The 112,774-nt window shown below is 59.5% G+C and carries 102 protein-coding genes, 2 tRNA genes, 1 rRNA gene, 1 other RNA gene and 1 riboswitch (1 of these 107 cut by a window edge); of the genes, 55 read left to right on the forward strand and 51 right to left on the reverse strand.

Annotation, left to right across the window (positions count from 1 at the left end; all coding sequences use genetic code 11):
- The first annotated feature begins 56 nt into the window (after positions 1-56).
- From rrf to recQ, 3 genes are all read left to right on the forward strand, one after another.
- Positions 57-171: ribosomal RNA gene (gene rrf / locus F3H58_RS14675) — 5S ribosomal RNA — on the forward strand.
- 101 nt (positions 172-272) lie between these two features.
- Positions 273-349, forward strand: a tRNA-Met gene (locus F3H58_RS14680).
- Positions 350-554: 205 nt separating this feature from the next.
- Positions 555-2,363 (forward strand): DNA helicase RecQ, encoded by a 1,809-nt coding sequence (gene recQ, locus F3H58_RS14685; protein WP_149742710.1) that lies wholly within the window; start codon positions 555-557, stop codon positions 2,361-2,363.
- Positions 2,364-2,419: 56 nt separating this feature from the next.
- On the opposite strand, the gene F3H58_RS14690 is transcribed toward recQ, so the two are convergent.
- Complete coding sequence (locus tag F3H58_RS14690; protein ID WP_149742711.1) at positions 2,420-3,652, reverse strand: ROK family transcriptional regulator; 1,233 nt, start codon at positions 3,650-3,652, stop codon at positions 2,420-2,422.
- 264 nt (positions 3,653-3,916) lie between these two features.
- Between F3H58_RS14690 and F3H58_RS14695 the strand changes: the two genes are divergently transcribed.
- The 8 genes from F3H58_RS14695 (at position 3,917) to nrdF (ending at position 12,062) form a co-directional block, all read left to right on the forward strand.
- Positions 3,917-4,939 (forward strand): sugar ABC transporter substrate-binding protein, encoded by a 1,023-nt coding sequence (locus F3H58_RS14695; RefSeq protein ID WP_003524279.1) that lies wholly within the window; start codon positions 3,917-3,919, stop codon positions 4,937-4,939.
- A 223-nt stretch (positions 4,940-5,162) separates the two neighbouring features.
- Positions 5,163-6,245, forward strand: a complete 1,083-nt coding sequence (locus F3H58_RS14700; RefSeq protein ID WP_065656365.1) for an ABC transporter permease — start codon at positions 5,163-5,165, stop codon at positions 6,243-6,245.
- The gene (locus F3H58_RS14705) at positions 6,245-7,027 is read left to right on the forward strand and encodes an ATP-binding cassette domain-containing protein (protein ID WP_149742712.1); all 783 of its coding nucleotides are present in this window, start codon (positions 6,245-6,247) and stop codon (positions 7,025-7,027) included. Before F3H58_RS14700 ends, F3H58_RS14705 begins: the two co-directional genes overlap by 1 nt.
- The gene (locus tag F3H58_RS14710; RefSeq protein ID WP_149742713.1) at positions 7,024-7,653 is read left to right on the forward strand and encodes a nucleoside triphosphate hydrolase; all 630 of its coding nucleotides are present in this window, start codon (positions 7,024-7,026) and stop codon (positions 7,651-7,653) included. Before F3H58_RS14705 ends, F3H58_RS14710 begins: the two co-directional genes overlap by 4 nt.
- Positions 7,654-7,786: 133 nt before the next feature.
- Positions 7,787-8,010: riboswitch (cobalamin riboswitch) on the forward strand.
- A gap of 254 nt (positions 8,011-8,264) precedes the next feature.
- On the forward strand, positions 8,265-8,486 hold the full coding sequence (gene nrdH, locus F3H58_RS14715) for a glutaredoxin-like protein NrdH (RefSeq protein ID WP_003524283.1): 222 nt from the start codon (positions 8,265-8,267) through the stop codon (positions 8,484-8,486).
- A 12-nt stretch (positions 8,487-8,498) separates the two neighbouring features.
- Positions 8,499-8,897: a class Ib ribonucleoside-diphosphate reductase assembly flavoprotein NrdI gene (gene nrdI / locus F3H58_RS14720; RefSeq protein WP_003507140.1), complete on the forward strand. Its 399-nt coding sequence runs from the start codon at positions 8,499-8,501 to the stop codon at positions 8,895-8,897.
- Positions 8,898-8,908: 11 nt separating this feature from the next.
- Positions 8,909-11,071, forward strand: a complete 2,163-nt coding sequence (gene nrdE / locus F3H58_RS14725; protein WP_149742866.1) for a class 1b ribonucleoside-diphosphate reductase subunit alpha — start codon at positions 8,909-8,911, stop codon at positions 11,069-11,071.
- A gap of 16 nt (positions 11,072-11,087) precedes the next feature.
- Entirely contained in the window at positions 11,088-12,062 is a 975-nt protein-coding gene (nrdF, locus tag F3H58_RS14730; protein ID WP_149742714.1) for a class 1b ribonucleoside-diphosphate reductase subunit beta, read from the forward strand.
- 28 nt (positions 12,063-12,090) lie between these two features.
- Here the strand turns inward: nrdF and F3H58_RS14735 are convergent, their stop codons facing one another.
- Complete coding sequence (locus F3H58_RS14735; RefSeq protein WP_149742715.1) at positions 12,091-13,194, reverse strand: alpha/beta hydrolase; 1,104 nt, start codon at positions 13,192-13,194, stop codon at positions 12,091-12,093.
- Between the two features lie 152 nt (positions 13,195-13,346).
- Here F3H58_RS14735 and recF point away from each other — a divergent pair, with 152 nt between their 5' ends.
- Genes recF through F3H58_RS14750 form a run of 3 tightly spaced genes read left to right on the forward strand, consistent with a single transcriptional unit; the run spans position 13,347 to position 15,737 of the window.
- Entirely contained in the window at positions 13,347-14,474 is a 1,128-nt protein-coding gene (gene recF / locus F3H58_RS14740) for a DNA replication/repair protein RecF (RefSeq protein WP_059758899.1), read from the forward strand.
- A gap of 22 nt (positions 14,475-14,496) precedes the next feature.
- Positions 14,497-15,264 (forward strand): molybdopterin-synthase adenylyltransferase MoeB, encoded by a 768-nt coding sequence (locus F3H58_RS14745; RefSeq protein ID WP_149742716.1) that lies wholly within the window; start codon positions 14,497-14,499, stop codon positions 15,262-15,264.
- Entirely contained in the window at positions 15,261-15,737 is a 477-nt protein-coding gene (locus F3H58_RS14750) for a GNAT family N-acetyltransferase (RefSeq protein WP_149742717.1), read from the forward strand. Before F3H58_RS14745 ends, F3H58_RS14750 begins: the two co-directional genes overlap by 4 nt.
- Before the next feature lie 6 nt (positions 15,738-15,743).
- On the opposite strand, the gene F3H58_RS14755 is transcribed toward F3H58_RS14750, so the two are convergent.
- On the reverse strand, positions 15,744-16,748 hold the full coding sequence (locus tag F3H58_RS14755) for a 2-hydroxyacid dehydrogenase (RefSeq protein ID WP_149742718.1): 1,005 nt from the start codon (positions 16,746-16,748) through the stop codon (positions 15,744-15,746).
- Between the two features lie 180 nt (positions 16,749-16,928).
- Here F3H58_RS14755 and F3H58_RS14760 point away from each other — a divergent pair, with 180 nt between their 5' ends.
- Positions 16,929-17,462, forward strand: coding sequence for an SH3 domain-containing protein (locus F3H58_RS14760; RefSeq protein WP_026363850.1), 534 nt, complete (start codon positions 16,929-16,931; stop codon positions 17,460-17,462).
- On the opposite strand, the gene F3H58_RS14765 is transcribed toward F3H58_RS14760, so the two are convergent.
- A complete protein-coding gene (locus tag F3H58_RS14765; RefSeq protein ID WP_149742719.1) occupies positions 17,455-18,447 on the reverse strand; it encodes an adenosine kinase in 993 nt (330 codons plus the stop codon). The genes F3H58_RS14760 and F3H58_RS14765 overlap by 8 nt on opposite strands.
- Before the next feature lie 478 nt (positions 18,448-18,925).
- Here F3H58_RS14765 and F3H58_RS14770 point away from each other — a divergent pair, with 478 nt between their 5' ends.
- A complete protein-coding gene (locus F3H58_RS14770; RefSeq protein ID WP_149742720.1) occupies positions 18,926-19,870 on the forward strand; it encodes an AEC family transporter in 945 nt (314 codons plus the stop codon).
- 17 nt (positions 19,871-19,887) lie between these two features.
- Here the strand turns inward: F3H58_RS14770 and F3H58_RS14775 are convergent, their stop codons facing one another.
- The 9 genes from F3H58_RS14775 to rimP all read right to left on the reverse strand — a co-directional run bounded on the left by F3H58_RS14775 (position 19,888) and on the right by rimP (position 31,159).
- Positions 19,888-20,904, reverse strand: coding sequence for a class I SAM-dependent methyltransferase (locus tag F3H58_RS14775; RefSeq protein ID WP_149742721.1), 1,017 nt, complete (start codon positions 20,902-20,904; stop codon positions 19,888-19,890).
- 75 nt (positions 20,905-20,979) lie between these two features.
- The gene (gene pnp / locus F3H58_RS14780; protein ID WP_149742722.1) at positions 20,980-23,127 is read right to left on the reverse strand and encodes a polyribonucleotide nucleotidyltransferase; all 2,148 of its coding nucleotides are present in this window, start codon (positions 23,125-23,127) and stop codon (positions 20,980-20,982) included.
- 280 nt (positions 23,128-23,407) lie between these two features.
- A complete protein-coding gene (rpsO, locus tag F3H58_RS14785) occupies positions 23,408-23,677 on the reverse strand; it encodes a 30S ribosomal protein S15 (protein ID WP_004439050.1) in 270 nt (89 codons plus the stop codon).
- A gap of 163 nt (positions 23,678-23,840) precedes the next feature.
- A complete protein-coding gene (gene truB / locus F3H58_RS14790) occupies positions 23,841-24,788 on the reverse strand; it encodes a tRNA pseudouridine(55) synthase TruB (protein WP_149742723.1) in 948 nt (315 codons plus the stop codon).
- A 3-nt stretch (positions 24,789-24,791) separates the two neighbouring features.
- Positions 24,792-25,208, reverse strand: a complete 417-nt coding sequence (gene rbfA, locus F3H58_RS14795; RefSeq protein ID WP_065656377.1) for a 30S ribosome-binding factor RbfA — start codon at positions 25,206-25,208, stop codon at positions 24,792-24,794.
- 134 nt (positions 25,209-25,342) lie between these two features.
- Positions 25,343-28,081, reverse strand: a complete 2,739-nt coding sequence (gene infB / locus F3H58_RS14800) for a translation initiation factor IF-2 (RefSeq protein WP_149742724.1) — start codon at positions 28,079-28,081, stop codon at positions 25,343-25,345.
- A 102-nt stretch (positions 28,082-28,183) separates the two neighbouring features.
- Positions 28,184-28,885 carry an RNA-binding protein gene (locus F3H58_RS14805; protein WP_149742725.1) on the reverse strand — a complete coding sequence of 234 codons (702 nt, stop codon included), beginning with the start codon at positions 28,883-28,885 and terminating at the stop codon, positions 28,184-28,186.
- Complete coding sequence (nusA, locus tag F3H58_RS14810; RefSeq protein WP_059758923.1) at positions 28,882-30,498, reverse strand: transcription termination factor NusA; 1,617 nt, start codon at positions 30,496-30,498, stop codon at positions 28,882-28,884. The genes F3H58_RS14805 and nusA overlap by 4 nt, the downstream gene beginning before the upstream one ends.
- 64 nt (positions 30,499-30,562) lie before the next feature.
- Positions 30,563-31,159, reverse strand: a complete 597-nt coding sequence (rimP, locus tag F3H58_RS14815; RefSeq protein WP_059758925.1) for a ribosome maturation factor RimP — start codon at positions 31,157-31,159, stop codon at positions 30,563-30,565.
- A gap of 287 nt (positions 31,160-31,446) precedes the next feature.
- Here rimP and F3H58_RS14820 point away from each other — a divergent pair, with 287 nt between their 5' ends.
- Positions 31,447-33,075, forward strand: a complete 1,629-nt coding sequence (locus F3H58_RS14820) for an MFS transporter (protein ID WP_003524308.1) — start codon at positions 31,447-31,449, stop codon at positions 33,073-33,075.
- Positions 33,076-33,096: 21 nt separating this feature from the next.
- Here F3H58_RS14820 and F3H58_RS14825 read toward each other — a convergent pair whose 3' ends face one another.
- Together F3H58_RS14825 and recR are read right to left on the reverse strand one after the other, a co-directional pair.
- Positions 33,097-34,362 (reverse strand): lytic murein transglycosylase, encoded by a 1,266-nt coding sequence (locus tag F3H58_RS14825; RefSeq protein WP_149742726.1) that lies wholly within the window; start codon positions 34,360-34,362, stop codon positions 33,097-33,099.
- A 38-nt stretch (positions 34,363-34,400) separates the two neighbouring features.
- Complete coding sequence (gene recR, locus F3H58_RS14830) at positions 34,401-35,006, reverse strand: recombination mediator RecR (protein ID WP_003524309.1); 606 nt, start codon at positions 35,004-35,006, stop codon at positions 34,401-34,403.
- Between the two features lie 37 nt (positions 35,007-35,043).
- On the opposite strand from recR, the gene F3H58_RS14835 reads away from it, so the two are divergent.
- Positions 35,044-35,679: an MOSC domain-containing protein gene (locus F3H58_RS14835; RefSeq protein WP_188128929.1), complete on the forward strand. Its 636-nt coding sequence runs from the start codon at positions 35,044-35,046 to the stop codon at positions 35,677-35,679.
- A 57-nt stretch (positions 35,680-35,736) separates the two neighbouring features.
- Here F3H58_RS14835 and F3H58_RS14840 read toward each other — a convergent pair whose 3' ends face one another.
- The 3 genes from F3H58_RS14840 to ffs all read right to left on the reverse strand — a co-directional run bounded on the left by F3H58_RS14840 (position 35,737) and on the right by ffs (position 38,135).
- The gene (locus tag F3H58_RS14840) at positions 35,737-36,060 is read right to left on the reverse strand and encodes a YbaB/EbfC family nucleoid-associated protein (RefSeq protein WP_149742727.1); all 324 of its coding nucleotides are present in this window, start codon (positions 36,058-36,060) and stop codon (positions 35,737-35,739) included.
- A gap of 24 nt (positions 36,061-36,084) precedes the next feature.
- A complete protein-coding gene (locus F3H58_RS14845; RefSeq protein ID WP_149742728.1) occupies positions 36,085-37,959 on the reverse strand; it encodes a DNA polymerase III subunit gamma/tau in 1,875 nt (624 codons plus the stop codon).
- Between the two features lie 79 nt (positions 37,960-38,038).
- Positions 38,039-38,135: signal recognition particle sRNA small type (gene ffs / locus F3H58_RS14850), an RNA gene on the reverse strand.
- A 65-nt stretch (positions 38,136-38,200) separates the two neighbouring features.
- Between ffs and F3H58_RS14855 the strand changes: the two genes are divergently transcribed.
- A complete protein-coding gene (locus F3H58_RS14855) occupies positions 38,201-38,629 on the forward strand; it encodes an HIT domain-containing protein (protein ID WP_065654787.1) in 429 nt (142 codons plus the stop codon).
- Entirely contained in the window at positions 38,629-39,591 is a 963-nt protein-coding gene (gene nudC, locus F3H58_RS14860) for an NAD(+) diphosphatase (RefSeq protein ID WP_149742729.1), read from the forward strand. The genes F3H58_RS14855 and nudC overlap by 1 nt, the downstream gene beginning before the upstream one ends.
- 15 nt (positions 39,592-39,606) lie before the next feature.
- On the opposite strand, the gene F3H58_RS14865 is transcribed toward nudC, so the two are convergent.
- Both F3H58_RS14865 and F3H58_RS14870 read right to left on the reverse strand, forming a co-directional pair.
- Positions 39,607-40,470 (reverse strand): prephenate dehydratase, encoded by an 864-nt coding sequence (locus F3H58_RS14865; RefSeq protein WP_003524315.1) that lies wholly within the window; start codon positions 40,468-40,470, stop codon positions 39,607-39,609.
- Between the two features lie 11 nt (positions 40,471-40,481).
- Entirely contained in the window at positions 40,482-41,237 is a 756-nt protein-coding gene (locus F3H58_RS14870) for a 3-deoxy-manno-octulosonate cytidylyltransferase (RefSeq protein WP_059758939.1), read from the reverse strand.
- A gap of 149 nt (positions 41,238-41,386) precedes the next feature.
- Here F3H58_RS14870 and F3H58_RS14875 point away from each other — a divergent pair, with 149 nt between their 5' ends.
- Complete coding sequence (locus tag F3H58_RS14875) at positions 41,387-41,962, forward strand: c-type cytochrome (RefSeq protein ID WP_065654785.1); 576 nt, start codon at positions 41,387-41,389, stop codon at positions 41,960-41,962.
- A 96-nt stretch (positions 41,963-42,058) separates the two neighbouring features.
- On the opposite strand, the gene F3H58_RS14880 is transcribed toward F3H58_RS14875, so the two are convergent.
- From F3H58_RS14880 to F3H58_RS14890, 3 genes are all read right to left on the reverse strand, one after another.
- Positions 42,059-42,787 (reverse strand): sugar transferase, encoded by a 729-nt coding sequence (locus F3H58_RS14880; protein ID WP_149742730.1) that lies wholly within the window; start codon positions 42,785-42,787, stop codon positions 42,059-42,061.
- Positions 42,788-43,076: 289 nt separating this feature from the next.
- Positions 43,077-45,371 carry a transglycosylase domain-containing protein gene (locus F3H58_RS14885; protein ID WP_149742731.1) on the reverse strand — a complete coding sequence of 765 codons (2,295 nt, stop codon included), beginning with the start codon at positions 45,369-45,371 and terminating at the stop codon, positions 43,077-43,079.
- Between the two features lie 147 nt (positions 45,372-45,518).
- A complete protein-coding gene (locus F3H58_RS14890; protein WP_065654782.1) occupies positions 45,519-45,977 on the reverse strand; it encodes a YbaK/EbsC family protein in 459 nt (152 codons plus the stop codon).
- 470 nt (positions 45,978-46,447) lie between these two features.
- On the opposite strand from F3H58_RS14890, the gene F3H58_RS14900 reads away from it, so the two are divergent.
- Positions 46,448-46,657, forward strand: a complete 210-nt coding sequence (locus tag F3H58_RS14900) for a cold-shock protein (protein WP_003492998.1) — start codon at positions 46,448-46,450, stop codon at positions 46,655-46,657.
- Between the two features lie 403 nt (positions 46,658-47,060).
- Here the strand turns inward: F3H58_RS14900 and F3H58_RS14905 are convergent, their stop codons facing one another.
- From F3H58_RS14905 to F3H58_RS14915, 3 genes are all read right to left on the reverse strand, one after another.
- Entirely contained in the window at positions 47,061-48,452 is a 1,392-nt protein-coding gene (locus F3H58_RS14905) for a dipeptidase (protein WP_149742732.1), read from the reverse strand.
- 166 nt (positions 48,453-48,618) lie between these two features.
- Complete coding sequence (locus tag F3H58_RS14910; protein ID WP_035259662.1) at positions 48,619-49,053, reverse strand: MarR family winged helix-turn-helix transcriptional regulator; 435 nt, start codon at positions 49,051-49,053, stop codon at positions 48,619-48,621.
- A gap of 315 nt (positions 49,054-49,368) precedes the next feature.
- Positions 49,369-49,749 carry a hypothetical protein gene (locus tag F3H58_RS14915; protein ID WP_149742733.1) on the reverse strand — a complete coding sequence of 127 codons (381 nt, stop codon included), beginning with the start codon at positions 49,747-49,749 and terminating at the stop codon, positions 49,369-49,371.
- A gap of 90 nt (positions 49,750-49,839) precedes the next feature.
- Here F3H58_RS14915 and polA point away from each other — a divergent pair, with 90 nt between their 5' ends.
- The 10 genes from polA (at position 49,840) to F3H58_RS14970 (ending at position 61,526) form a co-directional block, all read left to right on the forward strand.
- Positions 49,840-52,836 carry a DNA polymerase I gene (polA, locus tag F3H58_RS14920; RefSeq protein WP_149742868.1) on the forward strand — a complete coding sequence of 999 codons (2,997 nt, stop codon included), beginning with the start codon at positions 49,840-49,842 and terminating at the stop codon, positions 52,834-52,836.
- Positions 52,837-52,911: 75 nt separating this feature from the next.
- Positions 52,912-53,631: a DUF1868 domain-containing protein gene (locus F3H58_RS14925; RefSeq protein ID WP_149742734.1), complete on the forward strand. Its 720-nt coding sequence runs from the start codon at positions 52,912-52,914 to the stop codon at positions 53,629-53,631.
- A gap of 192 nt (positions 53,632-53,823) precedes the next feature.
- Positions 53,824-54,009 (forward strand): 50S ribosomal protein L32, encoded by a 186-nt coding sequence (rpmF, locus tag F3H58_RS14930; protein WP_003507205.1) that lies wholly within the window; start codon positions 53,824-53,826, stop codon positions 54,007-54,009.
- Positions 54,010-54,196: 187 nt separating this feature from the next.
- Positions 54,197-55,999 carry a sensor histidine kinase gene (locus F3H58_RS14935; RefSeq protein ID WP_188128930.1) on the forward strand — a complete coding sequence of 601 codons (1,803 nt, stop codon included), beginning with the start codon at positions 54,197-54,199 and terminating at the stop codon, positions 55,997-55,999.
- The gene (locus F3H58_RS14940; RefSeq protein ID WP_149742736.1) at positions 55,996-57,336 is read left to right on the forward strand and encodes a sigma-54-dependent transcriptional regulator; all 1,341 of its coding nucleotides are present in this window, start codon (positions 55,996-55,998) and stop codon (positions 57,334-57,336) included. The genes F3H58_RS14935 and F3H58_RS14940 overlap by 4 nt, the downstream gene beginning before the upstream one ends.
- A gap of 203 nt (positions 57,337-57,539) precedes the next feature.
- Positions 57,540-58,523 (forward strand): tripartite tricarboxylate transporter substrate-binding protein, encoded by a 984-nt coding sequence (locus F3H58_RS14950; protein WP_149742737.1) that lies wholly within the window; start codon positions 57,540-57,542, stop codon positions 58,521-58,523.
- A 100-nt stretch (positions 58,524-58,623) separates the two neighbouring features.
- On the forward strand, positions 58,624-59,085 hold the full coding sequence (locus tag F3H58_RS14955; protein WP_065654775.1) for a tripartite tricarboxylate transporter TctB family protein: 462 nt from the start codon (positions 58,624-58,626) through the stop codon (positions 59,083-59,085).
- Positions 59,086-59,094: 9 nt separating this feature from the next.
- Complete coding sequence (locus tag F3H58_RS14960; protein ID WP_065654774.1) at positions 59,095-60,600, forward strand: tripartite tricarboxylate transporter permease; 1,506 nt, start codon at positions 59,095-59,097, stop codon at positions 60,598-60,600.
- A 148-nt stretch (positions 60,601-60,748) separates the two neighbouring features.
- Positions 60,749-60,961: a SlyX family protein gene (locus F3H58_RS14965; RefSeq protein ID WP_149742738.1), complete on the forward strand. Its 213-nt coding sequence runs from the start codon at positions 60,749-60,751 to the stop codon at positions 60,959-60,961.
- 13 nt (positions 60,962-60,974) lie between these two features.
- The gene (locus F3H58_RS14970; RefSeq protein ID WP_149742739.1) at positions 60,975-61,526 is read left to right on the forward strand and encodes a DUF924 family protein; all 552 of its coding nucleotides are present in this window, start codon (positions 60,975-60,977) and stop codon (positions 61,524-61,526) included.
- 66 nt (positions 61,527-61,592) lie between these two features.
- Here F3H58_RS14970 and dnaJ read toward each other — a convergent pair whose 3' ends face one another.
- The 3 genes from dnaJ to F3H58_RS14985 all read right to left on the reverse strand — a co-directional run bounded on the left by dnaJ (position 61,593) and on the right by F3H58_RS14985 (position 65,120).
- Entirely contained in the window at positions 61,593-62,729 is a 1,137-nt protein-coding gene (gene dnaJ / locus F3H58_RS14975; protein ID WP_003507223.1) for a molecular chaperone DnaJ, read from the reverse strand.
- A 90-nt stretch (positions 62,730-62,819) separates the two neighbouring features.
- A complete protein-coding gene (gene dnaK / locus F3H58_RS14980; protein WP_065654771.1) occupies positions 62,820-64,721 on the reverse strand; it encodes a molecular chaperone DnaK in 1,902 nt (633 codons plus the stop codon).
- 309 nt (positions 64,722-65,030) lie between these two features.
- Positions 65,031-65,120 (reverse strand) — tRNA-Ser (locus F3H58_RS14985).
- Between the two features lie 220 nt (positions 65,121-65,340).
- On the opposite strand from F3H58_RS14985, the gene F3H58_RS14990 reads away from it, so the two are divergent.
- The 10 genes from F3H58_RS14990 (at position 65,341) to deoA (ending at position 74,566) form a co-directional block, all read left to right on the forward strand.
- Positions 65,341-65,658: a hypothetical protein gene (locus F3H58_RS14990; RefSeq protein ID WP_149742740.1), complete on the forward strand. Its 318-nt coding sequence runs from the start codon at positions 65,341-65,343 to the stop codon at positions 65,656-65,658.
- 74 nt (positions 65,659-65,732) lie between these two features.
- Positions 65,733-66,383: a peptide-methionine (S)-S-oxide reductase MsrA gene (gene msrA / locus F3H58_RS14995; RefSeq protein ID WP_149742869.1), complete on the forward strand. Its 651-nt coding sequence runs from the start codon at positions 65,733-65,735 to the stop codon at positions 66,381-66,383.
- A gap of 214 nt (positions 66,384-66,597) precedes the next feature.
- Positions 66,598-67,590, forward strand: a complete 993-nt coding sequence (locus F3H58_RS15000) for a BMP family lipoprotein (RefSeq protein ID WP_149742741.1) — start codon at positions 66,598-66,600, stop codon at positions 67,588-67,590.
- Between the two features lie 82 nt (positions 67,591-67,672).
- Complete coding sequence (locus F3H58_RS15005; protein ID WP_149742870.1) at positions 67,673-69,178, forward strand: ABC transporter ATP-binding protein; 1,506 nt, start codon at positions 67,673-67,675, stop codon at positions 69,176-69,178.
- Between the two features lie 7 nt (positions 69,179-69,185).
- Positions 69,186-70,295, forward strand: coding sequence for an ABC transporter permease (locus tag F3H58_RS15010; RefSeq protein WP_149742742.1), 1,110 nt, complete (start codon positions 69,186-69,188; stop codon positions 70,293-70,295).
- 1 nt (position 70,296) lies between these two features.
- Positions 70,297-71,268 carry an ABC transporter permease gene (locus tag F3H58_RS15015; protein WP_003493080.1) on the forward strand — a complete coding sequence of 324 codons (972 nt, stop codon included), beginning with the start codon at positions 70,297-70,299 and terminating at the stop codon, positions 71,266-71,268.
- 19 nt (positions 71,269-71,287) lie between these two features.
- A complete protein-coding gene (locus F3H58_RS15020; RefSeq protein ID WP_188128945.1) occupies positions 71,288-71,677 on the forward strand; it encodes a cytidine deaminase in 390 nt (129 codons plus the stop codon).
- Positions 71,677-72,477, forward strand: coding sequence for a purine-nucleoside phosphorylase (locus F3H58_RS15025; protein WP_127756659.1), 801 nt, complete (start codon positions 71,677-71,679; stop codon positions 72,475-72,477). The genes F3H58_RS15020 and F3H58_RS15025 overlap by 1 nt, the downstream gene beginning before the upstream one ends.
- 2 nt (positions 72,478-72,479) lie before the next feature.
- Positions 72,480-73,253, forward strand: coding sequence for a deoxyribose-phosphate aldolase (deoC, locus tag F3H58_RS15030; protein ID WP_065654764.1), 774 nt, complete (start codon positions 72,480-72,482; stop codon positions 73,251-73,253).
- Complete coding sequence (deoA, locus tag F3H58_RS15035) at positions 73,250-74,566, forward strand: thymidine phosphorylase (RefSeq protein ID WP_149742744.1); 1,317 nt, start codon at positions 73,250-73,252, stop codon at positions 74,564-74,566. The genes deoC and deoA overlap by 4 nt, the downstream gene beginning before the upstream one ends.
- Here deoA and F3H58_RS15040 read toward each other — a convergent pair.
- From F3H58_RS15040 to cyoA, 9 genes are all read right to left on the reverse strand, one after another.
- Positions 74,559-75,080 carry a TIGR02281 family clan AA aspartic protease gene (locus F3H58_RS15040; protein ID WP_149742745.1) on the reverse strand — a complete coding sequence of 174 codons (522 nt, stop codon included), beginning with the start codon at positions 75,078-75,080 and terminating at the stop codon, positions 74,559-74,561. The genes deoA and F3H58_RS15040 overlap by 8 nt on opposite strands.
- A gap of 133 nt (positions 75,081-75,213) precedes the next feature.
- A complete protein-coding gene (gene upp, locus F3H58_RS15045; RefSeq protein WP_003524359.1) occupies positions 75,214-75,843 on the reverse strand; it encodes a uracil phosphoribosyltransferase in 630 nt (209 codons plus the stop codon).
- A 95-nt stretch (positions 75,844-75,938) separates the two neighbouring features.
- A complete protein-coding gene (locus F3H58_RS15050) occupies positions 75,939-76,916 on the reverse strand; it encodes an adenosine deaminase (RefSeq protein ID WP_149742746.1) in 978 nt (325 codons plus the stop codon).
- A complete protein-coding gene (locus F3H58_RS15055) occupies positions 76,913-78,133 on the reverse strand; it encodes a phosphopentomutase (protein WP_149742747.1) in 1,221 nt (406 codons plus the stop codon). Before F3H58_RS15055 ends, F3H58_RS15050 begins: the two co-directional genes overlap by 4 nt.
- Before the next feature lie 113 nt (positions 78,134-78,246).
- Positions 78,247-79,008 carry an SURF1 family protein gene (locus F3H58_RS15060; RefSeq protein WP_188128931.1) on the reverse strand — a complete coding sequence of 254 codons (762 nt, stop codon included), beginning with the start codon at positions 79,006-79,008 and terminating at the stop codon, positions 78,247-78,249.
- A 278-nt stretch (positions 79,009-79,286) separates the two neighbouring features.
- Positions 79,287-79,682: a cytochrome o ubiquinol oxidase subunit IV gene (gene cyoD, locus F3H58_RS15065; RefSeq protein ID WP_003514416.1), complete on the reverse strand. Its 396-nt coding sequence runs from the start codon at positions 79,680-79,682 to the stop codon at positions 79,287-79,289.
- Positions 79,682-80,305, reverse strand: a complete 624-nt coding sequence (gene cyoC, locus F3H58_RS15070) for a cytochrome o ubiquinol oxidase subunit III (protein WP_135398050.1) — start codon at positions 80,303-80,305, stop codon at positions 79,682-79,684. Before cyoC ends, cyoD begins: the two co-directional genes overlap by 1 nt.
- Before the next feature lie 5 nt (positions 80,306-80,310).
- On the reverse strand, positions 80,311-82,314 hold the full coding sequence (gene cyoB, locus F3H58_RS15075) for a cytochrome o ubiquinol oxidase subunit I (protein ID WP_125145102.1): 2,004 nt from the start codon (positions 82,312-82,314) through the stop codon (positions 80,311-80,313).
- 76 nt (positions 82,315-82,390) lie between these two features.
- Complete coding sequence (gene cyoA, locus F3H58_RS15080; RefSeq protein WP_065654756.1) at positions 82,391-83,521, reverse strand: ubiquinol oxidase subunit II; 1,131 nt, start codon at positions 83,519-83,521, stop codon at positions 82,391-82,393.
- A gap of 249 nt (positions 83,522-83,770) precedes the next feature.
- Between cyoA and F3H58_RS15085 the strand changes: the two genes are divergently transcribed.
- From F3H58_RS15085 to F3H58_RS15095, 3 genes are all read left to right on the forward strand, one after another.
- Positions 83,771-85,099, forward strand: coding sequence for an MFS transporter (locus F3H58_RS15085; protein ID WP_149742748.1), 1,329 nt, complete (start codon positions 83,771-83,773; stop codon positions 85,097-85,099).
- 406 nt (positions 85,100-85,505) lie between these two features.
- Positions 85,506-91,007 (forward strand): glutamate synthase-related protein, encoded by a 5,502-nt coding sequence (locus F3H58_RS15090; protein WP_149742749.1) that lies wholly within the window; start codon positions 85,506-85,508, stop codon positions 91,005-91,007.
- Positions 91,004-92,773, forward strand: a complete 1,770-nt coding sequence (locus F3H58_RS15095) for a sulfite reductase subunit alpha (protein ID WP_149742750.1) — start codon at positions 91,004-91,006, stop codon at positions 92,771-92,773. The genes F3H58_RS15090 and F3H58_RS15095 overlap by 4 nt, the downstream gene beginning before the upstream one ends.
- A 39-nt stretch (positions 92,774-92,812) precedes the next feature.
- Here the strand turns inward: F3H58_RS15095 and F3H58_RS15100 are convergent, their stop codons facing one another.
- The 5 genes from F3H58_RS15100 to fabA all read right to left on the reverse strand — a co-directional run bounded on the left by F3H58_RS15100 (position 92,813) and on the right by fabA (position 96,818).
- Positions 92,813-93,406 (reverse strand): TadE/TadG family type IV pilus assembly protein, encoded by a 594-nt coding sequence (locus tag F3H58_RS15100; RefSeq protein WP_149742751.1) that lies wholly within the window; start codon positions 93,404-93,406, stop codon positions 92,813-92,815.
- Positions 93,403-93,999, reverse strand: a complete 597-nt coding sequence (locus F3H58_RS15105; protein WP_149742752.1) for a TadE/TadG family type IV pilus assembly protein — start codon at positions 93,997-93,999, stop codon at positions 93,403-93,405. The genes F3H58_RS15100 and F3H58_RS15105 overlap by 4 nt, the downstream gene beginning before the upstream one ends.
- 191 nt (positions 94,000-94,190) lie before the next feature.
- Positions 94,191-94,997, reverse strand: coding sequence for an enoyl-ACP reductase FabI (gene fabI / locus F3H58_RS15110; RefSeq protein ID WP_149742753.1), 807 nt, complete (start codon positions 94,995-94,997; stop codon positions 94,191-94,193).
- A 6-nt stretch (positions 94,998-95,003) separates the two neighbouring features.
- Entirely contained in the window at positions 95,004-96,227 is a 1,224-nt protein-coding gene (gene fabB, locus F3H58_RS15115; RefSeq protein WP_003524377.1) for a beta-ketoacyl-ACP synthase I, read from the reverse strand.
- Positions 96,228-96,302: 75 nt separating this feature from the next.
- Positions 96,303-96,818: a 3-hydroxyacyl-[acyl-carrier-protein] dehydratase FabA gene (fabA, locus tag F3H58_RS15120; protein ID WP_003507274.1), complete on the reverse strand. Its 516-nt coding sequence runs from the start codon at positions 96,816-96,818 to the stop codon at positions 96,303-96,305.
- Positions 96,819-97,135: 317 nt separating this feature from the next.
- Between fabA and irrA the strand changes: the two genes are divergently transcribed.
- Positions 97,136-97,555: an iron response transcriptional regulator IrrA gene (irrA, locus tag F3H58_RS15130; protein ID WP_003507276.1), complete on the forward strand. Its 420-nt coding sequence runs from the start codon at positions 97,136-97,138 to the stop codon at positions 97,553-97,555.
- 75 nt (positions 97,556-97,630) lie between these two features.
- On the opposite strand, the gene F3H58_RS15135 is transcribed toward irrA, so the two are convergent.
- Positions 97,631-98,269 carry a trimeric intracellular cation channel family protein gene (locus F3H58_RS15135; RefSeq protein ID WP_003524379.1) on the reverse strand — a complete coding sequence of 213 codons (639 nt, stop codon included), beginning with the start codon at positions 98,267-98,269 and terminating at the stop codon, positions 97,631-97,633.
- Positions 98,270-98,347: 78 nt separating this feature from the next.
- On the opposite strand from F3H58_RS15135, the gene F3H58_RS15140 reads away from it, so the two are divergent.
- A complete protein-coding gene (locus tag F3H58_RS15140) occupies positions 98,348-98,866 on the forward strand; it encodes a hypothetical protein (protein ID WP_149742754.1) in 519 nt (172 codons plus the stop codon).
- Between the two features lie 12 nt (positions 98,867-98,878).
- Here the strand turns inward: F3H58_RS15140 and F3H58_RS15145 are convergent, their stop codons facing one another.
- Positions 98,879-99,589, reverse strand: coding sequence for a YoaK family protein (locus F3H58_RS15145; RefSeq protein ID WP_149742755.1), 711 nt, complete (start codon positions 99,587-99,589; stop codon positions 98,879-98,881).
- Between the two features lie 206 nt (positions 99,590-99,795).
- Here F3H58_RS15145 and F3H58_RS15150 point away from each other — a divergent pair, with 206 nt between their 5' ends.
- The 8 genes from F3H58_RS15150 to F3H58_RS15185 all read left to right on the forward strand — a co-directional run bounded on the left by F3H58_RS15150 (position 99,796) and on the right by F3H58_RS15185 (position 107,163).
- A complete protein-coding gene (locus tag F3H58_RS15150; RefSeq protein ID WP_149742756.1) occupies positions 99,796-100,737 on the forward strand; it encodes an ABC transporter substrate-binding protein in 942 nt (313 codons plus the stop codon).
- Between the two features lie 138 nt (positions 100,738-100,875).
- Positions 100,876-101,649, forward strand: coding sequence for an ABC transporter permease (locus tag F3H58_RS15155; protein ID WP_059759013.1), 774 nt, complete (start codon positions 100,876-100,878; stop codon positions 101,647-101,649).
- Positions 101,649-102,434 carry an ABC transporter ATP-binding protein gene (locus F3H58_RS15160; protein ID WP_149742757.1) on the forward strand — a complete coding sequence of 262 codons (786 nt, stop codon included), beginning with the start codon at positions 101,649-101,651 and terminating at the stop codon, positions 102,432-102,434. Before F3H58_RS15155 ends, F3H58_RS15160 begins: the two co-directional genes overlap by 1 nt.
- Before the next feature lie 34 nt (positions 102,435-102,468).
- Positions 102,469-103,206: a histidine utilization transcriptional repressor HutC gene (hutC, locus tag F3H58_RS15165; protein WP_149742758.1), complete on the forward strand. Its 738-nt coding sequence runs from the start codon at positions 102,469-102,471 to the stop codon at positions 103,204-103,206.
- A 193-nt stretch (positions 103,207-103,399) separates the two neighbouring features.
- Positions 103,400-104,617: a tonB-system energizer ExbB gene (gene exbB / locus F3H58_RS15170; RefSeq protein WP_188128932.1), complete on the forward strand. Its 1,218-nt coding sequence runs from the start codon at positions 103,400-103,402 to the stop codon at positions 104,615-104,617.
- Between the two features lie 6 nt (positions 104,618-104,623).
- Positions 104,624-105,100, forward strand: coding sequence for a TonB system transport protein ExbD (exbD, locus tag F3H58_RS15175; protein ID WP_149742759.1), 477 nt, complete (start codon positions 104,624-104,626; stop codon positions 105,098-105,100).
- Positions 105,097-106,023: an energy transducer TonB family protein gene (locus F3H58_RS15180; RefSeq protein WP_149742760.1), complete on the forward strand. Its 927-nt coding sequence runs from the start codon at positions 105,097-105,099 to the stop codon at positions 106,021-106,023. Before exbD ends, F3H58_RS15180 begins: the two co-directional genes overlap by 4 nt.
- 150 nt (positions 106,024-106,173) lie before the next feature.
- A complete protein-coding gene (locus tag F3H58_RS15185; RefSeq protein ID WP_149742761.1) occupies positions 106,174-107,163 on the forward strand; it encodes an Ldh family oxidoreductase in 990 nt (329 codons plus the stop codon).
- Positions 107,164-107,383: 220 nt separating this feature from the next.
- Here F3H58_RS15185 and F3H58_RS15190 read toward each other — a convergent pair whose 3' ends face one another.
- The 6 genes from F3H58_RS15190 to phnE all read right to left on the reverse strand — a co-directional run.
- Positions 107,384-107,629 carry a helix-turn-helix domain-containing protein gene (locus tag F3H58_RS15190; RefSeq protein WP_149742762.1) on the reverse strand — a complete coding sequence of 82 codons (246 nt, stop codon included), beginning with the start codon at positions 107,627-107,629 and terminating at the stop codon, positions 107,384-107,386.
- A 464-nt stretch (positions 107,630-108,093) separates the two neighbouring features.
- Positions 108,094-109,134 carry an AraC family transcriptional regulator gene (locus tag F3H58_RS15195; protein WP_080852850.1) on the reverse strand — a complete coding sequence of 347 codons (1,041 nt, stop codon included), beginning with the start codon at positions 109,132-109,134 and terminating at the stop codon, positions 108,094-108,096.
- Between the two features lie 87 nt (positions 109,135-109,221).
- Entirely contained in the window at positions 109,222-109,821 is a 600-nt protein-coding gene (phnN, locus tag F3H58_RS15200; protein WP_161987727.1) for a phosphonate metabolism protein/1,5-bisphosphokinase (PRPP-forming) PhnN, read from the reverse strand.
- The gene (locus tag F3H58_RS15205) at positions 109,818-110,954 is read right to left on the reverse strand and encodes an alpha-D-ribose 1-methylphosphonate 5-triphosphate diphosphatase (protein ID WP_149742763.1); all 1,137 of its coding nucleotides are present in this window, start codon (positions 110,952-110,954) and stop codon (positions 109,818-109,820) included. The genes phnN and F3H58_RS15205 overlap by 4 nt, the downstream gene beginning before the upstream one ends.
- Positions 110,951-111,649, reverse strand: coding sequence for a DUF1045 domain-containing protein (locus F3H58_RS15210; protein WP_188128933.1), 699 nt, complete (start codon positions 111,647-111,649; stop codon positions 110,951-110,953). The genes F3H58_RS15205 and F3H58_RS15210 overlap by 4 nt, the downstream gene beginning before the upstream one ends.
- Positions 111,650-111,920: 271 nt before the next feature.
- Positions 111,921-112,774, reverse strand: the 3' portion of a protein-coding gene (gene phnE, locus F3H58_RS15215; protein ID WP_149742765.1) for a phosphonate ABC transporter, permease protein PhnE. Its footprint extends 496 nt past the window's final position; the window shows 854 of its 1,350 coding nt (coding positions 497-1,350); its start codon lies beyond the right edge, outside the window; the stop codon is at positions 111,921-111,923.

A 112,774-nucleotide genomic window follows, 5' to 3' on the forward strand; every position in this document is an offset into this window, starting at 1 on the left:
ACAAGCAATCATATGATCCATGCGAAACGCATGGATCATATGTTGCGTTTTGCCGACCTGGTGGTTATCGCGGGGCGGCTGCACCCGTTCCCATTCCGAACACGGCCGTGAAACGCCCCAGCGCCAATGGTACTTCGTCTCAAGACGCGGGAGAGTAGGTCGCTGCCAGGTCTGCAAAACGCAACTCAAAATCTTCTCAATCACTAAAGGGCAAAAAAGCCCAAATCAAAAGGCCGCAAATGCGGCCTTTATGCTATAATAAAACCATTCAACGCGGGGTGGAGCAGCCCGGTAGCTCGTCAGGCTCATAACCTGAAGGCCGCAGGTTCAAATCCTGCCCCCGCAACCAAGTATCAAAACAAAACCCCGTCGCAATCGCGACGGGGTTTTTTGTGTTTCGGGACTTATGGAATTGGGCCGTCAGGGAAAAACTAGGCCGCTGATCACAAAGCCAATCCCACAATCTACTTCCATGAACAAAGCCATCTTCGCCATTGCCATCGATCCCAAAACTGTGATGATGCACAATCTTTCCACTTCGGATAAAAACTGCCGTGACCGCTGATCCCTTGCATATCCTCAAGACCGTCTATGGATACGATGCGTTTCGTGGAAGGCAGGCCGACATCATTCGGCATGTAGTGGCGGGAAACAATGCCTTCGTTTTGATGCCGACGGGCGGTGGGAAGTCGCTTTGTTACCAGATCCCGGCGCTCGCGCGTGACGGCATGGGGTTGATCGTCTCGCCGCTCATTGCATTGATGGTCGATCAGGTTGCAGCCCTGCGTCAGGCGGGCGTGCGGGCCGAAGCTCTCAATTCCGATCTTTCCCCGGAAGAGCGGCGCGCGCTTTGGCGGGACATGCGGGCCGGCAAGGTCGATATTCTTTATGCTGCGCCGGAAACCCTGCTCAAGCCGGATGTCCTCGATGCGCTGCAATCCATCGACCTGTCGCTGATCGCGGTCGACGAGGCCCATTGTCTCTCTCAATGGGGACATGATTTCCGGCCGCCCTACCGCCAGCTAGACACGCTGATCGAGCGTTTTCCCGATACCCCGCGCATGGCGCTGACGGCGACGGCCGACGAGCCCACGCGCGCCGAAATTCTCGGTCATCTGGGGATTGAAGAGCACGATGCCTTCATCGCCGGGTTCGACCGGCCCAATATCCGCTATGCGATTATGGAAAAGGATAATCCGCGCGCGCAGCTGAAGCGCTTTTTGAAGGATCGCGACGCTGAGAGCGGTATCGTCTATTGCCTTTCCAAACGCAAAGTGGACGAAACGGCCGCATGGCTGCGGGAGGAGGGTCGCGATGCGCTACCCTATCACGCTGGCATGGACAAGGCTGCCCGCGAGGAGAACCAGACCCGTTTCCAGCACGGCGAGGCGGTCATCATTGTAGCGACCGTCGCTTTCGGCATGGGCATAGACAAGCCAGATGTGCGCTTCGTGGTTCATATCGACCTTCCTGGCAGCATCGAGGCCTATTATCAGGAAACGGGCCGAGCCGGTCGTGATGGTCTGCCGTCGGACGTGCTCATGCTCTATGGCTATGAAGATATTGCCCTGCGCAATCGTTTCATTGAAGAATCTGATGCCGTGGACCAACGCAAATATATGGAGCGCCAGAAGCTCGATGCGCTGCTCGGCCTCGCAGAAACGGCGAGTTGCCGCCGGCAGGTTCTGCTCTCCTATTTCGGCGACCGGTGCGAGCCTTGCGGCAATTGCGATACCTGCGCCGAGCCGCCGGATCTCTTCGACGGGGCCATCGCCGCGCAGAAACTTCTCTCCTGTATTTATCGCACGGGTGAACGTTTTGGCCAGGCCTATGTCATCCGCGTATTGCTGGGTGTCGAGGACGAGCGGATTTCCCGCTTCGGCCATGACCGCATCACCACTTACGGGATAGGCAAGGAGCACGACAACCGCACATGGCGCGCCATCCTGCGTCAGCTGGTTGCGTTACGCATGATTGACGTGGATCTGTCCGGGCATGGCGGCCTGTCCATCTCCGAGGATGGACGACGGTTCCTGCGCGAAAAACCGGCATTGATGCTGAGGATACCATCCGCTCCCCGCTCTACAAGGCAAAACACGCCCCGCAACGCGGTAGCGACGGTCTTGCCGGAATCCGATCGCAGTCTTTTTGAGGCGCTGCGTGCGAAGCGCATGGAAATTGCCCGGGCACAGAACGTTCCGCCCTATGTGATTTTCCACGACAAGACCCTCATCGAACTTGCGGCGGCAAAACCGGCCTCGGCGCAGGAAATGGCTGGGATTCCCGGCGTCGGCGACACCAAGCTGGAGCGCTACGGACCTGCTTTTCTGGCGGCGATCATGCAGCACGCGGCTGGCGAATGACCGGCAGATATCCAAATTAATAGCCGAGTAATAAAACCGCAGGGCGTTGCGAAGGCTCAGCCGGTCGTGTCCTTGAACAGAACGTTCTGATCGATGAGATAGCGTGAAAACAGGGGCAGGCTCGCGCCGCCGATTGCCCGCGCCTGGCTACCGACCGCGCCTTCGATGATGTCAGGCACCGTGACACCCTGCAGATCGTGGTGTTTAAGGGCAAGGCGGGTGGCGGCGACGATTCTGGTTCTGACCCAGTCGGGAAAACCGCCATCGATGATGACGCTCGAAAAATCGATGATGGAGGCGGCGGCAATAACGGCCTGCGCCAGCGCCGCGGCGGTTTTCCTGATCCAGCTTTCCAGCGGCTCGCCGAAATCAATCCACTCGTCCGGAGAAAACCACAGGGGGCGCGGATCGATACCCTTTTCGCGCAGCATGTTTTCCAGAACGAAGATCGACGCGATTTTCAGAAGCTGAACGGTATTGCCGTCCTGCCCCTGCACCGGCAAGGGGCCGATGGCGCCGGCCGTTCCCGTCTTTCCGGAAAATAGCGCCGAATTCAAAACAACGCCGCCGCCTATGAAGGAGCCGATGAAAACGTAAAGAAAATCCGGATAGTGCTGGCCTGCGCCAAAAACCAGTTCGGCGCCGCAGGCGCTGGTCGCGTCGTTCTGTAGAAAAACCGGATAGCTGACGTTTTCGGCAATTTCCGACCGGATATCGACGCCCCGCCATCTCTCCATTTCGATCTGTGGAGCGCCCACTTCCTGCGCCCAGTTCCACAATTCAAATGGAGCGGCGATGCCGACACCGGCAATTTTCTCCCGCTCGGTAGGGGAAAGCTTCGATTCGAGTTCCGTTATGCCGTCGATTACGAAGGGTAGTATCCATTCCGGAAGAGGGTAGGGATAGGTTCTGCGCAGCTTGAGCCTGATCCGGCCGACAAAATCCATCAGCACGAGATCGACGCTGCGTCGGCCGATCTTCACACCGAAAGAAAAGACGGCGTCGGGATTAAGCCGCATCGGCGTCGATGGCTGGCCGACTTTGCCACGCAGTCTTTCACCGCGAATGAGAAGCCCGTCCTTTTCAAGCGAGCGCATGATGACCGAGACGGTCTGCGCTGAAAGGCCGCAAAGTCTTGATATCTCGGCTTTTGACAGTCCGCCGTGACGGCGAACGAGAGACAGCACGAGCCGCTCATTATAAGCGCGCACTCCGATTTGGTTGGCGCCGCCGCTTATATCCATGGTGGTGGGCGGCGCCGGCGGCGCCGTCTCGACAGATTGTCTCATAGTGTCATCCTCCCGCCCGCCCTATCCGCCGCGACCGATACAGCAGGCTTTATGGCAATCTTGCTATCGCAACGTTAAACGACGTGGCGATATTCCTCCCTGCCGCATATTAGAATGCCATAGGGAATTAATAATTCAATCGGATTTATTTATTGACAGACGTTTCCTTTGGTGGTTCCATCTGAGCCAACGGTCGTCGATCTCGGAGGAGACGGGATCGTCGGGTAACCGTCACGGTGCTCAAATATCCATTGGGAGGATCTCATGAAGACCACTGTTTCCGCTCTTCTGGGCGCGCTTGCGCTTGGCGTTTCTTTCGCTTCCGTTGCGTCTGCGGCCGATACTTCGGTTTGCCTCATCACCAAAACCGATACCAATCCCTTTTTCGTCAAGATGAAGGAAGGCGCAACCGCCAAGGCTAAAGAACTTGGCGTGACGCTGAAATCCTATGCCGGCAAGATCGACGGCGATTCCGAAAGCCAGGTAGCCGCCATCGAGACCTGCATCGCCGATGGCGCCAAGGGTATCCTGATCACCGCATCGGACACCAAGGGTATCGTTCCGGCCGTTCAGAAGGCGCGTGATGCCGGTCTTCTGGTCATTGCGCTCGATACGCCGCTTGAACCCGTCGATGCCGCCGATTCCACCTTCGCCACGGACAATCTTCTGGCTGGTGAGCTGATCGGCAAATGGGCTGCCGGCAGCCTCGGCGACAAGGCCAAGGATGCGAAGATCGCCTTCCTCAACCTCACCCCCTCCCAGCCGACGGTGGATGTGCTGCGCAACCAGGGCTTCATGAAGGGCTTTGGCATCGACGTGAAGGACATCAACAAGATCGGCGATGAAAACGATCCGCGTATCGTCGGCCATGATGTCACCAATGGTAACGAAGAAGGCGGCCGCGCGGCGATGGAAAATCTGCTGCAGAAGGACCCGACCATCAACGTCGTGCACACCATCAATGAACCCGCGGCTGCCGGCGCTTATGAGGCGCTGAAAGCGGTTGGCCGTGAAAAGGATGTTCTGATCGTTTCCGTCGATGGCGGTTGCCCGGGCGTCAAGAACGTCGCGGAAGGCGTGATCGGCGCGACCTCGCAGCAATATCCGCTGCTGATGGCGGCGCTTGGCGTCGAAGCCGTCAAGAAGTTTGCCGACACCGGTGAAAAGCCGAAGCCAACCGAAGGCAAGAACTTCGTCGATACCGGCGTGACGCTGGTAACCGACAAGCCGGTCAAGGGCCTCGACTCCATCGATACGAAGGAAGGTCTCAACAAGTGCTGGGGCTGATGCCTCGCCGTTGAAACCCGCGGGGGCATTCGTGCCCCCGCCCTTGGACGAGAATGATTCAGGCACGATCCGGGGGATCGGACAAAGGAACAAACGAGCGTGTTACGCGTCCTGCGGGGATGGCATAGGCCGCTTCACAACACTTTGAAATCTATGCATCATTCTCTTCGGAGATAGACCCGGTGTCAGGGCTGGTGCGATAGAGCGATCGGGAGGAAAATCCATGAGCGATCAGCCGGTGCGGGCTCAGCCGCATAATGAATTTGAAAAAGTGCTTTCTGGAAGCTCGACGCAGGTCGCTGCTTTCGATACGCACGACAAGAGTGTGCTGGAAAAACTGCAGCACTTTCTCCACTCCAGCCCGGCGGCCGTTCCGCTTATTGTTCTGGTGCTGTCGCTGATTGTTTTCGGCCTGCTTCTCGGCGGCAAGTTTTTCTCGGCCTTCACGCTGACCCTTATTCTGCAACAGGTCGCCATCGTCGGTATTGTCGGCGCGGCGCAGTCGCTGGTCATCCTGACGGCGGGCATCGATCTGTCGGTCGGCGCGATCATGGTCCTGTCCTCCGTTGTCATGGGACAGTTCACCTTCCGTTACGGCTTGCCGGCGGAACTTTCCATTCTCTGTGGCCTTGCCGTCGGCGCATTTTGCGGCTTCATCAACGGTATTCTGGTCTCGCGCATGCGCCTGCCGCCCTTCATCGTAACGCTCGGCATGTGGCAGATCGTCTTGGCGACCAACTTCCTCTATTCCGCAAACGAAACGATCCGCGCCCAGGATATCGCCCAGCAGGCGCCGATCCTGCAATTCTTCGGCGCCAATATCCGGGTCGGCGGCGCGGTCTTCACCTATGGCGTCATCGCAATGGTACTGCTCGTCGCCCTGCTCTGGTATGTGCTGAACCGCACCGCCTGGGGTCGCCATCTTTATGCTGTCGGTGACGATCCGGATGCCGCCGAACTTGCCGGTGTCAACGTCAAGCGCATGCTGACCACCGTTTACACGCTGTCGGGTCTCATCTGCGCCTTCGCTGGCTGGGCCTTGATCGGCCGCATCGGCTCGGTTTCGCCGACAGCCGGTCAATTCGCCAATATAGAATCCATTACCGCAGTGGTTATCGGCGGCCTGTCGCTGTTCGGCGGGCGCGGCTCCATCATGGGCATGATCTTCGGCGCCCTGATCGTCGGCGTCTTTTCGCTCGGCCTCAGGCTTATCGGAACAGACCCGCAATGGACCTATCTGTTGATCGGCGTCCTCATCATCATGGCTGTCGCAATCGACCAGTGGATCAGAAAGGTAGCAGGCTGATGGCAAAAGAACCCATTCTCACAGCACGCAATCTCGTCAAGCGCTATGGTCGTGTGACCGCCCTCGATCATGCCGATTTCGACCTCTATCCGGGCGAAATCTTGGCGGTGATCGGTGATAACGGCGCCGGCAAATCCTCTCTCATCAAGGCAATTTCCGGTGCGGTGACACCCGATGAAGGGGAAATCCGGCTGGAAGGCCAGCTCGTCCAGTTCCGCTCGCCGATAGAGGCGCGCAAGGCTGGCATCGAGACGGTCTATCAGAACCTCGCGCTTTCGCCGGCGCTTTCCATAGCCGACAATATGTTTCTCGGCCGGGAAATCCGCAAACCCGGCATTCAGGGCAGCCTCTTCCGGGCCCTTGACCGCCCGGCCATGGAAAAATTCGCCCGGGAGAAACTGTCGGAACTCGGCCTGATGACGATCCAGAACATCAATCAGGCGGTGGAAACCCTCTCCGGCGGCCAGCGTCAGGGTGTGGCCGTGGCGCGTGCGGCGGCCTTCGGTTCCAAGGTCGTCATCCTCGACGAGCCGACGGCAGCACTCGGCGTCAAGGAAAGCCGTCGCGTGCTGGAGCTTATCCTCGATGTGCGTTCACGCGGCCTGCCGATCGTCCTGATCTCGCATAACATGCCGCATGTCTTCGAGGTTGCGGATCGCATCCATATTCACCGGCTAGGCAAGCGCCTGTGCGTCATCAATCCGAAGGACTACTCCATGTCCGACGCCGTCGCCTTCATGACCGGCGCCAAGGAAGCGCCGAAGGAAACGCTTGCCGCATGATGCTGAAGCTTGAAACGATCGCCGAAGACGTTCTTCGGCGGGCAGAAGGTAAATCCCGTTTTATCGTCGCTATTGCCGGTCCCCCTGGGGCCGGCAAATCCACGCTGGCGGATGCCCTTTGTGATGCTTTGCTGGCGCGGGGCGAAACGGCCGCCGTGCTGCCCATGGATGGCTTCCATATGGACAACGGCATTCTTGAAGAACGGGGGCTGCTGTCGCGAAAGGGCGCACCCGAAACCTTCGACGTGCGCGGTTTCCTCGATATCGTCTCCGCCGTCCGCAAGGGCGGGCATGAGGTGCTTGTTCCGGTTTTCGACCGTTCCCGTGAAATCGCGATAGCGTCCGCCCGGGCGATTGCGCCGGAAACACGCTTTATCCTTGCTGAAGGCAATTATCTGCTGCTGGACGAGGCGCCGTGGACAACTCTTTCCAGGAGCTTCGACCTCACCATTTTTGTAGGGCCGTCCGTCGACGTACTTGAGGAGAGGCTGCGGAAAAGATGGCAGGGCTATGGTCTCGACGAGGCTGCGATCCACGCCAAACTTTTCGAAAACGATCTTCCGAACGGAAAAAGGGTGATTGAGAACGCCCGTCCCGCCGATATCCGCATCGATACCTGGGAATAGATTAACGTTTTTCTCTCTTTGAGCGGCGGCGCGCATGTGCCGTTAAGCCTTTGTTGACCATGTGTTGAATCTTTTTGATCCACAGGGTGGGGCTTTTGTGTGTCTATTCATTGACGCGAAAATTTCCTCATATACTATATGTGGTGTTCGAGGTTCTTCCGATTCGCAAGGGTTGGGAGCTAAGACGGGAATTCGGTGCGTAACGCCATCATGGTGGAGCAAGGCCGAAACTGCCCCCGCAACTGTAAGCGGTGAGCATCGTTCCGATTTGGGTCACTGGAGCCGAAAGCTTCGGGAAGGCCGGAATAGATGTTGTGACCCGCAAGTCAGGAGACCTGCCTTGAGCGCAAACGTCCACGGGCGGGGTGTCCGGAGGAAGGTGTATGACGCAAATGATTTGCGTGCGCCCTTTTCTGCCCCCTCCAGAACAAGCTTCGGGGTGAAGTCATGCCAGTGCATTTGTTTGAGTTGCTGCGCTCGTCGGCGTAGAGAGCGATTTTACGCGGCTAAAGCCGCGCACGCCCACCTTAATGACAGATCCATCGCCGCCGATTGCGATTGCAATCGGCAATGTTGAGCCGTGTCCGAAACCGGCTTCTAGAGAGGAAATTATGACCGTCACCGTTTACAGCAAGCCCGCCTGCGTCCAGTGCACCGCGACCTATCGCGCTCTCGACCGCATCGGCGTCCCCTATGAGATTGTCGATATTTCCGAAGATGCGGATGCGCTCGATCACGTGCGTGGCCTCGGCTACATGCAGGTTCCCGTCGTTGTTGCCGGCGAACGCCATTGGGCGGGTTTCCGGCCGGATATGATCGGCTCGATCAGTTGAGGCGGCAAGGCGATGGGCCTGATCGTCTATTATTCCAGCCGCTCTGAAAACACCCATCGTTTCCTTCTGAAACTGGGACGGCGTCTGTTTCGCCTGCCGCTCGGCGCGGAGGACGACGTACCGCATGTGTCTGAGCCCTATGTGCTGGTCACCCCCACCTACGGGGGCGGCGGCACGAAAGGGGCCGTCCCGAAACCGGTCATCCGGTTCTTGAACGAGCCCTCCAACCGAAATCTCATTCGCGGCGTCATCGCGGCGGGAAACACGAATTTTGGCGCAGCTTTCGCATCCGCCGGAGATATCGTCTCGCGCAAATGCGCCGTGCCGTTTCTCTATCGCTTCGAGCTTCTCGGCACGGAGGAAGATGTCGCCAACGTCAAACATGGATTGGAACGATTTTGGACACGCTGACCTCGAGCGCCATGCGCAAGGACGCCAAACAGCCGCTAGCCGCAACCCAGAAACCGCTCGATGCGGCTATGGATTACCACGCGCTGAACGCGATGCTGAACCTCTATGACGAGAACGGAAAGATCCAGCTCGACAAGGATCGCCTGGCCGCCCGGCAATATTTCCTCCAGCACGTCAACCAGAACACCGTCTTTTTCCATAACCTTAGGGAGAAGCTCGATTATCTGGTAACGGAGGGATATTACGAGCAGGAAGTGCTGGACCAGTACTCCTTCAATTTCGTCCGTGACCTCTACGATGAGGCCTACGCCCGGAAATTCCGCTTTCCGACCTTTCTCGGCGCCTTCAAATATTACACGTCCTATACGCTGAAGACCTTCGACGGAAAACGTTATCTCGAGCGTTACGAGGACCGTGTCTGCATGGTGGCGCTGGCTCTCGCGCGTGGTGACGAACAGTTGGCCCGCGACCTGATGGACGAGATCATTTCAGGTCGCTTCCAGCCGGCAACGCCGACATTCCTAAACGCCGGCAAGAAGAGCCGCGGTGAGCTGGTTTCATGTTTTCTGCTGCGTGTGGAAGACAATATGGAAAGCATCGGCCGCTCCATCAATTCGGCGCTGCAGCTTTCCAAGCGCGGCGGCGGCGTGGCGCTGTCCTTGACCAATATTCGCGAATTTGGAGCGCCGATCAAACAGATCGAAAACCAGTCTTCCGGCGTTATTCCCGTCATGAAACTGCTGGAAGACAGTTTTTCCTACGCCAACCAGCTTGGTGCGCGTCAGGGTGCCGGCGCGGTCTATCTGCATGCTCACCATCCGGATATCATGCGCTTCCTCGATACCAAGCGCGAAAATGCCGACGAAAAAATCCGCATCAAGACCCTGTCGCTCGGCGTGGTGATCCCCGACATCACCTTCAAACTCGCCCGCAACAACGAGGATATGTATCTGTTTTCGCCCTATGATGTGGAGCGGGTCTATGGCGTGCCGTTGACCGAGATTTCGGTCACCGAAAAATATCATGAAATGGTTGCCGATAGCCGCATCCGCAAGAAGAAGATCAAGGCGCGCGAATTCTTCCAGGTGATCGCCGAAATCCAGTTCGAGAGCGGTTATCCCTACATCATGTTCGAGGACACGGTGAACCGCGCAAATCCGATCGCCGGCCGCATCAGCATGAGCAATCTCTGCTCGGAAATCCTGCAGGTTAGCGAGGCAAGCGAGTTCAATGCCGATCTTTCCTACAGCCATATGGGCAAGGATATTTCCTGCAATCTCGGCTCGCTCAACATTGCATCAGCAATGGATTCGGCGGATTTCGGCAAGACGATCGAGACCTCCATCCGGGCGCTGACGGCAGTGTCGGACATGAGCCACATCTCCTCCGTTCCTTCGGTGGAAAAGGGTAATGATGCCAGCCACGCCATCGGGCTAGGCCAGATGAACCTGCACGGTTATCTGGCGCGCGAGCGCATCTTCTACGGTTCTGAAGAAGGTGTCGATTTCACCAATATCTATTTCTACACCGTGACCTACCACGCCATCCGCGCCAGCAACCGGTTGGCGGTGGAAAGGCGCCAGAGCTTCAAGGGCTTTGAGAACTCCAAATATGCCTCGGGCGACTATTTCGACAAATATACCGACCGGGAATGGTTGCCTGCGACTGAAAAGGTCCGTGAGCTGTTCGAAAAAGCCGGTATCGCCATTCCAACGCAGGAAGACTGGAAGGCTTTGAAGCAGGACGTGATGGCATCGGGCCTCTATAACCAGAACCTTCAGGCCGTACCGCCGACGGGCTCGATCTCCTATATCAACCACTCCACTTCCTCCATTCATCCAATCGTCTCGAAGATCGAAATCCGCAAAGAGGGCAAGATCGGCCGCGTTTATTACCCGGCTTCTTATCTCTCGAATGATAATCTCGAATATTATCAGGATGCCTATGAGATCGGCCCGGAAAAGATCATCGATACCTATGCGGCCGCGACCCAGCATGTCGATCAGGGCCTGTCGCTGACGCTGTTCTTCCGCGATACGGCAACGACGCGTGATATCAATCGCGCGCAGATCTACGCGTGGAAGAAGGGCATCAAGACCATCTACTACATTCGTTTGCGCCAAATGGCGCTGGAAGGCACGCAGGTTCAGGGCTGCGTTTCCTGCACGCTCTGAATTGAGGGACAAGACAATGAACATCGCCGTAAAACCCGCGTCCCGCATCCGCGCGGTCAACTGGAACCGCATCGAGGACGACAAGGATCTCGAAGTCTGGAACCGCCTGACCTCGAATTTCTGGCTGCCGGAAAAGGTGCCGCTCTCCAACGATATCCCCTCCTGGGGAACGCTGAAACCGGAAGAACAGAAACTGACAATCCGTGTTTTCACCGGCCTGACATTGCTCGACACCATCCAGAACGGTGTCGGCGCGGTGCGCCTGATGGCGGATTCGGCAACGCCACATGAGGAGGCGGTGCTCTCCAACATTTCCTTCATGGAGGCGGTGCACGCCCGTTCCTATTCGTCGATCTTCTCGACGCTGTGCCTCACCCCTGACGTTGACGACGCCTATCGCTGGTCGGAGGAAAACGAATTTCTGCAGCGTAAATCCGCGCTCATCATGCGGGAATATGACAGCGGCGATCCGTTGAAGAAAAAGATCGCCAGTGTGTTTCTGGAAAGCTTCCTGTTCTATTCCGGCTTTTACCTGCCAATGTTCTGGTCAAGCCGCGCCAAGCTCACCAACACGGCGGATTTGATCCGCCTCATCATCCGCGATGAGGCCGTGCATGGCTATTATATCGGCTACAAGTTCCAGCAGGCGCTGGAGCGTCTCGGTGAAACGCAAAGACAGGAGATCAAGGATTTCGCCTTCGATCTCCTGCTTGAACTTTACGACAACGAAGCGAAGTATACCGAAGACCTCTATGACGGCGTCGGCCTGACGGAGGACGTCAAGCAGTTTCTCCATTACAACGCCAACAAGGCCCTGATGAATCTGGGTTATGAGGCGCTGTTTCCGGCCGAGGCCTGCCGGGTCAACCCCGCGATCCTCTCGGCGCTTTCTCCGAATGCCGACGAGAACCACGACTTCTTTTCCGGTTCCGGCTCCTCCTATGTCATCGGCAAGGCGGTCGCGACCGAAGACGAAGACTGGGATTTCTGAAGCCGGTTTGTCGGCAGGACCCGCAAAACTATTGCGGGTTCACCACCTGGCTCGCAAGGCGGAAGGGGCTGGCGACGGTGGCGCCGATCGCATCGAAAACGAAGGCTCCCGCACTGTTGATATCACCCCCGCGCCTGCTTGCCTCAAGTTGCGGCACCATGGAGGCCAGCGCCGCATAGCGGTCGTGGTTGAGCGGGTCCGACGCCTTCAGATTGGAGATGTCGACGAATTGCACGCCCTCCTTAAGGGCGGCTTCCTGCACTTGGCGGTCGGTCACATCCAGCGCGCCGATACGGGTGACGTCGGCGCCAAGGATGGAAGAGGCTTTCAGCGCACGGTCATCCTTGGAAACGAGAACGGTGAGCGGCGGGCTGAGCCGGCCGACAACCTCGATCTGCTTGCGGAAGACATCGGCGTCGATATCGGGCGCAGCCAGCACCACCTGCAGCTTGGCGATGACATCGTTTCTGCCCTGGAAGCGCAATTGCCGCAGCGCCTCCATGACCAGCCAGCCGCCCATGCTGTGCCCGAACACGACGACGCTTTTCTTCGGGGTCTGCCGGGTGAGATCGATCAACATTGCGGCGAGCGCATCGCGTGAAAAGGTCGCGGACTCCTTGTCGGCCACATAGCCGGCGACCGAGGCTTGCGACGGCCAGGAAAAGACGAGTGGCACGCCGTTCATATTGGCATCCGCCGCCATCTGCGCCGCGCGGAACAGGGCTTCCTGATAGCTGTAATTATAGCCGTGCACAAAAAGTGCGATCTGCTTGCCGGAGCGGGCTATGTCGCCAAGATCGGCATTAAAGCGCGTCTTCGTCAGCATATCGGCCCTGGTGACGACGAAATCCTTGTTCGGGTCCGGCTTGCCGCTGGCCCATTCGATTTTCCCGCTTTTATGGGTGGGCGGAATGGAAATATCGAAACTGGCGTAGTTCGGCTCCATCGCCCGCTCCGTGCCGAAGCCCTTTTTCGCGTCCGTGTTTTTCTCCCGCGTGCTCGCCACGAAGGCGGTCACGATTTTCGTGTCGCGGGTCCTGGTGTTGACGGCCTCCAGCACATCCGCCCCCGGTCGGCCTGCGCAGGAGGAGAGAAGACCGAGAGTGAGAAAGAGAGAAAAGATCAGGCGCATGAATGGGCTACCGGTGATGAGGACCGGTTCATAAATAACCGGCGACTAAAAAAGTTGCTACTGAAGAATGAATTGCACTCTAGCGGCTGTCTTCGGTGCGGACGGACGTTCCCCACCTTGCTATCCGTCCATCTTCGTTTTAGGCCGTACACATGACGAACAAGGTGTCGCTTTTACGGCTGAAACTCACGGACTTCCGCAATTATGCGGCGGCTGCGCTCACGCTCGATGACCGCCACGTGGTGCTGACGGGCGACAACGGTTCCGGCAAGACCAATCTCCTGGAGGCCGTCTCCTTTCTTTCACCCGGAAGGGGTCTGCGCCGCGCCACCCTTTCTGATGTGACGCGGGTAGGGGCCGAAGCCACCGGCTTCTCGATCTTCGCCGATGTCGAGGGCATGGATGGCGAAGTTGCTATCGGTACGGGAATTGAAGGCGATGGCGAGGTGGTGTCGCGTCGCTTGAGACTGAACGGGACGCCGGTGAAATCCGTCGATGAACTGACTGACCATCTGCGGGTATTGTGGCTGACGCCCGCGATGGACGGCCTCTTTACCGGCTCGTCCTCGGACCGCCGGCGTTTCCTCGACCGGCTGGTGCTGTCGCTCGATCCCGCTCACGGAAGGCGGGCAAGCGATTTCGAAAAGGCCATGCGCGGCCGTAACCGGCTACTTTCGGAAGGCCGCTTCGATCCGGTCTGGCTGGACGGCATCGAAAAGCAGATGGCCGAACTCGGCATCTCCATGGCGGTCGCGCGTTATGAGATGCTCGGCCTCTTGAAGAGCCTCATCGAGGGGCGGGCGGGCAATGCCGCTTTTCCCTCGGCGGCGCTTTCTCTCTCCGGTTTCATGGACGATGGGCTCAATCGTCCCGCCGTCGATCTGGAGGATGAATACAGGCTTATGTTGCGCGATGGCCGGTATCGTGACGCCGCTGCCGGCCGCACACTGGATGGGCCGCACCGCGTCGATCTCTTCGTGCGCCATGCGGAAAAGGACATGGAGGCCGAACGCTGTTCAACCGGGGAACAGAAGGCGCTGCTGGTGGGGCTGGTGCTTGCGCATGCGCAGCTGACCGCCAATATGACTGGCCATGCGCCGGTTCTGCTGCTGGACGAGATCGCCGCCCATCTGGATGAGGGCAGGCGGGCGGCTCTGTTCGATCTCATTCATGCGCTTGGCGGCCAGAGTTTTATGACCGGAACGGATACAGCGATGTTCTCCGCCCTTGGCGACAGGGCGCAATTCTTCAATGTTTCCCATGGGAGCATCACGGCATGACGGCTAAAAGATGGAGGGCGACATGGACCCGCTGAGCCCGGAAGAAATCGAACGCTACAAGCGCCATATCCTGTTGCCGGAAATCGGCGGCGTGGGCCAGCAGCGGCTGAAGGCGGCGCGTGTGCTGGTCATCGGGGCCGGTGGTCTCGGCGCTCCTGTCCTGCATTATCTTGCCGCCGCCGGTGTCGGCACGCTCGGCATGATCGATGACGATGTGGTTTCCCTGTCCAATCTGCAGCGACAGGTGATCCACGATACCGGTACGATTGGGGAGCTGAAGACGGAGAGCGCGCGCAAGGCCATCGCCCGGCTTAATCCGCATGTCCGCACGCTTGTTTGTGAAGAGCGCTTTTCGCAGGTCTGGGCGCATGACCATCTGCCATCCTTCGATCTTCTGATCGACGGCTCGGATAATTTCGATACGCGTTATACCGCCGCCGATGCGGCGGAGGCTGCAAAAAGACCGTTGGTAACGGGGGCTGTCGGCCGTTTTGATGGTTCGGTGACGGTGCTGAAACCCTATGATACAAATGCCGAGGGCGCTCTGCTGCCCGGCTATCGCGACCTGTTTCCGGAACCGCCGCCGCAGGGCCTCATTCCCAATTGCGCGGAAACAGGCATTGTCGGCGCGCTGACAGGGGTTATCGGCACGCTTATGGCCATGGAGGCGATCAAGGTTATCACCGGTGCCGGCGAGCCGCTAATCGGCCGCCTGCTCCTCTACGATGCCCTGTCGGCCCGTTTCGAAACCGTGCGATACAAGCGGCGGGCAACTGGGAAGAAACCATGATCGAGATCGCTAAGATCGGGGAAGAATTCAATCGCTGGCAGGAATTGCTGGCACTTATCATGTCCTCCTTCGCCTATATGGATGGCGTCATCGATCCGCCGTCGTCGGCTCATCGCCTGACGCTTGGAAATCTGGCGGAGAAGGCAAGGGTGGAGATCGCTTTCGTGGCGCTTGATGGCGACGAGATTGTCGGCTGCCTGTTTTGCCGGCCGGAGCCGCCCGCCTGTCTTTATGTCGGCAAACTCTGTGTTTCCCCGAAAGCGCAGGGAAAGGGTATAGGCAAGATGCTTCTGGAGCAGGCCGAAGCGCTGGCGCGCGAATTGGCGTTACCGGCGCTGCGGCTGGAAACCCGTATCGAGCTTATCGCCAATCATACCAAATTCGCCGCCTGGGGTTTCGTCAAGACCGCCGAAAACGCCCATGCCGGCTATAACCGTACGACCTCTATCGAAATGACCAAATTCCTCCGCTGAACCGGCTTAGTTCCGCCCCGGCAGTACCCGGTTCGGCGGACGGTGGCCGTCGAACAGCGTGCGGATGTTGATGATGACCTTATCGCCCATTTCGATACGGCCTTCGATCGTCGCAGAGCCCATATGCGGAAGCAGCACGACCTTGCCTTCCTTGGCGAGCTTGATGAGCTTGGGGTTCACCGCGGGCTCATTCTCATAGACATCGAGACCGGCGCCGGCGATCTTGCCTTCGCGCAGGCACTGGATCATCGCCGCCTCGTCGATGATATCGCCGCGTGCGGTATTGACGATGTAGCTGGTCGGCTGCATCAGCGCCAGCCGCCGCGCTGAAATCAGGTGATAGGTTGCGGGCGTCGAAGGGCAATTGACGGAGACGATATCCACCCGTGCCAGCATCTGGTCGAGGCTGTCCCAATAGGTCGCCTCAAGCTCCGTCTCGGTGGCCGGATTGACGCGTTTGCGGTTGTGATAATGAATGGAAAGGCCGAAGGCCTTGGCGCGCCGCGCAACCGCCGTTCCGATGCGGCCCATGCCGACAATGCCGATGCGCTTGCCGGAAATGCGCCGCCCGAGCATCCAGGTCGGCGACCAGCCGAGCCATTCGTCCGCGCCGTTGGCGAGCACCCGTGTGCCTTCGATCATGCGGCGCGGCACGGCGAGCACCAGCGCCATGGTGATATCCGCGCTGTCCTCGGTCAGTACATTGGGCGTATTGGTGACGGTAATGCCCTTTCGGGCCGCGGCATCCACATCCACATGGTCGATGCCGTTGGAGAAGCTGGCGATCAGCTTTAGCTGCGGCCCTGCCTGCTCGATCATCGCGGCGGTGATGCGGTCGGTGACGGTCGGCACGAGCACATCCACCCTTTGCATGGCGGCGACAAGCTCCGCCTCGCTACGCGGGGTATCGTCGATATTCAGTTCGGCATCGAAGAGTTCGCGCATTCTGGTTTCGACGACGTCAGGCAATTTGCGGGTGATATAGACTGTCGGTCTCTTCTTGTGGGTCATCGTTTGCCGCTGCCTTGTTCAGAAGTCATTAACCAGAAAGAGCGATAATTTCTTTCAATCAGGGCGTTTCTACCAGACCCACCGGCGAAGACAAACAAAACTCGCTGAAGCTTGAGGCATGTGGAAACGAGCCTCCTTAAATATCATCCGGTTTGCAGAAGGCGGGAAACGGAAATGGGCATGCGCAGTGTGGTTTCTATCGTTTGCATTGCATTGTCTTTGGGCCTCCTCGGTGCGGCAACCGACGCCATGGCGCAGGGTGCCGCCAAAGGCGCAAGTGGCCTGCCGCTGCCGCGTTTTGTCAGCCTGAAATCCAAGCGCGTCAACATGCGCATCGGACCGAGCACGGATTATGCCGTGTCATGGATGTATCTGAAATCGGGAATGCCGGTGGAAATCATTCAGGAATATGAAAACTGGCGGCGCATCCGCGATGCCGACGGCACGGAAGGCTGGGTCAACCAGGCTCTGCTTTCCGGTGAGCGCACGGCCGTTGCTGCTCCCTGGATGCGTGGCAAGGGTAAGGAAGTTTATGTGAACATGCGCCGTGAGGCGCAGTCGGGCGCTTCCGTCGTGGCGCGGCTTGAGCCGGGCGTCGTCTTCAGGATCGGCGAATGCAATGGCGACTGGTGCCGCGCCGAGGCCGGCCAGGCCTCGGGCTGGGTTTCGCAGGGCGAAATTTGGGGTGCTTACCCCGGTGAAGCCTTTAAATAAGGCCGTGCTTCTCGCCAAGCGCCTTGAGCGATGACATCGGGCGCGGCCCGACCTGCTGAATGACGGCGGCAGCCGCAAGGCAGCCGAGCTTGCCGCAATCTTCAAGCGACCGGTCCTGCGTATAACCGAACAGGAAGCCCGCAGCGAAAAGATCGCCGGCGCCCGTCGTGTCCACCACATCATGCACCGGACAGGCTTCGACCTTCACACGTTCCGTGCCGCGTAGGATGACGGCGCCTTCCTCGCTCATCGTCACCGCTGCGATCTTGCAGTCGGCTGCGATTTTGGTCAGCGCAAGCTCGAAATCGTCGGTTTCGTAAAGCGAAAGCGCTTCCTGCTTGTTGGCGAAAACAATGTCCACAGTACCCGAACGCATCAGGTCGAGGAATTCGTCGCGATAGCGGCCAACGCAGAAGCTGTCGGAAAGCGTCATGGAGACTTCGCGGCCGTTTTCATGGGCAATGCGGGCGCATTCGCGAATGGCGTCCTTGGCGCGCGGCGGGTCCCAAAGGTAACCCTCGAAGTAGGTGACTTTTGTATCCGCCACCACGTCTTCTTCCACGTCTTCAGGACCGAGATCGACGCAGGCGCCGAGATAGGTGTTCATCGAACGCTCACCATCTTCGGTCACGAAGATCATCGAACGCGCAGTCGGCGGGAAGGTGCCTTCCGGCTTGGTTTCGAAATAGACCCCCTGCGCGCGAATATCGTGCTGGAAGATTTCGCCGAGCTGGTCTTGTGCCACCTTGCCGAAATAGGCGGCCTTGCCGCCGAAATTGGCCACACCCGCCGCCGTGTTACCAGCGCTGCCGCCGGAGGCTTCGAGAGCCGGTCCCATCAGCGAGTAAAGCAACTCGGCCCGTTCCGCATCGATGAGGTTCATCGCGCCTTTGGTAATGGCATTGTCGTTGAGAAAGCGATCGTCGCAGCGGGAAATGATGTCGACGATGGCATTGCCGACAGTCAGTACGTCGAATTTCGTCATAGGCCCTATCCGTTTCGCACAGGGTGTGCGTATTTTTCGAAAGGTCTTAAACATTTCTCGCGGCAAGAAAAGCCCAAACAGAAAATATGCCGTTCTCCGCGAGGAGCGAAAACGCGTCATCTGCCTGTAATGTGGTTAAGCTATTTCATTTCTCAGAGCAAAAGGTGTGTGAATGCATACCGGAATGGAAGGCATGAGGGTCTTCTGGCTCAACCGTTATCTCCGCCACGGATGTACTGGCGGCATATAACGGCCATAAAAGGCGGGGGAGACCCCGCTTTTTCTTTTTGGGTAACGTTCGGCCTTGCGAATTTTACGGGCCAAAACGCGCTTTCTGCCCAAAGCGGCTCACGAGTTTTGTCTTTCTTGGACGCCATATGGCGAAAACAAAGAGTGGGAGCGTTTTCGCGATTCCATTCCCGTGGAAAAGGCTCTAAAGCGGAGTATCTCCCGCAAAAGCCGCGAAAGCTTTCCCTCCATGTCTGCCGTTGCCGCGAATGTCGCCCCGATTTTCATTCTCATCCTGATCGGCTGGCTCACCGTCAAGGCCGGTCTGTTCAGGGCCGATGCTGGCGATATCCTCAGCGATTTCGTGTTCAAGATCGCCGTGCCGACCTTGATCTTCCGCACACTTGCGGAAGCGAATTTTCACGGTGCTTCGCCCTTCCGGCTCTGGATCACCTATTTCGCTGGCGTGGCCATCACCTGGACGGTCGGGCATATCGTCACCCGTTATGTTTTCAAGCAAGATGTCCGCATCGCCGTCATCGCCGGCATTTCCTCGGCCTTTGCGAATAATATTTTCATCGGCCTGCCGCTGGTTGGGCGGTCCGTGGGGGAGGAGGGGCTGGTCGCTCTCTCCATCCTGCTCGCCATCCATTTGCCGGTCATGATGATCGCCGGCACCATCCTGATGGAAAATGCCACGCACAAGGCGGTCGGTGGCGAAAAACGGAGCATGGCTGCGGTCTTCAAACAGGTGGGCCGCAATCTCATCACCAATCCGCTGGTGATCGGCCTTGTCATCGGGCTTTCGACCAATGTTTCCGGTGTGGCGCTGACACCAATTTTGAAAACCGTGGTCGATCAGATCGCCTCGATGGCGGGGCCGGCGGCGCTTATTTCGCTCGGCATGGCGCTGACGAAATATACCATCCGAGGCAACATGGGCATTGCCGTCACCATGACGGTGTTCAAGCTGCTGCTGCTGCCCGCCTGCGTTTGGGCAACGGGTCATGCGCTCGGTCTCAGCCGGGAATGGACTGCGGCGCTCGTGCTTACCTCGTCGGTGCCGACTGGGGTCAATGCCTGGCTTATCGCCAACCGCTTCGGCATCGGCCACAGCGTTGCCGCCTCCACCATCAGCATTTCCACAGCGACCGGCGTTCTCTCCGTGTCGCTATGGGCATGGCTGCTGAGCTGATTATTCTGCCGAGTTGATTATTTCTGGGCGCTCAGAATCTTGAAGCGGGCATTGCGGCACACCTCAGTGCTGGTGCGGAATTCCGCCGCGAGCACCGGCTCATAGGGCATGCCGCGATTGGCGACCATCAGCAGCTTGCCGCCGCTGCGCAGCGCGCCGGCGGCAGCCTTGATGAAGGCCTGGCCGATGGCAGGTTCTGCTGCCTGTCCCGCCGCATGGAAAGGCGGGTTCATGATGATGAGGTCGTATTTTTCCTTCGGCGGCTCGTTTGCCAGGTCCTGCCAGAAGAAGCGCGCCGTCAGCCTCGGATTGTTTTCGAGAAGATTGGTTTTGGCGAATTCCAGCGCATTCCAGTCCGCCTCGAACAGATCGATACGGGCCGTGCGCGGCGATTTCTCGGCCAGCATGACGGAGAGATAACCCCAGCCCGCACCGAAATCGGCGGCATTGCCGTCAAAATCTGTAGGCAAACGCGATGCGAGCAGTTCCGAGCCGTCATCCACGCGGTCATGGGAGAACATGCCGGGCAGGGCGGTGAAGCGGCCTTCGACCGTCACCGGCTTCTGGGCGAGCTTCGACACGGCAGACGCAATATCGTCCGGCCGTTTGAACCAGAGCGCGACGCCGTGGTACTTCGGCGTCGATTCCACCTCGATGCCAAGCTTTGCCAGTGTCTTGCGCAGCGTCACGATACCGTCTTCCTTCGATCCGGCCGCGACGATCAGGCCTCCGGCCTTCGCGCGCGAAAGCGCTTCGGCGACGCGGTTTTCATTCTCGCCGCGATGTTTGCCGCAAAGCAGCAGCGCCGCATCGTAATTCTCGCCCGAAATATCCGGTGTCACCTCCGCACCCTGAGCCTGCAGAGCACGATAAAGCGGCCGTAGATGCTGAACCGCGACGATCTCCGCGTCAAAACCGTTCAGCAGGGGACCGGCTTCCGCTCCCAGAAACAGAACGCGTTCGCCCTCTTTCGGCATGGAAAGCATGTCCGAGGCAAAGGGATGGAAAAGGGTTTTCACGGCGTCACGGCTCATGGGAGCATCCTTAAGGTCGAATAGAAAAAAGGCGCGGGCAAAACCCGCGCCTCGATAGGGTCTGGCGGCGCGGCCTTATTCGGCAGCGGCTTCGCCGTCTTCCTTCTTCTTGTCGGCAGCGACTTCCTTGCCGGTTGCCTGGTCGACAACCTTCATGGACAGGCGAACCTTGCCACGCTCGTCGAAGCCCATCAGCTTCACCCAGACCTTGTCGCCTTCCTTGACGACGTCAGAGGTCTTGGCGACACGCTCGGAAGCGAGCTGCGAGATGTGGACGAGGCCGTCACGGGCACCGAAGAAGTTGACGAAAGCGCCGAAGTCAGCGGTCTTCACAACCGTGCCTTCGTAGATCTGGCCGACTTCCGGTTCCGCAACGATCGAGTGGATCCACTTGCGGGCCGCTTCGATTTCCTTGCCGGAAGAAGAAGCGATCTTGACGGTGCCATCGTCTTCGATGTTGATCTTCGCGCCGGTCTTTTCGACGATTTCGCGAATGACCTTGCCGCCCGAACCGATGACTTCACGGATCTTGTCGACCGGGATGTTCATCACTTCGATGCGCGGCGCAAATTCGCCGAGCTGGCCGCGGCTCTCGGTGATGGCGTTGGCCATTTCGCCGAGGATGTGCTTGCGGCCACCCTGTGCCTGCTCCAGAGCGATCTTCATGATCTCTTCGGTGATACCGGCGATCTTGATGTCCATCTGCAGCGAGGTGATGCCGTCGGCCGTACCCGCAACCTTGAAGTCCATGTCGCCAAGGTGGTCTTCGTCACCGAGAATATCGGAGAGAACCGCAAAGCGCTCGCCTTCGAGGATGAGGCCCATGGCGATACCGGCAACCGGCTTGGCCAGCGGAACGCCGGCATCCATCAGTGCGAGCGAGGTGCCGCAAACGGTTGCCATCGACGAGGAGCCGTTGGACTCGGTGATTTCGGAAACGACGCGGAGCGTATAGGGGAACTGTTCCGCAGTCGGCAGCATCGGGCGGATAGCGCGCCATGCGAGCTTGCCGTGACCGATTTCGCGACGGCCCGGGGAACCCATGCGGCCTGTTTCGCCGACCGAGTAGGGCGGGAAGTTATAGTGCAGCAGGAAGCGTTCCTTGTACATGCCGGTCAGGCTGTCGACATACTGCTCGTCTTCGCCGGTGCCGAGGGTCGCGACAACGATCGCCTGGGTTTCACCGCGGGTGAACAGCGCCGAACCGTGGGTGCGCGGCAGCAGGCCGACTTCCGAGATGATCGGGCGAACGGTCGACAGGTCGCGGCCATCGATACGGCTCTTGGTGTCGAGAACGTTCCAGCGAACGATTTTCGCCTGAAGGTGCTTGAAGACAGCGCCGATTTCTTCCGGCGTGTACTTGGCTTCGCCTTCTTCCGGCAGGAAGTGCGCCTTCACCTTTGCCTTGACCGCATCGACGGCGGCGTAACGGGCTGCCTTTTCGGTGATCTTGTAGGCATCGCGCAGTTCGGCTTCGGCGAGCGCCAGCATTTCGTTTTCGAGCGCGGAGAAATCTTCCGGTTCGAATTCGCGCGGTTCCTTGGCAGCAACTTCGGCGAGCTTGATAATCGCGTCGATAACCGGCTGGAAGCCGCGATGACCGAACATGACGGCACCGAGCATGATTTCTTCGTTGAGTTCCTTGGCCTCGGACTCAACCATCAAAACGGCGTCCTGCGTACCGGCAACGACGAGGTCGAGAACAGACTCGTCCATTTCGTCCAGATGCGGGTTAAGAACATACTCACCGTTGATGTAGCCAACGCGCGCGCCGCCAACCGGGCCCATGAACGGAACGCCAGAGAGCGTAAGCGCTGCGGAAGCCGCAACCATCGACAGGACGTCCGGGTTGTTTTCCAGATCGTGCTGGATGACGGTGACGACGACCTGCGTGTCGTTCTTGTAGCCTTCCGGGAAAAGCGGACGGATCGGACGGTCGATCAGGCGCGAAACCAGCGTTTCGTTTTCGCTCGGACGGCCTTCGCGCTTGAAGTAACCACCGGGGATCTTGCCGGCTGCGTAGGTCTTTTCCTGATAGTTGACTGTCAGCGGGAAGAAGTCCTGACCCGGCTTCGGAGACTTTGCGGAAACCACGGTCGCGAGAACCATCGTCTCGCCGTAGGTTGCGATGACGGCGCCGTCAGCCTGACGGGCAACCTTGCCGGTCTCGAGCTTCAGCGGGCGGCCTGCCCATTCGATTTCCACGGAGTGTTGATTGAACATATCTTGTCCTTGGTTGTGGCTGCCTGCTCCGGCGTCGTGACCGGCGGAAGCAGCGCTATGACTCAATCACGGGCAAGACAGCGGGAGGCTTCGAGAAGCAAGCATCCGGCAATCCTGCCCCATGACAGGTCTGCGGTTGAAAAAGGCGGCGCCGGCCCATCCGGGTCACCCTTATCGTCCGGGGGCCACATCAGCGGCGAACGCCCGGAAATTCATGCGGCCTCAAAAGACCGGATATAAAAACCGGCGGGCATCGTTGCGAAACCCGCCGGAGAAGTTATTAGCGGCGAATGCCGAGAGCACCGATCAGCTTGGTGTAACGGGCTTCGTCCTTCTTCTTCAGATAATCGAGAAGCGAACGACGGCTCGAAACCAGCGTCAGAAGGCCACGACGGGAGTGGTTGTCCTTCTTGTGGTCCTTGAAGTGACCGGTCAGGTTGTTGATCCGCTCGGTCAGGATAGCAACCTGAACTTCCGGCGAACCGGTGTCGCCTTCCTTCGTGGCATATTCCTTGATGAGGGCGGCTTTGCGCTCTGCAGTAATCGACATCGGACGATCCTTTCTGTTTTAAGGAAAAATGGGACGCCTAAAGCCGGGATGTCGTCCAGCTCTGGCCATTCAGCAGCATAGGCAAAGCCCAAGCTGGCGCTGCCTATAAACTATTCCGGGTGCAATTGAAAGAGGCGATTGACAGCCCCTCTCGAGCCTCGACTTAGCCGAAAACACGCTTCGGCCGGAATTCGCCTTCGCCGATTTCGCCAATGGCGACGAGCTTGCCATGCGCGGTGGCATAGGCTTCCGGATGGTTGGCCGGTGCATCGCGCCCGCGCAGCAGGATGGGGTTGCCCATCTTCAGCCTGTGCGCCTGATCGTCGTTGATGATGAGGCGGGGAAGGGCGGAAAGCGCCTCGGCCGTGTCGATCAGGAAGGCATCCAGCGCCTCCAGTCGCTCGTCGCGATCCTCCACGGCTTCCAGCGCCGTCAAGGTTTCGAGCGGCACCATCATGTCTTCGCCGAAGGGGGCGACCATGGTGCGGCGCAGTTCCGAAATATGACCGAAACAGCCGAGATCGCGGCCCATGTCGCGCGCCAGCGCGCGTACATAGGTGCCTTTGCCGCATTCCACTTCGAAATGCGCTGTATCGGCATCGGGGCAGGCCAGCAGCGTCAGGCGATGGATTTCCACCTCGCGTGCGGGAATTTCCACGGTCTCGCCGTCTCGCGCCAGATCATAGGCACGCTCGCCGGCGATCTTGATGGCGGAAAATTGCGGCGGTGTCTGGAGGATCACGCCGGTATAATTGGGCAGGATATCGAGGATCGCCTGTTCATCCGGGCGTTGATCGGAGGAATCGACCACTTCGCCTTCCAGATCGTCGGTCGAGCGTTGCTCGCCCCAGGTGACGGTAAACTCGTAGATTTTCCGGCCGTCCATCACGTAGGGCACGGTTTTAGTGGCATCGCCAAGCGCGATGGGCAGCATTCCGGAAGCGAGCGGATCGAGCGTGCCGGCATGGCCGGCCTTCTGGGCGTTGAACAGCCATTTGATCTTGGAAACGGCCTCGGTCGAGCCGAAATCCAGCGGCTTGTCGAGAATGAGCCAACCGGAAATCGGGCGGCCCTTGGGTTTGCGGTTCTGCTGTTTGCGTGGTTTGGACATGCTTCAGTTCTGTTCGTCGTCTTTTTCGTTCGAAGGTCCAAGATCGCGCTGTACTTCGGGCGAGCGCAGAAGCGCGTCGATCTTCTGGTAATTGTCGAAACTCGTATCGTCGCGAAAACGCAGTTCCGGCATGTATTTCATCTGCCGAAGCTGCGGGCCGAGACGGCCGCGCATGTATTTTGCATGGCGGTTCAGGGCGCTGATGATATCGGTGTGGTCGGCAACGCCGAGCGGCGTCACGTAGGCGGTGGCGATCTTAAGATCGGGCGACATGCGCACTTCCGAAATGGAAATGACGGTGCTTTCGATCAGATCGTCGCGGACTTCACCGCGCTGGAGAATCTGGGTCAGTGCGGCGCGCACCTGTTCGCCGACGCGCAGCATGCGTTGCGAAGGGGCGGATGATGTTGCTTTTGCCATTGGTTATGTCTCAAACGGAGCGAGCGCCGGTAAGCCGGCGCCCGACAGTAAATTCCTGTTTTGCGGCGAGAACGCTCTTTGTTCTAATCGCATTTCCGGACGGAAAACCGGGGTCCACTTTTCCTGGGAATACTTTAGAGCGTTCTCGTGATGTGTTCGACGCGGAAGCACTCGATGGTGTCGCCGGCGCGGATGTCTTCGTAGTTTTCGAAGGCCATACCGCATTCCTGACCGACCGGCACTTCTGCCACTTCGTCCTTGAAGCGCTTGAGGGTCTTGAGCTTGCCTTCGTGGATGACGACGTTGTCGCGTACCAGACGCACACCCGCACCACGCTCCACCTTGCCTTCGACGACGCGGCAACCCGCGACCTTGCCGACCTTGGTGATGTTGAACACCTCGAGGATTTCCGCGTTGCCGAGGAAGGTCTCGCGACGCTCCGGCGAAAGCAGACCCGACATCGCTGCCTTCACGTCATCCACCAGATCGTAGATGATGTTGTAGTAGCGGATCTCGATGCCGGCGCGTTCGGAGGCCGTACGTGCCTGTGCGTTGGCGCGAACGTTGAAGCCGATGATCGCGGCGTTGGATGCCTCGGCAAGCGAGATATCCGATTCCGTGATGGCGCCAGCGCCCGAGTGAACGATACGAGCGCGGACTTCATCGGTGCCGAGCTTGTCGAGCGAAGCGATAATGGCTTCGACCGAGCCCTGCACGTCTGCCTTGATGACCAGCGGGAATTCCTTCATTCCCGAAGTCTGCAGCTGGCTCATCATCTGTTCCAGCGAGCCGCGCTGGCCGGTCTGACGTGCGACGGCCTTGTCGCGTGCCAGACGCTGGCGGTACTCGGAAATCTCGCGAGCACGGCTTTCGTTTTCGACAACCGCGAAACGGTCACCGGCAGATGGCGTGCCGGAAAGACCGAGAATCTCGACAGGCATGGCCGGACCGGCTTCCTTGACGTGTTCACCCTTGTCGTTGACGAGGGCGCGAACGCGGCCCCACTGGTCGCCGGCGACGATGATCTGACCAGGCTTCAGCGTACCCTTCTGCACGAGAACTGTGGCGACTGCACCACGGCCGCGGTCGAGTTCCGCTTCGATGACGGTACCTTCTGCGGTACGGTTCGGATCTGCCTTGAGGTCGAGAATTTCAGCCTGCAGCAGGATCGCTTCAAGCAGCTTGTCGAGACCGAGCTGTTTCTTGGCGGAAACTTCCACGTCAAGCACTTCACCGCCCATGGATTCCACGAAGACTTCGTGCTGCAGGAGCTGCTGGCGAACCTTTTCCGGGTTTGCCTCGTGCTTGTCGATCTTGTTGATCGCAACGACGATCGGAACACCGGCTGCCTTGGCATGGTTGATGGACTCGATCGTCTGCGGCATCACGCTGTCGTCAGCGGCGACCACCAGAACGGCGATATCCGTCGCCTGCGCACCGCGGGCACGCATGGCCGTAAAGGCGGCGTGGCCGGGGGTATCGATGAAGGTGATCTTCTGGCCGTTCTTTTCGACCTGATACGCACCGATATGCTGGGTGATGCCACCGGCTTCGCCCGCAACCACATTCGCCTGACGGATGGCGTCGAGCAGCGAGGTCTTGCCGTGGTCGACGTGGCCCATGATCGTGACAACCGGCGGACGCGGCAGCATTTCGCCTTCGTCGTCTGCCTGGTTGAAGATGCCTTCTTCCACGTCGGATTCAGAAACGCGCTTGACGGTGTGGCCGAATTCGACGGCGATCAGTTCCGCCAGATCGGCGTCGATCACGTCGCCCGGCTTCATCATCTGGCCTTCCTTCATCAGGAACTTGATGACGTCGACGGCGCGTTCGGACATGCGCTGCGACAGTTCCTGAATGGTGATGGTTTCCGGCAGGATCACTTCGCGCATGACCTTTTCACGGGTCTCCTGCATCTGGCTGCGGCGGAATTTTTCCTGGCGGCGGCGCATGGATGCCATGGAGCGTCCGCGCGGCGTGCCGTCTTCATCCAGGTTGGACGAGGTGACGGTCAGCTTGCCGCGACGGCGTTCTTCTTCCGTCTTCAGGCGTGCAGCCGGCTTTGCCGGTGCAGGCGCGGCGACCTTGCCACGAACCGGCAGGTTGCCACGGCGTGCACCGCGATCGTCCTCGTCGTCGCCATCGGTACGACGTCCGCGCGGAGCAGCGGTTTCGGGAGTTGCGCGAGAAGGGGCGGCAGCGGCGGGCTGAGGACGAGCCTCGGCGCGCGGCGCCGGCTGGGCGGCGGCAGCCGGCTTTTCATCGACCGGTTCCGACTTTGCTTCCACGGCGGGCTGGCTTGCGGCCAGCTTGGCGGCTGCGGCCTCTTCGACGGCACGGCGTGCGGCCTCTTCCTTTTCGGCGGCGATGCGGCGCTCTTCTTCCACCTTGCGGCGCGCTTCGTCTTCGGCGCGCTGCTTGGCTTCGATCACGTCGCGGGCCTGTGCTTCCATCAGCGCGCGGCGGCGGGCTTCCATCTCGCCTGCCGACAGGTCGTGCAGGACGTTGCCGCGCGGACGCTCAGGCTGGCGCTGCTGCGGTGCGGACGAGCCGGGACGCTGCTGCGGCTGGGAGGAACCCGGACGCTGCTGCTGGCCGCTGGGCTGGTGGATGCGCTGCTGCGGCGCCTGCGGACGTGGTGCTGCCGTGGGGGCAGGAGCCGCCGGCTTCGGAGCGGGCGCTGCAACCGAATGAACCTGCTTCTCGTCTTCAGGACGCATGGGGCGGCGCTTGCGTGTTTCCACGACAACCGCGTTCGTGCGACCTCGACCCATATCCTGCCGCACGGTGCCCTGATTCATCCCGCCCGGCTTGAGGGTGAGAGTCTTCTTAGGCTGTGCGTTAAGTGTCTTGTCGTCGTTGTTGTCGGTCATTCCGTTCCCGTTCCTTCGGACGAGAACCGGATGACGTTCATCAGGTCTCGTCGTTCAATTGCTGCATCGGAACGCGGCGACCGTTCATGTCGGGCAACCGCGTCATTGTTCTGTCCGGGCAGCGTCGCGTTCCGCCTGAGATTGGCCGCCAAGGCGGTACCGCTCAAGCATCGTTGCGCGCTTCACTACACCCTCACCCGCCTGCCCTGCAAGCGCGCAGGCATGGATAAAAGCATTCTGGCCCATCAACTCGTCCATTTCGGCGCCGCTGAAGAGCCGGAAGGACGGAATTTCATTGCCGGCATCGCTGCCGAGCGCCCAGGCCTTGCGGGCCTGGTCCAGTTTTCTCACGCCGTCTGCCGCAGCATCGGTCGCGTGGAACACGGCAATCGCATTCCCCGAACGGACGGCGGCGTCGACTTTCATCGCGCCGCTGATGAACTGGCCCGCCTTGCGCGCCATGTTCATCATGCCTGCAAGCTGCTGCGCCATCAGCCGGTCGAGAAGAGCAAGAAGCTCCGGCCCGGCTTTAACGTCGCGTCTGAGAGCCCGCGCGAAGAGCTTCTTCGCGATGGCCTTCTCGATCAGGGCGCGCTCGGGTGTTACCCAGCAACCGCGCCCCGGCAATTGGCGTTTCAGGTCCGGAACGACGTTGCCGTCCGGGCCTGCGACGAAGCGGATCAGCTCATCCGGCGATCCGCTCTGCCGTGTCACAATGCACATACGTCCGTTGACGTCGCCCTTGATCCGCCCGTCATCGTCAGTCTCGGGCAGATCGTCCGGCTCATGCACCTGCGATGTCATTCCTGCTCGGCGGTATCCGCCTCCTCGGCAGCCTCAGGATCGGCTTCCTCTGCGGAAGCAAGCTCCTCGGCGGTGATCCAGCCTGCCAGAAGACGCGCCTGCACCACCATGTTCTCGGCTTCGACGCGCGAAACATCGAGCTTGGAGAAGATGCCTTCGAACTTCTTGGTCTCGCCGTCCTTGCGCTCGCTCCAGCCGACCAGGTCGTCCGCCGCGCAACCGGCAAAATCCTCAATGGTCTTGATGCCGTCTTCACCCAGCGCCACCATCATCTGCGAGGTCAGGCCGTCAATCTGGCGCAGCTCGTCGGAAACGCCGAGTTCCTTGCGCTTGGCGTCCATTTCGGCTTCCAGGCGCTCCAGATATTCGCGGGCGCGGGTCTGGATTTCATCGGCGGTGTCTTCATCGAAACCGTCGATCGAGGAAATTTCGTCGAGATCGACATAGGCCAGCTCTTCGACCTGCGCGAAGCCTTCGGAGGCCAGAACCTGACCGACCATTTCGTCGACGTCGAGGGCCTCCATGAACAGGGCCGTGCGCTCGTTGAATTCCTTCTGGCGGCGCTCGGATTCTTCCTGCTCCGTCATGATGTCGATATCCCAGCCGGTCAGCTGCGATGCCAGACGCACGTTCTGACCGCGACGGCCGATGGCGAGCGACAGCTGCTCGTCGGGAACTACCACTTCGATGCGCTCGGACTCTTCATCCAGAACGACCTTGGCGACTTCTGCCGGCTGCAGGGCGTTGACGATGAAGGAGGCCGGTTCCTGGCTCCACGGGATGATGTCGATCTTTTCGCCCTGGAGTTCGCCGACAACCGCCTGAACACGCGAACCGCGCATACCGACGCAGGCGCCCACCGGATCGATCGACGAGTCGTTGGAGATGACGGCGATCTTGGCGCGCGAACCGGGGTCACGGGCAACCGACTTGATCTGGATGATGCCGTCGTAGATTTCCGGAACTTCCATGGTGAAGAGCTTCACCATGAACTGCGGATGGGTACGCGACAGGAAAATCTGCGGGCCACGCTGTTCGCGGCGAACGTCGTAGACGTAAGCGCGCACGCGGTCGCCGTAACGCATGTTTTCCCGCGGGATCATCTCGTCACGACGGATGATGCCTTCGCCACGGCCGAGATCGACGATGACGTTGCCATATTCGACGCGCTTGACGGTGCCGTTGACGATTTCGCCGATGCGGTCCTTGAACTCGTCATACTGGCGGTCACGCTCGGCTTCGCGCACCTTCTGCACGATGACCTGCTTGGCGGACTGGGCGGCGATACGGCCGAAATCCATCGGCGGCAGCGGATCGGCAATGAAGTCGCCAAGCTTGGCATCCGGGTTGCGGTCGCGGGCCAGCTCCAGCGGGATCTGGGTCGAATAATCCTCGGCGGCCTCGACAACTTCCAGAAGACGCTGCAGGCGGATTTCGCCGGTCTTGGAGTTGATGTCGGCGCGGATGTTGGTTTCCGAACCATAGCGCGAGCGGGCGGCTTTCTGGATAGCGTCGGCCATTGCGGCAAGCACGATTTCGCGGTCGATGACCTTTTCGCGCGCCACAGCATCGGCGATCTGCAGAAGCTCAAGCCGGTTAGCACTCACTGCCATTTTTCTATCTCCGTAAGTCGCATGATTGCGGGGTTCGCCCTTGTTTCCGGGCTTTACGTTGGAATTAGTCTTCGTCTGCTTCGTTTTCGTCGTTCTGGTTTGCGGCGGCGGCCTTGGCCGCCTTGTCTGCCCGCAGCGCATCACGAATAAGATCGTCCGTCAGAATGAGCTTCGCATCCGAAAGCGCGCTGAACGGAATGATGACTGTCGGTTCCTCGCCATAGGCGATCTGGTCGCGTTCCAGCTTGAAGCCGTCCGCATTGACCTCGACGATCTTGCCGCGAAACCGCTTGCGGTTCTCGACCAGAATGGAGGTTTCGACCTTCACCAGATGACCCTGCCAGCGGGTGAAATCCGATTTGCGAACCATCGGCCGGTCGATGCCGGGCGAGGAAACTTCGAGATGATACGCTTTATCGACCGGATCTTCCACATCAAGAACCGGTGAAATCGCCATGGAGACGGCTTCGCAGTCTTCGACGGTCATGGTGCCGTCTTCGCGTTCGGCCATGATCTGAAGCGTCATGCCGTTCTGGTTGGAGAGCCGCACGCGCACCAAGAGATATCCCATGCCCGTCAAAACAGGCTCGATGATCTCGGCGATGCGCTGGTCGATGCCCGTTTCGGTTATCAGTCGCGGTTCATGTGCGGTGTCTGCCATCTGGCCTTCCGGTCTTTGATGTTCACCGGGCCTTCTGCCCGTGGTTTCCGGTTCGCCTAACGAAAAAGAGCGGAGCCTCGCGGCCCCACTCTTCATCAAGCGATCAAGAATTTCAGGGCTCATATAGACCCATCGGGGCGGGATTGCAAGGTTTTAGCGGGCTCTTCCGCTTTGGGTGCCGCCCCCGTCACATTTTCACCCTTACCATGTCGGAAAGGCTGGCATGATCGCCGGCACTGTCTATAGTTGCCGTTTGACAAATCGCAGTTGCATCAAGTGGACAGAGCGTGCCTGACCGTAAATCGCCACTCGCGCCTTTAAGGCATTTGACTTACAGACGAATCTGGATCGCCAGCCTTGCCTCGAATTTCGGCGGATTGATCCAGGCGGTGGGTGCCGCATGGATGATGACGTCGCTCTCAAGTTCGGAAAACATGATCGCGCTTGTGCAGGCCTCCACCTCTTTGCCGATCATGCTGTTCTCGCTGATTTCAGGGGCGCTGGCCGATAGTTTCGACCGCCGCCGCATCATGATTTCGGCGCAGCTTTTGATGCTGACGGCCTCCGTGCTGCTGACGGTGTTCGCCTGGTCCGGCTGGCTTACGCCGTGGCTTCTGCTTTTCTTCACCTTCATGATCGGCTGCGGCACGGCGCTCAACAATCCGTCCTGGCAGGCCTCCGTCGGCGAAATGGTGCCGCGCGAGGATTTGCCGGCCGCCGTGACGCTGAACAGCGTTGGCTTCAACATCACCCGCAGCGTCGGCCCGGCAATCGGCGGCATCATCGTCGCGGCCGCCGGCGCCGCTGCCGCGTTTTTCGTGAATGCGCTGAGCTATTTCACGCTGATCTACGCCCTGTTTCGCTGGCAGCCGCCCAAATATGCCTCGACCCTGCCGCGCGAGCAGCTTCTGGCCGCCATTTCGGCCGGCATGCGTTATGTGGCGATGTCGCCCAATATCGGCAAGGTGCTGGTGCGTGGCTTCCTTTTCGGCCTTTCCGCCAGCGCCATCCTCGCTTTGATGCCCATCGTTGCCCGCGATCTGGTCGAAGGCGGCCCTCTGACCTACGGCGTCATGCTGGGCGCCTTCGGCGTCGGTGCGATTGGCGGTGCGCTGATCAGCGCCAGATTGCGCGAGGTCCTGTCGAGCGAATGGATCGTGCGCGTCGCATTTCTAGGCTTCGCCTTCAGCGCTGGCGTAACAGCGGTTAGCACGAGTGCGATCGTCACCTCGCTGGTTCTGACCGTTGCCGGCGCCTGCTGGGTTCTGGCGCTGTCACTCTTCAACACCATCGTCCAGCTCTCCACCCCGCGCTGGGTGGTAGGCCGGGCGCTCTCGCTCTACCAGACGCTCACCTTTGGCGGCATTGCGGTCGGCAGCTGGCTGTGGGGCGAGCTGGCGGAAGACTATGGCATTTCTTACTCGCTGCTCTGTTCGTGCGCGCTGATGCTGCTTGGCGTCGTCGTCGGTCTCAAGCTCGCGATGCCCGCCTTCGCCTCACTCAATCTCGATCCGCTCAACCGTTTCGTTGAACCCCCGCTGAGGTTGGATATCAAGCCGCGCAGCGGCCCCATCGCCATTCTGATCGACTATGAAATCCATGACGAGGATCTCGGCGAATTTTTGCCGCTGATGGCCGAGCGTCGCCGTATCCGCATCCGGGACGGTGCCCGCAACTGGAACCTGATGCGCGATCTCGAAAACCCCGACATCTGGACCGAAAGCTACCATGTGCCGACCTGGGTGGAATATGTCCGCCACAACCATCGCCGCACCCAGGCGGATGCGGAGGCCTGGGACCGGCTGCTCGAGCTTCACCGTGGCAAGACGCGACCAAGGGTGCACCGGATGATCGAGCGGCAGACCATTCCGCCGACCGACGATATCTTTCACAAGCCCCATACCGATCAGCATTGAGAGGCGAGGGCTAAAAGCGGATTATCTCAGCTTCGCCTTCAGCGTCGCATCCGGAAAACATGTAGGCGCAAGACCGTTTTTCGCCTGCCAGTCGCCGAGTGAGCGACGCGTCTTGAAACCGGCCAGCCCATCTGCCTTGCCGACATCGTAACCCTTGGCCACGAGCGCCTTCTGCATGGCGAGAACATCGGAGCGCAGCATCGACCCGACATTGCCCCATTCACCCTTGAACGGGCCCGCCCCATGGGCGATGCGGTCGGCGAGATTGCCGATGAACAGCGCGTAGAGATCGGAATTATTATATTCCTTGATGACGTAGAAATTCGGTGTCACCACAAATTCCGGCCCGTGCCGCCCGGCCGGCACCAGCATCATGCCATCGGCGGATAGGTCATTGGCCGGAAAGGCTTTTCCGGAAATGCGGGTGATGCCCATCTTCGCCCAGTCGGCCACCGGCCGGGCAAGATCAGGGCCTTCCTGCGCGCAGGAAACATTGGTGGGGATCGACACTTCGAAACCCCAGTCGCGATTTCTCTGCCAGCCGCGCTGGGAAAGATAGTTCGCTATGGATGCCAGCGCGTCCGGCACGGAATTCCAGATATCGCGATGGCCGTCGCCATCGAAATCCACGGCATATTTGAGATAGCTCGATGGCATGAATTGCGGCTGGCCGAGCGCGCCGGCCCAGGAGCCCATCATGCGCGAGGCTGCGATATCGCCGCTTTCGACGATCTTCAGCGCATCGATCAGCTCGGCGCGGAACATCTCCTTGCGGGTCGACATATAGGCTTTCGTGGCCAGTACATCGACCACGGAATGCGGCAGTTTTGCCCGGCCGAAGCCGGATTCGCGGCCCCAGATCGCAACGACGATATCGCCGGGAACGCCGTATTTCGCCTCGATCCTGCGCAGCGTCGCCGCATGGGTGGCTGCAAGCGAACGCCCGGTGCCGGCCAGCCCCTGCAGCCGTTTTTCGGAGAAGTAGGCGCCCGGCGAGGAAAATTCCGCCTGACTCTGGCTCTGTTCCTTCGGCGGCTTCTGACCGGGAATGACGAGATCGGGCAGGGTCCAGCTGATGGAGAGACCGCTGAGCGTAGCTTCAAGCGTCTTTTGCGAAATGCCGGCCTTGCGGGCTTCCGGCCAGATTTCCTTTTTCAGCCAGGCATTAAATTCAGCGTCATATCTGGCTGCCGCTGCTCCTGTCGGTGCCGATTGCGCCAAGGCCGGCGTCGCTGAAAAAACGGAAAGAAGTGCAGCCAGTGCCTTTGGGGCAAAATGGTTTCGCATTCGGTCTCCTCTTTGAATGACGGGGAGGGAGGGTGGCTTCAGATCGTCGTGCGCGCCCTAAGCGCCGCCGTCAATGTGCCTTCGTCGAGATAATCGAGCTCACCACCCACCGGCACGCCATGCGCAAGCCGGGTGATCTTGATGTCCAGACCGGAAAGGCGGTCGGTGATGTAGTGGGCGGTTGCCTGCCCCTCCACCGTCGCATTGACGGCGATGATAAGCTCGCGAATGCCGCCGGCGCTGACACGGTCGATCAGCCCCTTGATATTCAAATCCTCCGGCCCGACGCCGTCGAGCGGCGAAAGCGTGCCGCCAAGAACGTGATAGGCGGTGTTCATCGCACCCGTCCGCTCCAGCGCCCAAAGATCCGACACGTCTTCCACGACGATGATGACCGACTGGTCGCGCCGGTCGTCAGTGCAGACGGTGCAGGGATCGATCGTATCGACATTGCCGCAGCAGGAGCAGATCTTCACCTTGTCATAGGCCTCGCCCATGGCATGGCCCAGCGGCCCGAGAAGCTGTTCCTTCTTCTTGATGAGATGCAACGCCGCCCGCCGCGCCGAACGGGGGCCAAGCCCCGGCACTTTTGCCAGAAGCTGGATCAGTTTTTCAATTTCAGGACCGGTGACTCGTTTTGCCATGAGCGCTTTCTACTGCATAAATCGGGAAACGGGAATCATGAAGCGCAAAGGGCAGTCCATGAAAATCAGGGCGGTATGCCGGGGCGAGGCAAAAAGCCTGCCGGGAAAGACGGCGAAGACGGGAATCTTCAAACATGCCGTGCAGGGCCCGGTCATGGTGGATGCCGAAGGTATCGTCAGCGACGCCGTCTGCAATCGCAAACATCATGGCGGGCCGGATCAGGCGATTTACGTTATGGGGTCCGTCGATCTCGATTTCTGGTCACGCACGCTGGGTTTTGTCGTCGAACCCGGATTTTTCGGCGAAAACCTCGTGCTGGAGGGGGTGGACAGCGCAAAACTCCATGTCGGCGACAGGTTCTCGGCCAGCGAAGTCGTGCTGGAGGTAACCGCCGCCCGCATTCCCTGCGCCACCCTGTCAGCCCGCATCGGCGACCCCGATTTCGCACCGCGCTTCCGGCAGGCGGGCCAGCCGGGTTTTTATTGCCGGGTGCTGAAAGGCGGAATGCTCGCCGCTGGGGAGGATATCGCCTTCGCACCCTATCAGGGAACGAAACTGCCGATACCGACTATTCTCCAGCGCTTCCGCCCCATGCAGCTCGACATGGCTGAACGCACAGCCTATCTCGAAACGCCGCTTGCAAGCCGGTTCCGCGCGATGCTGGAAGCCTAAACCTTTTCCAGACGCGAGGATGGCGTGCATCACGCCATCCTCTTCGATCGGATTATATCAGAACGGGAACTTCATGCCGGGCGGCAGCGGCAGGCCGGCGGTCAGGCCGGCCATCTTTTCCTGCGCCTGCGCTTCGCCCTTTTCCTTGGCGTCCTTGTGGGCAGCAACGATCAGGTCTTCGAGCATTTCCACCTCGTCTTCCTTGAACAGCGAAGGATCGATTTTCAGGCCGCGCATTTCGCCCTTGCCGTTGAGAATGACGGTCACGAGGCCGCCGCCAGCCCTGCCTTCGACTTCAAGGGCGGCGATTTCTTCCTGCACCTTTTCCATCTTGGACTGCATTTCCTTGACCTTGCCCATCATGCCCATGATGTCACGCATGTGCCAATCTCCTGTTCTTTTTGTTTAAAACTCGATGTCGTCGCCGGGAAGGATGTCGCCTTCGCTCGATTCGGCAACCGATGGCGGCGCGATTTCTTCCGCCTCATCCTGTGCGGCGGCACGGATGCGCACGTCGGTGATCTTTGCGCCGGGAAACTGCGCCAGAATGGCGGCAACGTCAGGATCCTGACGCGCATCGACGAGACGGGCATCCCGGGCGTTGCCTTCGGCCTCGACAAGGGTCGGCTCGCCCTGTTCCTTGCTGAGGCTGATGATCCAGTGGATACCGGTCCATTCCTTGAGCTTGACGCCAAGTTCGCCGGGAAGCGATCCGGGAGCGCCTTCGCCGAGGCGCATATCAAGTCGGCCGGGCTCCAGCCGCACCAGCCGCACAAAGTTGCGCACTTTGGCCCGCATGACGGGATCGCGGTTCTTCTGGCAGAGATCGGCAATATCCTGCACCGAATTGACGGGAACCTTCGGCTCCGGCCGCTCTTCGGTTTTCGGTGCCGCGACCTGCATCTCCTGCGGGCGGCTGTCCGGAACAGCGCGCAGCACGGCGGCGGTCTGTGGCGTCGCCTGGCGCTGGGCGGGAAGATCGAGAGGTCTTCCAGCGGCTACGGTCTGTCCTGATGAATAAGCGCGCGCACCGCCGCCATTGCCGCCACCCGAAGGTCCGCCGTTGGCGTAGCCGCCGTCACCGTTCGAAAGCTCCGCCAAGCGCCGTGCGGCATCTTCAGGTGCGGGCAGATTGGCGGCGTGCGAAAGCCGGATCAGCACCATTTCGGCCGCACCGGCCGGGCGCGAGGCGTTTTCCGTTTCCGGAATGCCCTTCAGCAGCATCTGCCAGATGCGCGACAGCGCGGTCACCGCAATCGTCTCGGCAAATTCCGCACCCCGCACGCGCTCGATCTCGGAAAGCGAGGGATCTTCCGCCGCATCAGGCACATATTTCATGCGGGTGACGAGATGAGTGAAATCGGCAAGATCGTTCAATACGACAACCGGGTTTGCGCCGGCCTCATATTGACCGTTGAATTCCGAAAGGGCCGCCGCAACGTCGCCTTTGACGACATGCTGGAAGAGGTCGACGATGCGCGCCCGGTCGGCAAGGCCGAGCATGCCGCGCACCGCTTCGGCTTCCACGCGCCCGCCGCCATGGGCAATGGCCTGATCGAGCAGGGAAAGGCCGTCACGCGCGGAACCTTCGGCAGCGCGGGCGATCATCGACAGCGCCTGCGGATCGGCCTCGAAACCTTCCTTGCCGGCAATGGCGGTGAACAGGCCGACCAGGTCGGCGGCGCTGATGCGACGCAGATCGAAGCGCTGGCAGCGCGACAGAACGGTGATCGGAACCTTGCGGATTTCGGTGGTCGCGAAGATGAATTTCACATGCTCCGGCGGCTCTTCAAGGGTCTTCAGAAGACCGTTGAAAGCCTGCGTCGAGAGCATGTGCACTTCATCTATGATATAGACCTTGTAACGCGCCGAGACCGGGCGATAGCGCACCTGCTCGATAATCTCGCGAATATCATCGATACCCGTATGGGAGGCGGCGTCCATCTCGATGACGTCGACATGCCGGCCTTCCATGATCGCCTGGCAATGTTCGCCGGGGATACGCAGGTCGATGGTCGGCTTGTCGATGGTGTCGGTCTTGTAGTTCAGCGCGCGGGCGAGAATGCGGGCCGTGGTCGTCTTGCCCACACCGCGAACGCCGGTCAGCATATAGGCCTGCGCGATACGCCCGGTCTCAAACGCATTGGTCAGCGTGCGGACCATCGGCTCCTGGCCGACCATCAGATCGGAAAAATCCTTGGGGCGATATTTGCGTGCCAGTACCCGGTAGCCGGTCCCGACCTGGGATTCGCTTGATGTGGTGGGTACGGTGTCGCTCATTGCCTCGCCAGTTTGTTTTGCCAGTTGTCTTGGGGCGCTGAACTGGCCCGGCGAAAGCTGAGCACGTCTTTTAAAAAAGGTGGGAGGCTGGCACGGCGACCCGTGCCGGGCTCGTTAGGGCTGCTTCCTTCCGGACCTGACCCGGTTGGCGAGTGGCTCGTCCACCACCAACCTCCCGGGGCCACATATCGGCAATATCGACAGCAAATGCAAGCCAAGCCTTCAAAAAACTGCTATCACAATGAAAACAAACATGGAGGACACCTTGGAGACATTCCGGCTGGACGACAGACTGGCGCGCGACAGTGTGCTTGTGACGCGTTTGGGACTATGTGAACTGCGTTTGCAAAACGACAACCGCTGGCCCTGGCTGGTGCTGGTGCCGCAGCGAGACGGTGTCAGTGAACTATTCGATCTCACCCCGCTTGATCAGGCCGTGCTGACATTCGAGACCAATCTCGTCGCGTCTGCCTTGAAAGAAATCACCGGAGCCACCAAGATCAATGTCGGTGCTTTGGGCAATATCGTCCGGCAGCTTCATGTCCATATAATCGCCCGCAATGAAGGCGACACCTGCTGGCCGGGTCCTATCTGGGGTCACGGAACGCCTGTGCCTTATGCCGCGGGCGAAAAGGAAAGTTTGATGAAAAAAATCTCCGGCGCGCTCTGATGATTTCCATGAAAATTTTTGAAACCACTGCCCCCCATCCCGAAGCAAGCCTGCTGACAGCCTTTTCCAAGAACGCCCTCGACCGTTTCGCTGAAAAGCGGACGGAAGAGTGCGTTGCCGATGCGCTGAAAGTAGACGGCACCCATATTTTCGCTTTCTCGGGCAACCGGCTGGTCCTGAAGCATGACGAACAGGTCATCGACCCCCTGTTTTCCGCCTATGAGCTGGCCGAATTGCAGCCGGATTTCGACAATGCCGTGCTGCTCGGATACCGCGAAACCGGCGAGCCGAGAATTGCGGTGCCGGTTGCCGTTGCTGAAGACCAACTGGCGAGCCACTACAAGCTTGCCGACGCCCGCACTCTTTATCGCGACCATCTTCTCGATGAGGAATTGCTGAGCGAGGTCGCCCAGGCCGTCAGCCTCACCCACTGGAACGCCGACAATCGGTTTTGTGGAAAGTGCGGCGGCACCATGGAGCCGCGTATCGGCGGCTATAAGCGTATCTGCGCCGCCTGCAATCACACCATTTTTCCCCGCACGGATCCCGTCGTCATCATGATGACGATCGATATTGAGCGTGATCTTTGCCTGCTTGGCCGCGGTGCGCATTTTGCACCGGGCATGTATTCGTGCCTTGCCGGTTTTGTGGAGCCGGGCGAAACCATCGAGCAGGCCGTCCGCCGCGAAACGCATGAGGAATCCGGCGTCGAAATCGGCCGCGTGCGTTACCATGCGTCGCAGCCCTGGCCGATGCCGCATACGCTGATGATCGGCTGTTATGCCGAGGCACTGTCTTTCGATATTGCCCGCGATGAGATCGAACTGGAGGATTGCCGCTGGTTCACACGGGCGGAAGTCGCCAAGATGCTGGAGACGGCAACGGGTGAGGGCTTTTCCGCGCCTCCCGGCGGCGCCATCGCGCATCGTCTAATGCGCGATTGGGTGGAATGGACGAAATAATCGCGTTCGGCGGGCTCAACCCTGGTTGAGCTTGCCGCGCATCGCATGGCCCTTGTAGACGCCGAGAATGCGAACTTTTTCGGAGAAGAAGCGCAGCTCGTCCAGCGCATGCCGCACCGGCTCGTCATCGGGATGGCCTTCAATATCGGCATAAAACTGCGTCGCCACGAATTTGCCGCCGAGCTGGTAGCTTTCGAGCTTCGTCATGTTGATGCCGTTCGTCGCGAAACCGCCCATGGCCTTGTAGAGCGCGGCCGGAATGTTACGGACGTTGAAGACAAAGGTGGTGACGACGATTTCGTCGCTCGACTGACGCTTGGCCCAGTTTTCATCGCGGGAAAGCACCACGAAACGCGTGACGTTGTTTTCCGAATCCTCGACGTTTTCAGCGAGAATATCGAGGCCGTAGAGATTGGCGGCAAGGCGTGGCGCGAGAGCCGCCATGCTGCGGTCGCCCTTTTCGGACACCAGTCTCGCGGAACCCGCCGTATCGCCGGCGATGACGGGCTTCCAGCCGTTCGAACGGATTATTTTCCGGCACTGGCCAAGCGCGTGAATGTGGCTGTGGACGGTGCGGATTTCATCCTTCTTCACGCCCGGCATCACCATCAACTGGAAGCGGATCGGCATGAAATATTCGCCGATGATGTGCAGGCGCGATTCCGGCAGCAGGTGATGGATATCCGCAACGCGGCCGGCCAGTGTGTTTTCAATCGGGATCATGCCGAGATCGGCTTCGCCGTTTTCAATGGCGTTGAAGGCATCCTCGAATGTCGGGCACGGCAAAGGCTCCATATCCGGGAACATGTCACGGCAGGCCATATCGGAATTCGCGCCGAATTCGCCTTGGAAGGCAATGCGATTTGTGCTCAAGGTCATGGGACTGTCCGTTAGAGGGTTCTGCTTGCGAGGATTTTGCGGGCTTTTTCCAGATCGTGCGGCGTATCGACGCCGAGCGGTACGGAGCTGACGATTTCGGCGTCGATGCGCATCCCCGCTTCCAGCGCGCGCAGTTGTTCCAGCCGCTCGCGTTTTTCCAGCGGCGAGGGCGGCAGGCTCACGAATGTCTCGAGTGCTGCGCGGCGATAGGTATAAAGTCCGATGTGATGATAAAGCGGGCCATCGCCATAAGGGGCGGTGGTGCGGGTAAAATAAAGCGCGCGCAATCGCGATTCGGAAAGTGGGCTGCCCACCACTTTCACCACGTTCGGATTGGTTTTTTCTTCCTCGTCGGTGATTTCGACCGTCAGTGTCGCAATATCGACGGCGGCATTTTCCAGCGGACGCAGCGAAGCGCGGATCGTCTCCGCTTCGATGGTCGGAAGATCGCCCTGGACATTGATGACATATTCCGCCTTGCCATAGGGGTCGGCCTTTTGCAGCGCTTCGAAAATGCGGTCCGAGCCGGATTGGTGGTCGTCGCGGGTCATCATCACGTCGAAACCGGCATTTTTGACAGCCGAAAACACCTGTTCGTCATCGACGGCCACAACGATTCGCTCCGCGCCGGCCTCGCGCGCGCGCAGCGCCACCTGCACGATCATCGGCTTGCCGCCGATGTCGGCGAGCGGCTTGCCCGGCAGGCGCGTGGATGCCATCCGCGCCGGTATGAGGACGACAGCTTTCTCGAAATCCCGATTCTTCATCCGACACCCTTCAAATCCCGCCCGAAAAGTGTCAAAACGTCACGGTGTGGGGAGCATTATTCAAGTTGCGCAGGCTGTGCAAAAGCCATAGCTTTCGAGCAATTTCAAGATGCCCGTTATATCAAGCGGATGCGAGGGAGCGCATATAGATGAATTCTTATGTAAATATGGGCGTTGGGGCGTTGCTTGGCACGGTTTTCGTCCTGATGTCGGTGTCGATTGCGTCTGAGGGCATTTTCCATGCGCCTGCGCCCGAAAAGGAAGGTTACGCCATTGCTGCGGCAGAGGGTGGCGGCGAAGCAGCCGGCGGAGAAACCGCTGCCGCGGCGACGCCGATTGCGCAATTGCTTGCGAGCGCCGATGCAGCCAAGGGCGAGACGGTCTTCAAGAAGTGTACGAGCTGTCATACCGGAGAGAGTGGTGGTGCAAACAAGGTCGGCCCCAATCTCTTCGATATCGTCAACCGGCCGATCGCCAGCCATGAAGGTTTCAGCTACTCCGCAGGGATGAAGGATTTCTCCAAGGGCGGTTCCGTGCATTGGGATTACGATCATCTCAGCTTCTTCCTCGAAGCTCCCAAGAAACACGTTCCCGGCACGGCCATGGGCTTTGCGGGCGTGAAGAAGGAGACGGAACGCGCCGATCTCATCGCCTATCTGCGGACACTGTCGGCAAACCCGGCGCCGCTTCCGGATCCCGCTGCGGCTCCCGCGCCGACAAACTGATCGTTACGATGGTTTCATGAAAAAAGCCCGGCATCGCTGCCGGGCTTTTTATTTTTGCAGCGGCCGATTGCGGCTGCGGCAATGGCGCCTGAAAAATCAGAATCCCTTGCCGCCGCGCAATTCGGAAATCACCGTTCCGACCATGATCTTGATGTCCAGCCAAAGCGAAAAATTGTCGACGTAATAAAGATCGGAGACAATTCGGGCGCGCGCCTTGTCGCTGCGATCCGTCGGGCCGCGCAATCCCCGCATCTGGGCAAGGCCGGTAATGCCCGGCCGCACCCGGTGCCGCATATGGTAGTGCGGCACCAGCTCCTCATAAAGACGGCCGGCCGCCAGCATGCCGATGGCATGGCAGCGGGGCCCGACCAGCGACATATCGCCTTTCAGCACATTCAGAAGCTGCGGTAGTTCGTCGATATTCGTGCGGCGAAGGACCGCGCCGATCCGGGTTATTCTGGGGTCGTTCTTCACCGTTTGCGCCACACCGGTGGCATCGCAAAGATCGGTCCTCATGGAGCGGAATTTATAGACACGGATTTTCCGCCCGTTCATCCCCCAGCGGACCTGCGAAAACAGGACCGGTCCCTTGCTGTCGAGTTTGACCATCACTGCCACGGTGAGCAGCACCGGTGCGAGTGCGACAAGGGCGATGGACGCCCCTGCGATGTCCATCGTTCTTTTGAGCGCGAACTGGCCGCGCAGGAATGCGGAGACGGTTTTTTCCGAAGAGGAAGGTTGCGTTTCCGGCGATTCGAAAGTTGTGGCTGCGGAATAGGAGGCACCGTAAAAAACGGCATGCGATGAGCCTTTAGTACCCAGCATAATATAAAGCCCTGAAAAGTTATTTTGATAGAAGAAAATTAATTTATATGAACGATTAATAATTCATTTACCGTAAAAAGTCATCCGAAATGTAACCGCTCGGGTGCAAATGGCAATCTACGGTTAATGCGACTGCACGCGGATGTTGCAGGGCCGGGATCCTCTCCGCCCGTGGCTGCGGAGAAGGCCTGTCCTATGGAACCAAAACCTGCAAAATCGGGAATTTTCGTGCAGCGCTGGCGAAACGCCAGCGGCCCTGAGAGCAGCGCCTTTCGACCACTCTAAGCCGTCAGTTTCCCATCAGAATATCGAGCAGGGTCGTCTGCTTCGGTCCGGATGGCGCCTGACCGCCGATATCTGCGGGTGGTACAGGCCCGTTACCGGCTGAATAGCCGGGTTCGATATCGCGGGAAGGGATATTTGCCGGCGGCATCGGCACAACGGGCTGATTCGGATTCGGCGCAACCGGGGCTTCGGGATAGGCGCGCGTATCCACCGTTCCGCCGCCGAGCGCATTGGAAATGATATCGCCGATGGAGGAGGGCGCGCTTTCCGGCGCTGGCTGCTGCATTTCTCCAAGTGGCGGCACGCCGCCTGCGCCAAGCCCGAAGAGCGGCGAGGGCGAGAGCCCCGAATGGGCGGCGGTCATGAAATCTTTCCAGGCCTTTGCGGGAAGCCCGCCGCCGGTGACCTTCTTCATCGATGTGCCGTCGTCATTGCCGAACCAGACGCCGGTGGTCAGGTTGCTTGTGTAGCCGACAAAAAGGGCGTCGCGGAACGATTGCGTCGTGCCGGATTTTCCTGCCGCCTGCCAGCCCTGCAGCCGTGCCGCCTTGCCGGTGCCTTCGGTGATGACACGCGACAGCATGCTGTTCATGGTCGCGGCGATCTCTTCGCTCAGGACGCGCGGCGGGTTGTCGTATTTGTTTTCATAAAGCACCTTGCCATCCGCATCGGTGATGCGTTTGACGATATGCGGCGTCGCCTTGTAGCCGCCGTTCATGAAGGGGGCGTAGGAGGCCGTCAGCTCCATCAGCGACACTTCCGAGGTGCCGAGCGCGATGGAGGCATTGTTCTGCAGCTCGGATTCGATGCCCATGCGATGCGCCACCTGGGTCACACGATCCGGACCCACTTCCATCACCAGCTGCGCGGCAATGGTGTTCAGCGAATTGGCGAGCGCGGTGGCGAGCGTCACTTCGCCTCGATATTTCTTCTCGTAATTTTCCGGGGTCCAGTTGCCGATACGCACCGGCGCGTCGTTACGAACGGTATAGGGCGTGAGCCCGGATTCGAGTGCGGCGACGTAAACGAAGGGCTTGAATGCGGAGCCGGGTTGCCGTTTTGCCTTGGCGGCGCGGTTGAACTGGCTTTCGGCATAATCCGCCCCGCCCACCACGGCCCGGATCGCGCCCGTGCCATCGATGGAAACCAGCGCCGCCTGCGAAGCGCCCTGCTTCTTGCCGTCGCCTTGCAGCACGTGGGTCAGCGCCTTTTCGGCGTCGCGCTCGAGATTGGGGTCGATGGTCGTATCGACGACGATGTCCTGCTTGACCTCGCCAACGAGGTTGCGCACTTCTTCCAGCACCATATCGGCGGCGTAGTGTTCGGCGCCAGACCAGAAACGTTTCGCCTTGGTCGGCGGCTGAGACATGGCGGTCTTGATTTCATCGTCGGTGATGAAGCCGACATCGCGCATGGATTGCAGCACGACCTGCGCCCGTTCTTCCGCCGCCTGCGGATCGCGCGCCGGCGAAAGGCGCGAGGGCGCTTTAAGAAGTCCGGCCAGCATCGCCGCCTCGCCCAGATTGACGTCGCGCGCGGATTTGTTGAAGTAGCGCCGCGAGGCCGCCTCGACACCATAGGCATTGGAACCGAAATAGACGCGATTGAGATACATCGCGAGAATCTGGTCCTTGGTGAACTCATGCTCCAGCCAGAAGGACAACAGCACTTCCTGAACCTTGCGTTCCAGCGTGCGATCCGGCGAGAGGAACAGGTTTTTCGCGAGCTGCTGCGTCAGCGTCGAGCCGCCCTGCACGGTTCGCCCCGTCAGAACATTCGTGACGATGGCGCGTCCGAGACCGAGCGGATCGACCCCGAAATGCGAATAAAACCGCCGGTCCTCGATCGCCATGACGGCCTGCGGAATATAGGGCGACATATCTTCCAGCGCGAGCGCCTCGCCGCCGGTGGTGCCGCGATTGGCCAGCACGCTGCCATTCACCGAAACGATCTTCACATTCGGCGGGCGTTCGGGAATGGACCAGCTGCTGGCGCTCGGCATGCGCGCGCCGTAATAGAGAACGAGACCTGCAACACCGATGCCGCCCCAGATGCCGAGTACGATGCACCAATAGACGAGGGAGCGAATGAAGCCCGTCGCGCCGCGGCCCGAGCTGCGGGTGCGCTTTTCTTTTTTTCTGGATTTGGTGCGGCCGGATGTCGGCTTCGGTTTTCCGGCTTGCTGCTTTGTGGTTCCGCTGATGCGCTCGTTGGCGTCGAGGCGCAGGTCATCACCGGATTCGTGGAAATCCCCGAAGGAGGGTTCTACCCGTTCGCGTGATTTACCCTTGCCTGCCATCCAGCCGAAGTCGCTCCTATTTGCGAAACCGCGCGCATCCCTTGCGGGTTTTCAGACTTCTATGCCTGCGCGATCCTTAATCCAGGATGAAGAGTTTAAATGCGGCAATTTAAGGCGGGGTTAAGTCCTCGCCGGATCAAATCGGCGTCATTGGCAGACGTCGACCCATTCCGCTCCCGTCAATTCGGCCATCACCTCCGGCGAAATCTTCACCGCCGCATTGGTGGCGCCGGCCGCGGGAACCACCTCATGATAGTTTTTCAGGGAGACATCGCAAAACACCGGAAGCGGGGAGGGCAGGCCGAAAGGGCACACGCCGCCGATCGGATGGCTGGTCACCGCAACCACCTCTTCCGGTCCGAGCATGCGCGGCTTTGCGCCGAAATGATCGCGGAATTTGCGGTTGTCGAGCCGCTTCGTGCCGGCGGCGACGACGAGAAGAATGGTTTCACCCGCTTTCAGGCAAATGGTTTTCGCAATCTGGTCGGGGTCGACACCATGCGCTTCAGCGGCCAGCGCAACCGTCGCAGAACTCGTTTCGGTTTCGATCACGGCAACCTCGGGCGACTTTTCGGTGAAAAAGGCTCTAACGGATTCGATGGACATGCGTATTTATTAGGCGTTGCGCGGAGAAGCTTCAAGTCACCCCGAAACAGCTATGCATTTAGCGCAATGCTGCGCTGCGATGAAACGTCTGTTTTTTAAGCGGCGATCCTGTATCTTCAAATCATCGAAGCGACGCACTCCTCCTCCCAGCGTCGCCCGATTGGACTGACAATACTCCTCCTCCCAATTGTCAGTCAGTTTCAAGAACCCGGCGCACCTCCTCCCGCGCCGGGTTTTTGCTTTTTGGCGTTCCTGTTGTCTGCCTCCCCGCTGAACCCTGACAAGATGGTCGTGTTCAAAGAAACTTGACTTTCAGCCCCTTCCAACCTAGGTACTTCGCCATCGATATTTGTTTGACGACCAGAGCTTCGGCGTCTTTTTAGACGCTCACGACGATCTTTTCCTTCAAATTCGACCCAAGTCCGCACTGCTCGCAGTGCAAATACAATTGCCAACGGAAGGAAATCGTTATGGCGACTGGTACAGTAAAGTGGTTCAACGCAACCAAGGGCTACGGCTTCATTCAGCCTGACGACGGTTCGCAGGACGTATTCGTTCACATCTCCGCTGTTGAGCGCGCTGGTCTGACCGCCCTCAACGACGGCCAGAAGCTCTCCTACGAGCTGATGCAGGATCGTCGCTCGGGCAAGATGTCCGCAGGCAACCTCGTTGCTGCCTGATAAGCGCTTTGGCCCGAAAGGGTCATTCGCATGAATGGAAAGGCCGGATTTTTCCGGCCTTTTTCTTTTGCTGGAAGGGGCTGGACCGGTTGCCCTTGAAAAAGCCGGGTCACATACCAATATAGGGTTCAACAATGCTCCGGACCGGAACTGCCGGGAATGGCGCTTTTAAAAGTGCCGCTGCTGTTGTGTTAACCAAAGATTAACCAAAGCAGCCGATCCTGAGCCGGAAAGCAGCGTCGATATATTTGACGCGCTCTGGAGCATCAGACCGTTTGAACGCTTTGACCACGGATGTACTGGCATTGACGGAAAACGGATGGAAAGGTCGGGCTTGCCCGGCCTTTTTGTTTATGTGCCGAGGAGGTGCCGAATATTCGGCACCTCCTCCTTATTTTCAGGATTATTTCGCCGCGAGCGCGTCGAGAATACGGACCCAGGAGCGAATGCCCTTGTGGAAGGACTGCAGGTCGTATTTTTCATTCGGCGAATGAATACGGTCATCGGTAAGTCCGAAGCCGACAAGCAGCGAATCCATTCCCAGCATCTTCTGGAAATCGCCGACGATAGGGATCGAGCCACCCATGCCTATGACGACGGCAGGTTTCGGCCACTCTTCCGAAAGCGCGTTTTTGGCTTTGGTCAGCACGGGCGAATCGTAGGACAGCTGGATGGCGGGTGAGCCGCCATGTTCGTGGAACTCCACGGAGCAATCGGCGGGAATCTTCGAGCGCACATAGGCCCGGAAGCTTTCACGAATGGCCGCAGGGTCCTGCTCCCCGACGAGGCGAAAAGACACCTTGGCGGAGGCCTTGGCGGCGATCACGGTCTTGAAACCATCGCCGGTATAGCCGCCGATAATGCCGTTGACTTCCGCCGTCGGCCGCGCCCAGGTCTGCTCCAGCACGGAGCGACCCTTTTCACCCGAGGGAACCGAAAGGCCGACTTCGCCGAGGAAGGCTTCGGCCGTGCGGCCCAGCGTCTCCCAGGATGCCTTGATGTTGGCTGGGGTTTCTTCCACGCCGTCATAAAAGCCGGAAAGCGTCACCCGGCCGGTCTCGTCATGCAGGCCGGCGAGAATATCGGTGAGGATGTGAATGGGGTTTGCCGCCGCTCCACCGAATAGACCGGAATGCAGATCGCGGTCGGCCGCGGTGATGACGACTTCTTCGCCGACCAGGCCGCGAAGGGCTGCGGCAATGGCGGGCGTATCCCGGTCCCACATGCCGGTATCGCAGACCAGCGCATAATCGGCCTTCAGTTCTTCCGCATTGGCTTCGAGGAAAGGCTTCAGCGACGGCGAGCCGGATTCTTCTTCGCCTTCAAAAAGAATGGTGACGCGCACCGGCAGGCCGCCCTTGACAGCCTTGTACGCCCGGCAGGCCTCCACGAAGGTCATCAGCTGGCCCTTGTCGTCTGCCGTTCCGCGTCCGGTAATCACCTGCCGGCCGGCGCCGATATCCTTGACCGCGGGTTCGAACGGATCGTTTTCCCAAAGCTCGAGCGGATCGACCGGCTGGACGTCATAATGGCCGTAGAAAAGCACATGCGGCGCGTCTTTGGTGGCCGCATCGTGATGCGCCACGACCATGGGGTGGCCGGCGGTATCGCGCACGGAGGCCGTAAAGCCGAGCGCCGAAAGCGTTCTGACCAGCCACTCCGCCGCCTTGCGGCATTCCGCCTTGTAAGCGGGGTCCGTCGAAATCGACGGAATGCGTACGAGCTCGAACAGTCGCTCAAGGCTGGAGGTGAGATTATCGTCGGCGGTGGAAAGAATGGGGGAAACGTCTGTCATCGCTGATCCTGTCATGTCTGTCGTGACCCGGCGATAAGACGAAACATCCGGGCATCGCGCATCGCGGGAAACAAGGGGGCCGGCGCGTCGTGAATCGGCAAACGTGCGGCCGGCGGAACGATAGAGCAGTTCAGGGAAAGTGCGAAGCGGTTTCGGGATGTAAATACTATTTCGCTTTTTTGGCGCTTTCGATCGCCCGGCGCATATATTCCAGCAGAAGCTGCCTCTCGAAACGCCGGAAATCCTTGAGCAGCGCGTCTTCGGTGGCTTCGGAGGCGGCAATGGCGTTGGCTTCCAGATCCCTGCCGCGCTGGGTCAGTTCGATGATCTGGGCACGGCGGTCGCTGGGATGGGATTTGCGGACGATCAGCCCGTCGCGCTCCATGCGCGAGAGCGTATTGGCGAGCGTCGCCTGTTCGACATCGATTCTATCCAGCAATTGCCTCTGGGTCAGGCCGTCCTCATGCCAGAGTTCGATGAGGATGGGGAATTGTCCGGGCGAGAAACCCAGGGCGGCGGCTCTTTTCTGCAGCGCCATGGTGAATTCCCGCGCCATTTTCGAAGCGAGATAGATTGCCGATTCGTCCCGGGAAAAACCCATTTTTCCGCCCATAAAGCATCACGGCCGGCTAAGCCCGGCAAGTCGATAGCGCGATATATATCGCATGATATGTTTAGGCCAGCCTAAACAGGGCGCAAAATAAAACCGCCACGGCCGGGAGGGGTCGGCCATGGCGGTCATATTGGAGGACAAAGGCCCGGAGAGGGGGAAAGGCCTTTGTCCGGTCTGACGCGGCGGGGGACGAGCCAGCTATCAGACTACGGCGTGATCAGGCGCCGTCCCTTATGAAATGTGTCTGCAAATGCGGCTTTTCAAGGGAAGGGCGGATTACAAATCGGTAAGGTGAAGCGATGTTCAGGCACGCTCGTCATTTTTGTGTCTTGCGCGCATTGCAATCGCGAAATTGGCTGCACCGGCGAGCAGCACGAAGAAAACGAAGAACACAAGCTGATCACCAATGTCGCCCAAAGGGTGGAGGACCAATAGAAGGAACGCGGCAATGACTGCTGAGTTAAGGAAATGGAACTCCGCAGTTCCATGGATACTGCGTTCCAAGTCAAGGGTTTCCGGAAAAAAGCAGCGCAAACCCTTGCTTGCCAGAAGATAAAGCGGCGCCACAAGAGCTTTCTGAAAAATCGTCGTTGCCTGATCGCCTTGTAACCACGATGCGGTCGCGACGATGGCAGTGAGAAGAACTACTCCAAAATAGGCTTTAATTATCGAATCTTTGGACATCGGCTTTTCCCTAGAAATCATCAAAGATATAGCCTCGCATCTGATCTCGACGATAGACCTTTCGCCTTCGGCGCGCTATCCATGCTACCCATGAAAAAAGGCGATCATCTCTTCCTCGTTGACGGTTCCGGTTTCATTTTCCGGGCCTTCCATGCAATCCCGCCGCTGAACCGCAAGTCGGACGGGCTGCCGGTCAACGCCGTCTCCGGTTTCTGCAACATGTTGTGGAAGCTGCTGAAGGATGCGCGCAATACGGATGTCGGCGTGACGCCGACCCATTTTGCGGTGATTTTCGACTATTCGTCGAAGACCTTCCGCAACGAGCTTTATGATCTCTACAAGGCCAATCGCACCGCGCCGCCGGAAGATCTGGTGCCGCAATTCGGCCTGATCCGCGAAGCGACGCGCGCCTTCAATCTTCCCTGCATCGAGACGGAAGGTTTCGAGGCGGACGATATCATTGCCACTTATGCCCGGCAGGCCGAGGCGATCGGCGCCGATGTCACCATCATCTCGTCCGACAAGGATCTGATGCAGCTCGTGACAGCCAATGTACATATGTACGACGCCATGAAGGACAAGCAGATCGGCGTCCCTGACGTCATCGAAAAATGGGGCGTCGGCCCGGAAAAGATGATCGACCTGCAGGCGATGACCGGCGATTCCACCGACAATGTCCCGGGCATTCCCGGCATCGGGCCGAAGACGGCGGCGCAATTGCTGGAGGAATATGGCGATCTCGATACGCTTCTGGCGCGGGCAGGGGAAATCAAGCAGCAGAAACGCCGGGAAAACATCATCGCCAATGCCGATCTTGCCCGTATTTCCAGGCAGCTCGTGGCGCTCAGAACCGATGTGCCGCTGCAGCAGACCCTCGAAGAACTGGTGCTGGAACCGCAGAATGGCCCGAAGCTCATTGCCTTCCTGAAGGCGATGGAGTTCACGACGCTGACCCGCCGTGTTGCCGAAGCCACGGAAACGGATGCCTCGGCCGTCGACGCTGCCACCGTGCCGGTGCAATGGGGCGCCGATGCCCATGGCCCTGATCTCGATGCGCCCGCCACCGCTGCGGCTGGTGACGTGTCTCCGGAGGCAAACAATACGCCGGCTTCGGCCGCCGCTCCCGCAAGAAACATGGTGGGTGAAGGCAGCGCGCCCGCCGATCTCGCTATGGCCCGACAGGCGCTTTTTGCTGCCGCCAAGATCGATACCACCACCTACACGACGATCAGGGATCTCGCGACGCTGGATCGCTGGATTGCCGCCGCCCGGGAGACAGGCGTCGTCGCCTTCGATACGGAAACGACCTCGCTTGACCCGATGCAGGCCGAACTTGTCGGTTTTTCGCTGGCCATTGCCGATAATGGCAAGGATGCCTCGGGTACGGATATCCGCGCCGCCTATGTTCCCTTGACCCACAAGACCGGCTCAGGTGGCGATCTCTTCAGTGATGGCATCAAGCTCGCCGAAGGGCAGGTGCCCTTTGCCGAAGCTCTGGCGCGTCTGAAGGACATGCTTGAGGACGAGGCTGTCCTCAAGGTCGCGCAGAACCTCAAATACGATTACCTGCTGATGAAACGCCATGGCGTCGTCATGCAGAGCTTCGACGACACGATGCTGATTTCCTATGTGCTTGAGGCCGGTAAGGCCACACATGGCATGGATTCCCTGTCCGAACGCTGGCTCGGCCACACGCCCATTGCCTATAAGGACGTGGCGGGATCGGGCAAGTCGAGCGTCACCTTCGATTTTGTCGATATCGACAGGGCGACCGCTTATGCGGCGGAAGATGCCGATGTCACCCTGCGGCTCTGGATGGCACTGAAGCCGAGGCTCGTCTCCGAACGGCTGACCAAGGTCTATGAACGGCTGGAACGCCCCCTCGTGCCGGTTCTGGCGCATATGGAGGAGCGTGGCATCACCGTGGACCGGCAGATTCTGTCGCGCCTTTCGGGCGAACTCGCCCAGAAGGCCGCGAGCTTCGAAGAGGAAATCTACGAGCTGGCAGGCGAGCGTTTCAACATCGGTTCGCCGAAGCAGCTCGGCGATATCCTGTTCGGCAAGATGGGCTTGGCCGGCGGTTCCAAGACCAAGACCGGCCAATGGTCGACATCGGCGCAGGTGCTGGAGGATCTCGCAGCGGAAGGTGTGGAACTGCCACGCAAGATCGTCGACTGGCGGCAGCTGACCAAGCTGAAATCCACCTATACGGATGCGCTGCCCGGTTATATCCATCCCGAAACGAAGCGGGTGCACACCTCTTACGCGCTCGCCTCCACCACCACGGGGCGTTTGTCCTCATCGGAGCCGAACCTTCAGAACATCCCGGTCCGCACGGCCGAAGGCCGCAAGATTCGCACGGCCTTCATCACCACGCCCGGACACAAGCTTCTGTCGGCAGACTACAGCCAGATCGAACTGCGTGTACTTGCCCATGTTGCCGATATCCCGCAGCTTAGAAACGCTTTCGAAAATGGCATCGACATTCATGCGATGACCGCATCGGAAATGTTCGGCGTGCCGGTGGAAGGCATGCCCTCGGAAGTGCGCCGCCGCGCCAAGGCCATTAACTTCGGTATCATTTACGGTATTTCCGCTTTTGGCCTCGCCAACCAGCTCAGCATCGCCCGCTCGGAGGCGGGGGACTATATCAAGAAATACTTCGAGCGTTTTCCCGGCATTCGCGATTACATGGAAGCGACCAAGGCGTTCGCGCGCGAAAACGGCTATGTCGAAACGATTTTCGGCCGCCGTGCGCACTATCCGGAAATCCGCTCTTCCAACCCGTCGGTGAAAGCCTTCAACGAACGCGCGGCCATCAACGCGCCGATCCAGGGCTCGGCCGCCGATATCATCCGCCGGGCCATGGTCCGCATCGAGCCTGCGCTGGAGGCCGAAAAGCTTTCCGCCCGCATGCTTTTGCAGGTGCATGACGAACTCATCTTCGAAGTCGAGGAAGCGGAAATCGAAAAGACCTTGCCGGTCGTCGTCTCCGTCATGGAAAATGCGGCCATGCCGGCGATTTCCATGAGGGTGCCGCTCAAGGTGGATGCCCGTGCGGCTGACAATTGGGATGAGGCGCATTGATCGGTCACTGACCGGCGGATGTCATTGCTTTGTCGCGTGCGGGGACTAGGGGAAACGTCTCACAAGGAGTTTCCCATGCACGCCCCGCTCGTTTCGAAAGATCTCGGCTATATTTCCGCCGCCAACCACGATCAGCCGCCGCGCCATCTCGGCAGCCGCTTCAACGCGGATGGCGAGTTCCTGCCAGAACCCGGCAATACGGTCGTCTGCCATCTTGTCGAGGGATCGCAGACTGAAAAGGCGATCGTCGCGACGCGTCAGCGTTTTCTGGATATGCCGGAGGCCCCTCAGCTTGCCTTCACGCCGATTTCCAGTCTGCACATGACAGTGTTTCAAGGTATCATTGAGTTTCGGCGCGCTCTGCCCCATTGGCCGGAAAACATGCCGCTCAATACGCCGATTGACGCGATGACGGATTATTATCGCGACCGTCTTTCCGCGTTCCCGACCCTGCCGGGGTTCAACATGCAGGTCACGGGTTTGCGCCCGGTGGGGCTGGTCATGAAAGGAGCGACCGCCGAGGACGATCGGATCGTGGCTCTCTGGCGGGATACATTCGCCGATTTCTTCGGCTACCGACATCCTGATCATGACACTTACGAATTTCACATCACCCTGTCCTACATCATCCGCTGGTTCGAGCCGGAGTGCCTGCCGCGCTGGCAGGCGATGCTCGACGAGGAACTGGAAAAGCTGCGCGCCGCAGCGCCGGTCATAGAGATGCGGCCGCCAGCTTTCTGTGAATTTAAGGACATGAACCACTTCAGGGAGCTTGTCGTTTTCGATAAGCTGTGAGGCATGATATGCGATGCCTGAGGGTAGCTCGCCGCGCTGATTCCGTTGAATCGGAAAAAATGCGCGTCAGGGCTGGTCAAAGCCCGTTTGGGCATGTATAAGCGCGCCAAATTTCCGATATCGAGACATCCGACATTCGGCCTTTGGTTCTGGCCGGTTCCGTTGTTTCGCCGCTTAAGTGGAGTAACAAAAATGGCTGTACCAAAAAGAAAAACAAGCCCGTCCAAGCGCGGTATGCGCCGCTCGGCTGACGGTCTCAAGTCTGCGACCTATGTTGAAGACAAGAACTCCGGCGAACTGCGCCGTCCGCACCATATCGATCTGAAGACCGGTATGTATCGCGGCCGTCAGGTTCTGACGCCGAAGGAAAGCGCATAAGCTTTTCTGAAATCATCTTTGCAAAAAACCGGTCCTCGTGGCCGGTTTTTTGTTTTCAGGATCGTCCACCTGCCTTTTCCGCTCACTTGGAAAATTCGGCCACTCCTCCTACACTCTTTCAGGGAGAGCAGGTTTCGATGCCTGCAACAGGAGGGGAGCGTCGGTGAAATATCGCTGGATTTTATTGATGCTTCTCAGCCTCGGTCTCGGTTATGGCGCCGTGACGAGAGGTGGCGGCATCATCGCGGAAAGCTATTTCGGTGAAATGTCCGAGCAGGGCCGCACGACGCTGCGGCTGGCCGTCTCTGCTCTCGGCGGGCTTTTGAACCGTTACGAGCCGCTGCCGGCGCTGATTGCCGATCATGACGACATTGAGGAACTGGTCGCACATCCCAAGGATGCCGAACTGCGCCAGCGCGCCAATATCTACCTCAAATCCATCAACACCCTGCTGGAATCCTCCGATATCTACATCATCACGCTGGATGGGGAGACGATCGCCGCCAGCAACTATGATGGTCCAACGAGTTTCGTCGGTGAGAATTTCAGTTACCGTCCCTATTTTCAGGATGCCGCCAAAGGCTTTCAGTCACGCTTCTTTGCGCTTGGCACCACGTCCCACAAGCGTGGCTATTATTTTTCAGCGCCTATTCTCTTCAACGAGGAGATCAAGGGTGTCATCGTCTTCAAGGTCGATATTGAAGGCATAGAAGCGTCATTCGGCGATGGCGAGAACCGAATTCTGGTATCGGACCCGGAAGGCATCATCTTCATGACCGGAACGCCGCAATGGCTTTATTCCGGCCTGATACCGCTGACACCCGAAAGGCTGGCGCGAACGGAGGCTTCCCGCCGCTACGCCAATGCCACCCTTAAGGAATTGCCCCTGAAAAACGGCAATTTCGGTTCGCATCAGCTGATGACCATCAGCCAGGATGACGGTGAAAGGGAATATATGGTCCTGTCGCAGCCGATGCCGGACGCGGGCTGGACAGTCAGCGTACTGATGGACACGGGTTCGCTCCGAACGCAGGTGAAGACGGCGATGATAGCCATCATCCTCTGCCTCTGCCTGGCGGCGGCCCTCATCGCCGCCATGCTGCAAAGGCGTCGTCGTCTGCGGGAGCGCCTGACGCATCAGGCGGAGGCGCAGGCGGAACTGGAACGCCGGGTGGAGGAGCGCACGGCCGATCTGGCGCGGGTCAATCAGGAGATCGAGCACGAAATCGCCGAACGCCGCCAGACGGAAAAACAATTGCGCAAGATGCAGAACGATCTGGTGCAGGCGGGCAAGCTCGCAGCGCTCGGGCAGATGTCGGCGGCGTTGTCGCATGAGTTCAACCAGCCGCTCGCAGCCGCCAAGAACTACGCCGAAAACGCCTCGCTTCTCGTGGAGCGGGGACGGCTGGAGGAGGTGACGGAAAACCTCAGGCGCATTTCGGGCCTTATCGACCGTATGGCCTCCATCAGCAAACATCTCAGGAATTTCGCCCGTAAACCCAATGAAAAAACGGCCGCGGTAAGTCTCGAAGCCGTCCTTCGCGACACGCTCGAAATCGTCGGCCCGCGCCTGAAGGCCGCCAATGCGGTGCTGGATGTGGATCTCGGCCGGGTGCCGCTTGCCGTGAAGGCCGGCCCGGTGCGGCTGCAGCAGGTGCTCGTCAACATCATCTCCAATGCTGCCGATGCGGTGGAGGGGCGGGAGGATCGCCGCATTGCGCTGCGTGCCGTGCAGCATGGCCAGTCGGTGTCGATTTTCATTCATGATCGCGGTCCGGGCGTGCCGGCGGCGATTTCAGAACGTATTTTCGATCCCTTCTTCACCACCAAGGGCGTGGGGCGCGGCCTCGGTCTTGGCCTGTCCATCTCCTATAACATCATCAAGGATTTTGGCGGCCAGCTCCGTGTCAGAAACCATGAAGATGGCGGGGCGGAGTTCGAGATCGAATTGCCGGCCGCCGCCTGGCGCGTGGAGGCTGCTGCGGAATGACCATGTCGCGGGTTCTGTTGATCGATGACGAGGAAGAACTGCGCTTTTCCACCGCGCAGGCGCTGGAGCTTTCAGGTTTTGCCGTCACCATGCTCGCAAGCGCAGAACATGCGCTCGAACTCATCGGCTACAGCTTCGACGGTGTCGTGGTCAGCGATATCAGGATGCCCGGCATGGATGGCATGACGCTGCTGCAGAAGGTGCGGGAGCTCGATCCTGAAATACCTGTCATCCTGATGACGGGCCATGGCGATGTGCAGCTCGCGGTCAACGCCATGCGCAACGGCGCCTATGATTTCATCGAAAAGCCGTTCACGCCGCAATATCTCGCCGGCATCATCAAAAGGGCGAATGACCGGCGGGCGCTGGTACTGGAAAACCGCCGCCTCAAGGCGGTAGCGGGCAAGCATGACGATCTCGAAACGCGTCTGCCCGGCAGAACCCAGATCATGGTCGATCTGCGGTATCGTATCCGCGCCATTGGCGCGACGGACGCCGATACGCTGATCGTCGGTGACACGGGCGCCGGCAAGGAGGTCGTGGCGCGGGCACTTCACGATATCAGCGCCAGAGCCAACCGGCCCTTTGTGGCGATCAATTGCGCCGCCCTTCCGCAGACACTGATTGAAAGTGAACTATTCGGCCATGAGGCCGGTGCGTTTCCCGGCGCGCTGCGCCCGCGCTACGGCAAGTTCGAGCACGCCCGCGGCGGCACCATCCTGCTGGACGAGATCGGCTCCATGCCTTTCGAATTGCAGGGCCGCTTCCTGCGAGTCTTGCAGGAACGGGTGATTACCCGTCTTGGCTCGAATGAAACGGTCGAACTCGATGTCCGTTTCATCGCCACCAGCAAGGTCGATCTGGAACAGGAAGTCGCGGCCGGCCGGTTCCGTGCCGATCTTCTTTATCGGCTCAACGTGGCGACACTTCTCGTGCCATCGCTCTCGCAGCGCAGCGCAGATATACCGCTACTTTTCCTGCACCTCGTGCGGGAAGCCGCTGCCCGTTACGGGCGGGAAGACATGGAGGTGCCGCAAAGTCTGCTTTCGGCCGTCTCCCTGCGTGAATGGCCGGGCAATGTGCGTGAATTGCGCAATGCTGCGGACCGCTTCGTTCTCGGTCTGGAAAGCGATGTTTCCGAAGCCTCGCTGCCGTTTCAGGATGACGGAAAAGCGGCCCTTTCCGCGCGGGTCGCGGCTTATGAAAAAAGCCTGATCGCACATGCAATCGCCGCACATGGCGGAAATCTGAAATCCGTTTATGAGAATCTCGGCATTTCGCGCAAAACGCTCTACGAGAAAATGCAGAAATACGGGCTGCAGCGGCACATGACCTAGGTCTGATGGGTGGATTTCCACCCATGGATTAGCCCCTATGGGTAGAAATCCACCCATTGCCGTTCAGGATAGCAATAAAAGCGCACCTCACGACAAGACCGCCATTGCTGAACGGCGATCCCGGATCGCAAATATCTCACCCCGGTCGCCATGGAGGAGCATGCGCGGCTGAAGTGGCGAACATTTTCATCCGGGAGGAATCGATGAAAATACTGAAGACAGTCACCGGCCTTGCTGCCGCCGCTGCCGTTTCCCTTTTTGCGCTGTCCGCATCAGCTCAGAACTATCCCGAGCGCAACATCACCATGGTCGTGCCCTTTGCCGCCGGCGGCCCGACGGATACGGTTGCGCGCCTTGTCGCTGAATCCATGTCGAAGGACCTTGGCCAGCAGATCATCGTCGAAAATGTCGGCGGCGCAGGCGGCACGCTGGGTGCTGGCCGTGTGGCATCGTCCGATCCGGATGGCTACACCGTTCTCCTGCATCATATCGGCATGGCAACCAGTGCCACGCTCTACCGCAAGCTCGCCTATGACACGCTGAACGCCTTCGAATATGTCGGCCTGGTCACCGAAGTGCCGATGACCATCCTGTCGCGCAAGAACCTCGAGACGACGGATCTGAAAGGTCTGATCGAATACGCCAAGGCGAACAAGGACAAGGTCACCGTCGCCAATGCCGGCATCGGCGCTGCCTCGCATCTGTGCGGCATGCTGTTCATGAGCGCCATCGAAACTCCGCTCGTCACAGTCCCTTACAAGGGTACGGGCCCGGCCATGACCGATCTGCTCGGCGGCCAGGTCGACATCATGTGCGACCAGACCACCAATACCACCAAGCAGATTCAGGGCGGCACGGTGAAGGCTTATGCCGTAACCACAGCCAAGCGGCTGGATGTGCTGCCTGATGTGCCGACAGTCGTTGAAGCGGGCCTGCCAAAACTCGAGGTAGGCATCTGGCACGGCATTTACACGCCTAAGGGCACGCCTGCCGAAATCAATGAAAAGCTCTCCAAGTCGCTCCAGTCCGCGCTGAAGGACAAGAATGTCGCGGCCCGGTTCGCCGAACTCGGCACGACGCCTTCCCCGGAAAGCGATGCGACGCCTGCGGCGCTGAAGGCCAAGCTCGAAAGCGAAATCGCTCGCTGGAAGCCGGTCATCGAGTCCGCCGGCCAATACGCCGACTGATGAGCAACGGAATGACCGGCGGCGCTACGCCGCCGGTTTTCTGCTGTCGTTTTAACGCGCGGAACGGTGTGTCGCTGGCCGCAGTGGAGGGGCATCTTTCATGAAGTCGTTTTTTATTGACCCTGCCGAAGCAGCCTGCGGGGCAATTTTCATCGGTTTTGGCGCTTTTTTCGCCTTGCAGTCCTACGGGCTTGATTTGGGAACCACATTCCGCATGGGGCCGGGTTACTTTCCGCTCGTTCTCGCCATTGTCTTGATCCTGCTTGGAAGCGTCATATTTCTTCGCGCTACCCGGGTGCAGGGAGACGCCATCGGAGCCATCGCCTGGCGGGGGATTTTTTTCATTCTGCCCGCACCCATCTTTTTCGGCCTCACGGTCCGGGGACTTGGTTTCGTACCGGCACTGTTTTTCAGCGCCCTCATCGCAGCCTTTGCCTCGCACAAGATGAGCCCGCTGATGGCCGTTGCCATTTCCGCCGCCATCACGGTCTTTTCCGTCGCAGTGTTCAACTACGGTCTCGGGCTGCCTTTCCAGCGCTTTGGCCCATGGCTTAACTTTTAAGGTGCCGTGATGGAGCTGTTCAATAATCTCGCACTCGGTTTTTCGACGGCCTCGTCGCTGGAAAACCTGTTTTTCTGCCTCATCGGTGTGCTGCTCGGCACGCTCATCGGCGTGTTGCCGGGCATCGGCGCAACGGCCACCATCGCCATGCTGCTGCCGATCACCTTCCAGCTGGAGCCGGTCTCTTCGCTGATCATGCTCGCCGGCATCTATTACGGCGCGCAATATGGCGGTTCCACCACCGCAATCCTTATCAACATGCCGGGCGAATCCTCCTCCGCCGTCACCGCCATCGACGGGTATCAGATGGCGCGCAAGGGCAAGGCGGGGGCTGCTCTCGCCATTGCCGCCATCGGCTCGTTCTTTGCCGGCACGGTTTCCACCTTCCTCGTGGCGATCTTCGCTCCGCCTCTGACGGCGATTGCGCTGGAATTCGGCGCGGCGGAATATTTCTCGCTGATGGTCGTCGGCCTCGTTTCATCCATTGCGCTTGCCCATGGCTCCATCGTCAAGGCGCTGGCCATGGTGGTGCTGGGCCTGCTGCTGGGTTTGGTCGGCACCGATATCTATAGCGGTACACCGCGTTTCACCCTCGGCATCCGCGAATATGCCGACGGTCTGAACTTCGTGGCCGTGGCCGTCGGCGTCTTCGGTATCGCCGAGATCTTGCGCAATCTCGAAAACGAGCGCACCCGTTCGGTGCTGATCGCCAAGGTCAGCGGCCTGATGCCGACACGGGAGGATTTCAGGAAAATGATCGCGCCGGTGCTGCGCGGCACGGTCATCGGTTCCGCTCTCGGCATTCTTCCGGGCGGCGGCGCGATCCTTGCGGCCTTCGCTTCCTATACGGTGGAAAAACGCGTCTCCAAGAACCCGGAGGAATTCGGGCATGGCGCGGTTGCCGGCGTGGCCGGTCCGGAATCCGCCAACAATGCCGGTGCCCAGACCTCCTTCATCCCGCTGCTCACGCTCGGCATTCCCGCCAATCCGGTGATGGCGCTGATGATCGGCGCGATGATCATTCAGGGTATCGTGCCGGGTCCGAACGTTGCGACAGAACAGCCGGCGCTGTTCTGGGGCATCATCGCCTCCATGTGGATCGGCAACCTGATGCTCGTCATCCTGAACCTGCCGCTGATCGGGCTATGGGTAAAGCTTCTGACGGTGCCCTATTATGTACTGTTCCCCATCATCATGGCCTTCTGCGCCATCGGGGTCTACAGCGTCAATTCCAACGTCTTCGATCTCTATGCCGTCGCCTTCTTCGGCTTCATCGGTTACGTGCTGGTGAAACTGCGCTGCGAGCCGGCGCCGCTGCTCCTGGGCTTCGTGCTTGGGCCGCTGCTGGAGGAAAACCTGCGTCGGGCCATGATCCTGTCGCGCGGCGATCCGACCACCTTCGTCACCCGGCCGATCAGCGCCACCCTGCTCTTCATTGCTCTGGCCGTGCTGATCGTCGTCTTCCTGCCCAGCGTGAAGAAGAAGCGTGAAGAGGTTTTCGTAGAAGAAGACTGAGGAATGCCAAGAAGTCGGATGCCGGCGATGGAAACATCGCCGGCTTTTTCCGTTTCTGGATCGCCATGACGAATTCGCTTCACCAAAGCGACATATGGTTGACTTAGGCGCTTTTAGGCCCAAGGAAGGGCTGGAAAGAGAGGTCGATATGACGTCGGAAATCGAAAAACGGATCATTGCGCTCGAGGAAACGGCCGCGCATCAGGCGAAGGTGATAGAGGAGCTGTCCGATCAGCTGGCGGAACAGTGGAAGGTGGTGGAGCAGACCCGCGCCAAGCTCGACCGCCTGACGGAGAGGTTCCTGAGCCTGGAGGAGCAATCGCTGGACGCGCCCGCGATTACTCGACCGCCGCATTATTGACAGGGAAGAGCCAATGAAAAACGAAACCGCCGCGCTGGCCGCCGATATCGTCGATTTCTGGAAGCAGGCCGGACCGGACAAGTGGTTCGACAAGGACGCGGCCTTTGACAGTCATTTTCATGATCGTTTCCGCGATGCCCACTTTGCAGCAGCACGGCGTGAGCTGGACGACTGGCTGGAGGGCGCGGAAAGCAGTCTCGCGCTGATGCTTCTGCTGGATCAGTTTCCGCGCAACTGCTTTCGTGGCACCGCTCACATGTACGCCACCGACCCGCTTTCGCGGCTCTTTGCCGACGAGGCCATCCGCCGCGGGCATGACCAGACGGTGGGCGAGGATTTACGCGTCTTCTTCTACCTGCCCTTTTCCCATGCGGAGGATATCGCCGCCCAGCGGCGTGCCTGCGACCTGAACCAGCCGCTTGGCGGGCTTTATCTTCATCATGCCGAAGAACATCGCGATATCATCGAGCGTTTCGGCCGCTTTCCGCATCGCAATGACATATTGCTGCGGGAAACGACGCCGGAGGAACGGCAGTATCTTGATGAAGGTGGCTTTTCCGGCTGAGCCCGAAATGAAAACGCCGCCAGTCCCGCAGGATGGCGGCGTTCTTAAAGCATGGGGCGGCGACAATCAGCCGTCGAAGAATTCCTTCATCCGGGCGAAGAAGCCCGTCGATTCCGGATTGTTCTCCTTGGAGGAGAGCTGCTCGAACTCCTGCAACAGCTCGCGCTGACGCTTGCTGAGTTTCTGCGGCGTTTCGATCTGAATCTGGATATAGAGGTCGCCCGTCTGCGCCGAACGCAGCACCGGCATGCCCTTACCCTTCAGACGGAACTGCTTGCCCGGCTGGGTTCCTTCCGGAACCGTAACGCGCGATTTGGTGCCGTCGAGCGTCGTGACATCGAAAGTGCCGCCGAGTGCTGCCGTCGTCATGGAGATCGGTACGGTGCAATAAAGGTCGGCGCCGTCGCGCTGGAAGAATTCATGCGGACGCACGGACAGGAAGATATAGAGATCGCCCGCCGGGCCGCCACGCATGCCGGCCTCGCCTTCGCCCTGCAGGCGAATGCGGGTACCGTCCTCGATGCCCGAAGGAATGTTGACGGAAAGCGAACGCTCTTCCGTTACACGGCCCTGACCGTGGCACTTGCCGCAGGGATCGGAGATCGTCTGCCCGCGACCATGGCAGGTGGGGCAGGTGCGTTCCACCGAGAAGAAGCCCTGCGCCGCGCGCACGCGACCGGAACCCTGACAGGTCGCGCAGGTCTTCGGCTGCGTGCCGGGCTTTGCACCCGAGCCCGAACAGACATCGCAGGTGATCGAGGTAGGAACCCTGATCTGCGCCGTCTTGCCGGTGAAGGCCTCTTCCAGCGTGATTTCCATGTTGTAGCGAAGGTCGGCGCCGCGCTCGCGTCCGCCGGAAGAGCGGCGCGCACGGCCCCCGCCCATCATCTCGCCGAAGATGTCTTCGAAAATATCCGAGAAGCCGCCATTGGCGAAACCGCCGCCGCCAAAACCGCCACCGCCGCCCATGCCGCCATTTTCAAATGCGGCGTGGCCGAAACGGTCATAGGCTGCGCGCTTCTGCGGGTCCTTCAGCGTTTCGTACGCTTCGTTGATTTCCTTGAATTTCTGCTCGGATTCGGCGTTATCCGGGTTCTTGTCCGGATGGTACTTCATCGCGAGTTTGCGGAAGGCGCTTTTCAGCTCTTTTTCGTCCGCGGTCTTGCTGACGCCAAGTGTTTCGTAAAAGTCTGCTTTCGCCATTAAGATAACAAGCCCCGCAAATGGATTTCCGGCTGCACGTCGGCAGCCGGATGTCTTGCATATGGTGTGAGGAGTCGGGAAGTCGCGCTATTATGCGGACTTCTTATCGTCCTTGATTTCTTCATAGTCGGCATCGACGACGTCATCCTTGCCTTCTGCGGAAGCATCACCGGCCTCGGCCTGCTGTGCCTCGTAGATGGCCTGACCGAGCTTCATGGAGACTTCCATGAGGGTCTGGGTCTTGGCCTGAATGTCGTCTGCGTCAGGCTCAGCGGCTTCGACAGCGGTCTTCAGGGCGGCAATGGCGTCTTCGATCGCCTTGCGGTCGGTCTCGGAAACCTTGTCACCATATTCCTTCACCGACTTCTCGGTGGAGTGGATGAGGCTTTCGGCCTGGTTCTTGGCTTCCACACCCGCACGACGCTTCTTGTCGGCTTCGGCATTGGCTTCGGCGTCCTTCACCATCTTCTCGATGTCGGCGTCGGAGAGACCGCCGGAAGCCTGGATGCGGATCTGCTGTTCCTTGCCGGTGCCCTTGTCTTTCGCCGAAACCTGCACGATGCCGTTGGCGTCGATATCGAAGGTGACTTCGATCTGCGGAACGCCGCGCGGTGCCGGCGGCAGGCCGACGAGGTCGAACTGGCCGAGCAGCTTGTTGTCCTGCGCCATTTCACGCTCGCCCTGAGAGACGCGGATGGTCACGGCCGACTGGTTGTCTTCGGCGGTCGAGAAGGTCTGGCTCTTCTTGGTCGGGATCGTCGTGTTGCGATCGATCAGACGCGTGAAGACGCCACCCAGCGTTTCGATGCCGAGCGACAGCGGGGTCACGTCGAGCAGCAGAACGTCCTTGACATCGCCCTGCAGAACGCCAGCCTGAATGGCTGCGCCCATGGCAACCACTTCGTCCGGGTTCACGCCCTTATGCGGCTCCTTGCCGAACAGCTGCTTGACGACTTCCTGCACCTTCGGCATGCGGCTCATGCCACCGACGAGAACGACTTCGTCGATCTCGGAAGCGGAGACGCCGGCATCCTTGAGCGCTGCCTTGCAAGGCGCAACGGTGCGCTGCACGAGGTCGTCGACCAGGCTTTCGAATTTTGCACGGGTCAGCTTCAGCGTCAGATGCTTCGGACCGGAAGCATCGGCCGTGATGAACGGCAGGTTGATTTCGGTCTGCTGCGAGGACGACAGTTCGATCTTCGCCTTTTCGGCAGCTTCCTTGAGGCGCTGCAGAGCAAGCTTGTCGTTCTTCAGGTCAATGCCCTGATCCTTCTTGAACTCGCCGGCCAGATATTCGACCAGACGCATGTCGAAGTCTTCACCGCCAAGGAAGGTATCGCCGTTGGTGGACTTCACTTCGAAGACGCCGTCGCCGATTTCCAGCACGGAAATATCGAAGGTGCCGCCGCCAAGGTCGTAAACGGCGATTGTCTTGCCGTCCTTCTTGTCGAGACCGTAAGCAAGCGCTGCCGCAGTCGGCTCGTTGATGATACGCAGGACGTCCAGACCGGCAATGCGGCCGGCATCCTTGGTTGCCTGACGCTGGGCGTCGTTGAAGTAGGCAGGAACCGTGATAACGGCCTTCTCAACCTTTTCGCCGAGATAGGATTCAGCCGTTTCCTTCATCTTCTGAAGGATCATCGCGGAAATCTGCGAAGGGGAATAGGGCTTGTCCTGCGCCTTCACCCATGCGTCGCCATTGTCACCCTTGACGATTTCAAAGGGGACCAGAGCCTTGTCCTTTTCGACGGTCGGGTCTTCATAACGGCGGCCGATAAGGCGCTTGACCGCAAACAGGGTGTTGGTCGGGTTGGTGACCGCCTGGCGCTTGGCCGGCTGGCCGACAAGGCGCTCGCCATCGTCGGAAAATGCCACCATGGACGGCGTGGTACGCGCGCCTTCCGCGTTTTCAATTACTTTCGTGTCCTTGCCGTCCATCACTGCGACGCAGGAGTTGGTCGTGCCAAGGTCGATACCGATTACTTTTGCCATGCTCTTCTCTCCTTGAAGCGAGCTGCCGGAACCCCGTGAGGCATTCTTGTGGCAACTCCTTGACTTGGATTTGCAGCCTTCGCTGCTGTTATGCGGCGTATATAAGGAGCGATTTTTCCTGCTGCAAGGCGCAAGACAGGGGGAAGCGCAGCAAAAAAGCGCAGGAAACCCCTGTCTGTGCAGAAGCATAGCCATCACGGCTTCCGGAAGCGGGAAAAGGCGGCTCGGGCTCTACACGGCGCTGCCGGTCGACATCGCGGCAAGTGACCCGTTGAGACTGGCTTTTAACGGTATCGGGGTGGGGTGAAATGGCGGACAGGGTGGGATTCGAACCCACGGTACGCTTTCACGCACACACGCGTTCCAGGCGTGCGCCTTAAACCACTCGGCCACCTGTCCTTTTTCAAATCTGCATGTTTTGAAGAATGCAAATCACTGGAACGGCGCGATATATACCGATGAATTCGCAGGGATCAACACGAATCTGACAGTTTTTTGAAATGTCGGCAATTTCCTGTGTTCCGATGCGATTGCAAACCGGTTTTCCCGCCTTTATCGATGCAATATAGATTTCAAAATATGGCTGCCTGACCGGCAGATCGTAAACGAGGTGTCCCTGATGAAAGCTGTTTTGCGGTTTTTGAGCTTTCTTTTCCTCGTGGCGGCGGTTTTTCTGGGTGTGCTCGATTCGGTCCGCTCGGTTTCCACATCCTCGGTCAACATCACCGGCATCCTGTCCGTCTGGAACTATCTGCTTCCTGCCTCGCGCACCATGGTGGAAGCGGCCATGGCTCACTATATTCACCCTGAAGCGTGGCGCTTCATTGAAAATGCCCTGTCGGCGGTGCCCGCATTTGCCGTTTCCCTGGCGCTTTCCCTGCTCTGCTGGATGGCGGGTTACAGGAAACACAAGGCGATGAGGCGTTTATCGGCCTGACTTGTATCTGTCGAAATAGGCGCCCGCAGACGTGAACCATGAGAAGCGGCGGAACTGGCCGCATGGAGGACCGAATGTTCCTGTTCGATACGCTTTCAAAAAAAACGACGATGCCGACCGAAGAAACCGCCTTGCCCGGCCGTGAAGAGGCGCTTGCGGTGCCGGAAACCCATTTCGTGAATGGCCGGCCTTTGAAGGGGCCTTATCCGGATGGTCTTGAAACCATCTATCTCGGCATGGGCTGCTTCTGGGGTGCGGAACGGTTGTTCTGGAAAACGCCGGGCGTGTGGGTGACGGCGGTGGGTTATGCCGGCGGCTTCACCCGCAACCCCACCTATCAGGAGACGACCACGGGCCAGACGGGCCACGCCGAAGTGGTCAAGGTTGTCTACGATCCGGCCGTGATCTCGCTCCCGGGCCTGCTGAAGATATTCTTCGAGGAGCATGATCCGACACAAGGGATGCGGCAGGGCAACGATGTCGGCACGACCTACCGTTCCGCCATTTACGCGACGACGGAAGGGCAGTTGCAGCAGGCGCAGAAGGCGAGCGATGCTTTTCAACAGGCTTTGGACGAGGCCGGCCATGGCAGCGCCATTACCACTGAGATCGGGCCGCTTGAAAAGTTTTATTACGCTGAAGACTACCATCAGCAATATCTTGCCAAGAACCCGGGCGGCTACTGCGGCCTGAGGGGAACCGGCGTAAGCTGCAATATCGACTAGATTTTTTGCACGTCGCACCGGTGGAAAGACCAAAAAAGCGCCAGAATAAAGTTTTTCCACCGGGTCAAAAAAACCGGATGAATTTTTCATTGAGCCATGCAAGGATATGAGGCAAGCACAGCCGGGAAAACGGCTGGCGGTTCCGCAGACATTCCCGGTCAACGGGATTGCGGGAGGACCCTTATAATATCAATTGCAACAACAGGGCTGCACAATGAAAAAATCCCTTCTGACGCTTTTTGCGCTTGCCGCAATGTCGGCTTCCGCGCTCGCCGCGGATATCAAGCCGGCGCTGGTCTATGGCACGGGCGGCAAGTTCGACAAGTCGTTCAACGAGGCCGCTGCGGCCGGCGCTGAAAAGTTCAAGGCAGAAACGGGCATCGAGTTCCGCGATTTCGAGCCGACCAGCGACACGCAGGGCGAACAGGCCATCCGCAACTTCGCCAGCAAGGGCTTCAACCCGGTCGTTGCGATTTCCTTCATCTGGGAAGCGCCGATGGCCAAGGTTGCGGCGGAATATCCCGATACCAAGTTCGTGATCGTTGATACCGTTGTAGATGCGCCTAACGTGCGTTCTGTTGTTTATAAGGAACATGAGGGCTCTTACCTCGTAGGTCTTTTGGCGGGCATGGCCTCCAAGACCGGCAAGGTCGGCTTCGTCGGCGGAATGGATGTTCCCTTGATCCGTAAATTCGCCTGTGGTTATGCACAGGGCGCCAAGGCCGCCAACGACAAGATCGAAGTCTTCCAAAACATGACGGGAACGACGGGTGCAGCCTGGAACGATCCCGTCCGCGGCGGTGAACTCACCAAGAACCAGATCGACCAAGGCGCCGACGTGATCTACGCGGCAGCCGGTGCGACCGGTCTCGGCGTTCTGCAGACAGCCGCAGACAATAAGAAGCTTTCGATCGGCGTCGATTCCAACCAGAACCACCTGCATCCCGGCTCGGTTCTGACGTCCATGGTCAAGCGGGTCGATCTCGCAGTTTATAACGCGTTCAAGGATGCCAAAGACGACAAGTTCACAGCTGGCGTCGTGGCGCTCGGTGTGAAGGAGGACGGCGTCGCTTACGCGGTTGACGACAACAACAAGGCTCTGATCACAACGGAAATGACTGCTGCCGTGGACAAGGCGAAGGCCGACATCATCTCTGGCGCCGTCAAGGTCCATGACTATATGGCGGACAAGTCCTGCCCGAAATGATATGATACAAGCTTGGGGCGCATGATGATTTTCATCTTGCGCCCTTTTCATATCCAGCCTTCGGAGAGGTTTCGGTTTGAGTATGGACCCTGCAATCGAACTCGTGGGCATCGACAAGAAATTCGGTGCCGTTCACGCCAACAAGAATATCAATCTGACGGTCGCCAAGGGCACGATCCACGGCATTATCGGGGAAAACGGTGCCGGGAAATCGACCCTGATGTCGATCCTCTACGGCTTTTACCAGGCGGACGCCGGTGAAATCCGGGTGAATGGCACGCCCGTCGCGATCCGTGACAGCCAGACGGCCATCAATGCCGGCATCGGCATGGTGCATCAGCACTTCATGTTGGTGGAAAATTTCACCGTGCTTGAAAACGTCATGCTCGGCGCGGAAGGCGGCGCATCGCTCGCCAAGGGCCGAGCAGCGGCCCGCAAGGAGTTGCAGCGTCTCGAGGACGATTACGGTCTGGAAGTCGAACCGGATGCGGTCATCGAGGAATTGCCGGTCGGCCTGCAGCAGCGCGTCGAAATCCTCAAAGCCATGTATCGTGGCGCCGAAATCCTGATCCTCGACGAGCCGACCGGCGTTCTGACGCCGGCCGAGGCCGATCACCTTTTCAAGATACTCGGCGTCCTGCGCGAGCAGGGCAAGACCGTCATCCTCATCACCCATAAGCTGCGTGAAATCATGGCGATCACGGATTCCGTTTCCGTCATGCGCCGCGGTGAAATGGTCGCGACCCGCAAGACCTCCGAAACTAGCGTCGAGGAACTGGCCGAACTGATGGTTGGCCGTCGCGTGCTGCTCAGGGTGGAAAAGGGCGAGACGACGCCGGGCGATGTTCTGCTCTCCATCCGCAATCTGACCGTCAAGGACAGTCGCGGCGTCACCATGGTGGATGATGTCTCGCTCGATGTCCGCGCCGGTGAAATCGTCGGCATTGCCGGCGTGGCGGGCAATGGCCAGTCGGAGCTGCTCGAAGCCATCGCCGGTATTCGCAAGCCCCATTCGGGCCAGATATGGGTGGATGGCCAGAAGGTGGACCACCCCGATCCGGCAATTTTGCGCAGGCTCGGCCTCGCGCATATCCCGGAAGACCGCCACCATATGGGGCTGGTCTTGAAATTCGAGGAATATGAGAACTCCATCCTCGGTTATCACCATGATGAACGATACGGCAAAGGACCTTTCCTCAACCCCGAGGCCATCCGCAGGGATGCGGTCGAAAAGATCGAGAAATACGACATCCGCCCGCCGAATCCGCGGTTGAAGACCGCCAATTTTTCCGGCGGCAATCAGCAGAAGATCGTCGTCGCCCGTGAAATCGAGCGGGATCCGAAGATGCTGATAATCGGCCAGCCCACACGCGGCGTGGATATCGGCGCCATCGAATTCATCCATCGCCGCATCATCGAAATGCGCGATGCCGGTAAGGCTATTCTGCTGGTTTCGGTCGAACTCGATGAAATCCGTTCCCTTTCGGATCGGATCATGGTCATGTTCGCCGGCCGTGTCGTTGGAGAAAAAACGGCGGAAGCCGAAGAACAGACGCTGGGCCTGATGATGGCCGGCATCGCCGCATGAGGCATGAATGAGCACCGCTTCCGTACCCCTACCAAACTGGATCAGCTACGGCCTGCTGCCGTTGCTGAACGTTGTTACTGCCTTTCTGATTTCCGGCCTCGTTGTCTGGTCCATCGGGGAAAGCCCGCTGGCGGCGCTGCGCCTGCTCATCGAGGGTGCGCTTGGCCGTGGCGATGCCATCGGCTTCACGCTGTTCTACACGACGAGCTTCATCTTCACCGGCCTTTCCGTCGCCGTGGCCTTCCATGCCGGCCTCTTCAATATCGGTTCCGAAGGTCAGGCCTATATTGGCGGTCTGGGTGCCGCGCTGGTGGCGCTGGCGCTCGACCGTTACGTGCCGTGGTATGTGACGATGCCTTTCGCCGTCATCGGTGCTGCGGTTTTTGGCGCTGCCTGGGCCTTCATTCCGGCATGGCTGCAGGCAAAACGCGGGAGCCACGTTGTCATCACCACCATCATGTTCAACTTCATCGCGGCTGCGCTGATGGTCTATCTGCTGGTGAATGTGCTGATCGTGCCGGGCAAGATGGCGCCGGAAACGCGCACCTTTCTGCCGGGCGGGCAATTGCCGAAGCTTGACTGGCTGATGGCGCTGTTCGGCCTCAAGCTCGGGCCGGCGCCGTTCAACGTCTCCTTCATCATCGCACTGGTCATGTGTTTACTCGTCTGGGTGCTGATCTGGCGCACCAAGCTCGGTTATGAGATGCGCACGCTCGGCGTCAGCCCCTCGGCGGCCGTCTATGCCGGCATTCCCTATGCGCGCACCGTCATCATCGCCATGCTCATTTCCGGCGGTCTGGCAGGTATGATGGCGCTGAACCCGGTCATGGGGGCTTCCGCCCGCCTGCAGGTGGAATTTGTCGGCGGTGCGGGTTTCGTCGGCATCGCCGTCTCGCTGATGGGGCGAAGCCACCCGCTCGGTATCCTGTTTTCGGCGCTGCTGTTCGGCATTCTCTATCAGGGTGGTGCAGACCTCTCTTTCGAGATGCCAAATATCACCCGTGAAATGATCGTGGTCATTCAGGGTCTGGTGATCCTCTTCGCCGGCGCGCTGGAATATATGTACCGGCCGGCGGTCGTCCGCATCTACCAGCGTTTGGCAAAAGGGGTGAGCTGATATGGATTTCTTCGATATGCTGGTCAGCATCCTCGGCTCGACCGTCCGCCTCACCATCCCGCTGCTCTTCACCGCGCTCGCCGGGCTCTTTTCCGAACGCGCGGGCGTGTTCGATATCGGCCTTGAAGGCAAGATGCTGGCGGCGGCCTTCGCCTCTGCCTGCGTCGCCTATCTCACAGCGGACCCATGGGCGGGTCTGCTGGCGGGCATCACCGTCTCCATCCTCTTCTCGCTGATCCATGGTTTTGCCGTCATCACCAACCGTGGCAACCAGATCGTATCCGGAGTGGCGCTGAATTTCATCGCCGCCGGCTTGACAGTGGTTCTCGGACAGGCCTGGTTCGGGCAGGGCGGCCGCACGCCGCAATTGCCGTCCGAAGGCCGCTTTGCGCCGATCATCCTGCCCGGTGCGGATGCGATGCGCGAGGTGCCCTTCATCGGCCCGCTTTATGCCAATGTCATTTCCGGCAACAATATTCTCACCTATCTCGCCTTTCTGGCGGTGCCGCTCTCCTGGTGGGTGCTTTATCGCACCCGTTTCGGCCTGCGCCTGCGCGCTGTGGGTGAAAACCCGGGTGCGGTGGATACGGCCGGCATTTCGGTGACATGGATGCGCTTCCGCGCCGTCATCGTCGCCGGTTTCCTCTGCGGTTTTTCGGGCGCCTATCTCGCCGTTGCGCAGTCGGCGGCCTTCATCGCCAACATGTCGGCTGGCAAGGGCTATATCGCGCTTGCGGCGCTGATCTTCGCGAAATGGAAGCCGGTGCCGGTCATGTTCGCCTGCCTGCTTTTCGGTTTTCTGGATGCCTTCGCCAACTTCATGCAGGGTAAATCCGTGCCGGGCATAGGCGAGGTGCCGGTGCAGATTTTCCAGGCCATGCCCTATATTCTGACCTGCATCCTGCTTGCCGGTTTCATCGGCGTCGCCAAGCCCCCCAAGGCCGGTGGCGTTGCCTATGCGAAGGAGCGTTAAATCCATGTCCCGAGATCCGATGTCCCATGCCCTGTTCGAGGCAGCGGTGGAGGCCATGGCCTTTGCCCATGCGCCCTATTCGAAATTTCCGGTCGGTGCGGCGATCCGCGCCAAAGACGGCAAGATTTACAAGGGCGCCAATATCGAGAACCTCTCCTTCCCGCAGGGCTGGTGCGCTGAACCTTCCGCCATCAGCGCCATGATCATGGGTGGGGCGAAGAAGATCAGCGAAATCGCGGTCATCGCCGAAAAGCTTGCTCTTTGCCCACCTTGTGGGGGCTGCCGGCAGAAGATCGCCGAATTCGCGACGCCGGACACGAAAGTCTATCTCTGCGACGAAACCGGCGTGCAGAAGGTCATGACCATGGAAGAGCTTTTGCCCTTCAGCTTCAAGACAGAGCTGCCCTGATGCCGGATACGCTGATCGATATTCTGGTGGAGCGCCTGAACGGCCTGATGCCGCGCGTCGCCATCGTCCTCGGCTCGGGCCTCGGTTCGCTGGTGGAAGACGTCAGCGACCCGATCCGGGTGCCCTATGCCGAACTCCCCGGTTTTCCTGCAAGCGGCGTTTCCGGCCATGCGGGCGAGCTGGTGGCGGGCTATCTTGGCGGGGAGCCGGTCATGATGCTCTCCGGCCGGGTGCATTATTACGAAAAGGGCGATCCGTCCGCCATGCGCGCGATCATCGGGGCGCTGGCCGGCCTTGGCGTGCAGTCGCTCATCCTCACCAATTCGGCAGGTTCGGTCAGGCAGGATATGCCGCCCGGCTCGGTCATGCAGATCACCGATCACATCAACTATTCCGGCATGAACCCGCTAATCGGCGAGGAAAGCGACCGCCGCTTCGTCGGCATGACCACCGCTTACGATCCCGATCTGATGCTTGCCATGCGTAACGCCGCCATCCGCGCCACAGTGCCTTTGTTCGGCGGTGTCTATATGTGGTTTTCCGGCCCGAGCTTCGAAACACCGGCGGAAATCCGCATGGCGCGTCTGCTGGGGGCGGATGCCGTTGGCATGTCCACCGTGCCGGAAGTCATCCTTGCGCGCTTTTTCGGGATGCGCGTCGCCGCCGCATCGGTTATTACCAATTACGGTGCCGGCATGACCGGCGCGGAACTGAGCCATGAAGAAACCAAGGATATGGCTCCCGTGGGTGGCAAGAGGCTTGCCGCCATTCTGAAGGAAATGATCGCAGGAGGAGCGTGACCATGGAACTCCAGCGTCCGCGCGAAGCGGCTGCCCTCACCCTGTCCTTGCTGGACCTGACCAATCTCAAGGAAGACTGCACGCCCGAGCAGATCGCCGCTTTGTGCCAGCGGGCGCATACAGAGTATGGCAATACGGCCGCAATCTGCATCTGGCCGCGCTTCGTGGCGCAGGCCCGTGCGGCGTTCGGAAAAGACCATGCTATCCGCATCGCCACGGTCGTCAATTTTCCTTCGGGCGATCTGGACATCGCGGCCGTGGTTGCGGAAACGGAGGCGGCGATCCGCGACGGCGCTGACGAAATCGATCTCGTCATTCCCTATCGCAAATTCATAGCCGGCGATGAAACGGCGGTGTCCACCATGGTGGCCGCCGTTCGCAAGGCCTGCGTTGCACCCGTGCTACTCAAGGTCATTCTTGAAACCGGTGAGTTGAAGGACAAGGCGCTGATCCGTCGCGCATCGGAACTCGCCATTGCCGAAGGGGCCGATTTCATCAAGACCTCGACCGGCAAGGTTGCCATCAATGCCACGCTGGAGGCAGCCGACATCATGTTGCAGGCGATCCGCGACAGCCGGCAGAAGGTGGGCTTCAAGCCCGCCGGCGGCATTGGCACGGTGGAGGACGCCACGCTTTACCTCAGGCTTGCGGAAACCATCATGGCGCCCAACTGGGCCATGCCGTCCACCTTCCGTTTCGGCGCTTCGGGTGTTCTCGACGATGTGCTGAACGTGCTGGCCGGCGGCGAGCCCGCCAAGGCCGCCAGCGGGTATTGAGCTTGATCCCGCAGGAAATCATCCGGCGCAAACGCGATGGCCTGTCACTTGAGCCTCGGGAGATTGCAGCTTTCATAGAGGCGCTTTCGAAAGACGGCATCTCGGAAGGGCAGGCGGCTGCTTTTGCCATGGCGGTGTTCTTTCGCGGCATGAACCGGGATGAGATGGTGGCGCTGACGCTGGCGATGCGCGACAGCGGTGAGGTCCTGTCCTGGAGCGATCTCGGCAGGCCGGTGGCGGACAAGCATTCCACCGGCGGCGTCGGCGATAATGTCTCCCTGATGCTCGCCCCCATCGTTGCCGCCTGCGGTCTCGCCGTGCCGATGATTTCCGGCAGGGGCCTTGGCCATACCGGCGGCACGCTGGACAAGCTGGAAGCGATCCCCGGTTACAACGTCATGCCGGACGAGGCGTTGTTTCGGCGGACGGTAAAGACCGTCGGCTGCGCCATCATCGGCCAAACGGGCGATCTCGCTCCAGCCGATAAACGCCTCTATGCCATTCGCGATGTGACCGCGACGGTGGATTCCATACCGCTGATCACGGCCTCCATCCTGTCGAAAAAGCTTGCGGCCGGGCTGCAAACGCTGGTTCTGGATGTGAAGGTCGGCAACGGTGCTTTCATGCAGAGCGTTGAGGATGCCCGCAATCTCGCCCGCGCGCTGGTCGATGTGGCGAATGGCGCAGGCCTGCCGACAACGGCGCTGATAACCGACATGAACCAGCCGCTTGGCGATGCCGCCGGCAATGCGGTGGAAATCGTCAATTGTCTGGATTTTCTGGCCGGTCGCAAGGCCGGCACCCATCTTGAAAAGGTCGTCCTGTCCTTTGCGGCGGAAATGCTGATGCAGGCGCAAAAGGCGGCCACGCTGGAGGAAGGACATGCGCTGGCGTCAGCTGCGCTCTCCTCCGGCCGGGCGTTGGAAATCTTTGCGCGGATGGTTTCGGCACTGGGCGGTCCATCGGATTTCGTTGAGCATCCGTCCCGTTATCTGCCCTCTGCGCCGGTCATTCTTCCGGTTCTGGCGGAGCGCAGCGGTTTGCTCGCCTCCTGCGCCACGCGCGATCTTGGCATGGTTGTCGTTGAACTCGGCGGCGGCAGGAAAAAGCCATCGGACACGATCAATCTTTCCGTCGGTATCTCGGACATCCTGCCGCTCGGCGCGAAAGTGGAAAAGGGCGCGCGGATCGCCACCGTTCATGCTGCTTCGAGGGACGAAGCGGAACATGCCATGAAAAGGGTAGCTGCCTGCTACGGAATTGCTGACAGCGCGCCTGAGATTGGTGCGCCCGTTCTTGAGCGGATCACCTGACCAGCCGCATCTCGCCGCCCGATACCTTGAAGGACGATAGTTGTTTGAGGAAGCTCATGCCGATCAGCATGTTGCCGAGCGCATTGTCCTTCAGCACCATGGCGTCGACATTCTGAACCCGGATAGTGCCGATCTCCACCCGGTCGAGTTTCACATAGGCGGCCATGGTCTGACCATTCGCCGTGGAAATCGCATATTTATAATCGAGGCTGTTGACGCCGTAACCGAGCCGGCGCGCAATCGTCTCGTTGATGGCGACCATGGAAGCGCCGGTATCGACAAGTCCGTCGAAGGATTTGCCGTTGACGCGGAAGGTGGCATTGAAGTGGCCGCGCGCATCCGCTTTCAGACTGACGCCGCCAAGGGAGACGGACTCCGGTTTGGCCGTTTCGGGTCTGGCTTCCGCTTTCTCGATGCTTGCTTCCGGGCGCGGCTGAAATTTTTCCACCAGAGCCGGAATCTGCGTCGCACCGACCGAAAGCCCAACAAGCAGGAAAATCGCGCGCGTCAGCAAGTCTTCGCTCCTCCAGGGGCAGGTTATTCTTGCCGAGAATAGATGCAAAACATGCTGAAACCTTAAAAGAAAAAGCCATCCGCCGCTTATCGGGCGGCGAATGGCTCAAACGGTTAAGCGATGATGAACGGCGTTATTTGGTGCCGTACATCCGGTCGCCGGCATCGCCGAGGCCCGGAACGATATAACCCTTCTCGTTCAGATGGCTGTCGATGGCGGCGGTGTAGATATGCACATCGGGATGCGCTTCACGGAAGTTCTTGATGCCTTCGGGCGCCGCCAGCAGACACAGGAAGCGGATGTTCTTCGCACCGCGCTCCTTCAGCTTCTCAACGGCGGCGATAGAGGAATTGCCGGTTGCCAGCATCGGATCGACAACGATGATAAGGCGCGCATCGAGGCTTTCCGGAGCCTTGAAGTAATATTCGACGGCTTCCAGCGTGTCATGATCGCGATAAACGCCGATATGGGAAACACGCGCCGAAGGCACGAGCTCGAGCATGCCTTCCAGGAGGCCGTTGCCGGCGCGCAGGATGGAGGCGAAAACCAGTTTCTTGCCTTCGAGCACGGGGGCCTCGATGGTTTCGAGCGGCGTATCGATGGTTTCCATCGTCATCTCAAGGTCACGCGTCACTTCATAGCAGAGCAGCGTTGAAATTTCCCTGAGCAGGCGGCGGAAGCCGGCCGTGGAAGTTTCCTTCTTGCGCATGATGGTAAGTTTGTGCCGCACCAGCGGATGTTCGATGACTGTGACGCCGTCCATGAAACTGGCCTTCCTTTTATCTTATGCCCTGTAATTCACCGAAAGTGCGTTTTTCGCAAGCCTTCTTCGCGGTTTTACCCCCGCGAACCGCAGCGTCAGGCGCCATCGAGTTTCGCAAGCAGTCGCGCACGTGTTGCCTCGTCCACGAAGGCGCATTCCAATGCAGTCCGCGTCATGCGATTGATCTCGGCATCGCTGAAGCCGAACTCGTTCGCAGCCAGCGCATATTCCCGCGCAAGCGACGTGAAGAAGAATGGCGGGTCGTCGGAACTGATGCAGACGCGCACCCCGGCGTCGCTCAGAGCTTTCAGCGGGTGGCTGGCAAAATCGGGATAGACGTTGAGCGCGATATTAGAGCCGGGGCAGACTTCCAGAACCGTTCCCGCCTCGGCCAGCCGGACGATAAGACCGGCATCTTCGATGGCGCGCACGCCATGCCCGATGCGGGACGGTTTGACGAGGTCGAGCGCATCGGCAACGCTTTCCGGCCCGCAAACCTCGCCGGCATGAATGGTCAGCCCGAGGCCGGCATCGCGGGCGATGTCGAAGGCGCGCGCATAATCGGCGACGCGGCCCATGCGCTCCTCGCCGGCCATGTTGAAGCCCGTCACCAGCGGATGTTGAGCGCGTGCCGCATATTCGGCCGCGGCGATTACCCGCTCCGGGCCGAAGTGGCGCTCGCCGGTGACGATGATGCGGGTTTCGATCCCCGTCTTTTCCCTTGCGATGCGGATACCTTCGGCAATGCCGGCCAGATAGGCGTCGGCGCCAAGCCCGATGCGGTCGCCATGATCGGGCGAAATGATCAGCTCGCTATAGATGGTATTGGCTTGCGCAAGTTCGGTCAGGTAGGTTTCCGTCAGGACGGCATAATCCTCATCCGTCTTGAACACCTGCGCCACCGCATCGTAACAACGGATGAATTCGGCGAAATCCGACCAGACATATTGGCCGTCCCGCAGAAAATCGCTGGTGTCGATGCCGTATTTCTCGGCCTGTTTAGCGACGAGGGCGGGCGGGGCCGCACCTTCGATGTGGCAGTGAATTTCCGCTTTCAGCAAATGCGATGTCAAATGAAGCTCCTGCCGTGAGAACCGGCCTCGATGCCAAGATGGTGGGCGATGCTTTCGCCGATATCGGCGTAGCTTGAACGGATGCCGACATCGCGTGAGCGAATGCCCGGTCCGAATGCCATGATCGGCACCCTTTCCCGTGTATGGTCCGTGCCCCGCCAGGTGGGGTCGCAGCCGTGATCGGCGGTCAGAAGGGCGATGTCACCCGGCGCCATCTTGCGATGGATTTCGGGGATTCGCGCATCGAAGGCCTCAAGGGCGGCGGCGTAACCGGCAACGTCCCGGCGATGGCCATAAAGCATGTCGAAATCGACGAAATTGGTGAAGACGAGATCGCCGTTTTCCGCCTCATCGATAGCCTGCAACGTCGCATCCATCAGGGCGCTGTTGCCATTTGCCTTGATGACGCGCGTCACACCCTGATGGGCGTAGATATCGCCGATCTTGCCGATGGCGTGCACTTTTCGGCCGGCCTCCACAAGCCTGTCGAGCAGGGTTGGTTCCGGTGGCAGAACGGAGAAATCGCGACGGTTGCCGGTGCGTTCGAAGGTCGCCACCGTTTCGCCGATGAAGGGGCGGGCGATGACGCGGCCGATATTCAGCGGATCGAGCAGCTTGCGCACCGTCTCGCAGAGCGCGATGAGGCGTTCCAGGCCGAAATGCGTTTCATGCGCGGCGATCTGGAAAACGGAATCGGATGAGGTGTAGCAGATCGGTTTACCGGTCCTGATATGTTCCTCGCCGAGCGCAGCGATGATCTCGGTGCCGGAAGCATGGCAATTGCCGAGGATGCCGGGAATATTAGCCTCCTTGCATATCGCCTCCACCAGTTCCGGCGAAAACGCATCGCCTTCCGTCGGGAAATATCCCCAGTCGAAGGTGACGGGCGTACCGGCGATCTCCCAGTGACCGGACGGCGTGTCCTTGCCCTTGGAGATTTCGCTGGCGGAACCGTGCAGGCCGAAAATGCGCTCGGGCGGTTCCATGCCGGCGGGAATGTCGCCGCTTGCCTGCCGCGCGATCTCCAGCAGGCCGAGCGAACACATGTTCGGCAGTTTCAGCGGACCCGAGCGAAGTCCCGCTTTGTCGGCAGCGCCCGCTGCACAGAATTCCGCGATGTGGCCGAGCGTGTTTGCGCCAAGATCGCCATAGCGCTCCGCGTCGGTTGCGCCGCCGACGCCGAAGGAATCCAGAACGAGAAGAAATGCTCTTGCCATAACTCACCGAAACAAAATGCGCCGACGGGCAATGTCAGGCCGAACTATCGTTATAGATCAGCAAAACGTGAAGAAGGAAGTGCTTTTATGAACCATCCGGTAAAACCGGCTGCTTAGTCCTCGTCCCGTTTCGGTTTGGGGGCGTTGAGGTTGCGCAGGACATACCAGCCCGCAGCCACCACCATCGCCGCCAGAATATACCACGTAACGGCATAGGAGAGGTGGTTGTTGGGGAAGGTGAGCATGGTTTTCCCGCCGACAGGCAGACCGCCCGGATTGGGTGTCGCATCGGCGTCGACATAAAACGGGGCGACATCGGAAAGGCCGGATGCCTGCGAGATTTGCGGAATGTTGCGGGAATACCAGCGGCCATTTGCCGGATCGTTGGTGCGCAGGAAAAGCCCACCGGTTTCGGGCGCGCGCATCAGTCCGACGATCTCGACGTTTCCGGCCGGTTCGCTTTCCTGGCGGGAGGATGGGTCGCGCCTGTCGGACGGCACGAAGCCGCGATTGACGATGATGCTGGCGCCGTCATCGCGCTTGAGCGGCGTCATCACCCAGTAACCGGGGCCGAGATCCGTGACCGTATAGACCTGAACCTCCCTGTCATTGAGGAAGGTGCCGGACAGTTTCACACGGCGATATTCGTATTCCGCCGGATCGCCGAGCGCCGGCCATTCTTTGGCGGCAGGGGCGTCGACGGGATCGGCATGGGCGCGGGCTTCGACCCGCTCGATAAGATCGAGCTTCCAGGAAAGGCGCTTGACCTGCCAGGTGCCGAGCGCGAGCAGCAGACCCGTCAGAACAACGGTCAGGAACAGGACGACGATGGCCGCAGGGCGGATGCGCCGGTTATGGGGTGTGGTTTGGCTCATGTCACGGTCCTTGCGAAGCGCGCCCGGCAGAAACCGGTCTGCTTTGGCGGGTTTCCTGGAGCATTTCCAGGAAAAGTGGAACCCGGTTTTCCGTCCGGAAATGCGCCAAAACAAAGAGTTAGAGTGTTTTTGCGATTCGAGGAAAAGCGAAAAAAAACTAGCGCCGGCATGCGCTTCTTCCAGCAAATAACCCCATAAATCGCACCAGGATTCATGGGGTTATGTGTTGGCGCGAAGGCGGCCCGCCGGAAACCCGGCAGGCCGTAGGTCTCTGCTGCTCAGGGCAGGTTTTTCACATCCTCGATGTGCAGCGGCATCATGTTCTTGTTCATGTTGTACATGACCCAGAGCGAGCCGGAGAGCGTGATCAGGAGCACCACGACGGTGAAGATCAGCGCCATGAAGGTCCAGCCGCCTTCGGACTTGGTGTCCATGTGCAGGAAGTAGATCATGTGCACGAAGATCTGGATGACGCCGAGACCCATGATCGCGATGACCAGCAGGGTCTTGTTCTCAAGAACGTCGCCCATGACCAGCCAGAAGGGGATCGCCGTCAGGATAACCGACAGGACGAAGCCGATCATGTAGCTCTTGAAGGTGCCATGGCTTGCACCATCATGGTGATGATGGTCGTCGCCATGCGCGTCGTGGTGTGCGTGTGCTTCGGAACTCATCAAAGAACTCCCATGAGATAAACGAAGGAGAAGACGCCGATCCAGATGACGTCAAGGAAGTGCCAGAACATCGACAGGCACATCAGGCGACGCTTGTTTGCGGCGATCAGGCCGTGCTTGGCGACCTGGAACATCAACGTGACGAGCCAGATGATGCCGAAGGTGACGTGCAGACCGTGCGTGCCGACCAGCGCGAAGAAGGCCGACAGGAACGCCGAACGCTGCGGACCGGCACCTTCCGCGATCAGGTGATGGAACTCGTAGAGTTCGACGGCGAGGAAGGCGAGGCCGAAGAGGCCGGTCACACCCAGCCAGACCAGCGTGGCCTTTACCTTCTGCTTTTCCATTTCCAGCATGGCGAAGCCATAGGTGATGGAAGAGAAAAGCAGGAAGCCGGTATTGATCGCCACCAGCTTCAGGTCGAACAGGTCCGCACCCGAAGGGCCGGCCGCGTAGTTGCGGCCGACAACGGCATAGGTGGCAAACAGCGTCGCGAAGATGAGGCAGTCGCTCATCAGGTAGAGCCAGAAGCCCAGCGAGGTGCCGTTCTCCGGGTGGTGGTCTTCCTTCAGGTAGAAGACCGGTTCAGCGCCGTCGACGCTCTGTGCAGGTGTATGAGCCATATTCGTCACGCCTGTTCCGCGAGCAGCTTGGTACGTTCCGCTTCGACCGTCGAAACGTCGGAAGCCGGAATGTAATAATCGCGATTGTAGTTGAAGGTATGGGCGATGGAGACCGCGATGATGGCGAGCATCGACAGAGCCGCAAGCCACCAGATGTGCCATACCAGGGCGAAGCCGAGAACCACGCTGATGGCGCTGATGATGACGCCGGCGCCGGTGTTCTTCGGCATGTGGATCGGGATGAAGCCTTCCTTGGGACGGCTGTAACCGCGCTTCTTCATATCCGCCCAGGCGTCGACATCATGGATGACGGGCGTGAAGGCGAAGTTGTAGGCGGGTGGCGGCGAAGACGTCGACCATTCCAGCGTACGGCCGTTATAGGGGTCGCCGGTCACGTCACGCAGCTTGTCGCGCTTCAGGAAGCTGACGATGAGCTGGATGACGAAGGAGGCGATGCCAAGCGCGATCAGGAAGGCGCCGAAGGCGGCGATCACGAACCAGATCTGCAGGGAATTATCCTCGAACTGGCTGATACGGCGGGTAATCCCCATCAGGCCGAGAATATAGAGCGGCATGAAGGCGAAATAGAAACCGATGAACCAGAACCAGAAGGACAGCTTGCCCCAGAACGGATCGAGCCGGTATCCGAAGGCCTTCGGGAACCAGTAGACGATACCCGCAAGCACACCGAACACCACGCCACCGATGATGGTGTTGTGGAAGTGGGCGATCAGGAACAGCGAGTTGTGCAGCACGAAGTCCGCTGGCGGAACGGCGAGGAGAACGCCGGTCATGCCGCCGATGACGAAGGTGATCATGAAGCCGATCGTCCACAGCATCGGGACATCGAACTTGATGCGGCCCTTATACATGGTGAAGAGCCAGTTGAAGATCTTGGCACCCGTCGGGATCGAAATGATCATCGTGGTGATGCCGAAGAAAGCGTTGACGCTTGCACCGGAACCCATCGTGAAGAAGTGGTGCAGCCACACGATATAGGCGAGGATGGTGATGACACCCGTGGCGTAGACCATCGAGGCATAACCGAAGAGACGCTTGCGGGAGAACGTCGCAACGATTTCCGAGAAGACGCCAAATGCCGGCAGGACCAGGATGTAGACTTCGGGATGGCCCCAGATCCAGATGAGGTTGACATACATCATCGGGTTGCCGCCGAGATCGTTGGTGAAAAAGTTGGTGCCAACGTAGCGGTCGAGGGTGAGAAGTGCCAGCGTGCCGGTCAGGATCGGGAAGGAGGCCACGATCAGGATGTTCGAACACAGCGATGTCCAGACGAAGATCGGCAGGCGCATCATGGTCATGCCAGGCGCGCGCATCTTGATGATCGTCACGATCAGGTTGATGCCCGATAGCGTCGTTCCCACACCGGCGATCTGCAGACCCCAGATGTAATAATCCACCCCGACTCCCGGGCTTCCATCGATGCCGGAGAGCGGCGGATAGGCCAGCCAGCCGGTCTGCGCATATTCACCGATGAACAGCGAGATCATGGTGATGACGGCGCCGGCCGTGGTCATCCAGAAGGAGAAGTTGTTGAGGAAGGGGAACGAAACGTCGCGGGCGCCGATCTGCAGCGGCACGACGAAGTTCATCAGACCCGTGATCATCGGCATGGCCATGAAGAAGATCATGATGACGCCGTGGGCCGTGAAGATCTGGTCGTAATGGTGTGGCGGGAGGTAACCTTCCGATCCGCCCGACGCGATCGCCTGCTGGACACGCATCATGATGGCATCGGCGAAACCGCGCAGCAGCATGACCAGCGCCAGGATGATGTACATGATACCGATCTTCTTGTGATCGATGCTCGTGAACCATTCATTCCAGAGATAGCCCCAGAGGCGGAAATAGGTGAGGGCGCCGACGACGGCGATACCGCCCAGAGCCACGGCCGCGAAGGTTGCGACAAGAATGGGCTCGTGAAGCGGGATGGACTCCCATGTCAGCTTCCCGAACAGGAACGACGTTTGATCGGAATTGACGATCATTTTTAGCCTCTTGCGATTCTAAGACATAAGATCGGCGCAGCCATTGGCCGCGCCGCATAATGCCGGGACGTATCCGTCAGCCAGCGACTTGTTTCGTTTCCGGCAGCGCCGCAGGCTCGAAAGTCTGTCCTTCGAGCGCAGCCGGAGTGGATTGAGGACCGCTGGCGACGCCAAAGGGCGCAAGCGGCGTGCAGACGACGGAATTCAGCGCCTTGGCGATATCAATGCCTTCCTTGCCGCCGCCGCCATTGGCGTCGATATGCATCATGTCACGCATGCAGAGCTTGTTGGGCTCGACGCAGCGGTTGAGGATGGCGCTGTAGAGTTCGGGATCGACCGAAGCGAAATATTGTACCGGCTCGCGCTCGGAAGGCTTGGCGAATTCCAGATATTCCTGGCGGCCGAAGCCCTTGCCGCCCTCTTTCGCCTTGGCAACCCACTGGTCGAAGCCCTGCTGGCTGAGGCCATGGAACTTGAAGCGCATGTGAGAGAAGCCGGGGCCGGAGAAGTTGGCCGAGAAGCCGTCATAAACGCCTTCCTTGTTGATGACCGCGTGCAGCTTCGTCTGCATGCCGCCCATCGCGTAGATCTGGCCGGCGAGCGCGGGCACGAAGAAGGAGTTCATCGCTGTCGTGCCGGTGATCTTGAAATTGATCGGAACATCGACCGGAGCGGCGAATTCATTGACGCTGCCAATGCCGAGTTCGGGATAGAAGAACAGCCACTTCCAGTCCATGGCCACCACTTCCACCGTGATCGGTTTGACATCGGCGGTCACCTGACGGTTCTCATCGATACGCTCCAGCGGACGATAGGGGTCGAGACGGTGAGTGGAAATCCAGGTCACCGTGCCGAGCATCAGGATGATGGCGACCGGAGCCGACCAGATCACCATTTCAAGGCGCGTGGAGTGGTGCCACTCGGGATCGTAATCCTCAGCCTTTGCCGATTCCCGATACTTCCATGCGAAGAAAATCGTCAGGACGATGACGGGGACGATGATCAGCAGCATCAAGACCGTGGACGTGATGATAAGATCGCGCTGCTGGATGGCGACGTCGCCCGAAGGGTTCATCACCACGAGGTTACAGCCGCTGAGCAGCAGCAGAGCCGGGATTGCCAGAAGGGCGGATAGGATTTTTTTGATCGTGCGCACGTTCTTTGAACTCGTACAGTTTGGATTATGCCGCGAATAATTGCCGAACATCATTTTTCAAATGAGGTATATTGTCGCGGTGCAGCGAAACCTTCGCGATGCACCATGTCTCGGGCAGAGCTGCGTTTAAGGACGGAGCGCGTGCATTATCGCATGGTCAGCTGACTGGGCAACCCTTTATTGCCAAACTTCAATTGACGTTACGTAGGGTGCGTGTGACAATCCGCCGCATCGTAACGCAACGGAAGAGGAGCCGGCGCGTTACAGGAAATGGTTCGTCCATGACGCAGGAGGGATATTATGAGTTATACGAATGCTGCTCCATCCTTTGGGCAGGCGCCGGAGGCGAACAGAAACGGGGTCGGTCCCGTCAAGGTCGATCCGGATCGCATCACGATTGCGGTCATTCTTGCGAGAATGACGGAATTCTTTGACTTTTTCATCTATGCCATCGCCTCCGCGCTCGTTTTCCCCCACGTCTTCTTTTCTTTCGTCGACCCGCTGACGGCAACGCTTTATTCCTTCGCGGTTTTCTCGCTGGCCTTTATCGCAAGGCCGATCGGCTCGCTGATCTTCCTCCAGATCGACCGCAAATTCGGGCGCGCCGTGAAGCTGATGGCCGCTCTCTTCACGCTCTGTGGTTCCACCATGGCGATCAGCTTTCTTCCGTCCTATGCGGAAGCGGGCATGCTTGCCCCCTGTCTTCTGGCGGTGTTCCGCATCGGCCAGGGCCTTGGGCTTGGCGGCGCATGGGACGGTCTGGTGTCGCTGCTCGCCATGAATGCGCCGCAGAAACAGCGCGGCTGGTACGCCATGATGCCGCAGATCGGTGCGGCCATGGGCTTCGGTCTCGCCAGCGCCTTTTTCATCGTCTTCGTCACACAGCTTTCCAATGCGGAATTCCTCGCCTGGGGCTGGCGTTTCCCGTTCTTCGTGGCGCTGGCGCTGAATGTTCTCGCGCTGTTCGCCCGCCTGCGCATGATCGTGACACCGGAATTCCAGGCCATGCTGGAGCAGCACGAGCTGGAACCGCGCCCCATGTTCAAGATGCTGCGCTCGCAGTTTCCGGTGGTCGTCACGGGAGCATTCGTGCCGCTGGCAAGCTTCGCGCTCTTCCATCTGGTCACGGTCTTCCCGCTGAGCTGGGTTTCGCTCAACACCAGCCAGCGTGTCTCGGACTTCCTGTTCGTGCAATTCGTCAGCGCCATCATCGCCGGCGGAATGATCGTGGTCTCCGGTATTCTGGCCGACAGGATCGGCCGGCGGAAGCTTCTGGCCATCGCGGCGGTGCTGATCGGCCTTTTCAGTCTGGTTGCACCGGTTCTTCTTGGTTCCGGTGATATTGGCCGTTATCTCTTTGTGCTGATCGGCTTTTCTCTGCTTGGCCTGTCCTTCGGTCAGGCAGGCGGCGCGCTTGCTTCCCGCTTCAGCCGTGAGTACCGCTATACCGGCGCGTCGCTCACCTCGGATATTTCCTGGCTGATCGGTGCTGGCTTCGCGCCGCTCGTAGCGCTCGGATTTTCGTCCAAATTCGGCCTTTTCGCAGTCGGCATTTACCTGATGTCGGGTGCGCTCTGCACGCTGATTGCCCTCTGGTTCAGCCGCACGCTGGACATGCCTTCGGAGTGATCCGGGCAATTTAAAAATCCCTGCAGCCATCGCGCCGCGGAATCCTGTCGGATTTCGCGGCGTTTTTGTTTTTTTATTGCGCCGGGTCGATTTTAATCTTGACTTAGTCGATCATGAAATATTATGTAAGCAATACTGACGTAATTCAGTGTATCTCACTGCCGGAAAGCCGGCCTTCAGGGAACGCGATGCGAACGACGACGATCATTATTTGCGAAAAAGCGGCCATCGCCGCCAAGCCGTTTGACGGCCGCAAAACGACCGTTCGCGCCATTAAACGCCGATAAGCAGAAGAATGAGGAGCAGCCAGGTCGCCTGCGGCTCCGCCCGCAGAGTGCCGGCTGACGCGCCGGGTTTCGGGAAAGAGGGCGATGCCGCGCGAAATGCGCAACGAGAGGAGAGTGCCTTGAGTGTGACGGAGCAAAAATTCGGCCTTTACGATGCGGCTTTTGAAAAAAGCAGCTGTGGTGTCGGTTTCATCACCCGCAAGGACGGCGTGCAGACGCATGATGTGCTGAAGCGCGGCCACGAGGCTCTCTGTGCCGTGCCGCATCGCGGCGGCATGTCCGCGGAAGGTGTCGGCGATGGCGCGGGCGTGTCGCTGGATTTGTCGCTTTCCTTCTTTCGGGAATTGACGGGTGAGGAGGGCTTGCAGGCCGGCCGTTTCGGCATCGGCAATTTTTTCCTGCCGCAAAATCCGGCTTTCCACGGCGAGGCGGTCGGTATCATCGCAAACGCCCTTAAAGAGCAGGGCTTTGTAATACTGTTCGTGCGCGATGTACCTGTGAATGACGCGGCCATCCGTCCCGCCGCCATCCCTTACCAGTTGCCGATCCGCCAATGGGTTTTCTCGGCTCCTGCCGAATGCGCAACCCTTGCCGAATTTGATTGGCGCATCCACAAGGCGTTGCTGGCCATCGAGGCGCTTGCCTATACGGTGCCGGAACTTGCCGGCTTTTATCCGCTGTCGCTCAGCGCCCGCACGCAGGTTCTGAAAGGCCGCCTGAACTCCCATGAGGTCATGCCCTATTTCTGCGACCTCACCGATCCGCGCCATGAAGTGCATACGATGTATTTCCACACGCGGTTCTCCACCAATACCGACCCGCACCCTTCCATGGCGCAGCCCTTCCGCCTGATGGCGCATAATGGCGAGCTCAACACCGACAAGAAGAACCGGCTGTCGGAAGCGGCCGTGGCGCTGGCGAAGAATGCCAGCATCATCCGCCCGAAGGGCCAGTCGGATAGCTGCCGTCTGGATCAAACCCTGCAGGCGCGGGTGATGGAAGACGGTCTCGACCTCGTCACCGCCGTGGTCTCGATGATGCCGCCGGCTTGGGAAAACGACGATACCCTGTCACCGGGCGTTAAGGCGATGCTGGAATATTTCTCGCTCTATGAGGAGAAGAATGACGGCCCGGCCGCGCTGATCTTCGGCGACGGCACCATCATCGGCGCGCGGCTCGATCGCCTCGGCCTGCGCCCGCTACGCACCGTCGAGACGGAAGACTATCTCTGCGTCATGTCGGAAGCCGGGCAGATCGCCTTTCCGGCGGAAAGCATCATCCGTCGCGGCCGCATCGAGGCGGGCGGCATGCTTTATTACGACCATGCAGAACGCCGCGCCTTTTCCACCGTCGAGGCGCTGGACCTTCTCGCCTCACGCCGCGATTATTCATCCCTGCTGCGCGAAGCCCGTGTCATGCTGGAAGATCTGCCGGAAGTGCCGGCGGAAAAGCAGGGCTCGCCGCTCCGTTACAATGGTGATCTGGAACGCCACCAGCGTTATGTCGCCTATTCGCATAATCAGGAAAGCTTCAAATTCCTGATGGACCCGATGCTGGCCTCAGGCGCGGAAAAGATTTCGGCGATGGGTTACGGCAATGCCATCAACGCGCTTTCCGATCAGGAAGGCGGGGTTGCGAAGTATTTCTCACAGCGCTTCGCGCAGGTCACCAATCCTCCGCTCGACAGTATTCGTGAGGCCGACGGCATGACGTTGCGTGTCGCCCTCGGTGCGAAGCCGAACAGCGGTGCGAAGAAGGCCCGCCAGATCGTCGTGCGCTCCCCCATCCTCACCCATCTCGATATGCTGCGTATTCGCGAGCAGTCGGAGACGCCCCTTCGCCGTTTCGAAATGCTCTATTCGCCGGTCTTCGATGTTGCGGAGGCCAATGAAACGGCCCTGCGGCAGGCAATCGATGGTCTCTGCGATGAGGTTGTGGCTTTCGCAGCTGAGGAAGGCGGCATCGCCGTCATCACCGACCGGCATGTCTCGGCAGGCCGTGCGGCCTTGCCGATGATCATGGTCGTCTCCGCCATCAATCAGCGGCTGATCGAGGAAGGTCTGCGGCTGCGCATTTCCCTGATCGTGGAAAGTGGCCAGTTTTCTTCCTCGCATCACATAGCAGCCGGCCTCGGCTTCGGCGCTTCTGCCGTCTATCCGCTTGGCGTGCAGTTCCGCGCCGAGGAGAAATTCGGTGCTGATGCCGACAAGGCCTTCAAGCGTTTTGCCAAGGCGGCGGAAAAGTCGCTGATGAAGACCATGGGCAAGGTCGGCCTGTGCACGGCGGAAAGCTATATCGGCGGCGAGTTCTTCGAACCGAACTTCCTTGATACCGGCGATGCGGTACTGAAGCGCTATTTCCCCAATGTGAAGACCCCGGTTGGCGGCGTCAACTTCGCCGTCATCGCGCAGGCCGTGGCGGACTGGCACCGCAAGGCGCTGTCCGTGAAGGGCGAAAACGACATTCCGCTGCTCGGTCTCTTCAAGGAGCGTGCGGAAGGCGCCGGCCATTCCTATGGCACGACGGCGGTACGCGGTTTCGTGGATATGACGGAAGAAAAGATCGGTTTCGACAAGGGAACCGAAAACGAGGAGGCTTTGCGCCTGCTGCCGCTCAACCGGCTGGAAGATGCCTTCGGTCTCAACGATGCGGCCTATTATCACAACAGCTTCGACCGGCTGACCCCGGAGGCCATCGACAAATTCGAGGTAACGCCCGGTTACCGCGCCTTCGCCCGCATGATGGCCGAGGAAAGGGCGCGCCGCCCCGCCGCTCTGCGCGATGTTCTGGAATTGCCCGCCGATGTGACCTTCGCCGGTTCCGCGGAAGAATTTCGCCGGGAAATGGGCCGTTTTTCCCGTCAGGGCAATAACAGTTTCATGGTGCGCGGATTGCGCTGCGAGGAAGCGGGCGAAGGCGCATTCCGGCTGCAGCTGACCGGCCCGCACGGTCATGAGCTTGCCCGGCTTGCCGCACTCGGCCAGTCGCTGCTTGACCGTTTCGGTGCGGATATTCCAGGCCATTGGCTGGAAGGTGGCGCGCTCATGGTTCAGGCGCAGGGTGAAGCATCCGCCTATCTCTCGCTTATCCGCACCGCACCGGAAAGCATTCCGCTCGATGCCGTTCAGAAGGCGAGCGAGATCACCAAGACCCTCGCATCGGGTGCCATGAGCCACGGCGCGCTGGTTGCTGCGGCCCATGAAGCGGTTGCCCATGGCACCAACATGGTTGGCGGTATGTCGAATTCGGGTGAAGGCGGCGAGCATATTTCCCGTTATGGCACCATCCGTGCTTCGCGCATCAAGCAGTTCGCCTCTGGCCGTTTCGGCGTCTGGGCCGGTTATCTTGCCGATCCGATGCTGGAAGAGATCGAGATCAAGATCGGTCAGGGCGCAAAGCCGGGCGAGGGCGGGCAGTTGCCGTCTCCCAAGGTGACGGTGGAAATCGCCGCCGCACGCGGTGGCACGCCGGGCGTCGAGCTTGTCTCGCCGCCACCGCATCACGACACCTATTCGATCGAGGATCTGGCCCAGCTCATCCATGACGCCAAGGCGGCGCGCGTGCGCGTCATCGTCAAGCTGGTCTCGTCGGAAGGTATCGGCACGATTGCGGTCGGCGTCGCCAAGGCGGGGGCGGATGTCATCAATGTCGCCGGCAATACCGGCGGCACGGGGGCGGCGGCCGTCACCAGCCTCAAATATACCGGCCGCGCGGCGGAAATCGGCATTGCCGAGGTCCATCAGGCGCTTTGCGCCACCGGCCTGCGCGCCAAGGTGCTGCTGCGTTGCTCCGGCGCGCACCAGACTGCGAGCGACGTGGTGAAGTCAGCACTCCTCGGCGGTGACAGTTTCGAATTCGGCACGACGGCGCTGATGATGCTGAAATGCGTCATGGCCAAGAACTGCAACATCAAGTGCCCGGCCGGTCTCACCACCAATCAGGAGGCCTTCAACGGCGATCCGCGCGCGCTGGCGCAATATCTCATGAACATCGCCCATGAAACGCGCGAGATTCTGGCCGCACTCGGGCTGCGCTCGCTGCGGGAAGCACGCGGCCGTTCCGATCTTCTTCACCTCCTCGATCATCCGGCGAGCGTCGGCCAGCTTGACCTCCGGGCAATGCTTGCCGTGGTCGAAGAGGTGAAGATCGACAGCCCCGTCTATATGGAAAAGGATTTTGGGCTGGACGATGCCTTCATCGAACTCGTGCGCTCGGCTCTGGTTGACAGCAAGCGGGAAAGAATCGAGCTGGGCGGCAATCGCTTCCTGAATAATTGCAACAAGAGCGTCGGCGGCCAGCTCGCCGTCGATATTGAACGCATGCTGAACCACGAGCTTTCCGACGAAGACGCGGATGCGCTTCCGGCCGTGAAGCGGGACAGCCGTGGCCGCCGGTTCCTTGAGGCGGGTTCGGTGCGCATCGATACCTCCGGTTCCGCCGGGCAGTCTTTCGGTGCCTTCTGCAATGACGGCATGGTCATGGTCCACACCGGTACCTGCAATGACGGCGTCGGCAAAAGCGCCTGTGGCGGCACCATCGTCGTGCGCTCCCCCGGCGGCGGCTCGGAAGAGGCGGGCGGCAATGTGCTGGTCGGCAATTTCGCGCTGTTCGGCGCCACCGGCGGCCGCACCTTCGTGGAAGGGCAGGCGGGCGACCGTTTCGCGGTGCGTAATTCCGGCGCCACCGCCGTCGTCGAAGGCGTGGGTGATTTCGCCTGCGAATACATGACCAACGGCGCGGTCCTGAACCTCGGCAGCTTCGGCAAGGGTTTTGGCAATGGCATGAGCGGCGGCTTCGTTTATCAGTATGATCCCTATGGCGATCTGCCGAAGAAAGTCAGCCACGATTCCATCCTGCTGGGTTCAGTCACCGGTGAGGGTGAACAGGCCGCCATTCATAATCAGGCCATCCACCAGCTTCTGACTTGGCATGTCGCAGAAACCGGCTCGGCCAAGGCGGCATGGCTTCTGGAAAACTGGGAAAGTGAACAGCACAACTTCGTTTACGGCATGCCACGCGCCCTGCTGCTTTATCAGGATAGTGATGAGATTCTGAAGGCGAAGCCCCGCAAGGAATTGCTGGAGGAACTGGCATCCGCGCTTGCCGCCCATCAACTGCGCAAGTTCAAGCTCGCTTATCGTGACCGCAAGGCTGTCTTGAATGGAAGGGTGCCGGGTTATGGCGAGACGGATACCGAGGAAATGTACGCGCTGCTCAACAATTACACGGTGTTGAGCATGGCGCAGGCCATCGCCCTGCAGTGGCTGCCGATGGCGTCGGGTCCTTCCGACCCGGTCATTGAAAAAGCCGTGCGCAATCTCATCCTCACGGAAGACTATGCGCTGATGCAGCGGTTGCTGAAATATGCCCGCGAGGCGCTTTCAGATCATAGCGATGAACAGCTTGCGATGATGATCGCCGCCAAGCGTCTCGACGATTACAAGCAGGCGCTGGCGCGCAGGAACATCTGGTCGGTCGACAGTCCCGGCACCTATGGCTGGATCATTCAGCAGAACCGGAAAAACATTGAGAAGATCGGCCGTCTGCCGGGCTTTGAGGAGCTTTTCGCAGCCCGCGCCATTCCCGACCTCGCCACCGCATCCAGCCACAGGGCAGCATGATGAAGATACCTTATATTCCCGAAGACGCGCCCTTCAACGGTGATCAGCGCGCATGGCTTTCCGGTTTTCTGGCGGGGCTCCATTCCCGCGCCGCCATCGGCCTGGAGACATCGGTTGCCGCTGCTGCTCCCAGCGCGGCGGCCAGCGTGCTGAATATTCTTTTCGGCACCCAGACCGGCAATGCCGAGGCGCTGGCGATGGATATTGCCGCCGCCGCCCGCGCGCAGGGCATGCAGCCGGTGGTGACGGCACTCGATGATGTCTCGATGGACAGTCTCGGCGCCATGAAGCGGGTCATCGTCGTCACCTCGACCTATGGCGAAGGTGAAATGCCTGATAATGCCCAGCTTTTCTGGGAAGCGCTCGCTGCGGACAGCGCGCCGCGTCTGGACGAGATGAATTTTGCCGTGCTCGCGCTCGGCGATACCGGCTATGACGGCTTCTGCCAGGCGGGCAAGCTTATCGATACGCGGTTCGAACAACTCGGCGGCAAGCGTATGAAGACGCGTATCGATTGCGATATCGACTTCGAGGACGCGGCCGCCGCATGGATCGGCGAGACCCTGCCGCTCGCGCTTGCTGTCGATGGCGGCAATGCGGCATCTGTCACCATGCCCGACATCGCCGAGCCGCCCGTGCGGGCAAAACAGGGCTGGGGCCGCAAAAATCCCTATTCGGCTGAGTTAAGCGTCAATCGCCGCCTGTCCGGTCCCGGCTCGTCCAAGGAAATTCGCCACTACGAATTCGATCTCGGCGAAAGCGGCCTGGACTATGAGGCGGGTGATGCTCTTGGCGTCGTGCCACGGAACGATCCGAAACTGGTCGACGCGCTGCTCGAACACTTCGGAGCGGCTGCGGACAGCCAAATCGCCGGGCTGGACTGGCCGATCGGCGATGCGCTTCTCAACACGTTCGAGATATCGACGCCTTCGCGCGAACTCGTCGCCGAAATCGGCAAACGGGCGGGGAATGACGAACTCAACCACATTCTCGCAAACGGAGACAGGGAGCAACTGGCCGCCTTTCTCTGGAGCAAGGATATTCTCGACCTCATCAATCTCGGCGTAAAGCCGCTATTCGATGTTACTGAATTTGTGACATTCCTGAAGCCGCTGCAACATCGCGCCTATTCCATTTCTTCCAGCCCGCTGGTCGCAAAAAACAGCGTGCATCTGACCATCGCCAGCGTGCGTTATCGCGCCGAGGGCCGTGAGCGTGGGGGCGTGTGCTCCACCTATCTCGCCGACCGCGTGGAGGCCGGGCAGAGTGCCGGGATTTTCGTCTCGCCGAACAAGGCGTTTCGTGTGCCGCAGAACAATGACGCGCCTATGATCATGGTGGGACCGGGCACGGGCATCGCCCCCTTCCGGGCCTTTTTGCAGGAACGTCAGGCGCGCAGCGCCAAGGGCAGGAACTGGCTGTTTTTCGGCGATCAGCACCGGCAGTCGGATTTCATCTATGAAAACGAGCTTGGCGACATGAGCCGCGATGGGGTGCTCACCCGCCTCGACCTCGCTTTCTCGCGGGATCAGGCGGAGAAGATCTATGTCCAGACCCGCATGCGGCAGAACGGCAAGGCGCTCTATCAATGGCTTGAAGAGGGCGGTTATTTCTACGTCTGCGGCGACGCGACCCGCATGGCGAAGGATGTCGATGATGCCCTGCACAGCATCGTCAGCGATGAGGCCGGCATCTCCGCTGAGGCGGCGAGCGAGTATGTGAACCGGCTGAAACGCGAAAAACGTTATCTGCGCGACGTCTACTAACTATTGCCATGACGAGACCGTCCTGACGCACCGATTGGTTCAGCAATTGGTGCAGACGGTCTCGGCGTCGCGCTGCTTGAAGAAATACTCGCGGCCGATCATAATCGACTTCACCCCGGACGAAGAAATATCGGTCATGAACATCAGCAATTCATGCGGGATGGACAGCTCGACGTGGATGAGAAAGCTGTTTTCCACGAGCAGGCGTGTCGGAACGGCGACCGGCGATCCCACCGCATAGGGTCTTAGATTCTTCTCATCCCAGGACCAGGTGATTTTCGCTTTTTTTTGCGCATCGATCTTGATGCCGCTGATCTTCAGCTGCAGACCCTTGGTGCTGTAGGGCGCAAACACGGCGGCAGCGACGTCCTGCATGCCCGTGAGATAGGTTTTATCGACGGAACCTGTTTTCGATATCAGATCGTTGATGGAGGCTGCGGCAGTGCTTGCCCGCTTGTAGGTGTTGTATCCGATCGTCAATTCGAAAGAGGTCACATAAAGCGCAAGCAATATCGGAAAGAGGATCGCGAACTCCACCGCACCCACGCCACGGCGATCTTTGGCAAAGCGTGAAACGAGCGCCATCAGGCGTCGTTTGCCGTTTGCCGCAACGGACACCAGCCCTGCCATCATGAGCCCCCGCCTGTGATGTATTTCTCGTTCATGAACGCATTTGTCGCGACGATGAGGAAATGTGAGGGCATCGATCCGTCGGCCGGACGTATTTTGGTCAGGTATGGCCGGATGATATCGGCAATCACACGCCAGCGATAATAGACACGCAACATGTTGATGGTTTCCGGCCCGCCCGGCTTGAAGCCGAATTGGGCGGTGTCGAGATCGTAATATTCGCCATAGGCCTTCAGCGGTATCGTGGTCGGAATATCCTTGAAGGCGGTAAACGAGCGAAGATCGATATAGAGCTTCTGTTCTTTCTGGATTTCATCCGCTGAGCAGGTGATCATCACCGAGACTTCATTGCAGAAGCTCTTGCGGAAATCCTCTTTCGAAATCGAGCTGCTGATCTGCCCGGTGCGCAGACGCCGCGCCATGTTCTCGGTGGCATTGGCGACGACCTGTTCCGCCATCAGGGCGATGAAGGTCTCGATGATCGCAAAGACGACGAGGAAATAGGGGATCGCGAGTATCGCGAATTCGATAGCTGCTGTCCCGTCGCGCGAGACTCCGAATTTTTCCAGCAATGGCTTCAGTCTGGCCAGTCGCATGAGGTGGTGTCTATCTCTAAGAATATGCGGCAAGCGCAACCGTTGAATTTGTTGCGGACCATAACCACCCCGATGTTTAGATTCTATTACTTCGATAAATTATACTTTAGTGATTTCCGAATTTGGTACGTGCCAAAATAAAAAAGCCCGGCTCAGGGCCGGGCTTTCTCGAAAGCGGATGAGGCGTAGGCTTAATCAGCATCGGCCCTGGCGAGGACCTCCAGCGTGGGCGTGGAAGTGATGTTATAACCACAGTCCACATAATGGCATTCGCCGGTTACGCCGCGCGACAGATTGGACAGCAGGTAAAGCGCCGATCCGCCGATATCGTCGATATCCGCGGTCCGCCGAAGCGGTGCGTTTTTCTGGTTCCATGCGTAGATCGCCCGCGCATCCGAGATGCCGGCGCCTGCCAGCGTACGGACCGGACCGGCCGAGATAGCGTTGACGCGAATATCGCGCGGGCCGTAATCGGCCGCGAGATAGCGGACGGACGCCTCGAGGGCCGCCTTGGCGACGCCCATGACGTTGTAGTTCGGAATGACGCGCTGCGAACCATTATAGGTCAGCGTCAGCATGGAGCCGCCATTGGTCATCAACTCGGCGGCGCGCTTGGCGATTTCCGTGAAGGAGAAACAGGAAATGACCATGGTGCGGCTGAAATTCTCGCGCGTCGTGTCGGCGTAGAGACCTTTCAGCTCGTTCTTGTCGGAAAAGCCGATGGCGTGCACGACGAAATCCAGCGAGCCCCATTTTTCGCGGATCGTCGCGAACAGGGCGTCTACCGAGGCGATATCCTCGACATCGCATGGTACGATGAAATCGGATCCGAGCTCGGCGGCAAGCGGTTTCACACGCTTGCCGAGCGCTTCACCCTGATAGGTGAAGGCCAGTTCCGCGCCCTGTGCCGCAAGCGCCTTGGAGATACCCCAGGCGATGGAATGATTGTTTGCGACGCCCATGATGAGGCCGCGTTTACCCTGCATGATGCCGTTCATGGGCAATTATCCGTTATGACGCTGGAAGACGAGCGTGGCGTTGGTGCCGCCGAAGCCGAAGGAGTTGGAAAGGATGGTGTCGATCTTGGCGTTGTCGATGCGGCTGCGAACGATCGGAACGCCCGCAAATTCGGGATCGAGCTCGGAAATATGCGCGCTTTCGCCGATGAAGCGTTCCTGCATCATCAACAGGCCGTAGATCGATTCCTGCACGCCGGCCGCACCCAGCGAATGGCCGGTGAGCGACTTGGTGGACTGGATATGCGGGATCTTGTCGCCGAAGACTTCCCGGATCGCGCCGATTTCCTTGCTGTCGCCAACCGGCGTCGAGGTACCGTGGGTATTGATGTAGTCAATGTCACCCTTAACCGTGGAAAGCGCCTGCCGCATGCAGCGGATTGCGCCTTCGCCTGAAGGCGCCACCATGTCGTAACCGTCCGAGGTCGCGCCGTAACCGACGATCTCGGCGTAAATCTTCGCACCGCGCGCCTTTGCATGTTCCAGCTCTTCGAGAACCAGCACGCCCGCACCGCCGGCAATCACGAAACCGTCGCGGTTGACGTCATAGGCGCGCGAGGCGACGCTCGGTGTCTCGTTATATTTGGACGACATGGCGCCCATGGCGTCGAAGAGGTTGGACATGGACCAGTCGAGATCCTCATGGCCGCCCGCAAACATTACGTCCTGCTTGCCCCACTGAATCATTTCGGCAGCGTTGCCGATGCAATGCGCCGAGGTGGAGCAGGCCGACGAGATGGAGTAGTTGACGCCATGGATCTTGAACCAGGTAGCAAGCGTCGCAGAGGCGGTGGAGGACATGGCCTTCGGCACGGCAAAGGGGCCGATGCGCTTCGGGCTGTTGTTCTTCAGCGTGATATCGGCTGCCTCGACGATGGTGCGGGTGGAAGGACCGCCCGAACCCATGATGATGCCGGTGCGCTCATTGCCGCTGATGTCGCTCTCTTCGAGACCGGAATCGGCGATGGCCTGCTTCATGGCGACATGGTTCCACGCGCCGCCCTGCGACAGGAAGCGCATGGCGCGGCGGTCGACCAGATCGGTCGGGTCGAGAGATGGCTTGCCCCAGACCTGGCATTTGAAACCGTGTTCGGCAAAATCCGGTGAAAATGAAATGCCGGATTTGGCATTGCGCAGCGATGCGGTGACTTCAGCGGCATCACCGCCGATGGAAGAAACAATACCGAGGCCGGTGACAACAACTCGTCTCATGAAAGGGACCTTTTCTTAAGATTTCGGCTGGACGACCGAAGCCGCCCGGCGTTTGTCAGGACTATTCCGTCTGCCTCAGGCAGCCTTTTCCTTCGACAGGCCTACGCGCAGGTCCGTCGCCTGATAAATGGTTTCACCGTCCGCCTTGAGCCAGCCGTCGGCGGTTCCGAGCACCAGACGGCCGCGCATCACGCGCTTGAAATCAATACCATATTGAAGAAGCTTGGTGTGAGGGCGAACCATGCCCTTGAACTTCACTTCGCCGGTGGAAAGCGCCATGCCGCGACCTTCTTCGCCCAGCCAGCCGAGGAAGAAACCGGTCAGCTGCCACATGCCGTCAAGGCCGAGGCACCCCGGCATGATCGGGTTGCCCTGGAAGTGGCAGGGGAAATACCAGTCGTCGGGGCTGACATCGTATTCGGCGCGGATGAAACCCTTGTCGAAGGCGCCGCCGGTTTCGGAAATTTCGGTAATGCGATGGACCATGAGCATAGGGGGCAATGGGAGCTGTGCATTTCCCGGGCCGAACAATTCGCCGCGACCGCAGGACAGGATCTCCTCGTAATTGTAACTTGATTGCCTCGTTGCCATACCGCTTTCACTTCCCCAGTTACTGGTGTTGATCGACTTCACTAGAGCAAGTTAGGTTCAAAATGAAGCGCTGCAAGGGCAGAGGCCGCTCCGCCCCCATTCTTTGTCTTCGAACCTTCTTCCCAGAAGTCATTACCTCAATATGCCGTCCGCATACAGGAACCGTACGGCTGGAACCAGAGGAAATTTGCAGGAATGGCCGGTTTGCCGCCATTTGCCGCGCCTAAGCCACGCCGAAACTATTGAAAGCACTCGCCGCAAAAGATATATGCTAATGCAATTGGTAAGTTTCATACCTCTGTTTGGAATGGGATTGCATGGCATTTGACGCCACATTGGATATCGGAACGAGGTTGCGGCGCTCGGGGCTGCGCCCCACGCGACAGCGTGTGGCTTTGGGCGATCTGCTTTTCGCAAAGGGCGATCGTCATCTGACGGTCGAGGAACTGCACGATGAGGCGGTCACCGCCGGCGTGCCCGTTTCTCTCGCCACGGTCTATAATACGCTGCACCAGTTCACCGAAGCCGGCCTCATCCGTGTTCTCGCCGTGGAAGGCGCCCGCACCTATTTCGACACCAACGTCTCGGATCACCACCACTTCTTCGTGGAGGGCGAGAACGAGGTTCTGGATATTCCCGTCAATAACCTCCAGATCGACAATTTGCCGGAAGCGCCCGAAGGCATGGAAATCGCCCATGTGGACGTGGTCATCCGCCTTCGCCGCAAGCGCGGATAAGGCTTCAGTCCGATAGCGGATGTGAAAATGGCGCCCAGGGGCGCCATTTCTGTTTTCGGCGGTCATTTCCATATGTCACTTCATGACATCTTCGGGCCGTCTGCCGGGCTTTGCCTTGTAGGGCGGAAAAGTCCAGCCGAAGATCAGCGCACCGGACCGGACGGCGAAGGCCGTCAGGACGCCTGCGGCTGATGCGGCATAAAGCGGTGCGCCGAGGAAATAGACGACAATGAATGTGGAGGAGCCCAAAAGCGCACAGGTGATGTAGATTTCCGGGCGCAGGAGCACGGAAGGTTCGCCGGCGAGAATATCGCGCAACACACCACCGAACGTCGCCGTCAGAACGCCGGTGACGATGGCGACGGTTGCGGAGCCGCTGGCGGCAAGCCCCTTGGCTGCTCCCATGACGCAATAAGCGGAAAGGCCCAGCGCATCGAGCCAGATCAGTACGCGGTAACGGGATTCGAACAGATGCGCGGTGAAGAACAGCAGCACCGCGACCGAGACGCAGACGAGGATATAGGTCGGGTTCACCACCCAGAATACCGGCGTCCTGCCAAGCACCAGATCGCGCACCGTGCCGCCGCCGATGCCGGTTGCGGCGGCGAAAAACAGGAAGCCGATCAGGTCGAGCTGCTTGCGCGAGGCGGCGAGCGCGCCGGTTGCGGCAAAGATGGCGACGCCGGCATAGTCGAGAAAACCCAGAAGCGTCATGAAAAGGTTCCCCCCGGAAACACGGGCTGCGAACACGTCAGTGTCGCGCAAGCACTAAACTCTAGGCTGGCCGCCCGGATGATCGCAACATCCATAACCGAAACGGATGCAAAGGAAAATGCCGTGCGAATCGCTCTCGTTGCCGCTCTTCAGGCGCTGGTTCTCTTGATGTTTCCGGTGGCGCTCTCGGCGCAGCAGCAGCTGGTGAACGACCCCGAGATCTACGAGAAGGACCATTTCCGCAATGAGTGCAAGGCGGCGGCCTTCGGCGACGATTTCGTCACCCGGCTGGATATCAACAATGACGGGCTGATGGACGCCGTCGTCAATCACGGTGTTCTTGATTGTGATGGCGAAAAGGGCCGCAGCTGCGACGACGAGGGATGCCCCTATAATTTCTATGTCCAGGTGAAAGAGGGCGGTTATCTGATGATCGCGACGGCCCGGATTTACGATTATGATTTCATCAAGCGCTTCGGCAACATGGTTTTCGTGCTGAAGATGCATCCGCGTTATTGCGAGCGCACCGACAAGGAACCCTGCCTGATGACGGTGCGGGTGCGCGGCACGAAATTCGTCACCATCTCGCGAAAGTGACGGCCACGATTTTCAGGGCGTAATCCGCCGGATTTTGACCCTTTGATTGTAGCGCTGGCGAAGCGAGCGCGGGATGATGAAGGTGGCGATGGCGACGGCGAAAACCGTGGCCGCAACCACCCAGAGGGCATTCGATTGCAGGGTGGCGGCAAGAACGGCGCCGCAGATCGCGCCGCATATCATTCCAAGCCATGGCACGATCTGAATGCCCCAGTCGAGGCTCCGTTCGCCGAGAAGAAAACGACCGATGCCGCGGCCGAAGCGGGAAAGCGCGCCGGTCACATAGGTAAGCCCGATTGGCAGTCCCTCAATGTGCTCAACGGCGGCGTTGACCATGCCCATGGCGAAAACGACGAGATAAAATTGCGCAAGAGCGGAAGTCTCGCCGCCGAGCAGCGCGGCAATTGTTACCAGCAATCCCACCGCCATCAGAACGGCGAAGATGCGCCGGTCGAACTTATGCGCCACCACGATGCCGCCGGCATTGCCCGCCACGAAGGCAACGATCGCGAAAAGCAGTTTCGCGGCATGGGAATAGAGGCCAGCCTCTATCGAGACTGCGGCGCGCGTGGTGTTGCCGGTCATAAAGGACACGAAGTCACCTGAAATATGCAGGCCCACCGCATCCGTCATGCCCGCGATGAAGGAAATGGCGGCAACCAGCGCAATTCCGGTTCCGGTTCGCCTTGCTCTGATGATACTGCGACGTCTTTGTCTGGTCATGGAAAAGCTCGATATGGAAAAACGGCGGCCTGCGCGCGGGGCCGTGTTATCCTATGTCTAGAATGCCGGATGGTGTATTTGCAATCTTTCTGGAGGCCTTCGGAGGCTTCTATTTTGTCTAGACAAATATAAAATCCCTGCCTACCATGCCTCAAATAAAGCGATAAACAGCATCGCACAAAAATAAATCAAAAGGGGTTCAGATCATGAAGAAAACATGGGTACTCGCCACAGTCGCGGCGCTCTTTTCATCCGCTTCCGCCTATGCCGAGACGTCGGTGACGATTGGCATGTCCGGTTGGACCGGTTTTGCGCCGCTGACGCTCGCCAAACAGGCCGGCATTTTCGAAAAGAACGGTCTGAAAGTCGATATTAAGAAAATCCCGCAGGCGAGCCGCCATCTGGCCCTTGCTTCCGGTGACATCCAGTGCGCCGCCACCACGGTGGAAACATGGATCGCGTGGAATGCCAATGGCGTGAAATCCACCCAGATTTTCCAGATGGATAAGTCGCATGGCGCCGATGGCATTGCGGTGCGCAGCGGTGTTGCCAAGGTCGCGGACCTGAAAGGCAAGACGGTTGCCGCTTCCGCGCCGGGCACCTCCCCTTATTTCTTCCTTGCCTGGATCCTCAAGGAAAACGGCCTCACCCTGAAGGACGTCAAGGTCGTCAACCTCGAGCCGGGACCGGCCGCGCAGGCATTCGTTGCCGGTCAAAATGATGCGGCCATGACCTATGAGCCCTATCTGTCCACTGTCCGCGCCGCCCCCGACAAGGGCAAAATCCTCGCCACGACGCTGGATTATCCCGCCGTCATGGATACGTTCGGTTGCACCCCGGATTTCCTGGAGGCCAATCCGCAGGCGGCGAAAGCACTGGCGGACAGCTATTTCCAGGCGCTCGAGCTCATCAAGGCCGATCCCGAAAAGTCCTATGCGACGATGGGCGCGGATGTGAAGCAGACCGGCGAGGCCTTTGCCGCTTCGGCAAAGTTCCTCGAATGGCAGGACAAGGCCGCCAACCAGAAGTTTTTCGAGGGTGAATTCAAGACATTCTCGGAAAAATCGGCGGACCTGCTGCTGGAAATCGGCGTGATAAAGTCGAAACCCGATCTTTCGACCCTCGCGGATACGTCCTTCATCAAGTAACAGAAAAGGCGGCCGCATTCCCTGCAGGGAATATTGCAGCCAAAGACAGGTGAGTGCGTCGATTGTGCGTCGCGAAACGCGCACGGCGTTCCGATGGCGCGGCGAAGGTGCCGCGCCGGTTTTCCGGACAGGGGACAGATGCAACCTCTTCAACCGATAAGGAACAGCACGAGAATTGCTCTCGGCATCCTGTTCTTCGTGCTGTTTTTTTCCGCCTGGGGCTTTGCCACGCTGGGCGGCTTCGTTTCGCCGACCTTTCTGGCCGACCCCATCACCATGCTGAAGGACGGCATCTATCTGCTGACCGATCAGGGTTTTGCCAGCGATATCGGCATGACGATCTGGCGCGTGGTCGGCGGTTTCGTGCTGGCATCGCTCATTGCCGTGCCGGTCGGCATCGCCATGGGGGCCTATAAGCCCATCGAGGCGCTGCTTGAGCCTTTCGTCTCCTTCGCGCGCTATCTGCCTGCTTCCGCCTTCGTGCCGCTCCTCATTCTCTGGGCCGGCATCGGCGAGATGCAGAAGCTGCTGGTGATCTTCATCGGCGCTGTGTTCCAGATCATCCTGATGGTGGCCGTGGCTGTCGCCGGCACAAGACGGGATCTGGTGGAGGCCGCCTATACGCTTGGTGCGAAGGACCGGGGCGTTGTTCGCCGTGTTCTCATTCCCGCCAATGCGCCCGATATTGCGGAAATCCTCCGTCTCGTTCTCGGCTGGGCCTGGACCTATGTCATCGTTGCGGAACTGATCGGCGCCTCCTCGGGCATCGGCTATATGATTATCAACAGCCAGGCGCTGATGGCGACCGGGCAGATCATCTTCGGCATCATCGTCATCGGCATTATCGGTCTTATTTCGGACTTCGCGTTCAAATCGCTGAACCGGAAGCTTTTCGCCTGGAGGCTTGCCTGATGAGCGAACTCGTCATCAAGGGCGTCAGCCGCACTTTTCCGGGTGTGCAGGGCGGGCAGCCGACGCTGGCCCTCCAGCCCACCGATCTGGAAATCCTCCGCAATGATTTCGTCACCATCCTCGGCCCGTCGGGATGCGGAAAATCGACCTTGCTGCGCATCATCGCCGGTCTCGACCACCCAACGACGGGCGAAGTGCTGCTGTCCGGCAAAGCAGTGACGGGGCCGGGGGCGGATCGCGGCATGGTGTTCCAGTCCTATACGCTGTTTCCCTGGCTGACGATCCGCGAAAACGTCGCCTTCGGCCTGCGCGAACGCGGCGTTGCCGAGAAGGAAAAATGGGAGATTGTCGATAGCTATATCGACAAGGTCGGCCTGCGCGGCTTCGAAAGCCATTGGCCGAAACAATTGTCCGGCGGCATGCAGCAGAGAACGGCCATCGCCCGTGCCCTGGCGAACGGCCCGAAAATCCTGCTGCTCGACGAGCCTTTCGGCGCCCTCGACAATCAGACACGCGGGCTTATGCAGGAGTTGCTGCTCGGCATCTGGGAGCGTGAGCAGAAGACGGTCATTTTTGTCACCCATGACATCGAGGAGGCGGTCTTCATGGCGTCGCGTGTGGTGACCATGTCCGCAAGGCCGGGCCGCATCAAGTCGATCACGCCGGTCGACCTGCCGCATCCGCGTCACTACACCGTCAAGGCCAGCCCGGAATTTTCTGAGCTGCGCGCCAAGCTTACGGAGGAAATCCGCAGCGAGGCGATTGCCGCCGCTGCCCATGGATAGTTGATCCGGCAAAGGGGAGGATAAAAGCATCGGGATGAGGAGCACAGGCGCCGATCTTCAGGAAAAATCGCTGCACGAGCGCATTCGCAATGATGTCGAGCGCCAAATCATGTCGGGCGAATGGCCGCCGGGTTATCGTATTCCCTTCGAACACGAGATGACCCGGCAATATGCCTGTTCACGCATGACGGTGAACAAGGCTCTCAGCGAACTGGTGCAGCGCGGACTCATCGAAAGACGCCGCCGTCTCGGCACCTTCGTTCGCCAGCCCCATGCGCAATCCGCCGTTCTGGAAATCCACGATATCGAGCGGGAGGTGCAGGCGCTGGGTCTGGTCTACGGTTACCGTATCGACAAACGACGGCTGCGCCCTGCGGGGGAAGAAGACGGCGCGGCCATGGCGCTTGCCGCCGACGCCCCGGTCCTGGAACTCACCTGCACGCATTTCGCCGGCGGCGTTCCCTTTTGCCTTGAAGAGCGCATCGTCAATGTCACCGCCGTTCCGGAGGCGGAAGCCGCGGATTTTTCACAGATCGGGCCGGGGACATGGCTGCTGAAAATGGTGCCCTGGAGTGCGGCCGAGCATCGTATCAGCGCCGTTTCCGCCGACCGTAAAAATGCAGCCGCGCTCGGCATTGCTTCTGGCGCTGCCTGTCTGGTCATCGATCGGCGGACCTGGCATGGGGCGGATTATATCACCCGCGTCCGTGTCACCTATCCCGGTGACCGTCATGCTCTCATTGCGCAGTTTTCGCCCTCGCAAAACGGCTGAAGGCCGTCGATCGGTCAATTTTTTGTAAAGAAGAGTTTACGGGTGGTCTTTTGACAATATAATAGTTGTCAAAAGAACTCAGGTTTATTATCGGAACGTCAAGCTTTCACGACGGTATCCGTTCATGACCCCGGTTTTCAGGAGCCGGTCAATCTGCGGATGAGTTCATCGACGGAAATCCGGGATAAAAATTATGTCAGCTGAGACCTCAACTTCTTCCGCATCCTTCAACAAGGCAAACACGACAAGGCATCTCTCCCTTGCCATGACTGTCACCTTGCTGGCCGGCCTGAGTGCTGGCTTGAGTGCCGGCGCGGTTTTCGCTCAGACGGCACCGGAGACCCAGATACAGCCGGCCCCGCAAACGGAAGCGGTTCAGCCAGCACAGCCGGCGGCTCCTGCAACGCCGGGCGCTCCGGCCGCCGCGCCCGTCCAGCCTTCCGCAACTGCACCGGAACAGCCGGCCGCCACCGCCCCCTCGCAGCCTCAGTCAACTCAGCCGGCATCGGCCCAGCCTGCGCCTGCTCAGCCCGCGACGAACACTGCACCGGGCGCCGAAGGCCTGGCGCCGCAGCCGACGCAGACCGAGCAACCCGCACAGACAGGCCAGACGACCGCCCCGAATGAAGCCGCGACGCCGATAGAGCCTGCCAGCACCGAGCCCGCGAGCGCCGAACATCGTGCGGATATCCCGCACAACCTTTCTCCCTGGGGCATGTTCATGGCGGCCGACTGGGTCGTGAAGGGTGTCATGATCGGTCTTGCCTTCGCATCGCTGGTCACGTGGACGGTCTGGGTCGCGAAGTCTATCGAGCTTGCAGGTGCGCGGGTGCGCGCCGGCTCGACGCTCAAGGTCATTCGCAGGGCGAAAACCCTGACCGAGGCCACCGAGGCCGTCGAAAAGAAGGGCGGACCGGCAGCACTGATGCTGCGCATGGCAACCCACGAAATGCAGCTTTCCGATGCGGTGGTCGAACATACGGATGGCGGCGGTATCAAGGAGCGTGTCTCTTCGGCACTGTCGCGTATCGAAACCCATGCGGGCCGCCGCATGTCGCGCGGGACTGGTGTTCTGGCGACGATCGGTTCCACTGCTCCCTTCGTCGGTCTGTTCGGCACCGTCTGGGGCATCATGAACTCCTTCATCAGCATTTCGGAATCGCAGACGACCAATCTTGCCGTCGTCGCGCCGGGCATTGCCGAGGCACTGCTCGCCACCGCCATCGGCCTTGTCGCCGCCATTCCGGCCGTGGTGATCTACAACGTCTTCGCCCGCTCCATCACCGGGTACCGCCATCTGCTGGCGGATGCCGCAGCCGGCGTCGAACGCCTCGTTAGCCGCGATCTCGATTTCCGCCGTATCCCCCCGGGCAGCACCAGCAAGCCCGCAGTATCGCTGGTTGGACGGTGATCGGCTATGGCTGGCGGTATTCGCGAAAATAGCGGAGACGATCTCTCCGAAAACCACGAGATCAATGTCACGCCCTTCATCGACGTGATGCTGGTTCTGCTCATCATCTTCATGGTGGCGGCACCGCTCGCCACCGTAGATGTGAATGTCGATCTGCCCGCCTCCACCGCAAAGCCGGCGGAACGCCCGGAGGAGCCGCTTTACCTGACGGTCAAGGACGATCTCTCGCTCAATCTCGGCAATGATGCGGTTGCCCGCGAAGCGCTGGCCGCCGCCATCGACCGGCAGACGGGCGGCAAGAAGGATACGCGCATCTTCCTGCGGGCCGACAAGGCGGTCGATTACGGCCACTTCATGGAAATCATGAACCTGCTGAGAGATGCCGGTTATCTGAAGATCGCCCTCGTAGGACTGGAAAACGCGGCTGCCGCATCGCAGCCCGCCGCCGTTGGCCAACCCGCAGCGCCGGGAACCGCGCCATGACTGAAAACGGCTACCCGCAGGCCCGGCATTCCCGTTTAGGGGAAGTGACGCTGTGGTCCGTCGCGGCGCTGCTCATGCTGGGCGTTCACGCCGGTTTTGCCTATTATCTGATGCAGGAGCCCGAGGAGCAGGAAGCCGGCGGACCGCCTCCTGCTGCGATCATGATCGAAATGGCGGCGATACCGGAAGCCGTCAAGACTGAAGAAACGACGCCCGCGCAGGATGTCGAGGACGCCGAAGAGGTGAAGAGCGACAGCAGCGAACCGGTGGAGGAAGCTGCCCCGGAAGAGCCGCCGCCACCGGAGCCGGTTGCGGAAACGCCGCCGCCGCCAGAGCCGGTGCAGCCGCCTGAACCGCCGGTCGAGGAGATCGTCGAACCGCAGGAAATTCCCGAACCCGTGGAGCCGGTCGATCCCGTTCAGGAGCAGATGATGGCGGAACTCGAAAATGTCGAGGTCCCTCTGCCCGCCATGCGTCCTCCGCCGCCGCCCGTCGAAAAGAAGGTGGAAAAGAAAGAGCCGGAAGAGAAAAAGAAGGTCGAGCGGCAGCGTCCCAAACCGCAGCAGGCATCGGAACTGCGCGAGACGGCGAAGGCAGAAGCCCAGCAGTCCGACCGGACGGCGGCATCGCGCAGCAATGCCGGCTCCTTCTCGTCCTCGTCCATGTCAAATGCCGATTGGGGTGCGAAAGTGCGCTCGGCGATGCAGCGGCGACTGGTGCGTTCGGCTGGAAAATCGGGGATGACCATTACGGTTTCATTCAAGATAGACAGCGGTGGTTCCGTCGGCGGTGCGAGGATTATTTCATCCACCGGTGACTCGGCGATGGATCAGAAGCTTCTGGCCGTCATACAAAGAGCGTCCGTCTCGCCTCCGCCGCCAGGCGCAAATACGAGTTTTACCCTGCCGATTCTTTTCAAGTAGGGTGAAGCAGTCTGACCGCATAAGGGCATCCCGGCTCTGGAGAGGATGGGATGCCCGATTTATTTTCCATGTTGATTTGCAGCGACCGTATACCGCAAAGTAGGACCAATCCGTCCCATCGCATGCAAGCCAACAGGAATCACGAAAATCATGAAATTCTCAATCGCAGAGGCGGAGGATCTCGTATCCTCTATCTTTGAGCGCAACGGCGTTCTGCCGCAAAACGCCCGTTCGGTGGCAAAGGCGCTCGTCGCCTCCGAGGCGGCCGGCCAGGGTGGTCACGGTTTTCGCCGCATCCCCGTTTATGTGCGGCAGGTGCGGGTTGGAAAGGTCGATGGCAAGGCGCGTCCGGTGACGACCCGCGTGAAGCCGGGCTTGCTCTCGGTCGACGCCAATCACGGCTATGCCTATCCGGCGATCGATTGCGCCCTTGAGGAATTGCCGGACATTGTGCGGCAGCAGGGCATTGCGCTTGCGGCGATCCACCGCTCCCATCATGCGGGTGTCATGGCGCTGACCGTCGAGCGCCTCGCCGAAATGGGTTTTGTCGCGCTCATGTTCGCCAACGCACCGGCGTCAATGGCGCCCTGGGGCGGCAGCAAACCGCTTTATGGAACCAATCCAATTGCCTTCGCCACCCCCGTCGGCGGCGCCGATCCGCTGGTCATCGATCTTGCGCTCTCCAAGGTCGCGCGCGGAAAGATCATGGCGGCCCGCCAGAAGGGTGAAACCATCCCCGGCGATTGGGCGCTCGACCGAAACGGCCGGCCTACGACCGATCCGGAAGAGGCCATTGAGGGAACCATGGTGCCCGCAGGCGAGGCCAAGGGCGCTGCGCTGGCATTGATGGTGGAGATCATGGCCGCTGCGATTACCGGCGGAAACTTCGCATTCGAGGCATCTTCCCTTCTCGACGACAAGGGAGCACCACCCTCTCTCGGCCACACGATCATCGCCATAGACCCGGTATCGTCAGGCGGTACGGCTTTTACCGAGCGGCTGGGGCTCATAGCCGGCGAGATAGAAAAGCAGGAAAATGTGCGTCTGCCCGGCCGCCGCAGCCAGGGGATTCGCAAGCAGGCGCTGGAAAGCGGCATCGTGATCGAAAGCGATATTCTGGCCGAAATTAAATCGCTCTGATGCGACAATAAAAACCCGGCGGGTCGACTATGACCCGCCGGGCAAACCGTAAATGGCATGCTTTGCATTTGCGTCGATAGGGCCGGACGTCATGTCCAGCCCGCTTTGGTCCGCCATCCCGCCATTGATATGGAAGGATTTTGACGCAGAAAGCCGCTCATTCGGTTTTCAGCTTACGGGAGGGGACGTTTCGCGTAAGCTTGGATGATCAGGTGGGCGATTATGCGCCCTGCTCGATCAAGCCGCGCAGCAGGGCGATGCTGACGGCATTCAGCAGATTGGTGGCGCCCAATCTGTGGCGTACCCTTTCAAGAGTATCCTTCACGTCCGCTTCGTCCGCGCCGGTTATCAGGGCGACGTGGGACGGATGCTTGCCCCGCGCGACCAGCCCCAGATAATGCCGCTCACGCTCCGAAAGGATGATTTCACGCGTCTGGCGATGTTCATGCGGCGTGTTTGAAGACATTTTCTTTCAGCCTTAAAAGAGATTGGCCTTCCCGGGGCACGATCAGGCAATGATTCATTCCCCGAAACCAGCTCGTTTACCGCTCTGTCTATACGCGAACAGAAACGCTAATTTCGCCAATAGGTTTCATCGGGCATTGGTAATTATGCAATAAAGGGCCGCTCTCGCAGCCAGCCGATCCTGACGCGGACGCTCTATTCCGTGCACTGAAGGGAACTGCAACACCGATATCGCCAGAGACCACAATCGATCTGGCGTGAAATGCAGCTTCAAAGCTCTGGAATGTTTTCGTCACACCCGAAGGATATGCGGCGCTCTAATAGGCGATGTGCCTCACCGAGAGAATAACATCTCGCGCCAAGTTTTTCGTTTTATTGTTATGTTTCGGCACACAACGCGATGAGCGCCGACATATTTCTCAAATTTAATACATCATTTCGAAATATTGATGCCGTCAACCTGTATCATCCGGCGGAATGATGCGCGTGTTTCTTGCGAATGTCGGTCGGTGTCGCCCCGAACCAGCGGGAGACAGAACGCGAAAACGCACCGGGTGTCGAATAGCCAAGCCTGTAACTGATGTCGGATACCGGAAGATCGCTTTCCACGAGGAGTTTGAAACCGGCATTTTTGCGAATGGCATCCTTTATCTCGTTGAGATTGGTGCCGAGCTCTGCGAGCCGCCGTTGAAAACTCCGTTCCGACAGGTTGAAATAGGGAGCGATCTCGCCGAGCGAAAGCTCGGCATCCGAGAGCCGCATCTGCATATACCGCTTCACCTGGTCAATGAAATGGGTCGCGTCTGCCGATGTTTCCGGTCGCAACATACGGCATTGCAGGTTCATCAGCTCGAACAGCCGCTCATCCGCATTCGGATTGACGACATCGAGAAGCGATACCGGCAGACGCATGGTATGGATCGGCTGGGAAAAACTGACGCGCCTGGTCATTCTTTCTTTAAATAGCTGAATATTATTCGGTTTCGGCCGCTCCAGACCGATCTCGATCTGGTTGATACGATCCCCGAGAATATCACGGAGACGTTGTACCAGGACGGCGAGCGACAAATCCACATATTGATCGCGCTTGGCGATAACCGGCGCGAAGGACCATGACAGGGTTACCTGCGTGGCATCCGTTACCATGGTGAAATTGCTGTTATTGGTCGCGTAGTAGACATGGTCCTGAAGAAAACGCAGGAACGCCCTTACCGTCGGTGCGCTGATCAGCCCATATCCGAACGCGCCGGATGCACCCGCTGGAAAGGTGGAGGCGCATTGCAGACCGAAGGCGTCGTCGCCGGAAATCAGTGCACAGGTTTCGAGCAGCCGGGAAAATCTATCGAGGCTTATGCGTTCCGTCAGGCTGCTGAATATGGCTGGATCAATGTCCAGAGCCTTGCAGATCGGTGCGATATCGATGCCCCGTGACCGGGCATAATTGCTGACGCCGGCAGCCAGACCGGCCACCACACTTATCTCGTCGCTGACCCTTTTCTCGGGCATCCCTCGCCTTGGCGTACCATGTTTGGAAATTGTCGCCTGATGGTAAGCCTTGAGAGAGCATTTGTCGAGCAGCCCTGCTTCGGGATATTAAGTGCGACCGATGTCTGCGCTTTGCTCCAGCACCTGCATGATGGCTTGGCCGGCATCTTCGATAGCGCCGCTATTATCGACGGTCGTGACGTCGAAGTCTCCAGCGACTGTCAACGAACTGCGTTCCAGCCGCCGGAGAATATCGTCCCGGCTTTCCCGCCCGCGCTGCTCCAGGCGCATTGCCAAAACCTCCGGCCGAGCGACGATGTTCACGACCTTGAGACGGGAAAAGGCGGTGCCGAAATGCGGCAGGGCGGAACGCGAACCGTTGGCAATGACCACGTCTCCCGCATTGAGGTGACGATAGACCGCGGCCGGGATGCCATATTTCAGCCCATGCGCCTGCCAGGACACCGCGAAGGCGCCCTCATCTTCCAGCCGGTTGAACTCGTGCATCGAAACGGCATCGTGGTTTTCACCCCCCGCATCGCCGCTGCGGGTAATGACGCGGCGGGTGAAGTGAAAGCCCGGCCGTCCGCACAATCGCGCTGCGGCATAGTCCATCAGCGTGTCCTTGCCGGCCCCGCTCGGGCCGACAATCACGATCATCGTGCCGGGCGATGCCGCGCGCCGGCTATCCTGCCCATCATCGGTCATGCCACGCGCTTGCCCTGACGCCAGACGGAACGGGCGACCGGCACACCATCCTCGCGGTGAACCCGGACCAGATCGGCCCGCAATCCCGTCGCGATACGACCGCGATCGAGAAGGCCGACGGTGCGCGCCGGTGTGGCGGTGACCATGCGCAGTGCCTCCGGCAGGCTGATGGCTTCTACCTGATCGGCGAGCAGGAATGGCGCGAAGAGCAGGCTGAAGGGCACATAGTCGGAAGAAAGAACATCCAGCACGCCGATCTCGGCGAGGTCGCGGGCGGCGATGTTGCCGGAGTGGGACTTGCCGCGAACGATGTTCGGCGCACCCATCAGCACGCTCATGCCGGCGCTGTGCGAGGCTTTTGCGGCCTCTACGCTGGTGGGGAATTCCGCCAGTTTCACGCCGTGGCCGATAGCCTCGCCGACATGCGCTTCGGTGGCGTCGTCATGGCTTGCGACGGTGATGCCGCGCTCGGCGCAGCGGGCGGCCAGATAATCGCGGTGCTTGGCGGAATATTCCGCCGACGCCGCCTGCCGGCGCCGCACGAACTCGGCGAAAGCCTCGTCGCTCAGCCCACGCTTCTTCTGGTAATAGAAGATATATTGATCCATCGACTGGAACTGGCGCTGCCCCGGGGAGTGGTCCATCAGGGAAATCAGCCGCACGCGCGGATCGGTTTCGAAGTCTTCGAAATGGTCCAGCACATCCGAGGAGGCGACTTCACAGCGCAGATGCAGCAGGTGATCCGAACGAAGGCGGTTCTGATCCGCCGCGGCCTCGATGGCGTCAGCCATTTCGCGCATTTCACCCTTCTTGAAGCCGCCGTCCTCATCCGAACCAAGCCGGAGGCAGTCGAATACCGTGGTGATGCCGGAGGCGGCCACCTGGGCGTCATGGGCCTGAATGGCGGCGATCTTGTCCCAGATCACGCCGGGGCGCGGCGAATAATGCTGCTCAAGATGGTCGGTATGCAGTTCCACCAGACCCGGGATCAAATAATCACCTTCCAGGTCTTCGCCGGTTTTGGAGGCACCTTCGCTGATATCGTCGATCTTGCCGTCGCGGATCAGGACGGAGCCCAGAATAATATCGTCTTCCAGAACGATACGGGCATTGGAAAGGGCGTGCTCGGTCATGGGTTCGCATCTTTCTTTGGTGGCTGGCCAAGGGGGTGCCAGCTATGAACGGTAAAGGGCGCGCCGCGCGTTTCTTCGATGAACAAGGCGAGGCCGGAAATGCTGAGGGGTCGATCGGTGAATTCGGAAAACCGCGCCGAAAGCACCTTGTGCATGGCGGGCTGCTCGCTCTCGTCGATGCGGCCGGTCAGCGTCATATGAAAACGGAAATCATCCATGACATGCGGATAACCCCAGAGCGACAGATTTTGCCGCTGGCTCTCCGTCAACATCTGTGGCCGCCGGCGGGCAATATCGGTCTCCGACAGGGGCGCGCGAAACCGGTCGAAATGATCGACGATCTCGGCGGCAAAATCCTGCAGCGGCTGATAGGTGCGGTCCGGGACCAGTGCAAAAAAGGGCCCGAGTGCACCGACGACCACGCGCGGAATTTCGAAAGTGGACTGGCTGGCCGCGAAATCTTCGAAGGCCGTGAGCAGCTCCGCTTCGCTGTATTTTTCGGCAAGCTCGAAAGGAGCCTTCAGGGTCGCGTGGAAACCGTAACGGCGCGGCTCCTCCGTCATCTCGGCATAGTCGTCGTGGTCGTCATGCAGCGTGCCGGAAAATGCGTTGCGGCCAAGCCAGCGTGACGCCGCCTCCGTCAGCGGGTGATCTTTAGCCGGAGAAAAATAGATGGCATAGCGCACGGCAAGCACTCTTCAGTGTCATGGGAGACCAGGGATGAGAAGCTATTTGGCGTGACTCGCCAGCTTCCCGCAAGGTCAGGAGTGCGAGGTAATTGGTTTCCGTGACAGAATGATGATGCCGAGGGAGAAAAGCGCATTGGAAATGCGGCAAGCTTCCTAATCTGCTGAAGACACAGGCGGAGATGATGAAGGGATACGACCGGCATAAATCGGGACTGCGCGGGTGTCTGGCGGAGATGACGAACATCGTTACGAGGTTCGTCATTCCATCCCTTCAGACCTAGTGTTGTGTTTTGCCGATCAGGCGTGAACGCAGCGAATTGGAGATGTGGTCGAACAGGAAAACGACGAAGAGAATAAGCAGGACCATATAGGCGACCTTGTCCCAGTCGGCATTGGTGCCCATCGCCTCCAGCAGTTTCAGACCGATGCCGCCAGCGCCCACCGCGCCGATGATGGTGGCGGAGCGGGTGTTGCTTTCCCAGAAATAGAGTGACTGCGAAATGAAGACCGGCAGGACCTGCGGCAGCACACCGAAGCGGTTGACCGCAATCGGGGAAGCGCCGACCGATTTGACACCCTCGCGCTGCTTGTCGTCGACATTTTCCAGCGCCTCGGCATAGACCTTGCCGAGCGCTCCGGTATCGGTGAAGAAGATCGCGGCAATGCCGGGGATCGGTCCGGGCCCGAAGCTGCGGGTGAAGAACAGCGCCCAGATCAGCATGTCGATGGAACGCAGGAAGTCGAATAGCCGCTTCATGCCCCAGTTCGCAGCCTTGTTGGCGGTGATGTTGCGCGCGGCGATGAAGGCGAGCGGCAGGGCGACGAGCGTGCCGAACAGGGTGCCCACAAAGGCCATGACCAGCGTCTGCATCAGCTTCGAAAGAATATCGGCATGTTGCCAGACGCTGTTGTCGAGGAAATCATCCACAATGTGGCCGATATTGGAGCGCTCGGGATCCAGCCTTTCTCCCCACAGCGCGAGAGCGGCGAGTTCGCCATAGCCCTTGCCCCAGAATTCCGATTTGGTGTCGAACAGGAAATTCGCCCATCCGAGGAAACGACGCTGGACATAGACCTGGCTGGTGCGGATTTCCGCCTGACCGGCAAAACCAAAATGCACGAGAACCTTGT

The sequence above is a fragment of the Rhizobium sp. NFACC06-2 genome (assembly GCF_900101425.1).
Taxonomy (GTDB): domain Bacteria; phylum Pseudomonadota; class Alphaproteobacteria; order Rhizobiales; family Rhizobiaceae; genus Agrobacterium; species Agrobacterium leguminum.

What these genes read in the sequence shown, in the direction of transcription:
- F3H58_RS14690 (WP_149742711.1), bottom strand. Translation starts at nt 3,652, where the DNA reads ATGAGACAATCTGTCGAGACGGCGCCGCCGGCGCCGCCCACCACCATG.
- F3H58_RS14695 (WP_003524279.1), top strand. Translation starts at nt 3,917, where the DNA reads ATGAAGACCACTGTTTCCGCTCTTCTGGGCGCGCTTGCGCTTGGCGTT.
- F3H58_RS14700 (WP_065656365.1), top strand. Translation starts at nt 5,163, where the DNA reads ATGAGCGATCAGCCGGTGCGGGCTCAGCCGCATAATGAATTTGAAAAA.
- F3H58_RS14705 (WP_149742712.1), top strand. Translation starts at nt 6,245, where the DNA reads ATGGCAAAAGAACCCATTCTCACAGCACGCAATCTCGTCAAGCGCTAT.
- F3H58_RS14710 (WP_149742713.1), top strand. Translation starts at nt 7,024, where the DNA reads ATGATGCTGAAGCTTGAAACGATCGCCGAAGACGTTCTTCGGCGGGCA.
- nrdH (WP_003524283.1), top strand. Translation starts at nt 8,265, where the DNA reads ATGACCGTCACCGTTTACAGCAAGCCCGCCTGCGTCCAGTGCACCGCG.
- nrdI (WP_003507140.1), top strand. Translation starts at nt 8,499, where the DNA reads ATGGGCCTGATCGTCTATTATTCCAGCCGCTCTGAAAACACCCATCGT.
- nrdE (WP_149742866.1), top strand. Translation starts at nt 8,909, where the DNA reads ATGCGCAAGGACGCCAAACAGCCGCTAGCCGCAACCCAGAAACCGCTC.
- nrdF (WP_149742714.1), top strand. Translation starts at nt 11,088, where the DNA reads ATGAACATCGCCGTAAAACCCGCGTCCCGCATCCGCGCGGTCAACTGG.
- F3H58_RS14735 (WP_149742715.1), bottom strand. Translation starts at nt 13,194, where the DNA reads ATGCGCCTGATCTTTTCTCTCTTTCTCACTCTCGGTCTTCTCTCCTCC.
- recF (WP_059758899.1), top strand. Translation starts at nt 13,347, where the DNA reads ATGACGAACAAGGTGTCGCTTTTACGGCTGAAACTCACGGACTTCCGC.
- F3H58_RS14745 (WP_149742716.1), top strand. Translation starts at nt 14,497, where the DNA reads ATGGACCCGCTGAGCCCGGAAGAAATCGAACGCTACAAGCGCCATATC.
- F3H58_RS14750 (WP_149742717.1), top strand. Translation starts at nt 15,261, where the DNA reads ATGATCGAGATCGCTAAGATCGGGGAAGAATTCAATCGCTGGCAGGAA.
- F3H58_RS14755 (WP_149742718.1), bottom strand. Translation starts at nt 16,748, where the DNA reads ATGACCCACAAGAAGAGACCGACAGTCTATATCACCCGCAAATTGCCT.
- F3H58_RS14760 (WP_026363850.1), top strand. Translation starts at nt 16,929, where the DNA reads ATGCGCAGTGTGGTTTCTATCGTTTGCATTGCATTGTCTTTGGGCCTC.
- F3H58_RS14765 (WP_149742719.1), bottom strand. Translation starts at nt 18,447, where the DNA reads ATGACGAAATTCGACGTACTGACTGTCGGCAATGCCATCGTCGACATC.
- F3H58_RS14770 (WP_149742720.1), top strand. Translation starts at nt 18,926, where the DNA reads ATGTCTGCCGTTGCCGCGAATGTCGCCCCGATTTTCATTCTCATCCTG.
- F3H58_RS14775 (WP_149742721.1), bottom strand. Translation starts at nt 20,904, where the DNA reads ATGAGCCGTGACGCCGTGAAAACCCTTTTCCATCCCTTTGCCTCGGAC.
- pnp (WP_149742722.1), bottom strand. Translation starts at nt 23,127, where the DNA reads ATGTTCAATCAACACTCCGTGGAAATCGAATGGGCAGGCCGCCCGCTG.
- rpsO (WP_004439050.1), bottom strand. Translation starts at nt 23,677, where the DNA reads ATGTCGATTACTGCAGAGCGCAAAGCCGCCCTCATCAAGGAATATGCC.
- truB (WP_149742723.1), bottom strand. Translation starts at nt 24,788, where the DNA reads ATGTCCAAACCACGCAAACAGCAGAACCGCAAACCCAAGGGCCGCCCG.
- rbfA (WP_065656377.1), bottom strand. Translation starts at nt 25,208, where the DNA reads ATGGCAAAAGCAACATCATCCGCCCCTTCGCAACGCATGCTGCGCGTC.
- infB (WP_149742724.1), bottom strand. Translation starts at nt 28,081, where the DNA reads ATGACCGACAACAACGACGACAAGACACTTAACGCACAGCCTAAGAAG.
- F3H58_RS14805 (WP_149742725.1), bottom strand. Translation starts at nt 28,885, where the DNA reads ATGACATCGCAGGTGCATGAGCCGGACGATCTGCCCGAGACTGACGAT.
- nusA (WP_059758923.1), bottom strand. Translation starts at nt 30,498, where the DNA reads ATGGCAGTGAGTGCTAACCGGCTTGAGCTTCTGCAGATCGCCGATGCT.
- rimP (WP_059758925.1), bottom strand. Translation starts at nt 31,159, where the DNA reads ATGGCAGACACCGCACATGAACCGCGACTGATAACCGAAACGGGCATC.
- F3H58_RS14825 (WP_149742726.1), bottom strand. Translation starts at nt 34,362, where the DNA reads ATGCGAAACCATTTTGCCCCAAAGGCACTGGCTGCACTTCTTTCCGTT.
- recR (WP_003524309.1), bottom strand. Translation starts at nt 35,006, where the DNA reads ATGGCAAAACGAGTCACCGGTCCTGAAATTGAAAAACTGATCCAGCTT.
- F3H58_RS14835 (WP_188128929.1), top strand. Translation starts at nt 35,044, where the DNA reads ATGAAGCGCAAAGGGCAGTCCATGAAAATCAGGGCGGTATGCCGGGGC.
- F3H58_RS14840 (WP_149742727.1), bottom strand. Translation starts at nt 36,060, where the DNA reads ATGCGTGACATCATGGGCATGATGGGCAAGGTCAAGGAAATGCAGTCC.
- F3H58_RS14845 (WP_149742728.1), bottom strand. Translation starts at nt 37,959, where the DNA reads ATGAGCGACACCGTACCCACCACATCAAGCGAATCCCAGGTCGGGACC.
- F3H58_RS14855 (WP_065654787.1), top strand. Translation starts at nt 38,201, where the DNA reads ATGAAAACAAACATGGAGGACACCTTGGAGACATTCCGGCTGGACGAC.
- nudC (WP_149742729.1), top strand. Translation starts at nt 38,629, where the DNA reads ATGATTTCCATGAAAATTTTTGAAACCACTGCCCCCCATCCCGAAGCA.
- F3H58_RS14865 (WP_003524315.1), bottom strand. Translation starts at nt 40,470, where the DNA reads ATGACCTTGAGCACAAATCGCATTGCCTTCCAAGGCGAATTCGGCGCG.
- F3H58_RS14870 (WP_059758939.1), bottom strand. Translation starts at nt 41,237, where the DNA reads ATGAAGAATCGGGATTTCGAGAAAGCTGTCGTCCTCATACCGGCGCGG.
- F3H58_RS14875 (WP_065654785.1), top strand. Translation starts at nt 41,387, where the DNA reads ATGAATTCTTATGTAAATATGGGCGTTGGGGCGTTGCTTGGCACGGTT.
- F3H58_RS14880 (WP_149742730.1), bottom strand. Translation starts at nt 42,787, where the DNA reads ATGCTGGGTACTAAAGGCTCATCGCATGCCGTTTTTTACGGTGCCTCC.
- F3H58_RS14885 (WP_149742731.1), bottom strand. Translation starts at nt 45,371, where the DNA reads ATGGCAGGCAAGGGTAAATCACGCGAACGGGTAGAACCCTCCTTCGGG.
- F3H58_RS14890 (WP_065654782.1), bottom strand. Translation starts at nt 45,977, where the DNA reads ATGTCCATCGAATCCGTTAGAGCCTTTTTCACCGAAAAGTCGCCCGAG.
- F3H58_RS14900 (WP_003492998.1), top strand. Translation starts at nt 46,448, where the DNA reads ATGGCGACTGGTACAGTAAAGTGGTTCAACGCAACCAAGGGCTACGGC.
- F3H58_RS14905 (WP_149742732.1), bottom strand. Translation starts at nt 48,452, where the DNA reads ATGACAGACGTTTCCCCCATTCTTTCCACCGCCGACGATAATCTCACC.
- F3H58_RS14910 (WP_035259662.1), bottom strand. Translation starts at nt 49,053, where the DNA reads ATGGGTTTTTCCCGGGACGAATCGGCAATCTATCTCGCTTCGAAAATG.
- F3H58_RS14915 (WP_149742733.1), bottom strand. Translation starts at nt 49,749, where the DNA reads ATGTCCAAAGATTCGATAATTAAAGCCTATTTTGGAGTAGTTCTTCTC.
- polA (WP_149742868.1), top strand. Translation starts at nt 49,840, where the DNA reads ATGAAAAAAGGCGATCATCTCTTCCTCGTTGACGGTTCCGGTTTCATT.
- F3H58_RS14925 (WP_149742734.1), top strand. Translation starts at nt 52,912, where the DNA reads ATGCACGCCCCGCTCGTTTCGAAAGATCTCGGCTATATTTCCGCCGCC.
- rpmF (WP_003507205.1), top strand. Translation starts at nt 53,824, where the DNA reads ATGGCTGTACCAAAAAGAAAAACAAGCCCGTCCAAGCGCGGTATGCGC.
- F3H58_RS14935 (WP_188128930.1), top strand. Translation starts at nt 54,197, where the DNA reads ATGCTTCTCAGCCTCGGTCTCGGTTATGGCGCCGTGACGAGAGGTGGC.
- F3H58_RS14940 (WP_149742736.1), top strand. Translation starts at nt 55,996, where the DNA reads ATGACCATGTCGCGGGTTCTGTTGATCGATGACGAGGAAGAACTGCGC.
- F3H58_RS14950 (WP_149742737.1), top strand. Translation starts at nt 57,540, where the DNA reads ATGAAAATACTGAAGACAGTCACCGGCCTTGCTGCCGCCGCTGCCGTT.
- F3H58_RS14955 (WP_065654775.1), top strand. Translation starts at nt 58,624, where the DNA reads ATGAAGTCGTTTTTTATTGACCCTGCCGAAGCAGCCTGCGGGGCAATT.
- F3H58_RS14960 (WP_065654774.1), top strand. Translation starts at nt 59,095, where the DNA reads ATGGAGCTGTTCAATAATCTCGCACTCGGTTTTTCGACGGCCTCGTCG.
- F3H58_RS14965 (WP_149742738.1), top strand. Translation starts at nt 60,749, where the DNA reads ATGACGTCGGAAATCGAAAAACGGATCATTGCGCTCGAGGAAACGGCC.
- F3H58_RS14970 (WP_149742739.1), top strand. Translation starts at nt 60,975, where the DNA reads ATGAAAAACGAAACCGCCGCGCTGGCCGCCGATATCGTCGATTTCTGG.
- dnaJ (WP_003507223.1), bottom strand. Translation starts at nt 62,729, where the DNA reads ATGGCGAAAGCAGACTTTTACGAAACACTTGGCGTCAGCAAGACCGCG.
- dnaK (WP_065654771.1), bottom strand. Translation starts at nt 64,721, where the DNA reads ATGGCAAAAGTAATCGGTATCGACCTTGGCACGACCAACTCCTGCGTC.
- F3H58_RS14990 (WP_149742740.1), top strand. Translation starts at nt 65,341, where the DNA reads ATGAAAGCTGTTTTGCGGTTTTTGAGCTTTCTTTTCCTCGTGGCGGCG.
- msrA (WP_149742869.1), top strand. Translation starts at nt 65,733, where the DNA reads ATGTTCCTGTTCGATACGCTTTCAAAAAAAACGACGATGCCGACCGAA.
- F3H58_RS15000 (WP_149742741.1), top strand. Translation starts at nt 66,598, where the DNA reads ATGAAAAAATCCCTTCTGACGCTTTTTGCGCTTGCCGCAATGTCGGCT.
- F3H58_RS15005 (WP_149742870.1), top strand. Translation starts at nt 67,673, where the DNA reads ATGGACCCTGCAATCGAACTCGTGGGCATCGACAAGAAATTCGGTGCC.
- F3H58_RS15010 (WP_149742742.1), top strand. Translation starts at nt 69,186, where the DNA reads ATGAGCACCGCTTCCGTACCCCTACCAAACTGGATCAGCTACGGCCTG.
- F3H58_RS15015 (WP_003493080.1), top strand. Translation starts at nt 70,297, where the DNA reads ATGGATTTCTTCGATATGCTGGTCAGCATCCTCGGCTCGACCGTCCGC.
- F3H58_RS15020 (WP_188128945.1), top strand. Translation starts at nt 71,288, where the DNA reads ATGTCCCATGCCCTGTTCGAGGCAGCGGTGGAGGCCATGGCCTTTGCC.
- F3H58_RS15025 (WP_127756659.1), top strand. Translation starts at nt 71,677, where the DNA reads ATGCCGGATACGCTGATCGATATTCTGGTGGAGCGCCTGAACGGCCTG.
- deoC (WP_065654764.1), top strand. Translation starts at nt 72,480, where the DNA reads ATGGAACTCCAGCGTCCGCGCGAAGCGGCTGCCCTCACCCTGTCCTTG.
- upp (WP_003524359.1), bottom strand. Translation starts at nt 75,843, where the DNA reads ATGGACGGCGTCACAGTCATCGAACATCCGCTGGTGCGGCACAAACTT.
- F3H58_RS15055 (WP_149742747.1), bottom strand. Translation starts at nt 78,133, where the DNA reads ATGGCAAGAGCATTTCTTCTCGTTCTGGATTCCTTCGGCGTCGGCGGC.
- F3H58_RS15060 (WP_188128931.1), bottom strand. Translation starts at nt 79,008, where the DNA reads ATGAGCCAAACCACACCCCATAACCGGCGCATCCGCCCTGCGGCCATC.
- cyoD (WP_003514416.1), bottom strand. Translation starts at nt 79,682, where the DNA reads ATGAGTTCCGAAGCACACGCACACCACGACGCGCATGGCGACGACCAT.
- cyoC (WP_135398050.1), bottom strand. Translation starts at nt 80,305, where the DNA reads ATGGCTCATACACCTGCACAGAGCGTCGACGGCGCTGAACCGGTCTTC.
- cyoB (WP_125145102.1), bottom strand. Translation starts at nt 82,314, where the DNA reads ATGATCGTCAATTCCGATCAAACGTCGTTCCTGTTCGGGAAGCTGACA.
- cyoA (WP_065654756.1), bottom strand. Translation starts at nt 83,521, where the DNA reads ATGTTCGGCAATTATTCGCGGCATAATCCAAACTGTACGAGTTCAAAG.
- F3H58_RS15085 (WP_149742748.1), top strand. Translation starts at nt 83,771, where the DNA reads ATGAGTTATACGAATGCTGCTCCATCCTTTGGGCAGGCGCCGGAGGCG.
- F3H58_RS15095 (WP_149742750.1), top strand. Translation starts at nt 91,004, where the DNA reads ATGATGAAGATACCTTATATTCCCGAAGACGCGCCCTTCAACGGTGAT.
- F3H58_RS15100 (WP_149742751.1), bottom strand. Translation starts at nt 93,406, where the DNA reads ATGATGGCAGGGCTGGTGTCCGTTGCGGCAAACGGCAAACGACGCCTG.
- F3H58_RS15105 (WP_149742752.1), bottom strand. Translation starts at nt 93,999, where the DNA reads ATGCGACTGGCCAGACTGAAGCCATTGCTGGAAAAATTCGGAGTCTCG.
- fabI (WP_149742753.1), bottom strand. Translation starts at nt 94,997, where the DNA reads ATGAACGGCATCATGCAGGGTAAACGCGGCCTCATCATGGGCGTCGCA.
- fabB (WP_003524377.1), bottom strand. Translation starts at nt 96,227, where the DNA reads ATGAGACGAGTTGTTGTCACCGGCCTCGGTATTGTTTCTTCCATCGGC.
- fabA (WP_003507274.1), bottom strand. Translation starts at nt 96,818, where the DNA reads ATGGCAACGAGGCAATCAAGTTACAATTACGAGGAGATCCTGTCCTGC.
- irrA (WP_003507276.1), top strand. Translation starts at nt 97,136, where the DNA reads ATGGCATTTGACGCCACATTGGATATCGGAACGAGGTTGCGGCGCTCG.
- F3H58_RS15135 (WP_003524379.1), bottom strand. Translation starts at nt 98,269, where the DNA reads ATGACGCTTCTGGGTTTTCTCGACTATGCCGGCGTCGCCATCTTTGCC.
- F3H58_RS15140 (WP_149742754.1), top strand. Translation starts at nt 98,348, where the DNA reads ATGATCGCAACATCCATAACCGAAACGGATGCAAAGGAAAATGCCGTG.
- F3H58_RS15145 (WP_149742755.1), bottom strand. Translation starts at nt 99,589, where the DNA reads ATGACCAGACAAAGACGTCGCAGTATCATCAGAGCAAGGCGAACCGGA.
- F3H58_RS15150 (WP_149742756.1), top strand. Translation starts at nt 99,796, where the DNA reads ATGAAGAAAACATGGGTACTCGCCACAGTCGCGGCGCTCTTTTCATCC.
- F3H58_RS15155 (WP_059759013.1), top strand. Translation starts at nt 100,876, where the DNA reads ATGCAACCTCTTCAACCGATAAGGAACAGCACGAGAATTGCTCTCGGC.
- F3H58_RS15160 (WP_149742757.1), top strand. Translation starts at nt 101,649, where the DNA reads ATGAGCGAACTCGTCATCAAGGGCGTCAGCCGCACTTTTCCGGGTGTG.
- hutC (WP_149742758.1), top strand. Translation starts at nt 102,469, where the DNA reads ATGAGGAGCACAGGCGCCGATCTTCAGGAAAAATCGCTGCACGAGCGC.
- exbB (WP_188128932.1), top strand. Translation starts at nt 103,400, where the DNA reads ATGTCAGCTGAGACCTCAACTTCTTCCGCATCCTTCAACAAGGCAAAC.
- exbD (WP_149742759.1), top strand. Translation starts at nt 104,624, where the DNA reads ATGGCTGGCGGTATTCGCGAAAATAGCGGAGACGATCTCTCCGAAAAC.
- F3H58_RS15180 (WP_149742760.1), top strand. Translation starts at nt 105,097, where the DNA reads ATGACTGAAAACGGCTACCCGCAGGCCCGGCATTCCCGTTTAGGGGAA.
- F3H58_RS15185 (WP_149742761.1), top strand. Translation starts at nt 106,174, where the DNA reads ATGAAATTCTCAATCGCAGAGGCGGAGGATCTCGTATCCTCTATCTTT.
- F3H58_RS15190 (WP_149742762.1), bottom strand. Translation starts at nt 107,629, where the DNA reads ATGTCTTCAAACACGCCGCATGAACATCGCCAGACGCGTGAAATCATC.
- F3H58_RS15195 (WP_080852850.1), bottom strand. Translation starts at nt 109,134, where the DNA reads ATGCCCGAGAAAAGGGTCAGCGACGAGATAAGTGTGGTGGCCGGTCTG.
- phnN (WP_161987727.1), bottom strand. Translation starts at nt 109,821, where the DNA reads ATGACCGATGATGGGCAGGATAGCCGGCGCGCGGCATCGCCCGGCACG.
- F3H58_RS15205 (WP_149742763.1), bottom strand. Translation starts at nt 110,954, where the DNA reads ATGACCGAGCACGCCCTTTCCAATGCCCGTATCGTTCTGGAAGACGAT.